Here is a 112848-nt window from a genome sequence, read left to right as displayed (position 1 = left end):
CCCAATCTTCGCCCAGTTGGATATGCTCGCCCGTCAGGCTGCCCGCCAGCCCGCCGAAATACTCCAAGGCGTCGGCCCCGCTGGTGGCATCGGCGACAGAGGTTTCCTGATAGGGTTTGCCGGTGTCATAGGTCTCCAGCACCGACAGGTCGTGGTTGCGCTCGCGGATCATGTCGGCGGCGCGGCGCAGGATGCGCCCCCGCTCGATGCCTGTCATCGCGGCCCATGCGGCCTGCGCCTTGCGGGCCGAGGTGATGGCTTGTTCGACGATCGCAGGCGTGGCGGCATAGAGCGTGGCGATCGTCTCGCCCGTGGCGGGATAGATCACCGGGATCGGCGTGCCGTTCGTGTCTTCGACATAGGCGCCGTCGATGAAATGGCTGGCTGTGGGCTGGGGATCATAGGACATCAAAGATACTTTCTTGCCTGAAGGGCGGAGTGTTCGAGGAGGCGGAGCGCGGCAATGCCGCCCTTCTCCGCCGTGTTCAGCGGCCCGCTTTCAGCAGCAGGTCGAGGGTATAGAGCGCGCGGGTCATGGCTTCGGCAGCGCTGACATCGTCCGACAGCGCGGCACGCAGATAGAGCCCATCAATCAGCGCCGCTAATGTGTCGGCGTCGCCTTCGGGTTGGGGGCTGATCGGGCGCAACGCATGGGTGAGGTTCGAGCGCAGACGGCTTTGATAAGCTGTCAGCAGCCGCCGCGTTTCGGGATTGGTGCGGGCATGGGCGTAAAGCGTCATCCACGCGCTGATCGTGCCGGGGTGAAAGCCGGTGTCGTCGAAACTCGCGACGATGATCGCCGCCGCCCGGTCGTGGGGCGTGCGGGCCGTGGCCAGCCGTTCGCGCACCCCTGCCGCATATTCCGACAGGATATGCCGCATCGCGGCGAGGAAGATCTGGTTCTTGCCGCCGAAATAGTGATGCGCCAGCGCGCTCGACATGCCTGCCCGCTTGGCGATCTGGCTCACCGTCACATCCAGTGACTGAGCTTCCCCGATCTCGGCGATGGTGGCTTTGACCAGCGCAGAGCGGCGAATAGGTTCCATTCCGACTTTGGGCATTGGATTCGGGTCCTTGGGGCAGTGTTGACCGCCTCAGGATAGGGGAATCTTTATTGACTCGTCAATCAAGTTACCAGAGACCACCGCCTCCGTCAGAATTTCGTGGCGTGAGCGGGCGGCGTGACCTGCCGTTTCAGCATCGCTTCGCGCCAAGTGATAAAGGTAACCGAGCCCAAAATCACGGCTCCGCCCAGCACCACCCAGATGTCCACCGGTTCGGCAAAGACCACCACGCCGAGGATCGTGGCCCAGACCAATTGCAGGAATGTCACCGGTTGCGTCACCGTCACCGGGGCGGCGGCGAATGCCAGCGTCATGGTGAAATGCCCCGCCGTGGCGAAAAAGGCGACCCCGGCGAGGATCAGCAGCTCCTGCGCGGTCGGGGTGATCCAAACGGTAAAGGCAAACGGCGCCAGCCCGATGGTGACGAAGATCGACAGCATCGTGACGATCATCACAGGGCGTGCTTCATCCGCTAGCACTTTGGCCAAGAGGTAGGAGCCCGCAAACACCACCGCCGCTAGCAGCATCGCCAGATGCCCGGTCGAGACTTCGCGAAAGCCGGGCCGCAGGATGATCGCCGCCCCCGCCAGCCCGAGACAGACCGCCACGATGCGCCGTGCCGCGAGCTTTTCGCCCAGAAAAATCGCAGCGCCGACAGTGACATAGATCGGCGCGAGGTAGTTCATCGCCGTGACCTCGGCAATCGGCAGGCGGGTCATGGCGTAGAACCACAAGATCACCCCGCCCGCATGAAAGAACCCGCGCAGACCGAAAAGCCCCCACTGGCGCTTGCTAACGGGGGTCGACAAAAGCGACCGCAGGATCGGCAGAACAAAGACCAGCCCCATGGCGTAGCGCAGGAATGCGGCCTCTGCCGACGGAAGGCGCGGGCCCATATATTTGACCAGCGCAGTCACGCCGATGAAACACGCCCCTGTGACCAGCATCCAAAAGACCCCGACAAGCGGGCGATTGGCGGGAACGGGGATGTCGGGGGTGGTTGCGGGGTTTTGTGTCATGCCGCGACCCTTTCCCAAAGTGCTGCCAAGGGCAAGATGGACGCGGCACTTTTATTCACATCGCAAGCAATTTGATCGCAATCCCCCACATGGTCATGGCGATGACGGCGTCCAAAACCTGCCAACTGCGCGGCTTGGCGAAAAGCGGCGCAAGCAGCCGCGCGCCATAGCCGAGGGCAAAGAAGAACACAAAACTTGCCATCGCTGCGCCGATGCCAAAGCTCATCCGGTCGGGATATTGCGCCGAAATCGAGCCAAGCAGCACCAATGTATCAAGATAAACATGCGGGTTCAGCCAGGTCAGGGCCAGCAGGGTTAGGACCGCCTTGCCCAAGCTGCGGGTGGCCTGCCCTTCGGCCTCCAACCCCTCACCGCCGCGCCATGCCGACACGGCGTTGCGCCAACCGTACCACAGCAAGAAGGCCGCGCCGCCGTAGCGCATCAGTGACCCGAACCACGGTGCCGCTTCGGCCAGCGCGCCGAAACCCGCCACGCCCGCCGTGATCAGAATCGCATCCGAAGTGGCGCAGACCAATACCACCACCAGCACATGCTCGCGCCGCAGCCCTTGGCGCAGGACAAAGGCGTTCTGCGCGCCGATGGCCATGATGAGAGTGAGGCTGAGAGCGAAGCCGGGGAGGAATGAGGTCAGCATTTGGGGCGTCCTGTCTTGGGTTGCTTTTGCCTACCGCGGCGGTACAGATTACTCAAATTCAATAGTCTTCGTTTGGATTAGAAAAACTTATGCAGTTAGACAGCGCCCAACTGACCGCTTTGGCGAGCATCCTGCGACTTGGCAGCTTTGATGCGGCGGCGGCGGCGCTCGGGGTCACCCCCTCCGCCATCTCGCAACGGGTGAAGGCGCTTGAGGATCGGGTCGGCACCACGCTGGTCTTGCGCGGCCAGCCCTGTACAGGCACGCCGACGGGCCAGCGGCTGGCGAAACACGCCGAAGACGTGGCCCTGCTTGAAGCGCGGGCATTGGGCGTCAGCGGCAACACGTCCCCGCCCCGGCTGCGGCTGGCGGTGCCTGCGGATGTTCTGGCGACATGGCTCATCCCGGCCTTGGCGCAGATACCGGATATGCTGTTTGATCTGGTGATTGACGATCAAGACACCTCCGCCGATTGGCTCCGCCGGGGAGAGGTCAGCGCGGCGGTGACAGGACAAGCCCGCGCCGCACCGGGCTGCGATGTGCTGGCTTTGGGTGCGCTGCGCTATCACGCGACGGCAAGCCCCGCCTATGTGGAAAGGTGGTTCGCAGATGGAGTAACTGCTGAGACACTGGCGCGTGCGCCGATGCTGACCTTTAACCGGAAGGATCAACTGCAGGGGCGTTGGCTGATGCAAAAGACCGGGCAGCGGCTAACCCCGCCGAGCCACCACCTGCCCTCAAGCCACGGGTTTGTGACGGCGGCGCGCGAAGGGCTCGGCTGGGGCATGAACCCTGCCCCGCTGGTGACTGAAGATATGGAGATGGGCCGCCTCGTCTCGCTCGACGACGCACTACCGCTGGGTGTGCCGCTCTATTGGCAGGTCGCGCGGATCATGGCGCCCGCGCTCGCCCCGCTCACCGCGGCCATAAGGGCCGCGGCGCGCGAGGCGCTGGTGCAAGGCCCGCGTTAAAGCTGCGCCATAACCTCGTCGGAGGCTTCGAAATTGGTTGTGACGCGCTGCACATCGTCGTCTTCCTCAAGCGCATCAACAAGCTTCATCAGCTTTTCCATGTTCTCAAGGTCCATCTCTGTCGTCGTGACCGGACGCCAGATCAGCTTGGTAGATTCCGACTCGCCCAGTTCCGCCTCAAGCGCGGTCGACACATCGTTGAGATCGGTGTCGGCGCAATAGATGACGTGGCCATCTTCGGAGCTTTCGACATCTTCGGCCCCGGCCTCAATCGCCGCCATCATCACGGTGTCCGCGTCGCCCACGGACGCGGGGTAGATCACCTCGCCCTTGCGCTCGAACATAAAGCCGACCGAGCCTGTCTCGCCCAGATTGCCGCCGTTCTTGGTAAAGGTCGAACGCACGGTCGATGCGGTGCGGTTGCGGTTGTCGGTCATCGCTTCGACGATCACCGCCACGCCGTTCGGGCCATAGCCCTCATAGCGGATTTCCTCGTAATCCTCGCCCTCGCCGCCGATCGCTTTCTTGATGGCGCGTTCGATGTTGTCTTTGGGCATGGACTGGCCCTTGGCCTCTTTCACGGCCATGCGCAGGCGCGGGTTCTTTTCCGGGTCGGGGTCGCCCATCTTGGCCGCGATGGTGATTTCCTTGGAAAGTTTGGAAAACACCTTGGCGCGCAACTTGTCCTGACGGCCCTTGCGATGCTGGATGTTTGCCCATTTGGAGTGACCGGCCATGAATACCTCGTTCTGGCAATGCGTTTGCGCCACTCTATATGCCAGCATCACCGCTGGAACAAGCCACCCGGCCTGTGCTTAGCTTTCCTCCTTTGGGGCAACCACGTTAGACCGGATATATGACCACAGATCAGATCATTCTCTTTACCCTCTTTGGCGCGGTCTTTGGCCTGCTGCTGTGGGGCCGCTTTCGCTATGACATCGTGGCCTTTGGCGCACTGATGGCCGGGGTGGTGCTAGGCGTGGTCCCGACCGAGAACGCCTTTGACGGCTTTGGCCATCCGGCGACGCTGATCGTGGCGCTGGTGCTGGTGGTTTCCGCCGGGCTGGTGCGTTCGGGCGCGGTGATGTTGATCACCCGCACGCTGGTGGACAGTTCGCGCAGCTTGGGCGCGCATATCTCGATCATGGGGGCCGTCGGCGGGGTGCTCTCGGCCTTTATGAACAACGTGGCGGCCTTGGCGCTTTTGATGCCGGTCGACATTCAGACCGCGCGCAAAGCGGGCCGCGCGCCTGGGCTGAGCCTGATGCCGCTGAGCTTTGCCACCATCCTTGGCGGCATGGCCACGCTGATTGGCACACCGCCCAACATCATCATCGCGTCGATCCGGCAGGAATCGCTGGGGGCGCCTTTCAAGATGTTCGACTTTGCCCCGGTGGGCGGTTTGGCCGCCATTGCCGGGCTGATCTTCGTGGCCTTGATCGGCTGGCGTTTGATCCCCGCCCGCGAAGACGCGATGATCGAAGCTGAGGATATCGCGGAATATATCGCCGAGTTGACCGTGCCCGAGGGCAACAAGCAGATCGGCAAGCGTCTGGCAGAGCTACAGGAAGAAGCACATAAGGCCGATGTGGCGATCCTTGGGCTGATGCGGGACGGTAAGAGGCGCTATGGCACCGCGCGCAACGTGGTGCTGCAGGCCGGGGACGCAATCGTGCTGGAAGCCACGCCCGACGGGCTGGACGAATTTCGCAGCACGCTGAACCTCGCGCTGGCGGACAGTGACCGTGAAGACCTGCTGCTGGCCGATGGCGACGGGGTTGAGATTGTCGAGGTCGTGGTGACCGAAGCCTCGCGCCTCAACGGTCGCACGGCGCAGGCGGTGGGCCTCTCGTGGCGCCAGCGCACGGTGCTTCTGGGCCTGTCTCGGCAAGGCCGCAAGATCACCTCGCAGCTGCGCACGACCGAATTGAAGCCCGGTGACATTCTGCTGCTGTTGGTCCCCCGCGACACGGTGGCCCATGTCACCGACTGGCTGGGCGTACTGCCCTTGGCCGACCGTGGCCTTGCCGTGACCCAAGACAGCAAGACGTGGCTTGCCATCGGCATGTTCGCAGGTGCGGTGGCAGCGGCCTCCTTCGGGCTGATCTATTTGCCCATCGCGCTTGGGCTGGTGGTCGTGGGCTATGTGCTGGCCAAGATCGTGCCGCTATCGGAGCTTTACACGCATATCGAATGGCCGGTGATCGTTCTGTTGGGCTCCATGATCCCGCTCGGCGCGGCGCTGGAAACCTCGGGCGGGACCGAGTTGATTGCGGGCGCGCTGGTGGGGCTGACCGAGGGGCTGCCCGCATGGGTCGTACTGACGGTGTTGATGGTCGTGACCATGTCGCTGTCGGATGTGCTGAACAATACGGCGACAACCATCGTCGCCGCCCCGGTGGGCATCCAGATGGCACAGACACTCGGGGTGTCGCCCGACCCGTTCCTGATGGCGGTGGCTGTGGCGGCCTCCTCGGCATTCCTCACGCCGATTGGACATAAGAACAACACCCTGATCCTTGGCCCCGGCGGCTATTCCTTTGGCGATTATTGGCGCATGGGGCTGCCGCTAGAGATCATCGTGGTCGCGGTGTCGATCCCCGCGATCCTCGTCTTTTGGCCACTCTGACGTTGCGCTTCCGGCGCGCGTCAGGCTTGCCAGATCGCATTTGTCGCCCCTAGGCTGATTTCAGCTTTTGGGGGGACAAATGGATATTCTAATCAACGTCGTACTGCCGCTGTCTTTGGCGATCATCATGCTGTCGCTGGGGGTCGGCCTTACGGTCCATGACTTCACCCGCGTCGCGAAATACCCGCGCGCCTTCGGGTTGGGCGCGCTGTGCCAAGTGGTGCTGGTGCCCGTCGCCGCTTGGGCCGTAGCCGTGACCTTCAACCTCAGCGGAGAGCTGGCGGTGGGGCTGATGATCCTGTCCTTCTGCCCCGGCGGGGTGACCTCGAACATGGTCAGCAAATTCGCGCGGGGCGATGTGGCGCTGTCGGTGACTTTGACGGCGGTCGTCTCGCTCCTGAGCATTCTGACCGTGCCGATCTTCACCGCCATCGCCGTGCGGCATTTCATGGGCGATGCGGCCCCGGATGTGTCGGTCGCAACACTTGCCATGGCGATGTTTCTGATCACCACCCTGCCCGTCGCGCTTGGGCTGCTGCTGCGCCACGGCGCTCCAACCCTCGCCGCGCGAATTGAGCCGGGCCTATCGGCCCTCGCCGCGCTGCTTTTTGCGGTGATTGTGCTGGCTGCCCTTGCCGGGAACTGGCGGCTCTTCACCGAGAACCTCGCCAGCCTAGGGCCTGCGCTTATCAGCCTGAACGCGGCATTGATGCTGCTGGGGCTTGGCATCGCCGGGGCCGCAGGACTGGCGTGGCAGACGCGCAAGACGATCTCGATTGAGGTGGGCATCCAGAACGCCACTCTGGGCATCACCCTCGCCGCTTTGATCTCGGGTCAAACATCAGGGTTCAGCGCCTATGCTCTGCCCTCGGCGGTCTATGGGATCACCATGTATCTGGTGGCCCTGCCCTTTGTGCTTTGGTTTCGCAAGCGCTGAGAGTGGACAAGCAAAAGGCGCGCCCCGAGGGACGCGCCTTTCATTTCTGGAATGACGGGCCCTTAAGCCATGTCGAAGGCGTCATCCTCATAGGTGTCGACCTCTTCGTCTTCCTCCGAAGGCATGGAGGCAAGGCTGAGCGCGTCCATAAGAGCGGTCGCGCCGTCGGATGTGTCGGCGGCGTCGGGGTCGGCCATGTCGGGATCGACCATACCCGTCACCTCAAGAACTTCCCCGCCAGTCTCGTCCGAGTCGACGACGAGGCGCATCCCGCTCAGATCGATATCCTCGAACGACAGTGAGCCGGGAAAGGTCCACAGGGTAAAGTTGGTACTGCTGACCTCCCCTTCCGAACTATCAGCGGTCGTGCCGAACTGCAGACCGACATCAAAATTGCCCCCCGCTTGGGGACCGTCGGTGAAACCGTCAACTCCGTCATCAACAGCCTTCACGTCCGTGAGGTGATACCCCTCGGCGTTCACATCAGGGAAGAAGTTCAGTTCTTCGATCGCACTCCCGTCAGTCACATTGAAGAAAAGTCCGTTGATATCTGCGTGGGACTCAGCTTCAGGGTCTGTGGGTGATAGGTTGAAGTGCAACTCGCCATTAGGCATCTCAGTGACGGCGACTGTGGTCTCTCCATTCTCCCCCATCAGGAATTTCAGAACGGTTTTATCGTCGCCACCGGTATCACTACCTTGCGTACCGCCAGAACCGGAGCCCTTCGTGCCGCCAGAACCGGAACCCTTAGTGCCGCCCGAACCAGAACCCTTAGTGCCGCCCGAGCCGGAACCCTTCGTGCCACCAGAACCGGAGCCCTTCGTGCCACCCGAGCCGGAACCCTTCGTACCACCCGAGCCGGAGCCCTTCGTGCCACCCGAGCCGGAACCCTTCGTGCCGCCAGAGCCGGAGCCCTTCGTGCCGCCAGAGCCGGAACCCTTCGTGCCGCCCGAACCAGAACCCTTCGTACCGCCCGAACCAGAACCCTTCGTGCCGCCAGAGCCAGAGCCCTTCGTACCGCCAGAACCGGAGCCCTTGGTGCCACCAGAACCGGAGCCCTTTGTACCGCCCGAACCGGAGCCCTTCGTACCGCCAGAGCCGGAACCCTTCGTACCACCAGAACCGGACCCCTTCGTGCCGCCAGAACCGGAACCCTTCGTACCGCCAGAACCGGAGCCCTTCGTGCCACCCGAGCCGGAACCCTTCGTACCACCAGAACCGGAGCCCTTCGTACCACCCGAGCCGGAACCCTTCGTACCGCCAGAACCGGTGCCCTTGGTGCCACCCGAACCAGAACCCTTCGTGCCGCCAGAGCCGGAACCCTTCGTACCGCCAGAGCCGGAGCCTTTGGTGCCGCCAGAACCGGAACCCTTGGTGCCGCCAGAACCAGAACCCTTGCCGTCATCGCTCCCGTCGAACTTCCCGGCTAGGTTTTCGTCATACCATTTCGCGAAGGAGGACCCCTCTACCCCGCCGTTGTGATAGGACTTTGTACCGCTGGCGTCGCAACCGCTGCCCGCCGCACCATCGGTGGACCAGCTATCGTCTTTACTGTTCCAACCTTTAGAGAATCTGTAACCCATGACACCAATCCCTCATATACTTTTGCAGTCGCGACCGCTTTGCAGCGCCACGTCCCCCACAGACTTGCGAAACTAACAGGCGCAATTCTCTTTCGGCAAATTCTTTCCATTTTTTCGATGAATGAGGCCAGATGTCGACATAATCGCGAAACAGTAACGCGCCCCGCAGACGCATTGTCCTTTGGTATAGATCAAACATGCCGAATGGCGGCGAATCACTCCGGGCGGATAGGCTGAAATTGCCTTTGTTTTGCCCAAAACCCGCCGTACCCTCGACCGTCAAAACGCCTAGACAGACCGAAACACCAGCGGAGGCCCCATGGCACGACCCAAGGAACAAAGCGCTCAGGCGCAGATCGTCGCAGCGGCGCGCAAACATTTCGGCCAAGATGTCGCACGGGTATCGGCACCCGGTGGTGAGAACCGGTCAAGTTTCCGGCTGCACCTGACCGATCGTACCGTCATCGCAACCCTGCGCCCGAACTTTCGCCGCACCCATTTGGAAGCCCATGTGCTGACCGAACTTGGCCGCCATTGCAGCGACCTGCCCGAATGTCTGGGCGTGGTCGGCGAAATCATGTTCCAATCCGATGTCGGCAAACGCCGCCTCAATGTTGAGGTCGCGCAGGTCGCGCCAGCGGTACAGCTTGATCTTGCGGGAGAGGCCGTATCGGCCATTTTTCGCATCCATGGCGCCGCGCGCCAGACCGAGTTGAACGCCATCATGCCGCATCTGGGCAATAACCGCGATTGGGTGCTGAACTTCGTTGATGCGGTGGACTTTCTAAAGGACCTCGGGGGCGGCATTTCAGACCAGTTCGACCGCACCGCCGCCTATGAACGTATCAACGCCCCGGCGCGGCAATTCGTGAAATGGGACTGCCGGTCGGGCAATGCCGCGATTGGCCGGGATGACAAATTGCGTTGGTTCGATTTTGAATATGCCGGGCTGCGCCATGGCGCCGAAGACATCGCTTGGCTGATCGGGGATGAGGCGTGGCCCGTCGCCCCGCAGGACATGGTCGACGTGGTAATCGACGCCTTCGATCCCACCTGCGGCATCCTCCTGCCCGACTACCTTGACTACCTTTCGGTTTACCTAACCTTCCATGCTGTGCAGCGGCTTAAGCTAATCAGCAAGGAAGCCAAGAAACGTGGCTGGCTGAGCAAAGACCGCATCCGGCGCTATGACGATGCAGGGGTGCACCCCGAATTCGCGGCGCATATCTGCCGGGTTGGGGCCTATTTCTCGGACCAATCCGAGCTTACCGCGCCGCTGACACGCAACTTCCTTGAGGCGCAGGCGGGGTTTGACGCGATCGTCGCCCAGACCGAAAAGCAGCGCAGCGCCTGAGTTACCAAAACAGCGGGATCACCGCGCTTACCAACAGCGACATGCTCAGGTTCAGCGGGATCCCGATGCGCATGAAATCGGTGAATTTATACCCACCCGGCCCGTAGACCAGCGTATTGGTCTGATAGCCGATAGGCGTGGCAAAGGCGCAGGAGGCCGCGATCATCACCGCCACAACCAGCGGGCGCGGGTCCATGCCAAGCGCAGTGCTGAGGCTGATGGCGATCGGCGTCATGATCACCGCCACGGCATTGTTGCTGACGATCTCGGTCAGGGTGGTGGTCAGCAGGAACACCGCCCAGATGATGAAAAACGGCGGCAACTGTGCCAATCCCGGCGCGATATTGTCGACGATCAGCGCAATCGCGCCTGAGTTTTGCAGCGCGGCCCCCACGGCCAACATGGCAAAGATCAGTGCCAACAAGCGCCCTTCGACGAAAGAGAATGCCTCCTCCGCGTCGATACAGCCGGTCACCAGCACCACAGCCACAGCGATCACGGCCAAAGCCAAGATCGGCGCGACGTTGAAGGCCGCCAGTGTGACGATGCCCACCAGCGCCGCGATGGCAATCGGCGCATGTCCCCGCCGAAACGCACGGGCCGAGGGTTGGGTCACGTCAACGAGGTTCATCTCGCTGGCCAACCGCTGAATGTCCTCTGCCGCGCCTTCCAGCAGCAGCGTGTCCCCCACTTTGACGATCAACTGGTCAAGCTGTTGGCCGATATTCTGGTTCCGCCGATGCACCGCCAGCGGATAGACGCCATAGCGCCGCCGCAGTCGCATGGAACCCAAGCTACGCCCCACCATCCGGCAACCGGGGGTGATCAGCACTTCGACGGTCGTGGTCTCCACCGCCGAAAGCTGGTCAACCCGGCGCAGTTCTTTGTTGTTTTGCAGGCTCAACAGCTCGGTCATCTGGGTCCGCAGCACCACGCGGTCCCCGACCTGAAGCTCAACGCCTTTGAGGTTGCGACGCAATGAATCGTCGCCGCGCACCACGTCGATCAACCGCACGCCTTCGCGTTTGAACAGCTGCACATCCAGCACTTCGCGGCCAATCAAGTTGCTTTCAGGGGGGATCACCGCCTCGGTAAAGAACTTCATCTTGGAGCGATCCGAGAGCATATTCGCCATGCTGTCGCGCGCGGGCAGCAGTTTGTCGGCGAAAAACAGCATGTAAATCAAACCCCATGTGCAGACGACAAGACCCACGGGAAGGATCTCGAAGATCCCAAACGGCGCCATCCCCTGCGACCGCGCCACACCATCCACCAACAGGTTGGTCGAAGTGCCGATCAGCGTGAGTGAACCGCCCATAATCGCGGCATAGCTGAGCGGGATCAGCAGCTTAGAGGCTTTGGTATTGAGCGTGCGCGTCAGCTGCACCACCACCGGGATCATCACCACGACGACGGGCGTGTTGTTCATAATCGCGCTGGCCGCCATGACCGACAGGATCACCCCCGCCACCGCCGTCTTGGGGTGGGTCTTGGCCGAGCGTTCGGCCAACCGGGTTAGCACATCCAACGCCCCGGTCCGCACCAAGGCCCCCATGATGATGAACATGGCTGCAATGGTCCAAGGCGCGGGGTTCGACAGCACCGCCAGCGCATCGTCATAGGGCAAGACGCCGATGGCCAGCAAAAGCGCGGCACCGGCGATGGCGACCACTTCGGTGGGGAAAGCTTCGCGCAGGAAAAGCACGAACATCATGCCGACGACCACGAGGGTGAGCACCGCCGTCTCCGTCGGAGAGAAGCTGAAAAATTCCATCAAGAACCTGTCATTCGGGCAAAAGGCCGTTGTCCAGTTACGCCGATTGCCGCGCCCTGCGCAAGCCTGACGCATGGGTCGGCAGTGTCAGACCTCAGGGCGTGTTGGTCTGGAGGGCACCGCCCTCGCGCACCGGCACGATCCGCGTGGCACGGCCCGTGCGGTCATCCGTTTCGATATAGACGCCAGACAGCGTCGCCTCGCCATTGGCGGGGGTGAAACGTTCGCGCGGCATGCCGGTGATGAAACGGCGCAGCGGCTCGGCCTTGTCCATGCCGATGACCGAATGGTAATCGCCACACATGCCCGCATCGCTGAGGTAGGCCGTCCCGCCCGGCAGGATCATCGCATCGGCGGTCGGCACATGGGTATGGGTGCCGACGACAAGGCTCGCCCGCCCGTCGCACCAGTGGCCCATGGCCATCTTCTCGCTCGTGGCTTCGCAGTGCATATCGACGATGATCGCCTGCGCCATGCCGCCCAAAGGATGGGTTTTCAGCACCGGCTCCAGCGCCGAAAAGGGATCATCAAAGGGCCGTTTCATAAAGACTTGGCCAAGCGCTTGGGTGACCAGAACCTTCTTGCCGTTCTGCGCTGTGAACAGCTTGGCCCCTTTGCCCGGCGCGGATTTGGAGAAGTTTAGCGGGCGGATCACGCGGGGCTCTTGCTCGATAAAGCTGAGCATGTCTTTCTGGTCAAAAGCATGATCGCCAAGGGTCAGGCAATCGGCCCCGGCCTCTAGCAACGTCTTGGCATGTGCGCCCGACAGGCCCATGCCCCCGGTGGCATTTTCGCCATTCACCACAATAAAATCGAGCTTCCAGTCGCGCCGCAGCCGCGCCAGATTTTCGGTGATCGCCCGCCGTCCGGCCCGGCCCATCACATCGCCAAGAAACAAAATCTTCATAACTTATGGACTAGGACGCAGGCGGCTTGGCGGCAACCCTTATTCCGCCTGGGCGGGTTAGCGTTGCGTCACTTCGATCACACCGGCCTCTGTCACGATCAGATCCAGCGGCTCATCGGTTTCCTCGAGCGGAATGTCATCGCACTCCTGCCCGGCAAAGGCGAAACCAATCGCCATGGTGGCCCGGCGCGCGCGCAGCATCGCCAGTGTCCGATCATAAAATCCGCCGCCGTAGCCCAGCCGAGCCCCCTCCCGGTTAAAGGCCAGCAGCGGAACGATCACGATCTCTGGTTCAAAAAAATCGTTATGTTCGGGGATCATCGCGCCGAAAGTGCCCGCGACCATCGGCGTCTCTGGTGTCCAACGCGAAAAGGACAGCGGGTGGTCGGGCCACATGATCACCGGCACGCCGACCGGGCCGTGGGCGCAGGCCTCGGCCATGGCCGGGCGGGGGTCGATTTCGGTACGAATGGGCATAAAGCCCGAAAGCGGCACGCCGCGATAGCCTGCCAAAACTTCGGAAAGATACCCCGCCTGCGCGGCATTCGCCGCCTCAAACAACGGCTTGCGGCGGGCAAATGCCGCCTTGCGCGCCGCGGCCTTCCGAGTGGCGCAATCGTTCACAGCAGCACCAGCGCCGCAAGCCCGAGGAAGGCGAAAAAGCCAACCACATCCGTCACCGTAGTCACAAAGGCCCCCGAGGCGAGCGCCGGGTCGACCCCGAACCGCTCCAGCAAAATCGGGATACCGGTGCCAGCCAGCCCTGCCACTACGAGGTTAATCACCATCGCGGTCGCGATCACATAGCCAAGCGCCGGAGAGCCGAACCAGATCACCCCGACGATCCCCATGATCACCGCAAAGATCAGCCCGTTCACCAGCCCCACCAGAACCTCCCGCCGGATCACCCGCCAGACGTTGGAGCCGGTAAGGTCTTTCGTCGCAATCGCACGCACCGCGACGGTCAGGCTCTGCGTGCCCGCGTTGCCGCCCATGGAGGCGACGATCGGCATCAGCACCGCCAGCGCCACGATCTGCGCAATCGCGGCCTCGAACTGAGAAATCACCATCGATGCGGCAATCGCCGTCACGAGGTTCACCGCAAGCCATGGCAGACGCTGTTTGGTCGTTTCCGCCACACGGTCGGAAAGTGAGCCCTCGCCCACACCCGCCAGTCGCAGGATGTCTTCTTCGTGTTCTTCGTCGAGCACCGCCATGGCGTCGTCGATGGTGATGACACCGATCAACCGCCCTTCTTCATCAACCACAGGGGCCGAGATCAGGTGGTACTGGTTAAACGCATAGGCCACATCGCCCTCATCCCGCATCGCGGGGATGATCTGGAACGTTTCCTCCAAGATATCCGCCAGCCGCGTCTCGCGGCGCGAGCGCATCAGTTTGCCCAGTGTCACATTGCCCACCGGGTGCAGGCGCGGGTCGACCATGACGATGTGATAGAACTGATCTGGTAGGTCTTCTTCCTTGGTGGCGCGCAGATGGTCGATGGTCTGGCCCACCGTCCAATGCTCGGGCGCCATCACAACCTCGCGCTGCATCAGACGACCGGCGGAGTATTCTGGCCAGTTCAGCGCCTGTTCAACGGCGACCCGGTCGGTTTCCTCCAGCGCGTCGAGGATGGTTTCCTGCTGCGCGTCTTCCAGATCTTCGATCAGGTCGACGACATCATCGCTGTCCAGTTCACGCACCGCTTGGGTCAGAACCTGCGGCGTCAGGATGGAGATGACTTCCTCGCGGATCGACTCGTCGAGTTCCGACAGAATCTCACCGTCGAATTCCTGCCCATAAAGCCGGATTAGTGCGGCGCGGTCATCCTCGTCGATCTGCTCCAAAAGGTCAGCGATATCCGCCGCGTGCAGCGGCTCCATCAACTGGGTCAGATGGGCTTGATCGTTGGCCTCTACGGTCTCAAGGATCGCGGCAACGGCCTTGCGGTCCAGCATATAGGCCTCGGCAGTCTCCTCAGAGGCTACCGCCGGATCCAGCTCTTCAATCTGCTCTGACATCCGCTGCTCTCCGTGCCTGTGCCCTTGTTGGAGGCGACAATAGGCGAGCGGCCTCGGGGGTACAACGGCACCCGCGACGCTTCGGTATTGTTCCCCGTCTCGCCCTCACCTAAACCACTGGCATGACAAATCAACGACTCCTTTTGGGCGCGACGCTCAGCTATTCCGGCAACCCGATGCAAAGCGCGTGGGAGGATGCCGTGAAGATCGACACCGAAGGCGGTGTCTTGATCGAAGACAGTCGCATTGTCGCCGTGGGCAATGGCGAACGCCTGCGTGCCGACCATCCGCAGGCCGAGGTGACGCGCTACGCCGATGCGCTGATCTGCCCGGGGTTTGTCGATGCCCACGTGCATTATCCGCAGACCGCGATCATCGCGTCATGGGGCAAGCGGCTGATCGACTGGCTGAACACCTACACCTTCCCTGAAGAGATGCGCCTTTCGGATCCGGCCTATGCGGGCGACATCGCCGCGCGCTATTTGGACCTGACGCTGGCCCATGGGACCACCACTGTTGCGTCTTACTGCACGATCCACCCCCACAGCGCCGACGCGCTGTTTCAGGCGGCAGAGGATCGCGGCCAACGGATCGTAGCGGGCAAGACCTGCATGGACCGCAACGCCCCCGAGGGGCTGCGCGACACGGTGCAATCGGCCTATGACGACAGCAAAGCGCTGATCGAGCGTTGGCACGGCAAGGGCCGCGCGAGCTATGCGATCACACCGCGTTTCTCTCCCACCTCGACGCCCGAGCAACTCTCGGCCCTCGGTGCGCTTTGGGCGGAGCATCCGACCTGTCTGATGCAGACCCACCTTAGCGAGCAGACGGATGAGATCGAATGGGTGCGCGGGCTGTTCCCAGAGGCGCGCGATTATCTTGATACCTATGAGGCCCACGGGCTGCTAGGCGAGCGCGGGCTTTACGGCCATGCGATCCACCTAGAGCCGCGTGAGATTGACCGGCTGGCAGAGACAGGCGGGGCGCTGGTGCATTGCCCCACCTCCAATACGTTTATCGGTTCGGGGCTGTTTGACATGACCGGGCTTGCCGCGCGGGGCATTCCGCTGGCGCTGGCGACGGATACCGGGGGCGGCTCGTCCTTTTCGATGCTCCGCACAATGGCGGCGGCCTATGAGGTCGGCCAGTTGCGCGGCACCCCGCTGCACGCGGCGCAGCTGATCTGGCTCGCCACCGCAGGCTCGGCCCGCAGCCTTCATCTGCAGGATCATGTGGGTTCTCTAGCGACTGGGATGGAGGCGGATATCACCGTGCTATCGCTCGACTCGACCCCCGCTATCGCACAGCGTCACGCGGCTGCCAAAGATATCTGGGAAAGCCTCTTCGCCACCATCATGATGGGCGATGACCGCGCGATTGCAGATGTTTGGGTTGCGGGTGCGCGTCGGGGTGGCACGGCGTAACGCACCACCCGCGATTGGGTCACGTCAGCAGGGCGCGCCCAACACCATGACCCAGACCTCGCTATCGGTCCGCACCAGCCCCATCTCTTCGGCGCGGCTGTCGACCATATTGCGGTAATGCCCCGGCGAGTCGGTCCAACCGGTCATGACCTCATCCAAGGACTGCTGCCCCTTGGCGATATTTTCGGCCACAAAACACCATTGATAGCCCGCCATCGCGGCACGACGGCCCACATCCGTGCCATCGCGGCCCTTGTGGCTGAAATAGTCGTGCTCTGCCATATCGCTGGCATGGGTTTGCGCCGCTTGCGCCAAACGGCCATCATAGACGAGAGGTTTGAGCCCCTGCACATCCCGCAACGCATTTACGCGCTCCAACCCCATGGGGTCGGCCAATGCCGGCATGCCCGCCAGCATCAGGATCGATAGAAAAAATGGCCTCATTCAGCCAAGCCTTTCGCCAATTCGTTTTGCCGCGCCACCTGTGCGGCCAAGTCAATCGTGGTGACGTGACCATCGCGCACCACCTGACGGCCTTCAACGAAAAGGTCGCGCACCGCCGTCGGACCGGCAAGAAGCAGCGCAGCCGGATCCCAACTGCCTGCGCTATGCACGCCGGAGACATCCCAGATTGCCACATCGGCCCGTTTGCCGGGCATCAGCCGCCCGCAATCAGGGCGCCCCAGCACATCCGCCCCGCCGCGTGTGGCCAGTTCCAAAGCGGCACGCGGGCTCATCGCATCAGCGCCGCGTGCCACGCGCTGCAACAACATCGCCTGCCGCGCCTCAGCGGCGAGATTGCCGCTGTCGTTGCTGGCCGATCCATCGACCCCCAGCCCCAGCGGCACGCCTGCATCCAGCATCGCCCGCACCGGCGCGATGCCTGACCCAAGGCGGCAATTGGAACAGGGGCAATGCGCGACCCCGGTGCCTGTGCGCGCGAAAAGGTCAATCTCCGCCCCGTCCAACTGCACGCAATGGGCATGCCAAACATCATCGCCCAGCCAACCAAGGCTTTCGGCATATTCTCCGGGGCGGCAGCCAAATTTCTCCAGCGAATATGCCACATCCTCGGCATTCTCGGCCAGATGGGTGTGCAGCATCACGCCTTTGTCCCGCGCCAGAAGCGCCGTGTCGCGCATCAACTCGCGACTGACTGAGAAAGGTGAACAGGGCGCCAATCCGACACGACACATCGACCCCTCCGCAGGATCATGGAAGGCGTCGACCACGCGGATGCAATCTTCCAAGATCGCCGCCTCCCGCTCCACCAGCGCATCGGGTGGCAGGCCACCATCACTTTCCCCGATGCTCATTGAGCCGCGCGTGGGGTGAAACCGCAGGCCCAGTTCGGCGGCGGCATGGATCGTATCCTCCAGCCGCACGCCGTTTGGGTAGAGGTAAAGGTGATCCGAGCTCAGGCTACAGCCTGACAGCGCCAGCTCCGCCAACCCAATCTGGGCCGAGACGAACATATGCTCCGGCCCCATACGCGCCCAGATGGGATAGAGCCGCTGCAACCAGCCAAAAAGCAACGCGTCCTGTGCGCCCGGCACGGCGCGGGTCATGCTTTGATACAGGTGATGATGCGTGTTCACGAGGCCCGGCGTGACGACGCAGCCCTTCGCCTCGACAATCTCGCCCTCCGTCCGAAGGCCCTGCCCGATCTCGGCAATCACCCCGTCGCGCAGCAGCAGGTCTGCACCTGCAAGCTCCCGCCGGGTATCGTCCATCGTGATAAGGTAATCCGCGCCGCGGATGAGGGTCTCTGCCATAGGTCACACTTTTCGCTATGCCCGTCTCATGCAAAGTGTGTGTGGCCGATGGAAAACGAGCGAGAGAACCGGCCTTTAGGGCATTTATCGCATCCCGCCGGGGCCGGTCAATCCGCGTGTTTCGACAATTGGATCAATATGTAGAAAGGATCGCAAGCGCCTGCGCGTGGATTTCGCGGTTGGCCGCCGCAAGCGCCCTGCCCCCTTCATGCACCGGATTGCCCTGCCAATCGGTGACGATACCCCCCGCCGCTTGGATCACCGCGATGGGCGCTTGAATGTCATAGGCGTTCAGCCCTGCCTCGATCACCAGATCGACCTGCCCAGCCGCGACCAGCGCATAGGCGTAGCAATCCATGCCGTAACGTGTGAGCAGCGCCCGCGACGCCACGGCCCCAAAGGCGCTGGCTTCATCGGTGCTGCCGACCTCGGGGAATGTGGTGAAAACGATAGCCTGCCGCAGGTCCCGCGCCGCGCGGGTCTGCAAGGGGCGGCTTCCATGCGGCCCAGTCATCAGCGCGCCATCCGGGGCGCCCTCGAAACGCTCGCCGATATAGGGCTGGTCAATGATGCCGTAGAATGGCCCCGACACATTGCTGACCGCGATCAGCACGCCCCAAGTCGGCGTACCGCTGAGAAACCCGCGCGTGCCGTCAATCGGGTCAAGCACCCACGTCAGCCCCGACGTGCCGGGCTGCGCGCCATATTCTTCGCCCAAGATGCCATCGGCGGGCCGTTCCGCCGCCAAGATATCGCGCATCGCCCGTTCGGCGGCGCGATCCGCCTCGGTCACGGGGTCAAAACCCGTACCGAGCTTATTGTCGGCCTGCAAATCAAGGCTGCGGAAATAGGGCAGGATCACCTGACGCGCCGCATCTGCCATCAGATGGGCGACGCGGCGAATATCGGGATCAAAATCAGTGGCGTTCATCATGACGAAGACCTGACAGTTTGCGCGGGTTTGCGCAAGCCTGCCAATGCTTTAGAAAGTTGGACCCTAGAAAGCTGGCCCTTCAAAAGCTAGGCCAAGAAAGACGACCCGGATGGGTTCAGGCCACATCGCTCAACACGCGGGCCAGTTCGAACAACCGGCGGCGCTGGTTCTCGGGGATGGCATAGTAAGAACGGACCAGCTCCATCGCCTCTTTATCGGCCATCAGATCGGCGGGCAGCCCATCCACCGATGGGCCATCTGCGCCCTCCTCGTCTTTCAGTCCCTCAAAGAAGAAAGACACAGGCACGCCAAGCGCATCCGCGATATCCCAAAGCCGCGAGGCGCTGACGCGGTTCGCGCCGGTTTCGTATTTTTGTATCTGTTGGAATTTGATCCCGACGAGTTCCGCCAGTTTCTGTTGGGTCATCCCCGTCAGCCAGCGCCGCTGCCTGATACGTTTACCCACATGTACATCTACCACATGCACCATATTCTTTAATCCTTATAGGGCACATGCGACCGTGCCAATCTCTGTTCCAAACAAGGACGAAGTGTGCCGTTGCTTCACGCAATACCGCAGGGGTTGCGTGAAAGTCCTACCTCCTATCATAGCGGTTGCGTTGAATTCGGCAAAGAAATTTCACGTGATGGTAAAAATCTGTTCCGTTTCTACTGCAACCTCAGGCGGTGCACTGCCCCTCTCTCTCTTTGACCAGCGGGCGTTGAATCTCCAAGTTTCCTTGGCTGTAGTGGTTTCCCGCTCGGCAACCACTGGATGAACGCGAAGGATATCAATCGGTTCCCCCCGGAATAGTTCAAATGCCGATTTTCTGGCTCTCGGGTGGTTCACGTCACCGTTACTCGCGCCCCGCCGCGCCGCCAAAGCATCGGTGCTTTTCCGCCGATCACCGCGCCTTGGGCGGCCCGCCCGCCCGAAATAGAGGTCTTACCGACCCTCAGCGCGCGCCCCTGACAAATCCAGGGCGAAACCCGCGATTATTGCCGTGATATCAGACCGCAAGACACTTGAAATTCGCCCTCTCAGGTCCGATATTCAAAGCCAAGAACGTGTCGGCCGGGTTTCGACACGCAACTTTGCCAATGGGAGTCACTAAATGGCTGACGTCAATTCAATTCGCTCTGCTGCCGGGTCGCGCGTCGCCGCGATCGACGAGGGTCTGCGCGCTCATATGAACAAGGTGTATGGCACCATGTCGATCGGCATGCTCATCACCTTCGCCGCGGCCTGGGCCATCTCTGGGCTATCGGTTACCTCCGACCCTTCCGCCGCCGTAGCGCAGCTTAGCCAAGATAAGTACCTGACGCAGTTGGGCTATGCGCTCTATGCCTCGCCGCTGAAATGGGTCGTAATGTTCGCGCCGCTCGCTTTTGTCTTTGGCTTTAGCGCGATGATCAACAAAATGTCGGCGGCCACGGCGCAGGTCGTGTTCTACGCCTTCGCCGCCGTCATGGGCATCTCGATCAGCTCGATCTTCCTTGTCTTTACCGGCTATTCCATCGCGCAGGTCTTTTTGATCACGTCGATCGCCTTCGCCGGTTTGTCGCTCTGGGGCTACACCACCAAGAAGGACATCTCCGGCTGGGGCAGCTTCTTGATCATGGGCGTGATCGGTCTGGTTGTCGCGTCGATCGTTAACATCTTCCTCGCCTCTTCGGCGCTGATGTTCGCGATTTCGGCCATCGGTGTTCTGATCTTCGCGGGTCTGACCGCCTATGACACCCAGAAGATCAAGACCGAGTATCTGGCCCACGCGCATCACGGCGACACTGAGTGGCTGGGCAAGGCCGCGATCATGGGCGCGCTGAGCCTCTATCTGGACTTCATCAACATGTTCATGATGTTGCTGTCGCTCTTCGGCAACCGCGAATAATCGCTGGACCATCTGATGTGAAAGGCCGGCCCTGAAAGGGGTCGGCCTTTTTCTTTGGCGGCATTTAAAGTCAAAGCGGTCAGCCAATCGCTCCGAAAAGATGGCCGACCCCCGCGGTCACGGCCATAGCCAAACCGCCCCAGAAAACGACACGCCTGATGGCGGGCCGCTTCGGCGCACCGCCCAGTTGTGCCCCGCCCGCGCCAAGCAGCACCAGCGCCAGCAACGCAACCAATGCGATCGTCAGGCCACGCGCCCCCGCAGGGGCCAGAACAGCCGCCAACAAGGGCAGCCCGCCGCCCAAGGCAAAGGCCAGCGCCGAGGCGCCCGCCGCCTGCAGCGGATCGGCCTGACCGGCAAGGCCGAACATGCCCAACTCTTCGCGCGCGTGGGCGCCCAAGGCGTCATGGTCGGTCATCTGTGCTGCGACTTCCAAGGCGAGGTCACTTTCCACGCCCCGGTTCTCCAGCCCTTCGGCAAGTTCGCTCAGCTCGTAATCCGGGTCTTCGATCAGGGCCACGCGCTCGCGCTCCAAATCGGCCTTCTCAACGTCCGCCTGTGCCGAGACCGAGACATACTCCCCTGCCGCCATTGAAAGCGCCCCGGCGGTGAGCCCCGCAAGTCCGGTCAGCAGGACATTGCCCTGCGCCATGCCAGCCGCGCTCACCCCCACCAGCAGGCTGGCAGAAGAGACGATACCGTCGTTGGCCCCCAAAACGGCAGCGCGCAGCCAATTGCTGCGGTTGATGAAGTGACCTTCTTTGGGCATCTCAGCCGCCTTACGTCTATTGCGGCTGGTACACCAAAAGATGCGCCGGGAAGATGACTGGCCGGTCACCACCCACGCCGGTAAAGCCGACACTGCCGGTAGGCTCGGCCCGGTCCAGCGGGGCGCAGGCCCCCAGCGTCAGCAACAAGATCACGGCAGTCGATTTGGCAAACATGGCATTTCCCCGGTGGTTCATTCAGGTATCCCCCGTTCCGCCTTGGCGCGCAAGGCGGTCGGGGGCAGTTGGTCAGACGGTGATCGGCTGCATGACCTGCGGCTCCACCACATCGACGCCGGGCAGGCCATCGGTCAACGCCTGCGCCGATTGCTCCAGCGCGTCGAATGTGCGGTAGTGGCAGGGAATAACCGTCTTGAAGTTAAAATAACGTTTCGCGACATAGGCGGCCTGCGCCATGTCCATCGTGAAATGCCCGCCCGCGGATAGAATGCCAATGTCGGGTTTGTGATAGTCGCCCATCCAATCCATATCCGCCATGATCGCCGTGTCGCCGGAATGATAGATCGTATGCCCCTCGCCCGAGATCATGAACCCCGTCTCCATCCCGGTGTAGATCGGCCCGTTGTCGCCATCCACGGATGAGGAATGCGAGGCCGGAACCATGGTGATCGCCACCTCGCCCGCGCGGATCGTCCCGCCTTTGTTAAAGCCGGTGGTTTGTGCGACGCCTTTGCTTTCCAGCCAGCCCATCAGTTCGACCATCCCCGCCACCGGCGCATTGGTCCGGCTGGCGATGTCGGCGATGTCAGCCGTGTGGTCGAAATGGCCGTGGGTGACGAGGATTTGAGTCGCGCCTTTGATCGCTTCGGCATAATGCTGTTCGTCCAGCATCGGGTTGTCCTTGAGCCAAGGGTCGATCAGCAGCACTTGATCTTCGATCTCGATGCGGAATGAGCCGTGGCCGAGCCAGATGATGTTCATGAGGGTCTCCTGAGTAATGTGGGTTTTACGTCAGATTTGACCCTCCGAAGCGCGGAATCAAGTAAACGCCTCCGCATGCCACCAGCCCGGAATCAAGGGCGCATGCCCGCCGGGCAGCGCCAGACCGGCCCAACGGGCTGGCGCCTCTGCAAGCCGGACGCCATCCCGCCATCGCGCAATACCCCAGCAAACATAAATTGCCCAACTGCTTCGAGGCAGGCGCCATCCCCCGGTCTGGCGCCTGCCCGGCTCCGCTTCGCCCCTCTCAAACCCTTGCGAGGCCCGCCCCCAAACGGTAGAGGACCCACAAAGAGATGGAGATGTTCATGTCGATCGACGAAAACACCGCCGCACGGGTGGCGAAACTGGCCCGGATCAAGGTTGAACCCGAGGCGCTTCCGGCGCTGGCGGAAGAGTTCAACAACATCCTCGGCTTCATCGAGCAGCTGTCCGAGGTGGATGTCGACGGCATCGAGCCGATGACCTCCGTGACCCCGCAGCGCCTGAAACGGCGCGAGGATGTGGTCACCGATGGCGACCAGCAGGACCGCGTGCTGGCCAATGCCCCCGATGCCCGTGAAGGGTTCTTTGCCGTGCCGAAGGTGGTGGAATAATGACCGATCTGAACAAACTGAGCCTTGCCGAAGCCCGCGACGCGCTGCGCAAGGGTGAAACGACATCCGCCGCGCTGACCGAAGCTTGCCTCAAAGCCATCGACGGCGCAGGCGCGCTGAACGCCTTCGTGCACCGCACCCCCGAGATCGCGATGGAACAGGCCGCCGAGGCCGACGCGCGCATCAAACAGGGCGATGCGCCTGCCATGTGCGGCCTGCCCATCGGCATCAAAGACCTCTTCTGCACCAAAGGCGTGCCAAGCCAAGCGGGCAGCCGCATCCTCGAAGGGTTCCTGCCCGAGTACGAAAGCACCGTCAGCCAAAAGCTGAAAGACAGCGGCGCGGTCATGCTAGGCAAGCTCAACATGGACGAATTCGCCATGGGCTCGTCGAACGAGACTTCCGTCTATGGCAACGCGGTGAATCCGTGGCGCCGCGCGGGTGACACGGCGGACCTGACACCGGGCGGCTCCTCGGGTGGCTCTGCCGCCGCCGTGGCTGCTGACCTCTGCCTCGCCGCGACCGGCACCGACACCGGCGGCTCGATCCGCCAGCCTGCGGCCTTTACCGGCACCGTGGGCATCAAGCCGACCTATGGCCGCTGCTCGCGTTGGGGCATCGTCGCATTCGCCTCAAGCCTCGACCAAGCCGGGCCGATGACCAAAACCGTGCGCGACGCCGCGATCATGCTGGAAGCCATGTGCGGCCATGACGCCAAGGACAGCACCAGCGCCGATCTGGCCGTGCCGGACTTTGAGGCGGCCCTGACTGGCGACATCCGTGGCAAGAAAATCGGCATCCCGCGCGAATACCGCATGGATGGCATGCCCGAAGAGATCGACAAGCTCTGGCAAGACGGCATCGCGATGATGAAGGACGCGGGCGCCGAGATCGTCGACATCTCGCTGCCGCACACGAAATACGCCCTACCCGCCTATTACGTCATCGCCCCCGCCGAGGCATCCTCGAACCTCGCGCGTTATGACGGTGTGCGCTTTGGCCACCGCGCCAAGCTCGACCACGGCGACGGCATCACCGAGATGTACGAGAAAACCCGCGCCGAGGGCTTCGGCCACGAGGTGCAGCGCCGCGTCATGGTTGGCACCTATGTGCTCTCCGCCGGTTTCTACGACGCCTATTATAACCGCGCCCGCAAGGTCCGCACCCTGATCAAGAAAGACTTCGAAGATGTCTTTGCCCAAGGCATCGACAGCATCCTGACCCCGGCGACCCCCTCGGCGGCCTTCGGTCTGGGTGAAATGAAGGACGCCGATCCGGTGGCGATGTATCTCAACGACGTGTTCACTGTGACGGTGAACCTTGCCGGTCTGCCCGGTGTCGCGCTGCCGACGGGCCAAAGCGCCACAGGCTTGCCACTGGGTCTGCAACTGATTGGGCGCCCGTGGGAAGAGGCCGAGTTGCTGTCCTCCGCCTATGCGCTGGAGAAGGCGGCCGGTTTTGTGGCCAAGCCCGAGAAATGGTGGTAAGCCGCGGGGCGGTGAATAAGAGGCGAGAGCGGGTCAGATGATCACACGGACACTTCTAGCGATGACAGCAGGCGGTCTTTTGGCAGCCTGCCAACCGGCGATCCCCGATTCCGGGAACATCAACAGCGGGCGCGGCGTCGGCTTTGGCGACAGCAATTTCGAAGCCGAGCAGCGTGCACGCGATGCGGCGCTGGCGGGCGACGGCAGCTTCACCTCTGACGTTACCGCCCAGCCGTTAGATGACGGCTCCCCCGAAGCGACGGCGGCGGAAACCGCCCGCGTTCTGGCGGCGACCCGTCCGGGCGGGGCAAGCAACGGTCTGGGCAATGACGCCACGACCAACTCGGGCGTTTCCCCGGTGAACGCCAGCCCGTCGAACCCGCCCCCCGCCGCGGTCAACGCCGTTGGCATCTCGAATGAGAACAACTTTGACGCGGTATCGGGCCAGCGCAGCATTCAAGACGACGCGGCCCGTGTGGCCGCCAACCGCGCCCAATATCAGGTGGTTCAGCCCGAAGCACTGCCCGAGCGTCGGAACGTCGGCCCGAACATCGTCGCCTATGCGCTGCAATCCAACCAATCGGTCGGTCAGCAGGTCTATAGCCGTATCGGCTTTAACAAGGCCCGCAAGTTTGAACGTGCTTGCGCGCAGTACAGCCACGCCGACCAAGCGCAGATTGCTTTCCTTGAGGCCGGTGGCCCCGAAAAGGACCGCGAGGGCATGGACCCCGATGGCGATGGCTTCGCCTGCAACTGGGATCCCACTCCCTTCCGCCGGGCTGCGCAGGGCTGATAAATGCCTGTCGCGCCTGACGTGACGGCGCATCCCTCGCCGAATTGCGGCCCGCGACGCGGCGGGCTGCGGCCCCGGCTTATCGTCCTCCACCACACGGCCATGACCAGCGCCCAAGCGGCGCTGGATCGCCTCTGCGACCCCTCTGCGGCTGTCTCTGCGCATTATCTGATCTGTGGCAACGGGCGCATCCTGCAATTGGTTAAAGAAGACCAGCGCGCTTGGCACGCGGGCGTCGGCGAATGGGCGGGTCAGGACGACATCAACTCCCGCTCCATCGGGATCGAGTTGGACAACCGCGGCGATCACCCCTTCTCAGAACCGCAGATGCGCGCGCTCGAAACCCTCCTGCCCGGCATCATGGAGCGTCACGGCATCCCGCCCGACGGGATAATCGGCCACTCCTGCATGGCACCGGGCCGAAAGGTCGACCCCGGCCCCCGATTCGATTGGGCACGGCTGGCGCGGCGGGGGCTGGCCTTGCCTGCGGGCGACGGCGCTGCGCCAAAGACCGCCACAGCCGACACCTTCCGCGACGCCGCGCAGGCCGCAGGCTTCACCGCGCCCTGCGATGATGCAACGCTGCTAGAGACCGTGCGGATGCGTTTCCGTCCCCACGGGCGCGGCCCTCTCACCCCCGCAGACCTTGCCGCCCTGCCCGCCCCCATTGACGCGCCACGCGGCGGCGTCTAGGGCGGGGATGCGCGGAAGGCTGGATGGCCGCTGCGTCGACTCGCGTCGCATGACCGACGACCACTCCCGTCACACGCATGTGTGACATCCGTGGCGTCGCTTTTGCGGGGCAAAGGCGACGTAGAGGAAAGTCCGGACTCCAAGAAGAAACGGTGCCGGGTAACGCCCGGGCGGGGCAACCCGACGGAAAGCGCCACAGAAATGAAACCGCCCCTTGGTCCGGCTTGCCGGAACCCCCAAGGGGTAAGGGTGAAACGGTGGGGTAAGAGCCCACCGCGGGGCTGGCAACAGCTCTGGCACGGCAAGCCCCACCGGGAGCAATGCCAAATAGGGACCGCGCGCCGCTGATCTTCGGGTCAAAGGCGGGGCTCTTCTGCCCCAGCAGGTCCGGGTTGGCAGCTATAGCTGCATCGGCAACGGTGCAGTCAGAGGAATGGTCATCGCCTGTTTTCGGACAGGTACAAAATCCGGCTTATAGGCCTTCCGCGCATATTCCTGCCCTTTCAGGTCCGAAAGGCAGGTTTTTCGACGAAACCGGCGTCTTTCGGCATCGGACGGGCAAATAGCGGTTGACTCGGGCGCGGGTCTGACTAGAACCCGAAATTCAGAATTCACGCACGCCTGCGCGGCCGTGCAGCAGGAGAAGACACATGGCGAAGCCAACCACGATCAAGATCCGCCTGAACTCGTCCGCGGGCACAGGCCATTTCTACGTGACCAAGAAGAACGCACGCACCATGACCGAGAAGATGGTCATCAAAAAGTACGACCCCGTTGCGCGCAAGCACGTCGAATACAAAGAAGGCAAGATCAAGTAAGATCGCCTGCTTTGAACGGTTTCAAAAGGCCACGCGGTTTGCGCGTGGCCTTTTGCGTTGTGGAGCCGGGTAAGGCGCGCTTAGCGCAGCTTTAACCGACCTAGGCCGCCGAGCAGCGGCAGCCCGTCAATCGCACCCCTCCCCCGCTCAGGGCGCCTGCACCACCCATTGTCGCGAAGATGGGACGCGCCGATAGCGCAGGCATCCCACCGCCCCGTCGAAATGCAGCCGCTCCCGCCCAGAGGCGACCGTTTTCTCTTGAGGCACCTCAAAAGTCGCGCAGACAGCGAGGCTCTCAGCCCCTCGCGTCACCTCATAGGCGGCGCCGGTCAGCGGATCGTGGAGGCTCTGCTCTGTGCTGCGACAGGCGCGAGAGAACGCCGCCTGCTCTGCAGTCTCGCAAATAAGCGCATCGGCGAGGTGCCGCAGGTCTGCCAGACGGGTCTGGTCACGGCTTTCGGCGCGCGCATGACCCGGCCCGCCGACCACGGCGAAACCGGCAAGGAGCGCGGCCAAGACCACAGCCACGGCACCGCCAAAGAACAGCCGGTTCACCCGGTCGCCCCCTGCCGCCCATCGCGGCGGTAATAGCCAAAGATGCCCCCGGCGATTCCCGCCACCACCAGCGCCTTCAACGCGAATTGCACTGTCAGGTCGCCACTGAGGAAGGCATAGATCACCGCTACCAGATCGCCCAACAGGACCGCAGCGGCGAAAAGCAGGGTCACGTAGGTCATCCAACTGCGAATGGCCGAGCGCGCCAGCGCCGGATCAGCGGCCAACCGCCTGTTTTCGCGGGTGGCCAGCCACAGGTACAGCGGCAACGTCACGATCAGCACCGCCATGGCCCAGCGGATGCGATAGGTCGCCCCGCTGTCCTCTGAGGAGATGAAGTGGTCGATCAAAGCATGCAGCAGCCCCACCAGATACCCCGCGCCAAAAAGCAGCGCCCCGAACATCAGCGCATAGACGAAAAAATCCCGCGCCGTGACCACGGGGCGCGGGCGTGGCACCGGCGGGGCAAAGGGCACATCCGCCCAGCCTTCCAATGCGTCGCTGACCTCTTGCGCCGACCAGCCCGCTTGGCCCAACACTGCGGCGATCTCAACGCGGCTTTTGCCTGCGCTGAGCGCATCCCGCACGAATTGCGCCAAATCCCTATTGCCTGCCATGGGTTACCCCCCTCTTTTGGCTTGGAAAAATGCAGTTAAAAGCTGCTCTGAGTCCCGCGCGGCGATGCCGTCAAAGACCTGCGGCGCGTGATGGCATTGGGGATGCGAGAACACCCGCGCGCCCTGCGCCACGCCGCCTGATTTGGGGTCTGCCGCACCGTAAAACAAGCGCTCTAGCCGCGCGGCGGCGATGGCCCCGGCGCACATCGCGCAGGGCTCCAACGTGACGTAGAGCGCGTGACCGATCAGCCGTTCTGAGCCAACAGCCGCACAGGCCGCACGCAGGGCCAGCATCTCGGCATGGGCGGTTGGATCGTTGCGCGCGCGGGTTTCGTTGCCTGCCGTCGCGACGATCCGCCCTTCGGGTGAGACGACAACCGCCCCCACCGGCACCTCGCCGCGCGCGGCAGCGGCGCGGGCCTCGGCCAGCGCCTGACCCATATATGAGCGAAACTCCATTCCGTCACATGGCCGCAAACGCCACCCTTTCGCAAGCCCGTGAAACAGGGTAAGCGCAGTGTATGAACGCAAAAATGCCCCCCTCCGGCTCAGGCCCGCAAAACACCGACACCGATGCTGACGCCAGCACATCCAAGGGCGACCGCATCGCCAAGGTGCTGTCGCGCGCCGGTATTGCCTCGCGCCGCGAGGCCGAGCGCATGATCGAAGCGGGCCGCGTGCGCGTGAACGGAGAGCAGATCACCTCGCCCGCGCTGAACGTCACGCCTGAGGATAAGATCACCGTCGACAACACCCCCGTCGGCGCGCCCGAACCGCCGCGCATCTGGCTTTATCACAAGCCCACCGGGCTGGTGACGACAAACTCTGACGAGAAGGGCCGCGAGACGATCTTTGATGCCCTGCCCGAGGACATGCCCCGCGTGATGACCGTAGGCCGGCTTGACCTCAATTCCGAAGGGCTTTTGCTGCTGACCAACGATGGCGGCGTGAAACGCAAACTGGAACTGCCCAGCACGGGCTGGCTGCGCCGCTACCGCGCGCGGGTGAATGGCCGCCCCACGGATGAAATGCTGGAGCCTCTGCGCCGCGGCATCACCGTGGAGGGCGAAAATTTCCAGCCGATGGACGTGACATTGGACCGCCAACAAGGTGCGAATGCTTGGTTGACCATCGGCCTGCGCGAAGGCCGCAACCGCGAGATTCGCCGCGCGATGGAGGCCGTGGGCCTGACCGTTAACCGGCTGATCCGGATCTCTTACGGCCCGTTCCAATTGGGCGAGTTGAAGATCGGCGAGGTGGAAGAACTGCGTCGCAAGGTCGTGCGCGATCAATTGGGCCTTGAGTTGGAAGACCCCAGCGGCACCGCTGTGAAAAAGCCCACGGGTCTGCGCCGCCCGCCACGCCGCAAACCCGGCGGTTTTGGGGGCGCGGGCCAGCCCGGTCTGCCCGTACAACCCGGCGAAGATGACGAACCGCCGCCCCGCCGTGGTGGCGGCAAGGCGAAGAATGCACCGCGTGGCAAGGCAGCCCAAGGCAGGCCCAGTGGTAAACCGGGGGCGCGTCCCGCAGGGCGCCCCAATGCGAAGCCGGACGGCAAACCGGGGCCAAAGCCCGGTGGCCGGGGGCCAAAACCCCGCCGCTGACCGGCACTGCCCCAAGTTGCCCTGCGCGTTTCCGGAACGCTGCTGACCTGCGTGCGTTGAATAGAGAACGGCAGGGCAAGATCAGCGCGAAACCGCTGGCAGAAAAGGGCAATATGTTGCGAATAGTGATGTTTTTGGTGGCCTTGGCCGCGCTCGTGGTTATCATCCTCGGCGCGGCCTCGCTCTTGGGGCGCGCGGCTGACAGTGCCGGCACGGCGCTGCGCCCGATCTGGGGCGGCGAGAGGGGAAACATGATGGCGCCAACGACCTTTCAGAAAATCGCCTTTGGGGCGTTGCTGGTTTTGCTGCTTGGGCTGACCAGCGGTTTTCTCGGGGGGCTTTGATCCATGGCGCAGCGCTTTGGCGGCAAATATAGCCCCGACACGGACGCCACCCCCGGCAGCACCCCGCGCAAGACCCGCCGCCTGCGGGTCGATCCTGTGGGCGGGCGGGTGAACCTGATGTTCCTGCCCCCGGTCCTGCTGGCTGGAACCTCGCTTATCGGTGGCGCGGGCACGCTGGTCCTTGGCCTTGGCGGGGCGTTTTTGTTGGCCTCGGGCGTCTGGCTACTGCGCGACGGCCTTCTGGCCGAGGCGGAGTACCACGAACGCAAAGTTGCCCGCCGCCCGGTCCTGCCGCGCAAAATTCTGGCCGCAGTATTGGCGGGCGCTGGCGCGGCCCTTGCTGCATTCAGCAATGACCCGAGCCTTATCGCAGCCCTGCTCTACGGCCTCGCGGCCACGGCCCTGCACCTTGCGGCATTTGGCATTGATCCCTTTCAGAACAAAGGCATGGAGGGGATCGACACCTTCCAGCAAGACCGCGTCGCCCGCGTGGTAGATGAGGCCGAAAAGCTGCTCTCGGGCATGAGCCAAGCGATCTTGCGTGCAGGCGACCGGCGCGCCGAAGCACGGCTGGCCGAGTTCCAAGAAACCGCCCGCCATTTGATCCGCACCGTCGAAGAAGACCCCCGCGACCTGACCGCCGCCCGCAAATACCTTGTCGTCTATCTGCGCGGCGCGCATGATGCGACGGTGAAATTCGCCGACCTCTATGCCCGCAACCAAGACGCGCAAGCCCGCGACGACTACCTCGCTTTGCTCGACGATCTGGATCAGAACTTTGCCGCCCGCACAGCGAAGTCCCTGCTGGACGACCGCAGCGATCTGAACGTGGAAATCGACGTGCTGCGTGAACGCCTCTCCCGCGAGGGAGTCCGACTGGAACAGCCCGCCCCTGCAAATACCAAGGAAGATCAGTGATGACCGATGCCCTCCGTGAAAAAGCTGCCCAATCGCAAGGGTTGGTGGAAGAAGTGAACGCAACCGTTTTGCCCGAACCGGCGGATGCCAAGGCCATCGTGCCATTGGCCAAAGCTGATGCCGCACAGAGCGCGGAAATCCAAAAGCGTATGGCCGAGATCGACGTGACCGATACGCAATCCATCGTCAGCTTCGGCTCTGCCGCGCAGGCCGAGTTGCAAGAGATCAGCCAATCCATGCTGGCCGATGTGCGCAACAAGGATGTCGGCCCCGCGGGCGATAGCCTGCGCACCATGGTCAGCGCGATCCGCGGCTTCTCGGTCTCTGAGCTGGACGTGCGGCGCAAACAAAGCTGGTGGGAAAAATTGCTGGGCCGTGCCACCCCATTCGCCAAATTCACCGCGCGTTTCGAAGAGGTACAAGGCCAGATCGACCGGATCACGGACAACCTGCTGGCGCATGAGCATACGCTGTTGAAAGACATCAAATCGCTCGACCTGCTTTATGAAAAGACGCTGCAATTCTACGACGAACTGGCGCTCTATATCTCGGCCGGTGAGGCCAAGATTGTTGAACTGGATCACAAGACCATCCCCGCCAAACAGACCGCGCTGGATAAGGCGAACGAAGACGATCAGGTGATGCGGGCGCAGGAACTCCGTGACCTGCGTGCCGCCCGCGATGATCTGGAGCGTCGGGTGCATGATCTGAAACTGACACGTCAGGTCACCATGCAATCCCTGCCTTCGATCCGTCTGGTGCAAGAGAACGACAAAAGCCTCGTGACCAAGATCAACTCGACCTTGGTGAACACCGTGCCGCTGTGGGAAACGCAACTGGCCCAAGCCGTGACCATCCAGCGCAGCGGTGACGCGGCTAATGCGGTGCGCGAGGCGAATGACCTGACCAACGAATTGCTCACCTCCAACGCCAAGAACCTGCGTGACAGCAACAAGGTGATCCGTCAGGAAATGGAGCGCGGCGTCTTCGACATCGAAGCGGTGAAACAGGCCAACGAAGACCTGATCGGCACCATCGAAGAATCCCTGCAGATCGCCGATGAAGGCAAGGCAAAACGCGCCAATGCCGAGAAGGAGTTGCAGGAAATGGAAGGCCGTCTGCGCGACACGCTGGCCGCCGCTAAGGCCCGCGAAACGGGCTTGGGCGACACCACAGGCAATGCGGTGCCAAGCTAAGACCGACGTGGGGGAACAGGTAATGCAAGAACGTCTGCGCAGAAAACTGCGCGCCGGGGGGGCGCTGGCGCTGAGCATGCTATTGCTGGCCTGCGCCGAACCCGCGCCCGTCTTGCAACAGGTCGCCAAGCCGCAGGCTCGCCCTGTGGCAAAGCCCCCCTCTCCGGCTGTGGTGGCCAAACCCACTTCGCAAAAAAGCGCCATGCTGCGCAGCTATTTGCATCAAGTTGAGAAGGCGCAGTTGAACCAGGATTTGCTGCGCCAAGACGGTGGCGGTGATGACACGCCCTTTACCAGCGAAATGCTGGTCCGCAACTTTGAGCAGATCGCCCTTTATAACGAATATGACGGCAATTTTTCCGGCCACGGTGGGGCCAGTCCCCTGCGCCGCTGGGAAGGGCCTGTGCACATGCAGATCATCTTCGGTGATAGCATCCCCCCGTCGCAACGCCGCTCTGACACCACCAACATCAAGGCTTTCGCGCGACGCCTTGCCCGGGTTACGGGGCATCCGATCTCAACGACAGGCACGCCTAATTTCATAGTGGTTGTAGCTTCTGAAGATGACCGGGTCGATGCTTTGACCCATGCTGCGGAAAAGGTCGCGGGCGTAAGCCCATCGTCGCTCCGTGCGATGCGCAACATGCGCCGCGACACCTATTGCGCCGTGGCCGCCTATGCCGCGGGCGACCACCCGAATGTCTATACCGCCGCCGTGGCGGTGATCCGCTCGGAAAACCCCGGGTTGCTGCGGCTGTCGTGCATCCACGAAGAACTGGCCCAAGGCTTGGGTCTGGCCAATGACAGCCCCGCCGCACGCCCGTCGATCTTTAACGATGACGACGAATTCGCCTTGCTGACCAAACACGACGAACTCCTGCTCAAGATGCTCTATGACAAGCGTCTGCGCCCCGGCATGACAGCAGAGCAGGTCAACCCGATCACCCGGATCATCGCACGCGAGTTGACGGACGGGCCGGTGTAACGCAGCTTTACGACGAAAGAATAAGGACCATTCCCATGGGCATTTTCGATTTCCTCTCCGGCCAGTTCATCGACGTCATTCACTGGACCGACGACACCCGCGACACCATGGTTTGGCGGTTTGAGCGTGAAGGCCATGAGATCAAATACGGCGCCAAGCTGACTGTGCGCGAGGGGCAAGCCGCGGTCTTTGTGCATGAGGGGCAGTTGGCGGATGTCTTCACTCCCGGTCTCTATATGCTTGAGACCAACAACATGCCGATCATGACCTCGCTTCAGCATTGGGATCATGGCTTCAAAAGCCCGTTCAAATCTGAAATCTACTTCGTCAACACGACCCGGTTTAACGATCTGAAATGGGGCACCAAGAACCCGATCATCGCCCGCGATCCTGAGTTTGGCCCGGTGCGCCTGCGCGCCTATGGCACCTACTCGGTCCGCGTGAGCGACCCGGCAAAGTTCCTGACCGAGATCGTCGGCACCGATGGTGAATTCACCATGGATGAAATCTCTTACCAAATCCGCAACATCATCGTGCAGGCCTTTTCGCGCACACTGGCAAGTTCGGGCATTCCGGTGCTCGACATGGCTGCGAACACCCGTGAATTGGGGCAATTGGTCGGCAAAGACATCGCCGCACAGATCGCCGAATACGGGCTGGCGATGCCCGAGCTCTACATCGAGAACATCTCCCTTCCGCCCGCGGTAGAGGCGGTGATGGACAAACGCACCTCCATGGGCGTGGTCAGAAACCTTAACGAATACATGCAGTTCCAAGCGGCTGAGGCGCTTGGCCGCGATGGCGCGGGCGGGGCGGCGATGCAAACCGGCCTCGGCGCGGGTCTGGGCATGAGCATGGCGCAGGCCGCCAGCGCGCAGGCCGGCCCTTGGGGCGCGCGCCCTGCCCCCACCGCTGCGGCCCCCGTGCCGCCGCCTCCGCCGCCGGTCGAGAAGGTCTGGCATATCGCCAAAGATGGCGCGACCTCCGGGCCCTTTTCCAAGGCCGCGATGGGCCGCAAAGTGACCGAAGGCAGCCTCGGGCGCGATGCTCTGGTCTGGACGCCGGGCCAAGATGGTTGGCAGCGGGCCGAGGATGTGGCCGAGCTGGCGCAGCTCTTTACCGTGATGCCACCGCCGCCACCCCCGGCCTGATACGCTGGCGCGAGGGATAACACCTTTGCGCGCAGACGGCCTGCCCCCCGTGGCCCCCTCTAGGGCTGCGCCCCCCCCATCCGCACCGCCGCGATTGACCTTGCAAAGCACCCCTTATGTCCGCCACCGATCTGCCCCCCGCCGCCCCGCTAGAAGAGCACCGTTTCCCCTGTGACACCTGCGGCTCTGACATGCGCTTTGATCCGGCGCAGTCGCTGCTGATCTGCGATCACTGCGGCAATGTGGAGCCTATCGACGGCACGGGCCGCCACGCCCATGCCATCGCCGAGCAAGATTTCCGCGCAGGCTTGCAATCCGCCCTGCCCGCTGCCGAAATGGAAGAGACCCGCGTCACCACCTGCCCCAATTGCGCGGCGCAGGTGGAATTCGAGCCCGGCAAACACGCCGCCGAATGCCCCTTCTGCGCCACGCCCGTGGTGATCGACACCGGCACCAACCGACATATCAAACCCCGCGCCGTGCTGCCCTTTGCCCTGCCCGAAGAAAGCGCCCGCAATGCCATGAAAGACTGGCTCGGCGGTCTTTGGTTCGCGCCCAATGGCCTGCAGCAATATGCCCGCAAGGGCCGCCGGATGCAGGGTATTTACGTGCCGTTCTGGACCTATGACGCACAGACCGCCTCCAGCTATCGCGGGGAGCGGGGCACGGTCTATTACGTCACACGCACCGTTATGCGCGATGGAAAACGGGTGCAGCAGCAGGTGCCGAAAATCCGTTGGCGGGCGGCATCGGGCCGGGTTGCGCGGTTCTTTGACGATGTGCTGGTGCTTGCCTCGCGCTCTTTGCCCAAGAAACACACCGATGCGCTGCACCCTTGGGACCTCTCGGCGCTGGAGCCCTATGCGCCGGAATACCTCGCCGGTTTCCGGGCCGAGGCTTACGGCATCACGCTGGAGGAAGGCTTTGTTCAGGCCCGCGCCCATATGGACCGGGTGATTGAACGGGACGTGAAATTCGACATCGGCGGGGACCGCCAGCGGGTGCATGACATCAACACGCAGATCAGCGATGTGACCTTTAAACATATCCTGCTGCCGGTCTGGCTGGCCGCGTATAAATACCGCGGCAAGACCTATCGCTTTGTGGTGAATGGCCACTCCGGCAAGGTGCAGGGCGAACGGCCCTATTCCGCGATCAAGATCACCTTCGCCGTGGTGCTGGGGCTGATCGCCGCCGCCATCGTCGGCTATTTCATGGCCCAGCAATGACCCAGACCTATGACCAATTCACCGACCTCTTGCAGGCCCGCTACTCCTGTCGCGCCTTTCTCTCTGACCCGCTGCCTGAGGAGACCATCACCCAGATCGTCAGCGCCGCGCGTCACGTGCCCTCATGGTGCAATGCGCAGCCATGGCAGGTGACCGTAACGCGCGGCGCGGGCACCGACGCCTTTCGCGCCGCACTGCTTGAGGCCGCAAGCGCAAATACCCCGGTGGAGCCGGACCTGCCGTGGCCCACAGGCTATTCAGGCGCCTATGCCGAGCGTCGCCGCACCTGTGGCTTCCAACTCTACGACGCGGTGGGCATCGCCAAATCCGACCGCGACGCGCGCAAGGCACAGATGCTGCGCAACTACGCGCTTTTCGACGCGCCGCATGTGGCCATCGTGACCGCCCCGAGCGAGCTTGGCCCCTATGGTGCGATGGACTGCGGCGGCTTCGTCACGGCCTTCACCCTCGCCGCGACGGCGCTTGGCGTGGCCAGCATCCCGCAGGCCGCCATCGCCGCCTATGCGCCTTTGGTGCGTGAGGTGCTTGATCTGCCCGAGGATCGGCTGGTGCTCTGCGCGATCTCATTCGGCTATGCCGATGCCAAGCATCCGGCCAATGGCTTTCGCACCGAACGGGCGGCCCCCTCAGAGATTATCGATTGGAAAGACTGACATGCGCGCATTGCTGCAACGGGTGACCGAGGCGTCGGTCACGGTCGAGGGTGAGGTTATCGGAGAGATCGGCCCCGGCCTGCTGATCCTTGTTTGTGCCATGCCCGAAGACACCGAAGAAACCGCCGAGAAACTCGCCCTGAAAATCTCTAAACTCCGGCTGTTCAAGGATGAAGGCGGCAAGATGAACCTGAGCCTTGCGCAAACCGGCGGCGCGGCCTTGGCGGTGAGCCAATTCACCCTCGCCGCCGATACCTCGCGCGGCAAACGCCCCGGCTTTTCCGGCGCGGCAAAGCCCGAGATGGCCGAGGCGCTCTACACCCATTTCGCCCGCAGTCTCGCCGGGCTCGACATCCCTGTGCAGACCGGGCGGTTCGGCGCGGATATGGCCGTGGCACTGGTCAACGATGGGCCGGTGACCCTCTGGCTCGACAGCGCAGCGCCTTGATATTGCGGCAGAAAGCATGGACCGGCAAGCTTGGGAGGAGGTAAGCTTGCCGGTCGGTATAACGGGTCCGGGAGGAGGAGGACCGTTAATATGCGGTGTCAGATCAACCCGGGAAGGAGGAGCGGGGTCCGGCACCTGACAATGCAGCGCGCAGGGCGCGACATTGATTGCTAAAGGTCATAAGCGCTGCGGCTTACAGACCGTCGTATTCTTCTGTCACCAGCGCTTGGGCGTGCTGCGGGATCTGGTTGCGGTCGATGCCCGCGCGCTCAAGCTGTGCGTCGCTCATGCTGTTGAGGACGGACTGCATACGCGAAACCTGCATTTGGGTGACGCCACGCGCCAGCAGGGTGCCGACTTTGCTAGCAGCGGTGCCAAGCGCACCGAATACCGGAGCGGTCGCGTCACGCAGGGAGAAACCGTGAGGGGCGGATAGGGTGTTGTCATACTTCATAGGTCTGTTCCTTCGAAAGTTCTTCCGACGCAACACGCCGGATGTCGTACCGCGCGATGCCGATGTCCGACAGTTCGCGATCACTCAGTACGTTAAGTTCTGTGAAAGTTCGGTTGTAAGCTGCGCGCCGGGCCTTGATCTGGGCCACACGACGGCGCATGCCGTCATAGGTGTGATGAAGCCCATCGAGCGCGGAGCTCAGGGTGGTGCCACGTGAGATTGCCATCGTCATAAGCGCAACTCCTTTCAGAATGCTGCAAGTGCATTATCAATGCTGCAATGCAGAAGTAGTACGCTCTGACCCCGTTTTGAACCCGCAGAATTTGCATAGGCGCTATGCCTGTCGCGAAAGGCCGGGGGCTAACTACAGGTAAACAGCTTAAAATTTTTGCGCCGATACACAGGAAATGTGCATCGGCGCAACGCAGCGGGGCTGCAATCGGGGAATTTGGGGAATGGGGGCGATCTAGGCCGCCCTACCCGTCTGAGTCGTTTAGCTCACAGGCTCCCAAGGGCGCGTATAGACGCTGAGCACTTTCGATACGTCGTCATGCGTGGCGTCGTGCATAGTGACCTGAGCCACCAACCCCCGCTTTTTGTCGTCTATCACGTCGGTCACCCGCGCGGCACAGCCCGCCTTCTCAAGGCTGCCATTATAGACCCGCGTGATCGCATCCTTGCGCAGGTCGGGCTTAAAGATCTTGCCAACGGCGGTCTTGGGCAACTCATCCATGATCTTGAGGTGCTTTGGCTGGGCGGCCCGTTCGGCGACATGCTCGCGCGCAAAGGCGAGCAGTTCCTCTTCGGTGACCTTGGCGCCCTCCACCAGTTCGACGAAGGCACAGGGCACCTCGCCCGCATGGGGGTCGGGCTGGCCGATGGCCCCGGCAAAAGCGACGGCCTCATGGCCCAGCAGCGCCTCTTCGATCTCGGCGGGGTCGATGTTGTGACCGCCGCGAATGATCAGGTCTTTGGCACGGCCCGTGATCCAGATGTAGCCATCTGCGTCAATACGGCCCAGATCGCCAGTGCGCAGGTATTTGCCGTGGTAGAAGAGGTCTTTGTTCTTGTCTTCTTCGACATAGGTATGGCCCGCAAAGACACCGGGGTTCGACACGCAGATTTCGCCGATCTCATCCGTTTCCGCGTCAATTGGCCCGTCTGCCGTGCCCTTGATGATCCGCACATCCGAATAGGGGAATGCGATGCCGATGGAGCCGACCTTTTTGGGGCCATCCGTCGGGTTACAGGACACAAGGCAGGTCGCCTCGGTTAGGCCGTAGCCTTCGACCAGCGTGACCCCTGTGGCCTTTTCAAAGCGGCGGAAGAGTTCCAGCGGCAGCGGGGCCGAGCCGGAGAAGGCGGTCTTTACGGTGCTGACATCCGCATCGATCGGGCGCTGCATCTTGGCCGAAATTGCCGTGGGCACGGTGATGATAAAGGTGATCTTCCACCGCTCGACCAGCTTCCAGAAGTTGTCAAAGACCCCGTCCCCACGATAGCCCTGCGGCGTCGGAAAGACCACATGCGCGCCCGAAGACACGGCGGCCATCAAGATGACGTGGCAGGCAAAGACGTGGAACAGCGGCAGCGGACACATGATATTGTCCTGCTCGCTGAACAGCAGGCGATGGCCCAGCCAACCGTTGTAGATCAGCCCGGAATACTTGTGCTGCGCGACTTTGGGCATCCCGGTGGTGCCGCCGGTGTGGAAATAGCAGGCAACGCGGTCTTCTTGCACATCCTCAAAGTTGAGCGAAGTGTTCTGCTTGGCGATCTCGGCGTTAAAGTTGAGGTATTTCGCCTGATTGTTCACCATCCCCTTGGGCCGCACCAGCGGGACGATCCAGCTTTTCGGTGGGGTCAAATAGCGGACCAGATCAACTTCGAGCACCGTATGCACCTTGGGCGCAAGGCGCACCGCCTCGGCGGTCTTTTGGGCCACATCCGTTTTGGGGAAAGGCCGCAGGGTAACGACGACCGATGCGCCGACCTCGCGCAGGATCGCGCCGATCTGTTCGGCATCCAGCAACGGGTTGATCGGGCTGACGATCCCGGCCACGGCGCCGCCCAGCAGGGTGATCGTCGTCTCGTTACAGTTCGGCAGCACATAGGCCACCACGTCTTTCTCGCCCACGCCCAGGCTGCGGAACAGGTTCGCGGCCTGCGTCACACGGCCATGCAACTCTTGCCAGCTCAGCGTTTCGGCCTTGTCTTTGGGGCCTGAGAATATCTGATAGCTGACGGCATTGTGGTTGGGGAATTTCGCGGTCGTATTGCTCAGCATTCCGTAGAGCGTCTTGGCCACGTCGCGGTCTTCCCACGGCATTTCCGCCGCGATGGCATTGCGGTCTTCGATCCCGGCGAATGTCATGGTGTCTCCTCCCCTATGCCGGTGTTCCGGCTTATTCTCCTCGCGCCAGATTGCGGTGAAACGCGCCGTTTCGCAAGCAATCGGCGGCAACAAACGCAACGTCACACTAGGGTGACGTAACGCCGGGGTTGCGTGGTTCAAGCTTGCCTTAGGCTGCGGCGACGGCCCCATCGGTGAATTGCAGCCGCGCCAGACGCGCATATAGCCCGTCGCTGGCCACCAGTTCCTCGTGGGTGCCGATGGCGGCGATGCGCCCCGCCTCCATCACCACGATGCGGTCGGCCTTTTTCACCGTGGCCAGACGGTGCGCCACGATCAACGTGGTGCGGTCGGCACTCAGACGGTCCACAGCAGCCTGCACCAGCTCTTCGCTTTCCGAATCCAGCGCAGAGGTCGCCTCATCCAGCAACAGAACCGGCGCGTCGCGCAGGATGGCACGGGCGATGGCGATGCGCTGTTTCTGCCCGCCAGACAGCATCACGCCACGTTCGCCTAGATAGCTGTCATAGCCGTCGGGCAATGCGGTGATGAAATCATGCGCGGCGGCGGCGCGGGCGGCCTCCTCAACCTCTGCGTCACTGGCATCGGGCTGTCCAAAGCGGATATTCTCGGCCGCCGTGGCGGCAAAGATCACCGGGTCTTGCGGCACCAGCGCAACAGCACGGCGGAAATGATCCCGCGCCACATCGCGCAGGTCCACACCATCCAGCGTGATCCGCCCCGACTGCGGGTCATAAAAGCGCAGGATCATCTGAATGATCGTCGTCTTCCCCGCGCCCGAGGGGCCGACAAAGGCCACCGTCTCACCCGGATTGATCTCGAGATCGATGCCATCCAACGCCGCCACATCGGGCCGGGCGGGATAGGTGAATTGCACGTTCTCAAAGGCGATCTTGCCCGCCACGGGCTGCGGCAGGGTGGTCTGCGCCTCGGGCGACGGGTCTTGCACCGTGTCCTCGGTCTGGAGCAGATCAACCAGCCGTTCCGTGGCACCCGCTGCGCGCTGCAACTCGCCCCAGATCTCGGACAGGGCGGCGACCGCGCCCGCAACCATGACCGCATAGATCACAAATTGCACCAGCGCGCCCGCGCTCATTACATCGGCGCGCACATCCCGCGCGCCGATCCACAGCACGCCCACCACGCCCGCGAAGACCAGAAAAATCACGATCATCGTCATCGCGGCGCGGGTCTTGATCCGGCGCTGCGCGGCGTCGAAAGAGGCTTCGGTCATCTGCGCGAATTGGCCCCGGCTTGCGGCCTCATGGGTGAAAGCCTGCACCGTTTGCACCGCGCCCAGCGTTTCAGAGGCGTTGCCCGAACTCGCCGCGATCCAGTCTTGGTTCTCTCGGCTCAGCACCCGCAGGCGGCGGCCCAGCGTCAGGATCGGGATCACCACCGCAGGCACGATCAGCAGCACAAGCCCGGTGAGCTTGGCCGAAGTCAGCAGCATCAGCCCCAAGCCCCCGACAAAGATCAACAGGTTCCGCAGTGCGATTGAGACAGAAGAGCCGATCACCGACAGGATCAGCGTCGTGTCGGTCGTGATCCGGCTCAGCACTTCCCCGGTCATGATGCGCTCATAGAACGAGGGGCTCATGCCCACCACGCGGTCAAAAACGGCGCGCCGGATATCGGTCACCACCCGTTCGCCCAAGCGCGTCACCAGCGCATAGCGCAGCCCGGTGCCCACGGCGAGCAGCGCCGCGATCAGCAGGGCGGCAACGAAATAAAGGTCGAGCAATTCGCTCTCCCCGGTGCCGAAATTGTCGATCACCCGGCGCACCGCCAAGGGCAGCGTCAGTGAGATCATCGCGGTCAGCACCAGCGCCGCACCTGCGGCCGCCATGAGCACGCGGTAAGGGGCCATGAAGGGCATCAACGCCGCCAGAGCGCCGATCCGCCGCGACTTTTCGCGTTCATCTTTGGCGGACTGTGCGGGGGCTGGGGTGCGGGCCATGGGCTTTCCTTTGTCTTTCCACATCGGTCATGGCGCGGGGGCTGGGCAGGGTCAAGCAGGACCGCCGTCATAAGGACAATCTGCCGCCCCTGTTGCGCGCAGCAGGCGCAACTATCCCGCGCAGTGGCGGCGGTCAAAACAGGTTTGGGGAAAGAGTGGAGCGGGCGGCGGGAATCGAACCCGCATCATCAGCTTGGAAGGCTGAGGTCTTACCATTACACAACGCCCGCGCTACGGCCTCCCTCCTATTTTATCGCTCTGCGAGCGTCAAGTGGAGCGATCACCCTTTGGCAAGATCAATCGCATGAGCCTGCTCTTGCCAGTGGCCCGTCATCAAGGTGGCAGCCCGGGCCATCGGGCACTAGCTTAGCCTCATGGGATGAAAACGAGGCATTGGCATGGACGCCAGATCGGCTCAGGACCAAAAGCGCGAAGTCGTGTTGACCCACGGTGTTCTCAGCGAGAACCCCGAGGACCTGTTTCACGGCACCGGGCTGCGGGTCGCGCGCGCAGTTTTGCACGAAGCGGTGCTGCGCCTGTGGAGCGATGATGCCTTTGGTATGGCCGGAAACGTTGCCTTTCGCGCGCTGCTGGCGATTTTCCCGTTCCTGATCTTCACCAGTTCGCTCACCGCCTTTGTCGGTGACCGGTCGATGGCCGATGATCTGATCCATTTCCTGATCGCCATCGTCCCCCCTGCCCTGATCGAACCCATCGTGTCAGAGGTGGAAAAGGTCATGACCGTGCCGCGCGGCGATTTGCTGAGCGTGGGTATCTTGCTGACCGTCTGGTTCGCCGTGGGCGGGGTCGATGGGGTCCGCATCGGCCTGAACCGCGCCTATGGGCTGCGCGAGACGCGCTCGGTCTTCACGATCTATGCGGTGCAGGTGGCCATGGTGCTGCTGGCGAGCCTGATCCTTGTGATCGTGGGATACCTTTTGGTGCTGGCCCCGCGTGCCGGGTCTTGGCTGCATATGCTGATGCCGGGCTTCGATCCGCGTTCGGTGACCGTCGGCCTTGTGCGCTTCCCGGTCTCGGCGACGATCCTGCTGGTCGCGCTATTTGCCGCCCATGTGATCCTGCCTGCCCGGCGCACCAAGTTTAACAACATCTGGCCCGGGGTGGTGGCAACCGCCGTTGCATGGACCCTGCTTGCCGTGCTCTTTTCGTCCTACCTGCGCAGCTTTGGCACCTATGCCAGCTACTACGCGGGCATGGCGGGGATCATCGCGGCGCTGTATTTCATGTATCTCGCCGCACTGGTGCTGATCTTTGGCGGGGAGTTGAACCGCGCCCTGCGCATTCGCAGACTGGCCCGCGCGATGAGCGATTGACCCTCAATCCCCTTCGCAGGGGGTGCCCGCAGCGCCCCAGACCGTCACATCATGCACCAGCGCATCAAGCGATCCTTCGGGCACCGACCGCCCCGCACCGGGGGCGAAACCCCAGTTCACAAAGGCCGAGTTTTGCAGGTGGTCGACCAGTGAGGCGATATCATGCCCGTCGTTGGTTTCAGGGTCGCGCAACTGGATGCAGACCTCTGCCGAGGTCTTGCCGAGCCACGCCAATTCCACCGGAGGCAGCCGCCATGCATCGTCGATATGCGGCGGGGCGTGGGGCACGGTATTGGCGGCGGCAGAGGTGACGTGACAGGCGTCGCAGGGAATGCTTTCGGCTCCGATCCGGCTCTCGCCCGCGCGCACGTTCATGCCGTGCACCGCGTCCGGCCCATAGCCCAATGCCTGCCACATCGGCTGATCCTCTTCGCCTACATGGCAGTTGGTGCAGCGCGGGTGCGAGGTGACGGTAAAGATCCGGTCCCAAGCCGCCAGCCCCTCGACGCGATTGGGATCGTCCTGCGCGGTTGCAGGGGCGGCCAGCATCAGCGCGGCACAGATGGAGAGGTATTTCATGCGAAATCCACGGATTTGGAGAGGGGGAGTTCACGGATACGCTGACCCGTGGCGGCAAAGATCGCATTGGCCAGCGCCGGGGCGGCGGGCGGCACGCCCGGCTCACCGATGCCGCGCAGTTTGCCGCCATTCTCTAGCCCGCGCACCTTGATCTTCGGCGTCTGATACAGCCGCAGCCCTTCGTAGAGGTGATAGTTGTCCTGCTGTGGCACCCCGTCGCGATAGGTAAGCTCGCAGTTCATCGCATGGCCCAAACCCCAGATCACCGCCCCGGAAAGCTGCGCCTCAAAGTTCACCGGGTCCAATACGTGGCCCACTTCGGCGGCAACGAAAACGCGGTCGATCTTGAGGCCCGCATCGGTCTGGCTGACCTCGACCACCTCGGCCACCGGCACGCCGAAGGACAGGCAAAATGCCAGCCCCCGGCCCCGCCCCGGCCCAAGGTCTGCGCCCCAGTCCGCCATCTCGCCCACGGCCTCCAACACCCCGCGCGATGGCGCATGGGTGCATAGCCGCAACCTTTCCTCCAAAGGATCGACACCCGCCGCATGGCACATCTCATCCATGAAGCTCTCGTGCAGGAAGCCGTTGCCCGACGCCCCGACCGAGCGCCACGAACTCACCGGCACCATCGCGGGCACCCGGTGGCCGGTGACACGGTAGTCGGGGATCGCAAACGGCTGATCCCACGCCCCCGCCACGATGGCGATGTCGGGGCCGAAAACCGGCTGGTTCAGCCGCGCCATCTGCGATTCCGCCGTCGAGGGTGCGGCGATGGCCAGATCATAGGCCGCGATCTGCCCGTCTGTGACTTTGCCACGCGCCCGCGCCATGGCCAGCGGGCGGGGGAAGTCATGGGTGAAATCCTCTTCGCGCGACCAGACCATCTTGATCGGTGTGCCCGGCATCTGCTGCGCCACTTCGACGGCACGCAGAGTATAGTCATCCTCCAGCCGCCGCCCGAAACTGCCGCCCGACATCAGCACATGGATATGCACGTTCTCGGCGTCGATCCCGGTCAGCGCGGCGACATTGGCCTGCATGAAACGCGGAATCTGCGTGCCGGTCCAAATGTCGACGCGGCCCTTCTCAAGCTTCACCACGACGCTCATCGGCTCCAGCGGGGCGTGGGCGAGGTAGGGAATGCGGTACTCGGCCTCCAGCACATCGCCGTCGGAAAGGGCGGCGGACATGTCGCCGTCATCGCGGAACCGGCTGTCTTGGCGGTCTTCGGTAAAGGAGGCCGCGACCGCTCTGAACTGCTCCGCCGTATCGCCGGTATAGGGCGACGGCCCCCAATCGCATTCCACCGCCTGCGCGGCTTGAAAGGCCCGCCATGTATTGTCTGCAACCACCGCGACGCCGCCGGTGATCGGCAACACCGCCTTCACACCGCGCATCTTTTCGGCGTGGCCCGCATCAAATCCCATGATCTTTCCGCCCTGCGCCGGGTTGGTGCGGGTCGTGGCGTGGAGCATCCCTTCCATCGCCATGTCGATGCCATAGGTCTGGGTGCCGGTGGATTTCGGCACGATATCGGTGCGCATTTGCGCCTTGCCCAAATGCCGCCAGTCGCTGGGATCGCGCAGCACGACCTCGGTCACCGGATCAATCTCTGCTGCTGCGGCGGCGAGGTCTTGATAGGCCAAGCGCATCCCATCGGGCAGCACCACGGCGCCCGCTTCGGTCTTAAGCTGGCTCCGCTCCAGACCTGTCTGCGCCACCGCGGCGGCCAGCAGCGTTTCACGTGCCACAGCCCCGGCCATGCGCAAGCGGTCATACATATCCGGCACGGTAGAACTGCCGCCGGTCAGTTGCAGGCCCAGCAGTTTCCCCGCCACATCCGACGCCCCGCGCCCGGTCCGTGCGAGCAGCGTCTCTGAGGTCGCGGCAATCGGCATCGCTTCAACCCCGACCACGCCATTGTAATAGACCGGCGAAGGAGGGCCGGGCGTGATCTGAACCGCATCAAGATCGACGTCCAATTCTTCAGCGATCATATGAGCTTGGATAGAATATGCCCCCTGCCCCACATCGGCGCGCGGGGTGATCAAGGTGACACCGCTTGCGTCGATTTTGACGTAGGGTGTGATCGCCGCCGCGCCGGGGGCCAGCCCGTCAAGCAGCGGGTTTTTCAGGTCACGTTTATAAAGATAGGTGCCAAAGGCGACGCCCCCGGCAATAGCCGCAGAGCCGACGATAAAACTACGGCGGGTGATGATGCGCAGGCGCGACATATTCAGGCCCCCCGCAAACGCGCGGCGGCGCTGTGGACCGCAGCGCGGATGCGCGGATAGGTGCCGCAGCGGCAGAGGTTGCCGCTCATCGCGGCGTCGATCTGATCGTCCGTCGGCTCGGGGTTCAACTCAAGCAACGAGGCTGCTTGCATGATTTGCCCCGATTGGCAGTAGCCGCATTGCGCCACTTGATGCTCGACCCATGCCGCCTGCACCACATGCAGCGCTTCCGGCGTGCCCAAGCCTTCGATGGTGGTGACATTGCCATTCACATCCGCCGCCCGCAATTGGCAAGACCGCACGGCCAGCCCGTCGACGTGCACGGTGCAAGCACCGCATTGCGCAATGCCGCAGCCGTATTTCGGCCCGGTGATTCCCAACTCGTCGCGCAAGACCCACAGGAGCGGCATGTCGTCTTCCACGTCCACTTCGTGGACCGTGCCGTTAACCGTCAATTCCATCGGTGATCCTTCCGCCCTGTTGGCCTTAATGTAAACGGCGGCGCATATCGCGCAAGGCCGCGCGCGGCGGGTCGCGCAGCGTCATCTTGTCAGGGGATGGCCAGCAGGTGCCGCCCCTTGGCCTATTCGAGGTCTTGTGCCGTGAGGGCGCGGTGGATCTCGCGGCGCACCAGTTTGCGCACATTGCGGGTGATCCGTTCGCCCAAAGCGCCTTGCAACTCGGCGCGGACGATCTCTGTCACCAGATCGCGCAGCGCCTCTTCGTCAAGGAACTGGTCATCGCCCGCCACGCCTTCGTCTTGCGCAGAGACGGTATAGCCGAATTCCGGTGCGGTCGCCGCCGGATCGGCGACACGCGGGCCGCTATCGGCAAAACGGCGCACCTGTTCTTCGACCTGCGGTGTCGAGGGCTGCGGGCGGTGCGGGGCCGGTTTTTCGGCCTCTACCGTTGCCGTGTCGGCGATCGGTGCCTCTGGCGCCTCTAGCTCCGCATCGTCTTTCCACTCCATCGCCGGGGGCTCTGTACCGGAATAGTCGTTGTCGCCGGGGGCGTCGGGGTCCCAATCGTCAGAGATCTTGCCGATGGCTGTCTCCAACGCGGCCAGCTTGTCACTGCGGTTTGCGCCCGTGGCCTTGGCCACCGCCTCGGAGACGGTCCGGGCCTTGGCCTCAACCTCCGCCGCGGCGTCTGAAACGGGCTCTGAAGCGGGGGTGCCGTAGTCTTCGGCATGCAGATCACTGGGATCGTCATGCAGCATGTCATAGTCCAAAGGCGAGACCTTGGCGGGGTCAACGGCGGCGGGCTGCGGGCGGTCTTTGCCGTCCGAGGTGGCCACCCTGAGCGCCGGGGTCAGCACCAAACGGTCGCTCGACGCGCTTAGCGTTTTGTCGGCTGGGGGGGTGGCAGGATGGCGGCCGGAAACGAAGGGACGCTCTGTCTCGTCGGCACTGTCATCCTCTTCGGTCTGCATGGCTTGGGTAAGGCTCAGCGGCTGCGGCGTGGTCTTGGGCAGCTCGCTGGTCTCATCATCGGAATCAGGGCGTGCTGGGCTGGCAGTGGTGGCACGCAGCGACAGATTCGGGGTGAAGTCCTCCGACGTGATCTTATCCGCCGCGGTCGAGCGCATGCTTTTGAACTCTGCCCCCTCGTCCTGCTGCTGGGGGGCAGCAGCCTGAGCCTCGGCGTCGGTTACAGGACCGGGCGCCTCAACGGGGCTGGGCACCGACGCAGGGCTGGACGTTTGCAGGGGACGCTTGTCTTCAGACACCAATCGGCGAATCGACGACAGCACGTCTTCCACCTCCGCATTTGTGACGGGTTCGGACATATTTCTCTACCACTCTTGCCTCGCGGATAGCTTAACCGCGCGGGAGGATTCTCACAATGGGGCGGTGCAAAATGCCAAACGACCGTGCGGAATGTCAGTCTTTTTGCAACGCGCGCAGCACGCGATCCAGCGCTTGGCCCTCTTTGGAGTATTTAGCAGGGGCGTCCTTAACAAGGTTGTAATAGCCCCCCGCGTCATAGATCTGCACCGGCAGCTTTAAGTCCTGCGCGGTCAGACGGCCCGTGGCCGCCAGCACGGAATAGGCCGCCACATAGAGGTTGGCGCGGGCCGACACGCGGGTCGATTCCGCATCCAGCAGCGATTGTTCGGCATCCAGCACATCCAATGTGGTGCGCGCGCCGAGGGTGGCTTCTTCGCGGATGCCGCGGAAAGCGATACGCGCCGCTCGGATCTGCCGGTCGGAGGCTTCCAACTGCGCCCGTGCCGAGGCCAGAGCCGCATAGGCATTGCCCACTTCCTGCTCGACGTCTTGGCGCACCACATGCAGGTTCGCACGCTGTGCGTCACGCTGCGCCATCGAACTGCGCACGGCCGAGGACAACGCCCCGCCCTGATAGATGGTCTGCCCAACCTGCACCCCGACGCTGCCGCTGCGGGTATAGGCCTCACTGTCGAAGGTCTCGTTCAGGCCATATTGGCCGTTCAGCGTAATCCGAGGGGCCATGGCCGCCTCGTTGGCTTCGACGCCAAGATCGGCAGCCGCCACCTGATGCTGTGCGGCGATGATCGACGGGTGGGTGCGCACGGCCAAGGCCTTGGCCGACGCGAGATCACCGCCGATATTCGGCAGGCTCGGCGGTTGGCTGAGGTTGCCCGGCGCACGGCCCACCGCGTTGCGATATTCCTCGACCGCACGCAGCAGCGTGCCTTCGGCCCCGGCCAGCCCGCTGCGGGCATCGGCAAGCTGCGCTTCGGCCAAGGCCACATCGGTGCGGGTAACCTCGCCCACGTCGAAACGATCCCGCGCGGCGCGCAGTTCTTGGGTCAGCAGCCGCAAGTTGTTGTTGCGCAACTCGACCGTTTCCGAGGCTTCGATCACGCCCATATAGGCCGCAACCGCGCGCAGAAGCACCTGCTGCTCTAGGTTCACCAAGGCCTGACGGGTGGCCAGCACGGTTTCTTTCGCGGCCTCCACCCGATAGGCGCTCGCGCCGAAATCATAGAGCAACAGCTCACCGATCAAGCTGATCGACGCCTTGAGACTTTCCGTCGACTGCGCCGGCAGCAGCGAAGAGCTGCGCGTGGTGCCGAAGCTTTGTGTAAGCCCCGCCGCCCACTGTAGCACAGGTTTCAGCGTCGACTTCGCCGTGGCCACATCCTCATCGGCGGCGCGCAGGAGCGCGCGGTTCTGGTTAAGCAGACCTGAATGCTCATAGGCCCCCACCAGCGCGTCGGCCAATGTTTCCGCCGAGGCCTGCCGCGGCAGGGCAGCGCCGCTCGCCAAAACAAGGCTCACCGGCACCGCGATGGCAAAACGTTTAAAGGTTTTCGTGAAACTATTTGCGCTCATGGCTCAATGCCCCTGAATGGCTTTTTTAGACCTTTTAGACCGGCCCATAGGCCGATCGGGACGGGTGCCCCTACCCTGAAAGCGTCGCGGCGCGCGATACGGATCGGCGCGCCATCTTTCGCTTACAGCTGGAATTCTGCATGACGTTCAAAGCCACGCAGTACCGGCGCACCGGCGTTAAATTCGGGCCGCCAGGACACCTGGCCACCGCGTTTATAGCCCACGCGCACTTCGCCCAGACCCCGATCCATAAAGAGACAAGCAATACGCCCACCCTCTTTCACCTGCTCCAACAGGGCTTCGGGCACGTCGCCCACCGCCCCTTGAATGATCACAACGTCATAGGGACCATGCTGCGGCGCGCCTTCGGTCAGCGGGGCGACATGCACGATCACATTGTCCGCTCCGGCCTGCGCAAGCGCCTCCTGCGCCTCGGCGGCCATCGCCTCATCTTCTTCGACGGCGACGACGGCCTCGGCCATATGGGCGATCACGGCGCTGGAGTAGCCCATGGCGCAGCCGATATCGAGCACCAGCTCGTCGTTCGTGATGTCAAGGTGATCGAGCATTTTGGCCAATGTCCGCGGATCAAGCAGCACGCGATCCTGCCCCAGATCAAGGTTCTCGCCCAGATAGGCGGCCTCGCGCTGCGCGGCGGGCACGAAGTCTTCGCGCTGCACGGTCAACATCGCGTCGATGATTGGAAACTTGGTCACATCCGAAGGGCGGACCTGCGTATCTACCATGGTTACGCGGCGGGCGGCGAAATCACTCATCAGCTAAACTCATTCGTTCAGGGTGTCTGAAGAGTGATGTGCCACATTGCCGGGCCAGCGGCAACGCCCTGACCGCATTTTCACACGCATATGGGTCTTGCGGCCTTCCTCGTGATCCGTTAGCAGTGCGCCAACCACCGGTCGGCGAGTTGGCGGAGTGGTTACGCAGCGGATTGCAAATCCGTGTACACCGGTTCGATTCCGGTACTCGCCTCCATTTAAAACCAATGACTTAGCCTCATTCTCTCGCGTCTGCTGCGAGCATTTTACAGGCCATTTTACATTTTCGTTCATGTTCTGCCCTCCTTGGCTGTGTTTAAAAGGGTCAGAACCGCGTCGGTTTCGTCCGGTGATACTTGTGCATATCGCTCGATCATGGCGGCTGCCGTGCGCAAGGACCAACCCATGCAACCGGCTATCTGTGCCAAGGACAGACCAGCGCGCAGCAATCGCGTTGCAGCGGTGCCTCTGGCGTCATAGAGCCGCAAGTCATAGCCGAGCCGGTTTGGCGTCAGACCAGCCTTGTTGCGCCACTGGCGCACACCCTCAGAGGCCCGGTGTTCAGTCAAAGGACCACCGCTGGCATTCGCTAGGATAAGCAACCTGTCATTCGGGGTGGCATCTATGATTTCGGCCATTGCTTGACTGACCGGAACGAATGCAGATTTACCGCGCTTATTTGTTTTAATGCGAATACGACGGCCCCCGGGCGTAGATTCAATGTGAGCCTTGGAGAGCCTGACCAAATCACCGGGGCGCATTCCGGTTTCGCAAGCGGTGACCAAAATACGGCCAACCCATTCGGGCGCGCGCTCCCGCACGGCTTCCACCTGAACCGGGGTCCAGACTACGTCTGAGCGATCAGAGCGATATACCTTTGCGAAGCTGCAATGATGCTCTGCTATCTTGCCTTGTTCCCGCGCCCAATTGAGAATGCGCGTCACCACTGTTCCAGCGTAGTCGTATTGCTTTGGCGAGTAGTTCCACTTCGATCGCCATTGGTTGACCTCGGCACGAGAGGCCGCGTCCTCAAACATCGCCACAGGGTCAGACTCAAATTCGACAGCGAACCTCATGGCCCATCGGCGGTAGTCCGACTGCGTGCGCGGCTTTAGGGAGAGAAATTCAGCCGATGAGATATAGGCGTCAACAACGGCTTCTGTCATTAGGGCACCTCGATTTTTGAACAATTTTTGGTAGTTTGGCGGCGCGGGCGGCCTGAAGCAGGATCGTGGCTTTCGTCTGGCAATTGGCAGAGCCTCGCAACCGCTGTATTGCGGCCTTCAAGCCTTGTTTGTCATGCTTTGACGCGTGATCGGTTCTTGGATCGCCCGGTATTCACGCCGGACACGGGTTGATGCGGCGCAGTTGAACGAGGCGTCGCATGTTATATGCGAGGTTCTTCATCCCGATCCTAGCCTTGGCTCGCACCAGACCAATGCTACGCACAAGGGTGCCACCCATGTCGTTGGTCTGTGCGCCGAATACATGTTCCACCCGGACCCGAACGGTGGATTTGGTCCGATTGCTGCCCTTGGCCTGATCTGTGAGAGGTTTGCCGCGTTTCCCCTTACGGTGGATGTGACTTTTCAGCTTCCGCGCGCGCAATTTCGCCTCCGTCTCCTCGGACCGATAGGCCGCATCCGCCCACACACCGGAGCCGGTATTGCCTCGCATCAGCAGGTGATCCACCGCTTGACTGTCATGCAGCGCGGCATCGCTGACGTGATAGCGCCGGACCAGCTTGTGCTTTCGGTCGACGTTCACATGGTTCTTGTAGCCGTAATGGCTCTTGCCGTGCTTTTTCGTCCAGCGCGCGTCCACGTCCTTCTGGCTGCGCTTGGCGGGCTTGTTTTCCCAATGCTCGGGGTTCTCGCCCTTCTTGATTGACGCGTTCTCGTCGCGCGTGTTGTGATTGCGCGGCACCGCCACAATAGAGGCATCAAGAATTTGCCCACCCCGAGCGATATACCCCTGCCGCGCCAAATACCCGTCAAATTGACGAAACAGCTCTTCCACCTTGCCCGCCTGCGCCAGCGCATCGCGATACAGCCACACCGTCTTTGCATCCGGCACCCGGTCCGCAAGGCTAAGTCCCAGAAACCTCATAAAGGACAGCCGGTCACGGACCTGATATTCGATCTGATCGTCCGACAGGTTGTAGAGTGCGCTCAGCACCAGCGTCTTGAACATCAGCACAGTGTCCATCGGCTTGCGGCCTGCGCGCGACTTGCGCTCCGCATCAGGCTTGCGCCAAACCTCATCCAAAATAGAACGAAACTCCTCCCACGGCACGACCGCATCGATCTCAACCAATGGGTCCTTCTTCGCGTCAAGGCTCGCATAGCGGTCGGAAAGATCAAAGAAACCCATCTGCGTCATTGCCGTCTCCCCTGTGCCGGTTCGTCCCATCAAAGATAACGCAGCACCGGGGTTGGGGCAATTTTTAGAGGTGCCCATTAACGTATTTGGCTTGGGCGATGCTCTCGCCATTGTGGCTGAATACGCTGTGAAAAAATTGGGGGACTTAGGAAATGGGCGTGCATCCTTCCAAAAGCCTGTGCCTTTGCGACCGCGAAGCGAAAAGTAATAGCACACAGTGCCATCGACCAGCTTTGCCTTGACCCGGTGAACTTCTGGGGGGAGGTTACCGCGCGGCATTACGCGCCCGCCTTGCCATGATAAAGCCATTCGCCGAACCATCAATAGACTCGGATAGCCCCTGTGCCTCATTCAGTCGGCGACGAACAAGCGCGGGGTCGAAAAACCCGCGCCGCCCGGGCACCGGCGCAATCCTCATGCTGGCGCACCAATCACGAAAGGCAGAAGTCGTACCGGAATAACCCATTCTCGCGGCGAGATCGTCAGATGAGATGAGCGATATTTGCATAGTGGTTTGATCGGCTTTCATGCGCTCACCCATCCGAAAGCTCTTTGAAAATCGATATCGAGGGATTTGGCGATCTGTGCGCAAAGCAAAGTGAGGTTCATCACCACGCGGGGGGAGCCATCTGCACCGTTGACGCAATCAATCAGCATAGCCGCTTGCCTGAACCCATCCACGCCAGCGACTGCCGGGTCTGCGTCGGATACGATAGCAAGCGCACCATCTTCGTCGTAACCCGCGCCCACGGCATAAACCAAAAGAGTTTGCCCCTGCCCGAACAACTTGCAAGCGAAGCGATCCTGTGCAGGTTCCAGCGGCGCACCTGCATCGATTAGCCGGGGGCCATTGATCCTGCTAGAATATGCGAAGTCGGCACCAATGCGATAGGCTACCTCTACCTTGGTTCCGGCATCCACAAGCGCCAAAGCTATCGCCCCTTGAACCACGGCCTCTAGCGAAATTTGACGCTTACGTCCCCGGCCCGGGCCACTTGCCTCGTGGGCCTGAAACCCGGATTCTATGTAAATTTTTCCTTGCTCAAGATGCGATTGCCACCGCTTGGACGTGTTGCCCATCGCGGCCAGCGCCACATCAGAGGGAAAGAAAACTGTGTCGGTCATACCCATGACTAGCTCCATCAGAATTAAAAAGGAATGCGCTTGGGTATTTTCTAAGGGACAAGGGTTAATGGGTTCGTAAACGCTGCGAGCGGCAGCAAGTTTTGGCGGCAACAAATCACAGATAGGTCATTGGAATATAGACATATCCTCAATATTTAACAAACAGTGAACCTATTGCAAACGAGCCAGTTTCTTCAACGGAAGGGGCGGATCCCGGACCTTTGCTGCAAGAGCTCATAGCAAGATTTGTAGACGCTATAGCGGCCATTCAATCTGGCCTAGATGACCGATGACTCATCAGTGACATAACGCCTTCCTCTAAACTCTTACGATGAAAGGCATAATCCTCAGATACCAGTTCACTTGACGCTGATAGTTACCAAACATGTGGAAGTTCTTTTCGATCCATTCAGAAATTTCGCAATTAGGCCTTCACACTACGATAAAGAGGATAGATGGTCATAATGATCAACTTAAACCTGAGTAAACAAATTTATGCTTTATCGCAAACTTACCAACTGGACAAACTTAGCTCAAACGAAGGGCCTACTTTTTTTCGTTCAACGTTTGGATGAACTCACGTTCCCATACAGTCTTGATAGCTACAAAGCATCTACAACTGGTATTATAACACTTGTTGATGAAGCTCTTGAGTTACTGAATGATCCGCACATCGTATCTGGTAATTTCGGTGCCGTGAAGCATGTTCTGGATGAGTTGGGACTTCGCCTTAAAGGCAACTTCGTAGCAAAAAAGGTTTTCAATTTTGACATCGATAGCGTGCTTTCTGGGAATTTGGAAGGTAATATCACGGCAACCATCAGAAAGCTAAAAGTATTTAGGTCAGAAATGGACCCAGAGACATATTTAGGGGAGATAACGCATCTAGTAATTAGTCATGATCAGGAAAAACCCAAAAAGTCTCAACTAGAGCTTTTGGCTAGGGAGTTTGCTTCTCTGTTGCAGTATCTGGGCGTATCTAGAGACCACATCAACGATGCCCTAATCAAAGCGTTCTATGGTGAAACTGAAATAAGGGACACGACTTCTTTTCGAGGTTTTTGCAAGGTGGTTTATCCCCACTCGCACAAGTTTCGCGTAGGAATCACTGCTTCAAAATCGATCAATGATGTTAGTTTTGACGTTCTAAGAAGTAATGGTATCTTGCCCTATCCTCACATAAAAGATGACTTTGATGAGGACGATAAGACCTTCGTGGAAGCCCTTGAATGTTATAAAAATATTAGCGACGGTGAATTGCTAATTTGCCATGTTTCCGCGCCGGATGCCAACGCAGCCGCAACAATGGCCACAAAGAGAATTACTGAAGCAATTAGTTTTCAGAAACTATTTCATCACAAGCTCGAAGTTAATATTGCTAGCACTGCAGTCACTGAACAAAGTTGCTGTGCCGAAGATATACGCACAGTGCCAGCGTTCAATAATCACATGCATTTTATAAGGGATATGAAAGCACTAAAGGCAATCAGCGCCGCGAAACGGTGTCATGAAGAGCTAAGCTTGGACATTGGACCGGATGCGCGAAAGTTCGCGAATATTGTGAATATGCATGGGGTTAGCTTGTCATCCACAAGCAATGATATTCAGATCGTGAATTTATGGACATGTATCGAAACACTGGTGCCTTCCGAGCAGACAGCTTCAAAAATTTCGAATGCTGTGAAGAGGGTTTCTCCCATTTTGGCTTTGGGATACTACAAGCGTAAGCGGTGGCCCGGGGTCACGTTGTAGGGTGTGATCCGCGCTGCGAGAACGAACGCATCTTATGACGGGGAGTGCGTTTCGCAATGTGCGCTACAAATTCGTTTCTCAGATCGCTTGGCGTTGAGATTTATGCGTCCGGCCACCGCCGCTGGTCGGATAGTGCAAAGGCACAGGCGGTGGCGGAGACGCTTGAGGTCGGTGCAACGGTGAACGCTGTCGCTGAGCGATATGGCATCCTTCCGAACCAGCTATCGGCGTGGCGTCGTCTGGCCAAACAAGGAAAGCTGTTGCTGCCGGCGCCGGAGGCCGCTGAGCCGCTCTTCGCTCCACTGGTGGTTTCTGCTGGGCCGGAAGAGCCCACAGAAGCTCTGACTGTTCCGAATGAGGCGATCAGATTGATCTTTGGAGAGATCGCCATCGAGCTGCCGCTGCAGACATCTGCCTCCCGGATTGCAGAGATCGCCCATGCGCTTGAAGCTTCTTCATGCTGATGCCATCGCAAGGCGTTCGGATATTGGTTGCGACGCGGCCGGTGGACTTCCGTAAAGGACACGATGGATTGGCTTCGATGGTGCAGTCGGCATTGGCCCAAGACCCCTTTACCGGAACAGTCTTTGTATTCCGCGCCAAACGGGCCGACAGGATGAAGATTCTGTTCTGGGACGGCAGCGGGCTCGTGATGACCTACAAGCGACTTGAGGAGAACAACTTCATTTGGCCCGCCATTCGAGATGGCGTGATCACCTTGAACCGCCCCCAATTCGAGGCGCTTTTTGCAGGGCTGGACTGGCGCCGGGTGCGCTCTTTAGAACCCCGCAGACCGGCTGCGGCAGAGTGACTCGGGGGCGCAAAAGGCCTGCCCATTTGGGCGTAAATCAAGCTATACTCCGGGCATGTCCGACCTGCCGCCCATCGATATATCTGCCATCCCCGTGAGCCAGCGTGAAGCTGTCTTGGCGGTGCTGCGCGAGAACAAATCGCTGAAGCAAGAGACGACCGGGCTACAAACCAAAACATCTGAGCTGGAAGTTTTGGTTAAGCGTCTGGAGCACCTCATTGCCGAGCTCAAGAACGCCACACATGGCAAGCGCTCGGAGAAGTTAAGCGAGGATGAACGGCAGCTGGCTTTTGAAGACCTTGAAGTTGCCGTCGCTGAAGTTGAGACTCAGCAAGCTGAGCGGGCGCCCTCAGAGGCAGGGCCTCGCAAAGCTGCCCGGCGCAATCGTGGCAATCTTCCCGCAGGCCTCCCGCGGGTTGAGCGGGTGGTCGAGCCTCAGAGTTTGAACTGCCCCTGCGGGTGTGGCGAGATGCACCGTATAGGCGAAGACCGCACCGAGCGGCTGGATATCATTCCAGCGCAGCTGCGTGTCATCGTCACCGTTCGCCCCAAATATGCTTGCCGTTCCTGCGCTGAAGGTATCACGCAGGCCCCGGCTCCTGCGCATCTGATCGAAGGCGGGTTGCCGACTGAGGGCGCCATCGCACATGTGCTTGTCAGCAAATTCTCAGACCACTTGCCGTTGTATCGTCAAAGCCAAATCCTTGCCCGCTCCGGCATCGATATCCACCGCAGCACTTTGGCCGATTGGGTGGGCACAGCGGCTTTCCATCTGAGCCCTGTCGTGGACCGCTTGGCTGAGCATCTAAAAAAGTCCGGCAAGCTATTTATGGATGAGACAACGGTCCCCGTTCTGGACCCGGGTCGAGGCCGCACGAAGACAGGATACCTTTGGGCACTGGCGCGCGATGACCGAGGATGGGGTGGAGATGATCCGCCAGGCGTTGTCTTCACCTATGCCCCGGGTCGTGCAGGGCAGAATGCAGAGCAGATATTGCAGGGCTTTGACGGCACTCTGCAACTGGACGGCTATGCTGGCTACAACCGACTGACGCGCCCGTCGCGCAAAGGCGGCGCGCCGATCAGCATCGCGTATTGTTGGGCACACGCGCGGCGCAAGTTGAAAGAGGTCTTTGATCGAGACGGCTCAGAGATCGCCGCAGAAGGGCTGCGTCGGATCGCAGAGTTCTACCGCATTGAAGGCGAGAACCGTGGGATGGGTCCCGGTCAGCGCCTCTCGGCACGTCAGACCCGCACGGCGCCATTGGTTGCAGAGTTCGGCGAGTGGCTTCAGAGCCAACGGCGCCGGATTTCCTCGAAGTCCCGTCTCGGCGAGAAGTTGACCTATATCCATCGGCAATGGAGCGGGCTGCAGACCTTCCTGCACGACGGCCGGGTCGAGATCGACTCCAATGCAGTCGAGAACCTGATCCGCCCAATTGCATTGACGCGAAAGAATGCGCTTTTTGCCGGTCACGACGAAGGTGGCCACGCCTGGGGCCGCACCGCATCTCTCATTGCCACGGCGAAGGTCAATGATGTCGAACCGTTCGCATATCTCAAAGCGACGCTTGAAGCGATTGCAGCAGGCCATCCGGCCAATCGCATCGACGACCTGCTTCCGTGGAATTTCCAGCCGTCAAGCTGATCTCAAGTGCCGCGTAGCCGCCGCTTACTGAAAGCTCGGATTGTTGCTGAGACATTGATTGAAGGCGAGACGGTCAAGGCGGTGGCGAAGCGATACGAACTGATCCCCAGCACCGTGTCGGATTGGCGGCGGTTGGCGCGCCAGGGCAAGCTGGTTCTGCCAAACCTGGATGGCATGGATTTTGTGCCGGTCGAGATTGAAGCGCCTGCGCCCGAGGCCCAGCCTCTGGCGGCGACATCCTCCGGCACGATTGATGTGATCAAAGGCGATGTCACCGTTCGTCGTGATGCGGCGGCGACTGCGACTGCGACACGGATCGCTGAGATCGCCCGGGCTTTGGTCACGTGATCACGCCGTCCCACAAGGTGCGGATTTTTGTCGCCAGTGATCCGGTGGACTTCCGCAAGGGCCACGATGGGTTGGCTGCTCTGGTTCAGAGCCAACTGCGTCAGAAGCCTTTTGATGGGTCGGTCTATGTGTTTCGGTCTAAGCGGGCGGATCGGCTGAAGTTGCTTTATTGGGACGGCAGCGGGCTTGTGATGGCGTACAAGCGGCTGGAGGATAACAGCTTTACATGGCCTGCGATCAAGAACGGGGTGATGCGGCTGGAACCGGCCCAGTTTGAGGCGCTGTTTGCGGGTTTGGACTGGCGGCGCGTGCGGCCTCTGGAGGTGGCAGCCCCAGCTGCGGCGGAGTGACTCACTGGCACGTTTGCACGGGTCATTCGGCCCTTGTTTTGCTATGGTATCGGTCATGACTGCACCTGACGAATTGCCTGATGACATTGCCGAATTGAAGGCGATCATCCGTGCGCAGCAGGATCAGAATGCGCGGCTGGAAGCCTTGGTCGCTTCCTTCAAAAAGGCGCTCTTCGGGGCCAAGTCCGAGAAGATCGATCCGGCCCAATATGAGCTGGAACTCGAAGATATCGAGACGGCCATCGCGCAGGTGGAAGCCGAGATCGACGCCGACGCGCGCACCGCGCCTGTGCGGCCCCCAAAGCCTCGCCAAACTAATCGCGGATCACTGCCCAAACATCTGGAACGGGTGGAGGTTGTCATTGAGCCAGAGTTGTCATGCGCGTGTGGAACTGAACGTCATGTCATTGGCGAAGATGTCAGCGAACGCTTGGACATCATTCCGGCGCAGTTCCGGGTGATTGTCACCCGGCGGCCCAAATACGCCTGCCGGTCCTGTGAGGGTGGGGTCACCCAAGTGCCCGCACCGGCCCACATTATCGCAGGTGGCATGCCGACCGAGGCCACGCTGGCGCATGTGCTCGTCTCCAAATACGCGGATCACCTGCCTCTTTACCGGCAAGCACAGATTTACAGCCGTCAGGGGATAGATCTGGATCGCTCGACCTTGGCGGCGTGGGTTGGCAAATCGGCGTTCGAATTGACCCCGGTTTATAATGCGCTCATGGACGACCTGAAACGCTCCACCAAGCTCTTTATGGATGAAACGCCCGCGCCGGTTCTGGCACCCGGGCGCAAACGCACAAAAACAGGATACTTTTGGGCGCTTGCCCGCAATGACAAGCCATGGAGTGGTGATGATCCTCCCGGTGTGGCCTTCACATATGCCCCGGGACGATCCGGCCAGCACGCAGATAATATTTTGAACGGCTTTAGCGGCACCCTGCAGGTGGACGGCTACGCAGGCTATAACCGCTTGCTGAAACGTCCGACGCAGGATGTGACGCTGGCCTATTGCTGGGCCCATGCCCGCCGCAAACTGCATGATGTTACCCAATCCGGAGCGGCACCAATCGCGCAGGAAGGTCTGAACCAAATCCAGGCACTCTACCGCATCGAAAAAGACCTGCGCGGCCTGTCTGCCGACCAACGCAGCGCTGCACGACAGAAACGCTCAAGACCCATCATCGATGCCTTCGAGCTTTGGCTCGCACAAAGCCGCGCCCGCGTCTCAAGCAAATCTCCGACTGGAGAAGCCCTGAAATACATCGCCAAATACTGGGACGGGCTGTGCCTGTTCCTCACCGATGGCCGCATCGAACTCGACAACAATCCAGTCGAGCGCACCATCCGTCCCATAGCCCTCAACCGCAAAAATGCGCTCTTCGCCGGACACGATGCCGGGGCGCAAAACTGGGCCGTCATCGCCTCCCTGATCGAGACCTGCAAACTCAATGGGATCGAGCCCCACGGCTATCTGTCAGGTGTCCTGACAGCTATCGCCCAAGGACACAAACAAACCGACATCAACGAACTGCTGCCTTGGAATTACGCCAAACCCGTGTGACCAGCGCACCGCTTACCTACAAGCGCCTTACAATAACGCTTCTAACAGATCTATTGCGTTGGGATAGGTATTGTTTTTCAGCCATCCTTAAGAAGTCAAAAATCGATAATTCCCTACCGTTGTATGAGAAGTTCATGCAGCTTTTGCGTGAAGAAGAGAATGACGCTGATTTAAGAGATCTTCTGACTAAGTGCCGTGATTTTGAGCTTCTGCGGTACCGCATCACATCTATCGTTGAATTGTTGCGCGACCCTGAAAAAGCACGAGCGCGCTTAGAGCAACATGAACGTCTTGTTACTTGGCAGTTTTATCGTATCTACAGATGCCGTAATGGCATTGTTCATGCAGGGGATAGCCCCAACCACACAAAATACCTAGTTGAAAGTGCTCACGATTACTTCGATCAGGCACTGAATTTCTGTGTAGAGGTTTCCTCATGGAAAGGCGGCTTCAATACCTTTGAATCTTGTTTTGATTTTGCGACATCAGAATATCAACGATACATGCGAAATTTGAAGTCTGATAGAGCAGCCATTGTTTGGCGAATTCCCAAGCAACGGGGGCGCGCTTTCATTTTTCAGGACTCACTGAAGTAAGCTAACTGACAAATGGAATACGGCCTTTGACCCGGCTGCAACGAACTGCTGCTTTGTCGGTAGATTGTTAGCCCACTCAACTTTGATAGTTTCATTCCTAGCAAATGGCCACTTCGACGGGCCGCATCGCAGCACTTTTATCTTGGGGCTATGTCCGCTACGGGCCGATATCGGCATTCCGTACATGCATTCGGACAGCCTACTTATTTGATCTTTCTGGGGTGTGCAAAGCGACTGGCGCGCAGCGGTTTTGCTGCGCGCCTTGCTGTCCTATTCCGTCACGATGTCGGTAACGGCAGCGAAGGCCTCGGGATGGCGCACCGCGATATCCCATTCGCTATGCGCTACGATCCGCACGTTTCCCTTGGGGGCCTCGGTCATTTCATCAACAATAATGTCGATACCGCCCCACTGGCCGATCAGTAGATCAGACCAGTTGCCAAAAATCATTGTAGACAGATCGGTGCCCGCGCCCTTCGTGCCATTAGCAGGAATCAAACCGGAGAACGCAGCCCGGTAACCGGCGATCATCGGGCCGTGCTGATCCATTGTTAGGATCATCTGCTGCGCCCCATCAGCCATGGCCAGCGAGAGCAGACGACCTTTCACCTTGTAGTTAGTTAGGTAGCCATAGGCGTTTCCTGCGATATTTGCCCCCTGCACCTCTGACATTAGCCGTGTGATGAACGGGAATTTAGGCGTACCACCGTCTGGGCCAATCTCGACGGACCCAATGCCAGGCATGTTGAGAATGCCGCGCGGCTCAATGGCTGTCCCAGCACCGTTGATCGCCGCAAGGTCAACCGCAACAGCGATTTGGCGGCGTAAGTCATTCTGCAAAATGGCGTCCAGCCCGGGGACCGATTGCTTGAGTTGCCGGCGGCTCATGCGAGTGTGCGCGCTTAACTGGCGCATCCCCAAGGTGATGGCATCAAAGTCAGGGGTGGATTCGAGCGCTTCTGAGTCCTCGGCGATCCACTGCGCGCTCGTACCGGCTGGCATACGCGGCACCGATACGTTCTGTCGCAAGCCGGGCAACACGGTGGCGCCGAGCTCCATCACCTGCGTTTCGGGGCGCAGAGCGTCAATAAAGGCATCACCGGCCTGCTGGGTGCCGATCAGTGATGCGGCGTTTGAAGTGGTCAACAGATCACGCTCAGCCAGCGCAACTTCGGGAACATAGAGGCCGTTGGGGGATTTGCCCATCTGACGGGTTACTTCCTGCCCCACCTCGCGCTCAAAACCCGCCTCAGACCAGTCACGGGTCAAATGGGCATTCAGGGCGCGTGTGAGCGAGTACGGGCGTTCTCCGCTGCGTTTGATCGCTGGGGTGGTCACAATGGACTCGGTCGCACCATCGCGGCTGCCGATCTGGTCCATCACAAGGCTGCGAAAGCGGTCAACCGAGGTGCCATTTTCGATAGCGTCAGAGACTTCCGCATCCTGCATCTCAAACTGGCGGCCTATCGCTTGGATTTCCGCGATGCGACTGCGTTCGTTGATCACCGCGGTGTTGTTGCCGCCCGAGTTGGCAAGATTCGTATTTGCATGGGTCATTTTATGTACCGTTTTTTTGGGATTGGCTCGCTTGTCGCTGCCCGCAGAACGCCCGATACCAACGGTTTCGTCAGCGGGTACGGCAACAAGTGAAATTTCAAAGGGTTCCCAGCGGGTCGCCCTCGTGATCGGTAGGCCATCACGCTCGCCAGAGCGTTGAAAATCATGCACCCGGTAGCCAACCGAAACGCATTTGACCTCACCGGCCTTTACTCGGGCCAGCATCTTTTCGCCCTCGGCAGACCGGTCAAAGCGTACCACCGCTTGCCCGCGCCCACCGATTACTTTGGCCGTTTCCACGCACCCGATCATGGAATCAAGATCACGCTTGTGGTCTTTCAGCAATGGCGCAGTTCCCGAAACCAATCGGGTCAACAACACCTCGCCTTGTCTATGGCCGAGGATTTCCCAGCCATCGTCCCGCAGATAGGGTTTCTCTGAAGAGAAAGAGAGGGTCACCGAGCGACTTTCCGGGTCGCCCGGTTTCACCACCAAATCAAATGCAGCACGGGTCAGCTCCATGCCTTCTTGGACATCCTTCATTCTAAGCATCCTTATCTTAATATTTTGTAGGGGTGGCGTGCGGTTCCGGGCAACTATCTGCACGCACTGCAGCGGCGAGCCGGGCAACCCGATGCGGGTTCAATCCAAACAGCGGCGCATTCTTCGCGCGGGCCTCGGCAGTGAAAGCCTCAAGCCGCACTTGCCGGTCGCTCACAATGCCGCGTGGCGCATCCGGATTGAGACGATAGACAATCAGCGCGCCCGCGCCCCGTGTCAGGGCCGCTTCGATCATATCGGGTGCATTGCGCAGGCAATTCATTGCAACCGGCTGGGACACGCCCGCTTCGTAGAGAGCACGGACAAGCATCGCCAGCGATGCGGCAACCACATCGGCGCGGGTTGCCGCGTCAGTTTCGACTTTGTCATTCTGGTCGCTCATGGCTGACCTCATCAAATTTCCGGTTTCTGATGAATCCGAAAATCGAGGTGGTGCCCGGGCCGATCTGATCTGCAGATCATCGCAGGCCAAACGGCCATTGGCAGGGCAAAGACAACAACCACAACCCAAACCGCAAGTGTGCCGAGCCGGGCGAAACGCAGACCATCCATGCGCGCGAATTACCCATGCAGGATGAAGCCCCAAAGAACCTATGGCGGGTGGGGGAGGTGAAGCTGGTGGTGGCCAACCATTGTAGCCATATTTGTGGCTATATATGAATTTTCTCATATGTGTATACAGCCTCACCTCCTTCACCTTCTTTACCCACTCCTTTATTTTCAAATAGTTAGATAGAGAAAATAGGGTGAGGCAGAGGTGAGGGAGGTGAGGTAGCTCTACAACCTGCATTCCCCAGGTGGCGTGTCGTTTGAGGTGAAGATCGCCTGTATCCGATCGCTAGACAAGGATTTTCTGCCGCAAGCGGCACCTGCGGTCGCGCAGACTGCTGGATCTGGACGGATCAGACCGCGAAGCCGCTGTTTCCTTGCCCAGGGGCGGCGTTTTTCAGCGCAGCGGACAGATCTGTCCAGCCGCTTTCGTTCAGTTTGAGCGTGGATCGCGATCATGCGCATAGCGGTGGCGCTCGCAATCGGCGGATAGCGGCGAGGATGGCGCGTACCATCGTGCCGGTGACAGCGACCTCGGCCAGCTGGAAGGTGATGGTGCGGGCGTGACGGACCACACGTGCCCCGATCTTGATCAGCTTCAGTTGCAGGCTGGTCAACGACCAGTCGGCCATGGCTTCGGGCAGCTCGATGCAGCGCAAGAAGGTGGCCAGGTTGTACGCCAGGGCGTGCAGTTGCAGCCGCACCTCATTGTCGCGGAACTTCCGGCACGACAGCCGCGTCCAGCGAAAGGCGTATTTGCCCTCTTTGATGTGCTGCTCGGCGGTGCCGCGCTGGTTGTAGAACCGCACCACCCAGTCCGGCTCCATCGGCAGGTTGGTGACGATGAAGCCGACACGCGGGAACAGTTCGCCCGGATGCCATTCGATCTTGGCGATCACCCGGCGTTCCTTGTCCCAGGACGCCGCCTGATACTCGAATTCCTCGAAGAACCGCTTGACCTTGGTCAGTGACGGCCGCCCGACAGGGCGCGTTAGCCGATGCGCGATCTTGTCCTTGAGGACCGCGTTTGCGGGCAGCCGGATGGCGTAGAAGAACCGCGCTTCTTCCAATCGCTCATAGATCGCCGGGATCGCGTAGGCAGCATCGGCCCGGAAGAACCTGCCACCAAGGTCGCGCTCCGCGTAGCGCGCAATGACGGGGTCGAGAACATCACGCCAGCCATCGGCGCTGTGGACGTTGCCATGGCGCAGGGCGCAGCGTTCCAGCATCCCGAACTGGTTGAACAGAAAGTTGGGGTGATAGCAGCTACAGTCGAAATGGCCATTCCAGGCGGACCCTTCCTGGTCGCCATGGGTCGGGCTGACCGAGCTGTCCATGTCCAGAACGATGTACTTCAGCCCGTTACGGTCATGGAACCGGTCGATCCATTGCCCGTTCAGGTCGGCCAGCGCGGCACGGTTCCCGGCCAGAGCCAGCGTCTCGGTCTCGAACCGTCCCATCTGCGATGCCGAGGCCGCTTGTGCATCGACCGCTCTGCCGCCGACAACTTGGCGCATGACCGGATCGCAGGCGAGACGGTTGGCGTCGTTGACATCCTCGTATCCGGCCAGCCGCCCAAAGACTGATTGCCGGAACAGGCCGTCGAGCCGATGGACCGTGTTCTTGCCAGAGCGAGTATCGCGCAGCGCCGCTGACGCCAAATCGGACAACCCGAGCGCGTCATCAAGCTCGCGCATCACCAGAAGGCCGCCGTCGGAACTGAGCTGCGTGCCGCGAAATTCCAGCCGCACGCGAGGGTCGAAATCCACCCGATCTGCCCGTTGCAAGCCCGCACCCTCTGGGTGATCCATGAAACGCGCCCCTCGCAGCCTTCAACACCATGTTTTATATAGGAAATATAATGGTCAGGACAGCGAAATCAGCGCCTTACTTGGGAAATGTGGGCTACAAGTATCGCCGCTCTTCCCAGAAATTTTCGCTGCCGGACTACGACAACGCCTGCATTAGTTCCCTTAGCAAGAGGTGATGCCAGTGCTCTACCGCACCCAACGACCACACCGGGGCGCGGGATTGCGGTAGCAGCGGGGCGAAAATGCATGCGGGGGCGCGCTGACGCGGTGCCGGGCACAGACGCGCTATCGGGGAAATACAGGATCAGCAAGGAAACCGGCATAGCAATAGGCGATATGCCCGCAAGTTTGATTTCCCCCGGCGTGCCAAAAGGCCCCGTCCCCCGGCAACCTGACCTCACACGTTCACCCGCCTCACCTTGCAAAGCAAACCGGCGGCGGTGAGTTATGGGAAGTGGGATTTCCGGCACTGGAAGTGTTATCGGGGAGCCAGATAGAACACTATTGTTCCCCACAACCATTTTACGTGTTGTTCGTAACCTATTGATGCCCCGTAGGCTCTTGGCGGTGCATTTTACAGGAATATCGTTTAAAAACAGTTTGGTGTTTTGGATTGCAAATCCGTGTACACCGGTTCGATTCCGGTACTCGCCTCCATTTTATCTTTATGCATATCCGGTCGTTTTGCCCCCGTTGGGGGACGCTGAGTTAGCCGAAAGCGGCCCTTAACGTCTGCAGGCGCCCCCCCCCAGAAAAAAATGGCGGCTTTCCCCTAATAGGTAATGCCAGCCGCGGCACAGTCCCTCGCAGATACGAGAGAGAGGTCCGGCAGTTCGCCCGTCCCGTTACCTGAAGCAAGGCGGTCTACTGTAATTCCGCGGGAGTTGGCGAAAGGCTTTGGCTGTCCTGCACCAGCTTCCTTAATGCCCTCGTCATCATCTCTTGAAAGCCCGGCGATTTCTGCTGCCTCAACCTCTGCCTGCAGGCCAGCACAATGCTCTACGATCGCAATCATGACAACGCGGTCATCGGTATTGTATTCCACTTCGCCAAAATAGAGCGGTTCCGACATCGCCGCGCCCGAGAAGCACAGCGCAAGGCTCAATGTCGCGACAAACGACGGCTCGGCATTTCTCATCGGATCACCCTCAATATTCCTCGGCTAGATATTTGCGCATCTCGGCCACGGCCTCCGCCGAGACCGCGCCGCTCTGGCGGTCCCCGGTATTGCGCAGGTAGGTCAGCAGGTCGGCGATCTGCGTGTCGGTGAGTTTCCACGCAAAGGGTGGCATGGCCAGCATGCTGGGGATCGTTTCGGTCGGCTGGGCGCGGGCGCCGCCGAGGATGACACGGATCGCGGTCGAAGGATCCTTGGCGTGTAGTTTGTTCGACGTGCTGAGCGGCGCAAAGAAATAGGGCACGCCCGAGGCATCGGCCACGTGACAGGCAGCGCAATTGTCAAAGTAAAGCCCTTCCCCGGCCTCCATCCGCGCCGTCTCGGGGGCCTCTCCCGGCTCGCGCGCCGTGTCGTCGAGGGTTTTGAGATAGGTGGCGACGGACCGCAGGTCTTTCTCTTCCAGAAACTGGGTCGAAATCGAAACAACCTCGCCCATGCGCTGCATCGGGGCGGTATGTTTGGCGCGTCCGTATTTCAGGAACTCGAAGATATCGTCCTCGCTCCAATGCGCAATGCCGCCGTTCTCACCGCCGCGGATGTTCGGGGCGAACCAATTCTCCAGCGTACCGCCGCGCAGGTATTCATCGTCCTTGCCGGCACCGAGGATGTTCTTGCCGGTGTGACAGCCGCCACAGTGCAGCGGCCCATCGACGAGGAAACGGCCACGGTTCCATGCCTCGGAACGGTCCGGGTCGACCTCGAATTCCTCATCCTCGAAGAACAACAGCTTCCAGCCGCTCACCGACATGCGGATGTTGAGCGGAAACGGCAGATCGTTTTCCTCTTCCTCCACATGCACCGGTTCGAGCGATTGCAGATAGGCAAAGATCGCATCGGTCTGCTGTCGGGTCATCAGGGTGAAATAGGGATAGGGCATCGCCGGGTAGAGGTGGCGGCCCTCGTCGTCGATCCCCTCGTTCAACGCATTGTAGAAATCCTCGCGCGACCAGCGGCCCAGCCCGGTCTCGTCCTCCGGGGTGAGGTTAGCGGAATAGATCGTGCCGAAAGGTGTTTTTAGCGCCCGGCCCCCGGCAAAGGGGATGCCGTCGTTGTCGATATCCGTGTGGCAGGCTTTGCAGTCGCCCGCCTGCGTCAAGTAGCGGCCCCGCTCCACTTCGGAGGAGGCAAGCTCCTGCGCCTCAGCAGGAACAAGGCTCGCGCCGCAGAGGGCGGTGATCAGGGCCAGCCGCTTCATGCCTGCACCAGCGGGCCGGGGTCAGCTATATATTGATCGATGATCGCCGCGACCGACCAATAGGCCAGCGCCGCCACGGTCCCGGTCGGGTTGTAGCCCGCGTTTTGGGGAAACAGCCCTGCCCCGGCAACGAAGAGGTTGTGCAGGTCCCAACTCTGACAATAGCGGTTGCATACGCTCGTCTGCGAGTCGGCCCCCATGATCGTGCCGCCGGTGTTATGCGTGGTTTGATAGGGCATCGAGTCGTAGGATCCGTTGCGCTCGGCCACGTTGACCTCGCGCCCGCCCATGCCTCGGGCAATCTCTTCGGCCACCGGGGTGAGATGGGCAGTCAGCCGGCGGTCGTTCAGCGTGAAATCATAGGTCATGCGCAAGAGCGGCCTGCCATGTCGGTCGGTATAGGTGGGATCAAGATCGAGGTAATTGCTGCGATGCGCCATCGAGGCGCCGTGCACGCCCACGGTGGTGGTCTTGAGGAAATTGGCCCGGACCGACTGTTTCCATTCGCTGCCCCAGCCCGGCACGCCCTCAGGCACCGGATGGCTTTCGATGGGCCGCGCGTTGGTGGTGTAGCAGGCGATATAGCCGCCCCCGATAAAGCCCAGCCCGGAATGGTCGAAATTGTCGCCATTGTATTCATCCACCGCCATGCCGAGCGCGCCCGCGCCGACAAAGCCGTTGGTATATTCCTCATCGTAAAAGACCGTCGCGCCGGACATCACCTGATAGCAGTAGTTCTTGCCCACCACGCCTTCACCGGTCTGCGGATCATAGGGCGTGCCGATATCGGACAAGAGCATCAGCCGGGCGTTCTCAAGCGGGTAAGCACAGAGCACCACGACCTCGGCGGGCTGGAAGAATTCCTCGCCGCTGGTGTCGACGTATGTGACCCCCGTGGTGCGGGTGTCATCGGGGGATTTCTCGACCGAGAGCACTTCGGAATCCGTGCGTAGGGTGAAATTATCCCGCTTCATCAAGACCGGGATAATCGTGGTCTGCGGCGAGGATTTGGAATAGTTGCCGCAGCCGTGTTTCTCGCAAAAGCCACAATAGGTGCAGGGGGCCAGCTGCATCCCCAGCGGATTGACATAGGCGCGCGACATATTGGCCGAGGGCACGGGGAAAGGGTTCAACCCCATATCCCGCGCCGAAGCCTCGAACCGGTCCTGCGAAAAGGTCATCTGCATCGGCGGATTGGGGTAGTCATCGCTGCGCGGCCCCTCGAAAGGGTTGCCGCCCTCACGGATGTCACCCCGCAGGTTGCCCGCCGTGCCGGAGATGCCGCAGATCTTCTCGAAATAGTCGAAATGCGGCTCCAACTCGTCATAGGTGACGCCGTAGTCCTGCACCGTCATCCCCTCGGGCAGCGGGCCATAGCGTTCCTCGTTATGGCTTTTCGCGACGAAATCCGATGGCAGGAAACGGTAAGTCTGGCCGTTCCAATGCACGCCCGAGCCGCCCACGCCATTGCCCGGCAGAAAGGACCCCCAGTGCCGCATCGGCAGCGCCGTCTGTGCGCCGTTGTTGCGGAAAGTGACGGTGGATTGCGAGGCTTCCTGAAACATGCCGTGGCGCCAGTAATAGCGCAGTTCGTCCTGCGCGAAGGTGGTGGCGAAATCCGTGGGCGTGTCGCGCCACGGCCCGCGTTCCAGTGCCAGCACCTCCATCCCGGCGGCGGTCAGCTTCTCGGCGTAGATCGCCCCGGTCCAGCCGAAACCGACCAGAACCACGTCGACCTTTGGAAGCTGCTTCGTCATCGTGTCACCTCGTGTCTTATTCAGAGCTGTTCCAACCGGGGCGGCCCAATAGGCTGACCGGCGGCAGATCAATGCGCGCGCCGTTGTGGCCCACGAAATCGCGGTAATCATAGCGGGTGCCGGGGAAGCCGACGTAGTGCCACGCCACCATGTCCCGGTTGCCGCCGTAGATCGGATCGGCGAAATAGCCTTCGATGGTGTTTTTCAGGATCAGGTCAAAGAACGCCTTGGCCGAGACCGGGTCGAAGGTGATTTCCTCGTCGTCCATACCTTTGAGGATCTCGTCCTGTTGCGCCGCGCTCAGCGCGGCAAAACCGGCGTCCTGCTGTGCGCGGCAATAGGCGTCAAGTTCGGCAAGCGCGTGGCGGTAGAGCTCTGCCGGGGGGTGCTCGCTTTGATAGCCTTGGGTCGCCGTGCCTTCGAGGAAGGGGCCCTTCATGTACCAATGCTGCCCACGGCCATAGAACCCCGCCATCTGCCGGTCGAGGAAGGTGATCACATCAGCCTCAACCGCCCCCGGCCCGTCCCCATCCGAGGGGATCAGCCGCGCGCAGATCGCGGCGACGGCCTCGCGTTCATCGGGGGTAAAGAACCGATCCTCTTGGGTGCCGTAATACGGCGGCTGGCCCTTCAGGGGCTCCCAAGGCATCCCCTCGCCCCGGCCATAGATCGCGCCGAAGACAGCCGAAGGGGCGGCGATGGCGGTGCCGCCGAACAGCAAGGATTTCAGAATTTTGCGGCGCGTCGGAAAAGACAAGTGACCCCTCCAAGTGATGCGTGTAGCCTCGGGGCGTAATGCGCCCTGTGGTAGAAGCTGGATCGCTTTTACCGGGGGTCAAGGAAAATTGATCGGGCCGTGGGGAAACCCAACCGCGCCTCAATTCGTTTGGAACGATGTGCCCGCGCGCAGCGTTCCTCTTAAGGAACGACCGAAGGGAAAATAGACCTTGCTCAGCGATGCTTGGATCCGAACCTATTGTGGACCGGCACCGGGGCCGGATGATTTTTGGTTTCGCTGGAACTTCGATCCGCTCCTTCTGGCCGCTCTGTCTTTGCTCTTCTTCGTTGTCTTGCGCGCGCGCAGCTGCCACGGATTGGCTGCCGTGGGCGTTCTGGTGCTGGCCTTCGTCTCGCCCCTCTGTGCGCTTTCCTCGGCACTGTTTTCGGCGCGGGTGGTGCATCACGTGCTGCTCTTCGCCGTCGCCGCGCCGCTGTTGGCCCGCGCATGGCCCTCGCGTCGGGCGGGTGGTGCGATGGCGGCCTTCGCCGTCTCGGCCGGGGTGCTTTGGGGCTGGCATCTGCCGGCGGCCTATGACCTCGCGCTCTCGCACGTGGGGGTGTACTGGCTAATGCAGATTAGCCTGCTCGGTTCCGCCCTGTGGTTCTGGCGCACAGTGTTTGCCCCCGGCCGCACACCTGTCGAGGCACTGACGCTGCTCATCGCTGGTTTTGCGCAGATGGGTCTTTTGGGGGCAATCCTGACCTTCGCACCCGAAGCGCTTTATGCCGCCCATGCCGTTGCCCCCATGGACTGGGGCTTCTCGCCGCTGGCCGACCAACAGCTTGGCGGTATCCTGATGTGGGTGCCTGCGGGACTGCCCTATGCGGTCGTCGCCGGGGCCGTGGCACGGCGCGGATGGGCGACCCTGCGGGCGGGCAGCGCGTGAGCGGCTGGTTCCCGGTTCTCATCACGCTCTTCAAGGGCGTGCATATCGCCGCGCTTATCCTGTGGTGCGCGGGGCTGCTCGCCCTGCCCTTGATGCTGTCGCGCCATGATCCCGCTGGCACGGCGGCAGAATACAGTCGCATCCGCCGCGCCACTCATACGACCTATGCCATCCTCGTCACCCCCGCTGCCGTCGTGGCGGTGGTGGCAGGCACATGGCTGATCTTCTTTCGCGAGGTTTTCGTCCCTTGGCTTTATGCCAAGCTGCTGTTTGTCGCGGCGCTTGCCGCCGCCCATGCTTGGATTGGGCATCTGGTGGTGCAGGTGGCCGAGAAGCCAGAGAAACACCGCCTGCCCCGATCCTATCTGCCGATCACTGCCGTCGGCATCCCCGTCATCGCGATCCTCATGCTGGTTTTAGGCAAGCCCGACCTCTGGGACTTCCCCCTGCCCGGCTGGCTGCTTGAACCGCGGGGCGGTCAATTGCCCTTCGACGTGCCCAAACGATAATCAAAGACCAATTTGCCCCCATGCCAACCCGTGAACCCCACCATCACCGCGCCCAGCCCCGACAGGAGGATGCCGTAAGGCAGCACCGCCGCCTCATAGCCATAGAGCCGGTGGCCCCAATTCGCGCCCAAGACCGCCAGCAAGGTCACGGCGATGATCGCATGGGTCCAAGCGGCAGCGCGGGAGCGGATGCCGCTCACCAGCAAAAGCTCGGCGGTGCCGGAAAACCCCGCCAGCACGCCAAAGAAGAACGCCGTCCCCGCCGCCCAGAGAGCCGCCCGCGCCCAAAAGGCATCGCCGGTCCACCAATAGAGCAGATCGGCCCCCAGCAGGCAGAAGGACAGCGCGATGGGAAAGGCCACGCTCATGGCATGGATCGGGTGGCCCTCAAGCGCGATGCGGGTCTCGGTCTCTTCATAGCCGGGCTGAGAGGCGATCGGGTCGATCAACCGGTCCTCGCCCGTCTCATTGCTTTGCTCGCTCATCGGGGCAGGCTCCTTCGGGGGGTGATTGCAGGGACAACGTGCGGTGTGCTGATTGGTTGCAGCGGCGATCTGTCGGTGGTCGATCCGGCGGGCCCGGCGGCGCGCGCCATCGCGACGCTCTGGTGGGTGATGTTCATCGGCGCGGGTCTGATCCTCGCGCTGGTGGCGGCGCTGGTGATCGGCGCCTTCAGGACACCCCGGCAGGCGGAGAATGCCACGCGGGATGAAAAGGTCTGGATCATCGGTCTGGGCCTGTGTTTTTCCATCGCGGTCCTTGCGGCCTTGCTGGCCTATGGTCTGGTCACCGGCGAGCGGCTGATGCCCCGCGCCGCGGCGGATGTGGTGCGGGTCGAGGCCGAGGCCCGGCAATGGGCTTGGCGCTTTTCCTATGACGACCGCCCCGGCCATGTCACCGAGAACCTGCTGCACATCCCCGCCGGGCGGCCCGTCGATGTGGCGATCACCAGCCGGGATGTGGTGCACAGCTTTTGGGTGCCGCGTCTGGCTGGAAAGCTGGACGCCATTCCCGGCCATGTCAACGTGCTGCGGATCGAGGCCGATGCCCCCGGCACCTACAAGGGCCTGACCGCCGAGTACAACGGCGAGGGCTACAGCCGCCATACCTTCTCGGTTGAGGCCCATGACCCGGCGGGCTGGGCCGCCTTTACCGCGAAGGAGACGCCATGAACGCGCTGCGCCGTCACCGCAAGCTGGATGCGATCTGGGCCTCCGAGCCGGGCTGGAAGGGCTGGACCAGCAGCGTAAACCATTCCGACCTCGGGCGGATGTTTCTTGTCACTGCCTTCTTCTTCTTCCTCGTCGGCGGCGTGCTGGCGATGCTGATCCGCGCGCAACTGGCGACACCTGATTCCGCTTTTGTGGATGCCGGTGCCTTTGCGCAGTTCTTCACCATGCATGGCACGATCATGATGTTCCTCTTCGCCATTCCCACCTTCGAGGGGCTGGCGATCTATCTGCTGCCCAAGATGCTCGGCACCCGCGACCTCGCCTTTCCGCGGCTCACCGCTTACGGCTACTGGTGCTATGCCTTCGGCGGCGCGATGTTGCTGGTGGCGCTGTTCTTCGGCATCGCGCCGGATGGTGGCTGGTTCATGTATCCGCCGCTGACCGGGCCGCTGCATTCGCCCGGCATCAACACCGATTTCTGGCTGATCGGCATCACCTTCGTCGAGATCTCTGCGATCTGCGCCGCCGTCGAATTCACAGTCTCGATCCTGAAATACCGCGCCCCCGGCATGTCGCTCGACAAGATGCCGATCTTTGCTTGGTACGCGCTGGTCACTTCGCTGATGATCCTTACCGGATTTCCGCCGCTGATCCTCGGCTCGGTGCTGCTTGAGGTTGAGCGCGCCTTCGGCCTGCCGTTCTTCCAAGCCGATCTGGGCGGCGACAGCCTGCTTTGGCAGCACCTGTTCTGGCTGTTCGGCCACCCGGAGGTCTATATCATTTTCTTGCCCGCCGCCGGGGTGATCTCGACCGTGATCCCGGTGATGGCGCGCACGACGCTGCTGGGCTACGGCTGGATCGTCGCGAGCGCTTTGGCGCTGGCGTTCCTCAGCTTCGGGCTTTGGGTGCACCATATGTTCACCACCGGCATTCCGCATATGGGACTGGCGTTCTTCTCGGCCGCCTCGACGCTGGTGGCGGTGCCGACGGGGGTGCAGGTCTTTGCCTGGATCGGCACCATGTGGAAGGGGCGGCCCGAGTTGCACATGCCGATGCTGCACATCCTCGGGTTCTTTGTCACCTTTATCATCGGCGGGCTGACCGGCGTGATGGTGGCCGTGGTGCCTTTCGACTGGCAGGCCCACGACACGGCCTTTATCACCGCGCATCTGCACTATGTGCTGTTCGGCGGTTTCGTCTTTCCGATGCTGGCGGGGATCTACTACTGGCTGCCGCTGGTGAGCGGGCGCAAGCGGCTGTTCCGGCTTGGCGAACTGGCGTTCGCGCTGATTTTCGTGGGTTTCCACGGCACCTTTCTGGCGATGCATTGGGTCGGCCTGCTGGGCCAGCGCCGCCGGATCGAGACCTATGACGCCGAGACCGGCTGGGGGGTCATCAACTTCATCTCTTCGGTCAGCAGTTTCGTCATGGCGATCGGCCTTGCGATGGTGCTGGTCGACATCATCATTCACAGTTTCGTGGCGGTGCGCGGCCCGCGCAACCCGTGGCGGGCCGGTACCTTGGAATGGGCCGGCATGTCGCCGCCCGCTTCCTATAACTTTGCCAGCCTGCCGATGGTGGGCGCGCGTGCCCCGCTTTACGACACGCCAGATCTGGCCAACCGGTTGGCCAAGGGCGAAGGCTACCTCGGCGCGCCCGAGGTGGCCCGGCGCGAGACCCTGATGGTTGATGCCGCCAACGGTCGCCCCGAAGCGCTGGTCATCTATCCCGGCAACACACGGCTGCCGATCCTGATGGCGGCGGTGACGGGCGGGTTCTTCCTGTCGATCCTGCTCAAGCTCTTTTGGTTCACCCCGCTGGCACTCGCCGGCGTGGCGGCCTTGGCGCTGGTCTGGGTCTGGCAATTGAGCGCGCGCGCCGATCAAGGCCCACAGGAGGTCGGGCACGGCACGACCTTGCCGCTGGCAAGCGAGGGCGACAGATCGCCGGGCTGGTGGGGTTCGACCTTCCTGCTGGTGGCCAATGCAACCTTCTTCGGCTCCCTCCTCTTTGGCTATGCCTTCCTCTGGACCGTCGCGCCCGGCTGGCCCCCAGCCCAATGGCTCGCCCCCTCTTGGGTCGAGCTTGCCTTCGGCATCGGTGCAGCGCTCGTCGCCGCCCTGGCCCAGCACCTGAGCGCCCGCCGCAACCGCGCGGGCACCGCCCCGATGGTCGCCCTTGCTCCGGCGTTGCTGGCGACGGTTGCCACGGCGGTGGCGTTCGGGGCCCTGCTGTTGCGCCTGCCGCCCCCGGACGGCCATGCCTATGCCGCAACGCTCCTGATCCTCGGCGCCTATGGGCTGGCCCATGCACTGCTCGTCGGGCTGATGCAGAGCTTTCTGATCTTGCAGATCAGGCGTGGTTTCACGTCGCCTCAGCGTCGGGCGGGTTTCGCCATTGTGGCGCTCTGGTCCGACTATCTGGCAGTGATCACGGTGCTGATCCTGCTTGCGGCGCATCTGCCGGGGATGATCGCGTGAGAGAGTTGTTGCGCATTCTTCTGCCGCTGCTGGTCTGGCTGGCCAGTTTCAGCGCGATCTACGGGCTGCACGGCCTCGGCTGCGCCCTTGGCTGGCCGGAGGTCGCCTGGCTCGGCTTGTCACTTTTTCGCTGGGCGCTGCTGATAGCCTGGCTCGCCGCGATTGTGCTGCAACTGCTTCTTCTGCTGACAGTGGGGAAATGGTCTTTTGGTCCGACCACGGATTTCTACCGGAAAGTAAATCTTGCAACCGCATTGTCCGGCTTGACCGCGACGGTCTGGACATCTCTCCCCATAGTCGTGACATCCACCAGCGGATAGAGAGGACCAGCCAGCGCGGGCCAACCCCGGCTTCGTTGGACAAACCAGATAGTGGCCGAAGTGCCCCTTTCCCCGGACGAAATTAATGGGGTTCAATGGGGCCATCCAGACGAAACACAATTTAGCTGCGCTGCCAACCATGCCGGACCGTTCGAACGCAGCGCTCGCTACAGGCGCTCCCCTAAGGCTTTCCGGGCCAAAAGCCCATTGAGAACAGGTGACTTTACCGCCAGCTTAACCTACCCTCGTTCTTCGCGACCGATACATAAGAATAGAGGTTCTTGGTGAACACGCGCTTTTTAGAAACCTTCGTCACGGTCGCCAACTTGGGAAGCTTCCGGGCGGCAGCCGAGCAGTTGAATGTCAGCCAAGCGACGGTGTCCAGTCGGATTTCCTCACTTGAGACGGACCTTCAGGTGGACCTGTTTGACCGTGAATTCCACGCCACCCGGATCACGGTGGCCGGGGCGATGATCCTCGATAAGGCGCAAGAGATGCTCGCGACGGAGCGCAATTTGCGCAACACGCTCTCCGATCCCACCACCGCCGCGGGGCGGGTGCGTTTGGGGTTGGTGTCTTCGGTCGTTCATACTTGGCTTTGTGACCTGATCGAAGAGGTGGCGCGCTGCTACCCCCGGCTGGAGCTTGAACTGACGGTCGAGCCCACGCCGAACATCGCCGCGGCCTTTGAACGCGGCGCGCTGGATATGTTGCTGACGACAGATGACCGCCACGACCAAACCTGCGTTTGCGCGGATTTGCCTTCGCTGGCCATGGGATGGTTCGGCCCCGAGGGGATGCGCGACGAGAAACTGTCCCTCGCCGATGTCGTTACCAGTCCGCTGATCACCTTTACCCGCAATTCACGCCCGCACGCCAACGTTCTTGCGCTTTTCAGCGATCGCGGCCTGCGGCCTTCGATCGTGCATTGCATCACCTCGATGGCTGCGATTGCGCGGTTGACGCAGCGCGGGCTGGGCATCGCGACCCTGCCGCTGGCCTGCGATTTGGCCGGGCCGGGAATCTATGAGCTTGATGTCGATGCGCAGCTGCCGCCGCTCCCCCTCTATTGCATCTGGCGGCGCAGTTCCGACGTAGCCACCTACAAGGCAATTGCCGATCTTGCGCGGGCCTGTGCGGAGCGTCATCAACGGCAGACCTGACATGGCCTGAATTGGCCTGATCGGAAAACCCTATCACCCCCCCCTGAATAATCCCGTTTGTCGTTGGACCCCATCTCGGCAAGTGTGCCCCAACAACAATCGACAGAGCTTGACCGCACCTCGACGGAGACGGGCCGTGCCCCGCCACGTGACGGGAAAGCTTTGTCCAAGGATCAGGATGCAGAATGAGCAATATCCGTACAACCGATCAGGCACAGCTTTTCGTCTGGAGCGATATCGACCCCGATCATGAGGCTGACTTTAACCAGTGGTATGACCGGGAACATATGGAAGAGCGCGTTCGCATTCCGGGCTTCACCGGCGCGCGGCGCTATCGTGCGGTATCGGGCTCGGCACGGCGCTACCTCGCGCTTTACCGCGCCAGCAACCTTGCCGATTTCACCTCGGAAGCCTACCGCAAAGCCTTTACCAAACAGACCCAATGGTCGATCACCAACTTCGGGCGCATGTCCAACACCCGCCGTCGGGTGATGCAGGTCGCGCAAGAGGGCGGCTTTGGCTGGGGCGGCGCGCTGGTGCTGATCGAGCTGGTGCCGGATGCCATGGATCGCGACGCCGTCGCCGACGTGCTCGGCAAATTGATCGCCGAAGAAGGCGTGCTGCGCGTGCATCACATGATCCCTGACGAAACTCTTTCGACCCCGCTGCCGTCTGAAAACACCGAAGGGCGCGTTCTGGCGCCTTGCATCGCGGTGGATGTGACGTCAGAGCCGATCGCCGAAGCGACCCTGCGCCAACTGACCGAAAAGCTGGGCGGCGCGGTGCGCGAGGCCGAAACCTTCCGCCTGATGTGGTCATTGGACGCGCAAGACCTGCCCGCATTGGAAGACTGAGTGAACCACCCTGCCCTGCCAAAACGGCAGGGCAAGAACAACAAACCACCCCAACAGGAGACATCACACATGAAACACCTTCTCATCGGAACCGCGATCGCGGCCCTGACAGCCGGTCTTGCCCATGCCGAAACGTGGAAAATGTCGGCCGATGCGCCCGACGGCAACTATCTGACCCAGAACATCCGCGCCTTCGCTGATGACGTGGCCCGCCTATCGGATGGCGCGCTGGAAATCGACGTTGTGTCGAACTCGGTCCTGCTCAAGCGCCCCGAACTGAAGCGCGGCGTCCAGCGCGGCATCGTTCCCATCGGCGAAGTCCTGATCTCGGCGCTTGGCAACGAAGACGCGGTTTACTCTGCCGATGCCGTGCCGCTTTTGGCGACCACATTTGACGAGGCCCGCGCGCTTTGGGAAGCCTCTCGCCCGATCTACGAAGAAAAGCTGGCCGAAGATGGTCTGGTGCTGTTGTTTGCCGCCCCCTGGCCGCCGCAGGGCGTCTACATGAACCAGGAAGTGACCGACGCCTCCTCCTTCGAGGGTGTCAAATTCCGCGCCTACAACCCCTCGACCGCGCGTCTGGCCGAGCTTTTGGGCGCCGTTCCCGCCACCATCGCCACCTCCGAGATCAGCCAAGCCTTCTCGACCGGTGTCATCAACGGCATGATCACCTCGCCCTCGACAGGTGTCGACAGCCAAGCATGGGATTTCGTGTCGCATTACTATGACGTTCAGGCCTTCCTGCCCAAGAACATGGTAATCGTGAACAAAGGCGCCTACGACGGCCTGTCTGACGAGGTGAAAACCGCGCTGCAAGAAGCGGCTGAACTGGCGGAAACCCGTGGCTTTGAAATGGCCGAGGAAGCCACTGGCGAAGCAACCAACACGATGGCCGACAATGGCATGAACGTCCTGCCGACCCCCGAAGGGCTGGCCAGCGACTTTGAAACCATCGCCGCGACGATGCGCGCAGAATGGCTGGAACAGGCTGGCGAAGAAGGTCAGAAAATCGTCGACGCGATGAACTGATCTCAGCAGGCCCGGGCAGTCGTTTGCCCGGGCCTTTTCTACTAGACCGGGGTATTCGCCCCCTCCCCGCCCCCTTATTCGGAGCCCGCCGCCATGATGCTGACCCGCCATCTCTTCAACTTTTGCGGAGCCTTGGCCGCGCTGTCCTTGCTGGGGATCGCGGTCTTGATCCTGTCGCAGATTGGCCTGCGCCTGATGGGAAGCCAAATCCCCTCAGCCGATGATTTCGCAGCATGGGGGCTGAGTGCGTCGATCTTCCTTGCGCTGCCGGCCACGCTGATACGGGGCGATCATATTCGCGTCACATCGTTGCGGCAGTTGATGCCGGAACGTCTGGGTCATATCGCTGATATTCTGGCGGCGGCCTTTGCCGCCGTGATGATGGGCTGGGTCGCTTGGGCGATCTTTGGCTATGTCCACGAAAGCTGGACCTACAATGAAGTCAGCCAAGGCGTGGTGGCCGTTCCGCTGTGGTGGCCGCAATCCGCGATGGTGCTAGGGTCGGTGCTGTTTGCACTGGCCTTTGCCGAGCGCACCCTGCGCCTGATCCTCGGGCTGCCAGTCGAGAGCGACGATACAAACGAACAAGGTCGGGGCGAATAATCATGGATATTTTTCTGCAATCGGCCGTTCTGGTCGTGACCTTGCTTGTGCTTTTGGGCTTGGGCATTTGGGTTGGCGTGGCGCTGATGGCTTCGGGCGTCGTGATCTTCTTGATGTTCACCTCTACGCCGGTCGATGCGATCCTCGGCACCACCATGTGGGCCCATTCGGCCAGCTGGACGTTGACGGCGCTGCCGTTGTTCATCTGGATGGGCGAAATTCTTTACCGCACACGTCTGGCCGAAGACCTGTTTTCTGGTCTGGCCCCCTGGGTCGGGCGGCTGCCCGGCGGCTTGGCGCATGTCAACGTCGTGGGCTGCGGTATCTTTGCGGCGGTCTCGGGGTCTTCGGCTGCCACCACCGCCACCGTTGGCCGCATTTCCCTGCCGGAGCTGAAATCGCGCGGCTATGCCGACCGACTTGCCATCGGTTCTTTGGCTGGATCGGGCACGCTTGGCCTGTTGATCCCGCCGTCGATCGTGATGATCGTCTATGGCGTCGCGGCCCAAGTGTCCGTGAACCGTCTGTTCATCGCGGGCGTGGTGCCGGGGCTGATGCTCATGGCGCTGTTTTCGGGCTATATCGCGATCTGGGCAAAAATGAACCCCGATGGCGTCCCAGACCCCGAACCCCGCATGCCCTTGGGTGAGCGCCTGCGCCGCCTGCGCATGTTGCTGCCGGTGGTGGGCTTGATCATCGGGGTCATCGGCTCGATCTATGCCGGTGTGGCCACCGCGACCGAGGCCGCCGCCATCGGGGTGGCCGGGGCGCTGATCATCGCGGCTTTTGGCCGGTCGCTGAACGCCGAGACCTTCATCGCCTCGCTTCTGGGGGCCACCCGCACCTCTGCGATGATCGGGCTGATCCTGCTCGGCGCGGCCTTTCTCACCTCCGCGATGAGCTTTTCGGGCTTGCCCGGGCAACTGGCCGAACTCATTTCCGCCAGCGGGCTGAGCGCTGCGGGTTTGATCGCCGTGCTGACCGTGTTCTTCGTGCTCCTTGGTTGTTTCCTCGACGGGATCTCCATCGTGGTGCTGACGACTTCGGTTGTGATGCCCGCCGTGGCTGCCGTGGGGATCGATCCGGTGTGGTTTGGGATTTATCTGATCATCGTCGTCGAAATGGCGCAGATCACGCCGCCGCTGGGGTTCAATCTGTTTGTGATCCAGAGCCTGACTGGTAAATCGATCTTTGAGATTACCCGCATGATCATCCCCTATTTCATGATCTTGGTGCTGGCCGTGATCCTGCTGACGGCATTCCCCGGCATCGCGACGTGGCTTGTGGAACAAACGATTTAAAGGCTGATTTGATGACACACACCCCTCAATCCCTCCTCGACGCGGCCCGCGCCCGCGCTGCCGCGCCCGATTTCACCCGGACCTTCGATGATCCGGTGGAAGGCGAAGGGCCGCTGTCGGGGCTGAACGTCGCGGTCAAAGACCTGTTCGACGTGCGGGGCCAAGTCACCCAGGCGGGGTCGCTGGTCCGCAAAGGCACGTCGCCCGCCACCAAGGATGCCGCGGCGGTCGCGCGGCTGCGCAGCGCAGGCGCAGGGCTGATCGGCCACGCCAATATGACCGAGTTTGCCTATTCCGGCCTCGGCCTGAACCCACATTACGGCACCCCCCTCACCCCCTTGAAAGAAGGCTGTATCGCGGGTGGCTCGACCTCGGGCGGTGCCTCTGCCGTGGCGCGGGGCGTGGCTGACATCGCGCTTGGGACAGACACTGGCGGCTCTGCGCGTATCCCGGCGGCCTTTTGCGGGCTCTTCGGGTTCAAGGCCACGGCACAGACGATCTCCCGCGCGGGGGCGGTGCCGCTTTCCCATTCGCTTGATAGTGTCGGCGTGCTGACCCGAGAAGTCGGCCTGCTGCGCCCGGTTTTGAACGTGCTACGCGACCAACCGCTCGCCGCGTCTGCCGCGCCGCGTGCCGTCATCGTGCCGGAAAATTTCGGCATGGACGAATTGGACCCCGAGGTTGCCCAAGCCTTCGAAGCCGCCCTCGAAGCGCTTAAGGCATCTGGCGTGAGCCTACGTCGACAAACGCTCGACTTCTTCGATGACTACCGCGCCCTGCCCGTCTGGCAGTTCTCGGCAGTGGAATCCCGCGCCCATCACGGGGCGCATTTCGACGACGCCCGCGCAGAGCTTGATCCGCGTGTGGCATCACGTATGGCGCGGGCGGATGGTGTCACCGGGATCGAATTTGCCCGCACGATAGCCGCGCGAGAAGCACTGATCGCACGGGCGGCGCATCTGTTTGGCGACACGCCGGTCGCCCTGCCGAGCGTGGCCATCATGCCGCCAAAGCTGGATGATCTCCGCGAGGATGCCACCTATGACCGGATCAATCTGCTGGCGCTGCGCAACACCAGCTTTGCGAATGTAATAGACGGCTGTTCGGTCAGCATGCCGATCACCAGCCACCCCGGCGCGGGGCTGATGCTGACCGCGACTGCGGGCCGGGATGCGATTTTGATGAATATGGCCGAAGCATTGCAGGGCGCGCTTTGAGCGAAACGGCCAAGCGCCCCTCTGCCTATGTGGCCTTGGGCGCCCAGCGCTACCGTGTGACCCATGTCAGCAATCCCATGCTATCGGGTATTTCCGATGTCGCGGTCATAGGCGACAGGATCGTGGTCCTCAGACGGCAAGCGCCTGAATTGGTCATGCTCGGGCTGGACGGCACAATGTTGGGCGAAACCGCTGTTCTGCCGCAGTTCGTTTGCGGCCATGGCCTGCGCGCGACCTCCGCCAGCCAAGTCGCCGCCACGGACATGGATGGCCACAAGGTCGTGCTGCTTGATGACACCTTACAAGAAACCGCCCGTATGGACTGCGCAGAGCATCCCGGCTTGGGGCGGCCCTTTAATCATCCCTGCGATTGCACCCAAGGTCCGGACGGACGTTATTATGTCGCTGACGGATATGGCAACAGCGCCGTTCATATCTTTGACCCGGCGCTGCGCCACCTCAAAACCTTTGGACATCCCGGGACCGAAGCGGGCGCGTTTTCGACCCCGCACTGCCTGTTGTTCGACAGCCAAGGCAGGCTCTGCGTGGCGGACCGCGAAAACAACCGCGTTCAGTTATTTGACCCCGAAGGCATCTGGCTGGGTCAGATCGAAGGCCTGCACAAACCAATGGCGCTGGCGTTGACATCCCAAGGCGTCTTGCTGGTCACTGACCAAACCCCGCGCCTGTCGGCATTTGCCCCGAATGGTGAGCTGATTGGCCGCTGCCGTACTTTTTCAACCTATGGTCACGGATTGGCTGTGCAGGACGATGGCACCATCGTGATCGCCGAAATGAACCCAGATCGACTGACCCTGCTGATCCCCGTGCCCGATGCGAAGGCAGGTTAAACCGCCTGCAGAGCGTTCTTCAGGATCATGTACCGTGTCCTGCACGCCGCCGCCCCGGGAAAGGTCTGACCCGCGTTCCAGCCTGACATTGGCCTTCTATCGCGGATCAAACCCAACCCGGAGGGCGCCCGACAGTTCAGTTTACGAGGGCCTTGACCAACAACGTCGCTGCGGCTGCAAGGTAAATATCATTGCCATCGACGACATAGACTTCATTCCGGCCCGGTCGCGAAAGGCCGCGGGCGCGCCAGTTCTGGACGACGACGACATCCTGCTTGCGGAGACGCTGGCCAACCGCATGCCGATGGCGCTGCTGTTTCACCACCTTCACCTTGGCGCTGCGATCAACACGGCTGTGTTGAGCCTCCGCTCTGTCGGCCATTGCCGTCATCGGCACGAAAGCCACTGTGGTGGCTGCCAATAGCACGACAGTCGCGCATTTTTTCATCCGGTTTTGCATTGGGTCTCTCCTCTTTGCTTACGTCATATTTAACGTCTGCCAGAGAGATTCCCGTCGCTGGCGCGGGGCAGTTTTTCGCCGTCAGCTATGCAAGAACCGTGGACCTTGTCGCCGCTCCCAGCCTTTGCGCAGGGGAAAGCATCCGATACGCAAAGGCCGTCGCGCTACACGCTTGCGGTCGCCTCCACCTCGGCTTTCAATCTATGCGCAGACCCTCCGGGGGTCGCACCCCAGACCGTGATCCAGCGGTAGAAGATCGGCGTGAGAAACAAGGTGAACACGGTGGCAAAGCCCAAACCGCCGACGATCACCCAGCCCACGGCGATCCGGGCCTCGGCCCCCGCGCCAGAGGTCACGATCAGCGGCAGCCCCCCGAAAACAGTCGACACCATCGTCATCATCACGGGCCGGATGCGCAGGCGCAGCGCGCTTCGGATGGCGCTGTCGATGTCTTCGCCTGCTTCGCGCAGCTGATTGGCAAATTCGACGATCAGAATACCGTTCTTGGCCATGACCCCGATCAACATCACAAGGCCGATCTGGCTGTAGTAGTTCAGCGATCCGCCCGTCATCGATATCGCCAGCAATGCGGCAGCCATCCCGAAGGGCACTGTCATCATTATCACCACCGCACTGGCAAAGCTCTCGAACTGGGCGGCCAGCACCAGAAGCACCACGATCAGCGCAACCCCGAAGACCATGTAGATGCCGCCTTGGGAATCGTCGAGGGTCGCCGCCTCTCCGGTGAAGGTGATGCCCATCTCATCAGGCAAAACCTCTTCGGAGAGTGTCAGCACCCGGTCCATCGCGGTGGACAGGTCGACACCTTCGCCAAGGTTCGCCTGCATTGCGACGGACAGCGCTCCGCCCAAACGCTCGATCTGCGCGTCGCTTACCACCGTCTCGAGCGAGGCAACCGCGGACAGCGGCACATAGGCGCCACTGTCGAGGCGGATGGACATGGAGGCGATGTCAGACGGATCGTCAATCGGCGGGCCACCGGGGACGACGTTCACATCCACTTCGACATCATCCGAAAAGACGCTGACTGCCACATCGCCCTGCACCATGGCGCGCACGAGGGAGGAGACATCGGAACTGTTAAGCCCCATATCGCCAGCGGCGCTGTCGTCTATCGTGACTTCCAATTGCGCGGTCACGCTGTTGTTGGACAGTTGCGGGTTCAGAAAGGTCGCATCCTGGGCCATCGCCGCCGTGAGCCTGTCGGCGGCTTCGGTCATTTCAGCCAGATTGGTGCCAGTCACCGCGAAACTCAGCCCGCCGCCCGCGCCACGAATGTTAAGGCTGTTGGTCGACCGTGCGCTCACCTGCACGCCGGGGACCGCAGACAACTGACCACTGATCTGGGCGATCAACTCTTGCTGGGTAAAGTCACGTTCGGCCCAGTCAGGCAGGCGGACGACGATGAACGCACTGGTGCCGCCGCCGACGCCGATAATGCTTTGCACGGTCTCGATCTGCCCGCTCTCTCGATACGGGGCGAGGATGTCTTCGACCAGCGCGACCTGCGTATCGAGGTAATCAATCGTCGTGTCCGATGCACCGCGCGCCTGTACGAGAAAGAAGCCACGGTCTTCCTCTGGCGTGACGGTGGAAGGCAGGGTCAACGCGGCCCCCATGGCGATCATGGCAAAGCCGATGGCGATCGACAGCACCAGCAGCGGCGTGCGGATGGCGAAATCCATCACCCAGTCAAAGCCGCGCGCCAATGCGCCCGGCGTGGCGGCTTCTGCGTCGCCCAAGGTCTTGCCCGGGTCCAAAAGAGCCGACAGGACAGGCGCAAGGGTGAGCGCCGTGATCGACGACAGGGTAACGGCAAAGGCCAGCACAAAGCCGAATTCAGAAAAGACGCCCCCCGCCTGCCCCGGCAGGAAGGAAATCGGAATGAAAACGGCGGCAAGCGTGGCGGTGGTGGAGATCACGGCAAAGAATACCTCGTTCGTGCCCGAAGCCGCGGCGGCGAAAGCCCCCATGCCGGACTTGCGCTTGCGCACGATATTCTCGACCACGACGATGGCATCATCGACAACCATCCCCGTTGCCAATACCAGCGCCAAAAGGCTGATCGTATTCATGGAAAACCCCGTAAGCCAGATCGCCGCAAGCGTCCCGATCAAAGCCACAGGGATCGTAACCGCAGGGATCAACGTGGCCCGTGGGGAGCGCAGGAACAGGAAAATCACGACCACCACAATGCCGGTCGCCAAAAGGATGGATTTGACGACCTCGTTGATCGACCCTTCTATGAAGATACCGTCGTTCGAAGTGACCAGCAGTTGCACACCCTCGGGCAGTTGCGCCTGCAATTCCTCGACTGCGGTGCCCACATCGCGCGAGATTTCCAGCGTGTTGCCCACCGATTGCCGGGTGATATCAAGACCAATCGCCGTCTCCCCATTCACACGGGTATAGACGCTGGCGTCTTCGGGGATCAGTTGCACAAACGCGATATCGGCGACTTGGGTCGTATCATTGATGGGCAGTTGGTTGATGGTCTCAACGGTGACATCCTTGCTGCCGACCCTGAGCGAAAGGGTCTGCGTTTCGCTGGAAAGCGATCCCAGAGCGGTGTCGTCGCGCAGCTGCGCAAGTGCTGTGGAGACGTCAAAGATGGTCAGCCCCCGGCTCAGCAATGACGGCATGTTCACCGCCACGCGGAACTCATTGGCACGGTCCCCGCGCAGGGTCACCTCGGCAATGCCATCGATCAGCGAAAGCCGTTCATAGACCGCCCCTTCGGCAAGTTGGGTCAGCGTGTCGAGGCTGGCATCGCCCAGCAGCGCAAGGCGAATGATCGCGTCGGCATTGCTGTCGCTTTTGCTGACGCTGGGGTCTTCGATGTCGTCGGGCAAGGACCGCAAGGCCCCCGATACGATCTCGCGCGCCTCATTGGCGGCGACGTTGACGTCGGTGCCATCCGAGAGGTCGATGGTGATCCGGCTCGACCCCATGCTTGACGTGGATTCGATATAGGACATGCCATCAAGCGCGCTGAGCGCGTCTTCGAGGACTTGTGTCACTTCGGTGTCTACCGTGCTGGGGACGGCGCCATCGTAGTCGGTTCTGACAGAAAGCACGGGCCGGTCCACGTCCGGCATCTCGCGAATATCGACACTGCTGAAGGCCGCCAGCCCTGCGATGATAATCAGCAGGTTCAGCACGATCCCGAAGATGGGCCGCGCCACGAAAATATCCGCAAGACCGGCCTTGTGCGCTCTTTTCTCGAAACTCATGCGTCTGGCCCCCCGCGCGCGCCAGCCGCGGTAACCTGCGCGCCTTCGCGCAGCTTCGCCGCGCCTTCGGCCACGATCTGCGCGCCCAGGGGGGCTTCGGTTTCGACCCAGACCTGATCACCCTCGCGGTAGCGGATGGTGACAGGGACGCGGGCGGTGCTGCCCTCATCGGCGACCCAGATCCCCGCGCCGCTGCGGTCCCACGTGATGGCGGTTGCAGGCACAACGGGCAGCGGGTCGGTCTCTTCGGTCATGCGGATGGCAAAGGTCATGCCGGCAAGCAGCAGCCCCTCGGGGTTCTCGATCTCGGCCTCCACCGTCGCACTGCGGGTCACGCTGTCGAGACGACTGTCAAAGGCGGTGATCGTCCCCTCGAAAATGCGCCCCGCATAGGTCGGCGTGGAGACGAGAACCGGTTTACCCTCGGCCAAAAGACCGATGGAGCGTTCTGGCACTTCGAATGTGGCAAGCAGGCGGGTGGTGTCGTCGATGGTCACGATGGCCTCCCCGCTCGACAAGCGATCGCCCAGACTAATATCGCTCAGCCCCAAACGGCCAGAGATCGGCGCTTTGATCGTGCGGTCATCCAGCGCCACTAGGGCCAACCCCACATTGGCTTCGGCCAAGCGCAAGGCGACCCGCGCCTCGGAAAGGCTTACGTCGGTAACCACGGAACTGCCATTGCTGCGCAGCCCCTCATAGCGGGTCACGGTGTCCTGCGCCTGATCGCGGTTGGCCTCGGCAATCTCTAGTGCCAACCGCTCGGTGCGGTCGTCCAGTTTCAGCAAGACATCGCCCTTTTCCACCATCGTATTGGCGGCAAGCGCGGTTTCGACCACTTCGCCCGCATCGGTTGCGGTCACTTCCGTTTGACGAAGCGAGACCGCGCTGCCAACCGTGCGCAGGACGAGCGTATATGCGCGCGTCTCCAGCGGTGTCAGCACAACGGTTGTCGCCCGTCCTTGCCCGCCGCGCCGCCCGGCCCGCGCGTTCTGAGGCGCATCATCCGTCTGGGTGACACTGCCGCCCCAAAGCTGCGCAACCTCATCGGGCACGCCGAATGCGATGCCATATGCGCCTGCAATGATGACGATGGAGACGACGGCGTAGATTAATCTTTTCAAAGTCTTCAGGCTCCTGAAAGGCGCTGTGGGAGAAAGTTTCATGGCCTTGCCAAACCGCCCCCCATGTCAGAACAACCCGGCCTCGAACGAAGGCGTGGCTGAGCGATTTAAACAGTGGCGAGCGGTGCGAAATTGGGTGTTGGAAAGGTCCCTGCGATACATGTGCTTCTTCTCAAACGGAGGACGAAGAATATTCCGTCGCAAAAATATTGCCGCTTCAATGAAAAATGTCGGCTCCCTTCAACCCGTGGGCCAAACTCCCCATGCGCGGCGTTCACGTCAACTGCTCCTTTCTTCGGCTCGGCCATGCCCGATCTTGCCTTTCGTAGTTAATTAGCCTACTAACTGTTAGCATGCGGTTCGACACAGTAAAATTACATTATCTGCTCCATGCAGCCACTTTGGTGGAGGAAAAGCTGCGCCACCGACTTTCTGAAATCGGCATATCGCCCCGTCAGGCCCGCGTGATCGACGCACTTGCCCGAATGGGCGCCGTTTCGCAAATCGCCCTCGCCCGCGAGTTCGCCGTTACACCCGCCAGCATGAGCACCATGACCGGGCGGCTGATCGCGGCAGACATCATCACCCGCAAAGTCGATCCGACCGAAGTGCGCAGCAATATCGTGGAACTGACACCGCGCGGGCGCGCGTTGCTGGCAGATGTCCATGCCGCTTGGCGCGATATCGACACGCTGATCGCTGAGACACTGGGCGCGGAGGATGCCGCCGCGCACGCCACGCTCAATCGCCGCCTCCGAGACCGCCTCGGCGGCAAGGTGCCCGGCTTGGCGTCCGACAACACTCACAAGTAACGAGTCAGGAGACCCAGCGATGAGATTTCTACGTTCCTGCGCAATCTGCGCAGTTTTCACACCGGCAGCCGCGTTTGCGCACCCCGACGCGCATTCGGTGGCGGATGCCGCGCTGGTCAGCCCCGCCGAGATCGTGGATTGCACGCTTGAGACCGGAGAGGCTGCACAATGCGCGCGCTATGTGGTGAAATATCTGCCCGACGACCTTGAGATCGGTCCGTTCTGTCCGGCGACCTTGGAGGACAAGGGCGGCATTTGGCACTGGGACGGCGAGGAGGCGGGGCTCTACCGGATTGACGGCGATTTCCTGCGGATGCTGGACGCGCAGGGCTACACCTTCTTCAACGCAGACGGAGAGGTCTATTCCTTTGACATTCGCATCGCAGGGCCGACCGAGGCGCATGAGTGCATCCAAGGTTCGGTCGATCCCGATGTCGAGATGACGGTCCTCATTCCGACGAACCCGGTGATGGCGGATGAGCCGACCAGCCTTGGCACCGTTGCAAAGGTCGGCATCGGGTTGGACGGCGTCCCGATCTTCGCCGACGCCCCTTCGGTGCTGGAATCCGGGCATATGCCCGCGCTTGATACCTGCGGCGGCCATGTCGACCCGGGCGGCTGGTACCACTGGCATGCGACCGCCACGGATATGAACGCGATCTATGACTCCGAAGGTGTCGATGCGGAATGTGTGAACGTCGCTCAGGATCAGACGGCACAGTTTGGCTTTGCGTTTGACGGGTTCGCGATGTTTGGCCCGCTGAACCACGACGGTTCTCTTCCCGATGATCTGGATGAATGCGGCGGCCATGTCGGCCTGACCGAAGCGGACGGAGAAGCCGAGTATCACTATCACGCGGGCAACACCTTTCCGAACCTGCCTGCCTGTCTGGCAGGCGTGGTCGCGCAGAACAACTTCGCGACCAATGCGGCAAACGGCATTGGGTCTGCGAATGCTAGCGGTGGTCCCGGCGGGCCGGGCAGAGGCCCTGACTTTGACGCGATTGCCGAGACCCTCAACGTGAATGCCGAAACCCTGAGACAGGCCATGGAAGACGCAGGCGGGCGTGGCGCCGATCTGGCCAAGGTCGCAGAGGCTTTGGGGGTCGATGAAGACGCCCTGCGCGCAGCCATGCCCGCGCCTCCGCAACAGTGATGGCAGGCAGGGTCTGAGCTATCAACCCAGACCTTGCGTGTCTGGCCCTGCCCCCGCTCGGGGGCGGTGGCGAACAGGTGAGGGCTGGTCAGTCGGCTTAGCAGATGTGGAACGCCCGCCCTGCGGGGTCACTGGTTGCGCATCCGCGCTTCGAATACTGGCGCGTCAAAGTATCACCATCGCCGCTCAACCCGCGCATTTCGAACGCCCCGCCCAGAGCCATCGGGTCGAAGACCAACTACAACAGATGCTTGAACACGCCGAAGAGTTCGCGCTGTGTTGAGATGACGAGCTTGCGGTAAAGGTTCCGACGATGGACCTTGCAGGTTTCCGTCGCGATATTGAGCAGTTTCGCGGCGGAGGCATTCGAATGGCCCTGCAGCACCAGTCCCGCGATCTGCGCCTCCCGCAGGGTTAGACCGATGCTCAGGCGATCCGCAGCATGGCTTCTGATCGCATCGGACAGCGGGGGGCGGGCCGTTCCGGGCTGGTCGACGGGGGCCGGGGCCACGGCATTGCAATGCTGCGCCAGAAGCTCCAGCAACAAAGGCGCATAGCTTTCCACGCTGCGAAGCTCACTGCGCCGAAATGGCCCCTGCCTATCCCGCCTGCTCAGCGACAGATGCGCAACGCCGCCATCCTGTAGCGGGATGAGCAGTCCAACCTCGTCACAAAGCCCGGTGCCCCGGTAATATTGCAGATAATATTCGCTGGAAAAGAACCGGTCCGGCGCGATGTCGGCCAAACGAAACAGCCCACCCTCCTTCGGCAGGCTGCGATACAGATAGAAGGGGTCAAAGGCATAGCTGCTCTCCATATAGCCTTCGAGAGGTCGCCCGATCAATTTGCCCGGCTCGATCCAGTGATCCAGCAGCAAGGGCGGTTGGTCCGCATCAAAGCGCAACATCAAGAAGGTGCCGAAGGCGATGCGGGTGCTGAAAAAGGTCTTATAGGCCTCGAAAAAAGATGGGCTGCCGACGGCCCGAAGCGCATCGCGCAATTGCTCAATCGCCAAATTTGTCAGCCTATCGCCCAAAAATACTCCAAAATCTGATCAAAATCTCAAGAACACTACCCCACAAGGGGTATATTCACCAATTACTATTGGCGCAATCATGCAAGGCAAGTTTTGCTCAAAACCAAGAACCGAATTGGGCGATCAGGGGGAATGATGACCAAGGCAATCACCGCACAGGCGCTGCGCAAAGTGTATCCCGGCAACCCGCCGGTCGAAGCGCTCGCGAGTATCGACCTCGAAATTCAGGACAACGAATTCTTTACGCTGCTGGGCCCTTCGGGCTGCGGCAAGACGACCTTGCTGCGACTGATCGCGGGGTTTGAGCATCCCACATCCGGCAGGCTGGACATGTTCGGGAAAAGCCTGCTCGCGTTGCCCCCCTACAAACGCCCCATCAATACCGTCTTTCAAAACTACGCCCTGTTTCCTCATATGACCGTGGCCGAGAACATCGGCTTTGGCTTGCAAATGCTCGGCACGCCCAAATCCGCGATCAACTCGACCGTGGACGAGATGATGGAACTTGTGCAGATGACCCAGATGGCGGATCGACAGACCAGCCAGATCTCCGGCGGGCAACAGCAGCGCGTCGCCCTCGCCCGCGCTCTGGCGCCACGGCCCAAGATCCTGCTGCTGGATGAACCGCTGAGCGCCTTGGACTTCAAACTGCGCAAGAAAATGCAACTGGAGCTAAAACGGCTTCAGACCGAAACCGGCATCACCTTTATCTTCGTGACCCACGACCAAGAAGAGGCGCTGACCATGTCGGATCGCATCGCGGTCATGTCCAACGGCGCGGTGCGTCAGGTCGGACGCCCACGCGAGATTTACGACCGTCCTGCAGACCGGTTCGTGGCGGATTTCATCGGCGATACCAACTTCTTACCGGCTGAAATCATTGGCCGCGAGGGTGAGAGCGCTCAGTTGCGTCTGCCTTCAGGCAAGCTTGTGCAGGCCCATGCGAATGAAGCCGCCACGGGCCGGGTCACGCTGGCCCTGCGACCGGAACATGCGGAATTGACCTCCGAAGCAGATGGGCTTTTGGCCGGGAGCCTGCGCGAGGTGGTCTATTTCGGGACCGATACGCATTTTCACGTCGGCCTCGACGATGGCAGCGAATTTGTCCTGCGCCAACAAAATGGCCCCACGGTCACACATTCCTATGTGACGGGCGATCGGGTTGGGGTGTCCTTCCCCGCCGGTGCCGCTCAGGTTCTGAGGGACTGACCCATGGCAGAGCTTTCAAACACCGTAGCAAAACGCGCCGCCCGAAACCGCTGGCTGCTGCTGACGCCCGCGCTGATCATCCTGATCTTTGCCGCCAGCGGGCCGCTGCTGATCACGCTGTTCTATTCCTTCCTCACCCCCGGCGACTATGGCGGGGTGGTCTGGGATTTCTCGACCGATGCGTGGTTTGGCGTGCTGATGCAGCGCGATATTTTCGACGACACATTGGGCTGGTCGGATGCCCATCTCAGCATCTTTTGGCGGTCGCTCAAATTGTCGATCCTGACAACGCTCGCCTGTTTGTTCTTTGGTTTCCCCACGGCTTACTTCATCGCCACACGGCCGAAAAAGCAGCGCGAATTCTGGATGTTGCTGATCATCATCCCCTTTTGGACGAACCTGCTGATCCGCACCTTCGCCATTCTGGAATTGATCCGCAACGAGGGCACCGTGAACTCAATCCTCATCGCGCTTGGTATCATTGATGAGCCGATCCAGATGCTTTTCACCGAGTTTTCGATCATTCTGGGCATGGTCTATGTCTATCTGCCGCTGATGGTTCTGCCGATCTATGCCTCGCTTGAGCGGTTGGATTTCCGGCTGGTTGAAGCAGGATATGACCTTTACGCCACCCGCTTTCACGTGCTGCGCCGGGTGATCTTGCCGCTGGTGAAACCGGGGGTGATCGCGGGGTCGATCCTTGTGCTGGTGCCCTCGCTGGGGGCCTATGTCACGCCGCGCGTCATGGGCGGTGGCAATCAATTGATGATCGGCAATCTGATCGAATTGCAATTCGGACAGGGGCGCAACTGGCCCTTGGGCGCGGCGCTGTCGATCACGCTGCTGGCTATCGTGATGGTGGCGCTGCTGGCCTATGTCCGCGCCGCAGGAAATGAGGAGGTGCAGCATGGCTAATCGCGGGTTCGACATTCGCAAGCTTACGGGCTTTTCCAGCATCGCGATGGCGTGTTTTTTCATGCTCTACATGCCGATCATCCTGCTGGTGGTCTATTCCTTCAACGCGGGCACCTCCATCGCGATCTGGGAGGGATTTTCGTGGCGGTGGTACGCCTCGGCTTGGGACAACGAAATGGTCCAAGAGGCCACGGTGCGCAGCCTTATCATCGCGGTCTCTGCCGCGGCCATCTCAACCAGTGTCGCTGTGCTTGCAGCCCTCGGCACCACCCGCACAGGCAAGTTTCGGGGGCAGACCACGGTCTTTGCGCTGATCCACCAACCGCTCATGGTGCCCGAGATTGTCACGGCAGTGGCGCTGCTGATCTTCTTTGCCTCGATCAAGGTCGTGACGGGCTATACTGGGCTGATGTATCTGATCATCGCGCATTCGGCCTTTTGCACCTGCATTCCCCAGGTGGCGTGTCGTTTGAGGTGAAGATCGCCTGTATCCGATCGCTAGACAAGGATTTTCTGCCGCAAGCGGCACCTGCGGTCGCGCAGACTGCTGGATCTGGACGGATCAGACCGCGAAGCCGCTGTTTCCTTGCCCAGGGGCGGCGTTTTTCAGCGCAGCGGACAGATCTGTCCAGCCGCTTTCGTTCAGTTTGAGCGTGGATCGCGATCATGCGCATAGCGGTGGCGCTCGCAATCGGCGGATAGCGGCGAGGATGGCGCGTACCATCGTGCCGGTGACAGCGACCTCGGCCAGCTGGAAGGTGATGGTGCGGGCGTGACGGACCACACGTGCCCCGATCTTGATCAGCTTCAGTTGCAGGCTGGTCAACGACCAGTCGGCCATGGCTTCGGGCAGCTCGATGCAGCGCAAGAAGGTGGCCAGGTTGTACGCCAGGGCGTGCAGTTGCAGCCGCACCTCATTGTCGCGGAACTTCCGGCACGACAGCCGCGTCCAGCGAAAGGCGTATTTGCCCTCTTTGATGTGCTGCTCGGCGGTGCCGCGCTGGTTGTAGAACCGCACCACCCAGTCCGGCTCCATCGGCAGGTTGGTGACGATGAAGCCGACACGCGGGAACAGTTCGCCCGGATGCCATTCGATCTTGGCGATCACCCGGCGTTCCTTGTCCCAGGACGCCGCCTGATACTCGAATTCCTCGAAGAACCGCTTGACCTTGGTCAGTGACGGCCGCCCGACAGGGCGCGTTAGCCGATGCGCGATCTTGTCCTTGAGGACCGCGTTTGCGGGCAGCCGGATGGCGTAGAAGAACCGCGCTTCTTCCAATCGCTCATAGATCGCCGGGATCGCGTAGGCAGCATCGGCCCGGAAGAACCTGCCACCAAGGTCGCGCTCCGCGTAGCGCGCAATGACGGGGTCGAGAACATCACGCCAGCCATCGGCGCTGTGGACGTTGCCATGGCGCAGGGCGCAGCGTTCCAGCATCCCGAACTGGTTGAACAGAAAGTTGGGGTGATAGCAGCTACAGTCGAAATGGCCATTCCAGGCGGACCCTTCCTGGTCGCCATGGGTCGGGCTGACCGAGCTGTCCATGTCCAGAACGATGTACTTCAGCCCGTTACGGTCATGGAACCGGTCGATCCATTGCCCGTTCAGGTCGGCCAGCGCGGCACGGTTCCCGGCCAGAGCCAGCGTCTCGGTCTCGAACCGTCCCATCTGCGATGCCGAGGCCGCTTGTGCATCGACCGCTCTGCCGCCGACAACTTGGCGCATGACCGGATCGCAGGCGAGACGGTTGGCGTCGTTGACATCCTCGTATCCGGCCAGCCGCCCAAAGACTGATTGCCGGAACAGGCCGTCGAGCCGATGGACCGTGTTCTTGCCAGAGCGAGTATCGCGCAGCGCCGCTGACGCCAAATCGGACAACCCGAGCGCGTCATCAAGCTCGCGCATCACCAGAAGGCCGCCGTCGGAACTGAGCTGCGTGCCGCGAAATTCCAGCCGCACGCGAGGGTCGAAATCCACCCGATCTGCCCGTTGCAAGCCCGCACCCTCTGGGTGATCCATGAAACGCGCCCCTCGCAGCCTTCAACACCATGTTTTATATAGGAAATATAATGGTCAGGACAGCGAAATCAGCGCCTTACTTGGGAAATGTGGGTTGCATTCCCTTTGCCTATCTTCCGATCCGCGCACGGCTTCAAGGCATGGACCTGACCCTCGAACAGGCGGGGGCGGACCTCTATGGCACGCCGTTTCAGGTTTTCCGCCATGTGACCCTGCCCCAGCTTTGGCCGGGCATCCTCGCCGGGGCGATGCTGGCCTTTGTCATCAGCCTTGATGACGTGGTCATTACCGAATTTGTGAAATCCGCCGGGCAGGACACCCTGCCGACCTATATGCTGGGCCAACTACGGCGGGTGGTGACACCTGAGATCAATGCGATTTCAACTGTTCTGTTGATGATCTCGGTGACGATGGTGATCGCCTATACCCTGCTCAGCAAAGTCAAAAAATAATTAACCAACGGGAGCTAGACATGAAAAAGACACTGACGGCACTCACGCTCATCCTCGCGGGGCCTGCCATGGCCGAAGGCGAGTTGAACATTTACAACTGGGGCAACTACACCAGCCCCGACATGATCGAGAAGTTCGAGAAAGAGACCGGCATCAAGGTCACCATCACGGACTATGACAGCAACGATACGGCACTGGCCAAGATCAAAGCGGGCGGTCACGGCTTTGACATCGTCGTGCCCTCGGGCACCTATGTCCCGATTTTCGTGGGCGAAGGGCTGCTGATGGAAAGCAAGCCCAACGAGATGGAGAACTTCAAGAACATGGACCCGCAGTGGGTCGATGTGGAATTCGATCCGGGCCGCAATTACACCGTGCCATGGCAGTGGGGGACCGTCGGGGTGACGGTGAACACCGCGGTCTATGATGGCGACATCAATACCGCCGCCGTGATCTTTGACCCGCCAGAAGAGCTGAAGGGCAAGATCAACGTAGTGCCCGAGATGAACGATGTCATGGGCATGGCGATCCACTTTGCGGGCGGTGAGCAATGCACAGCCGACAAGGAAATGCTGAAAAAAGTCCGCGACATCCTGCGTGAGGCCAAGCCAAATTGGTTGTCGATGGACTACGGCAATATCGAGAAATACGCCAAGGGTGACCTCGCCGCCGGGGTGAACTGGAACGGCGCATCCTTCCGAGCGCGCAACCAGAACCCCGACATCGCCTTCGGCTACCCGCAAGAGGGCTACCCGGTCTGGATGGACAATGCCGCGATTTTGGCGGACGCGCAGAACGTCGAAGAAGCCAAGACCTTCCTCAACTTCATCATGGACCCGGAGAACGCCGCGATGCTGTCGGAGTTCGCCCGCTATGCCAACGGCATCAAGGGCTCAGAGGCGTTCATGCCAGAAGACATGAAGTCCGCGCCCGAAGTGGTCGTGCCCGAAGACCTGAAAAGCGCCGCCTATGTCGCCAAGGTCTGCCCGCCCGAGGCGCAAAAGCTCTATACCGCGATCTGGACCGACCTTCAGAAATAACGCGCGCTTTGTTCGATAAACACATTGCGTCCCGGCCATCGGTCGGGGCGCGCATCGCAATAAGGACCCTAAGACCATGCCGGCAGATATTGTCATTCACAACGGCGCGCTGATCACCTTTGACCCGGATCAGCCCCAAGCCAGCGCTTTGGCCATCACCGGTAATAAGATCTCGGCGGTCGGATCGGATGCTCAGATCACGGTGCTGATCGGCCCAGACACCAAGGTGATCGATGCGCAGGGCGGCACGGTGCTGCCGGGCTTTATCGACAGCCACGTGCATCTCTTTGGCGGGTCCGTCGAACTGGAATATCTCAACCTCTATGGCCTCACCGGGCTGGAGGAAATGCGCCGCGCGATCCTGCCCTATGCCGAGGCAAACCCAGACGATAAAATGCTGTTCTGCGTCATGGCAGACTACGGCATTTTGGGCACCGGCAAAACCCTCACCCGGCATGACCTTGATGCCATCCTGCCCGACCGCCCGCTCGCCATGTTCGCCCCCGACCACCACACGGTCTGGGCCAACACCGCCGCGTTGAAGGCGGCAGGGCTCTTGCAAGGCGGCAAGGTCGATGCAGGTTCTGAAATCGTGATGGGGGAAGATGGGCTTGCCAATGGGGAGTTGCTTGAGCCCGGCGCCTATAGCCCGATCCTATCGCTCACCCGCTATGGCGGCCGCGATATGTTGGGCCTTACCGCCGGTCGCGACCCCGAGCCGCCCGCCACACCTGCGCAGCGCGCGATGGACAAGGACGTTATCGCACGCGGGCTGGCCCATTGCGCCGCGCAGGGCATTACCGGCCTGCATCTGATGGATGGCAACCGCTATCAGCTTGAACTTCTCTCTGAGTTGGAGGCCGAGGGCCGCCTGCTCTGCCGCTGTCATGTGCCCTTTCACCTCAAAGGCACCGACCCTGTCGCGCGTTTGACCCGCGAAGCCCCTGCTCTGCGCGATGACTTTCAAGGGGATAAGGTCCGCTGTAGTCACGTCAAAATGTTCATCGACGGGGTGATCGAAAGCGGGACCGCACTGATGCTGCAGCCCTATCCGGGGGAGATGGGCAAAGACGGCAATTGCGGCGATGAGGTTTTCACCCAAGAGCATTTCGTCGCCGCCTGTGTCGAAGCGGATCGTCTAGGGTTTCAGATCGCTGTTCATGCCATCGGGGATGCCGCCGTGCGGCGAACGATCGACGCCTATGAGGCCGCCCAAAACGCGAATGAAAAACGCGACAGCCGCCACCGGATCGAACATATCGAAGTGATCCACCCCGATGACATTCCCCGGCTCGCAGATCTGGGCATCGTCGCCTCCCTCCAGCCCGGCCACGCGCCCCGGGGCCATGTTTTTCCGCCCTCTGGCGTCGGGGACTATATCCGCCCCGAACAGATCGAAGGGGCCTATGCGTGGCAAACCATTCGTGACACCGGGGCCCGGGTGATTTTCTCAACCGATTGGCCGGTCATCCCGGTGGATGTGATGTCCACGCTCAAGGCGGCCATCACGCCGCTGGACCTCGGCGGCGATTGGCCGGATCAGACCCAGACCCTCAAAGACACCCTCGCAAGCTATACCCTCGACAACGCTTGGGCAGAGTTTGCCGAAGATACACGCGGACGGTTGAAAGAAGGCATGGACGCCGACATTGCCGTTCTAAGCCATGATCTGACCCGATGGCCCGCCGAAACGATTACCGACGTGAATGCAATCACCGCCATCATGGACGGTCAGATCACGTTTCAGCGCGCGCGCTGATTTAAATCCTCGCGCGTCCCCTTGCCCTCTGATCGCGCAGCCCGCGAACCGTTTTGCCTTGCCGGGGCTTGATTGACGCCCCGCCAGCAAGTGCTTTGCCGTTTTCTATGCCAAGTTTAACCAAATTTTCAGCATTCACAGCCCAACCTTGATCGGGACATGGGAAAGGCAACACAAGCCGCAGGCTCAATGGGCCCGGCATGCCGCATGAGCGAGGATGCCAGAATGGACAGCACGCAGAGGATACTGGTCACCGGCACGGGCGGTTTCATCGGCTTTCACCTTGCCCGCCTGCTGCTGGCCGAAGGCGCGCGGGTGCAGGGCTATGACGGGATGACCGATTACTACGACGTCGCCTTGAAACAACGCCGCCACGCGATGCTGCTTCAGCATGAGCATTTCACGACCAAAGAGGCGCTGCTGGAAGACCGCGAAACCTTCGATGCGCTGGCCGATGACTTTCAGCCAGACATGATCGTCCACCTCGCGGCGCAAGCGGGCGTGCGTCACAGCATCGACCACCCCCGCGCCTTTCTCGACGCCAATATCACCGGCACTTTCAACGTGATGGAAGCCGCGCGACGGCTTGAGGTCAAACATCTGCTCATGGCCTCATCCTCTTCGATCTACGGGGCCAATACCGATATGCCCTTTGGCGAAACCGGGGCCACCGACCGGCCCCTGTCGATCTACGCCGCCACGAAAAAGGCGAATGAGGGGATGGCCCATGCCTATGCCCATCTGTGGAACCTGCCGACGACGATGTTTCGCTTTTTCACCGTTTACGGGCCTTGGGGGCGCCCCGACCTTGCCTTGAGCAAATTCGTCGATGCGATCCTCGATCCTCGATGGGCGTCCGATCGATATCTACAATCACGGCGAGATGTACCGCGATTTCACCTGTGTCGATGATCTAGTGCGCGGCATCCGTCTGCTGATGGATTGCGTTCCGCCCCAACCGGGCAGCGCGCCGCCGCCGCCGGAATGGGATTCGCTCTCCCCCGCAGCACCCTACCGGGTGGTAAATATCGGCAATTCCGAAAAGGTCCGCCTGCTTGATTTCGTCGAAGCGATCGAAGCCGCGCTCGGCAAGCGCGCGATCCGCAATTACATGGGCATGCAGATGGGCGACGCCCCGGCCACATGGGCCGATGCGACGCTGCTGCACCGGCTTACCGGCTATCGCCCGCAAACCGACATTCACGAAGGCATCGCGCGTTTCGTCGCTTGGTTTCGCGACTATCACAGCAAATAGTTGCGGGCCTTAATGCTGGTGCTGCTGACGCACGTAGTCCATCACCGCGCCTCTTACCGACATCTCACCTCGCTCGCGCGCCGCGTGGATAACCTCGCGCACGTCATCAAGGTTGCAGCGCCGCAGCAGGCTTTTGACCGGGCCGATTGAGGCCGGGCGCATCGACAGGGTCTTGAGCCCAATGGCCGCGAAACACAGCGCCTCGACCGGGCGGCCCGCATCCTCACCGCAGAAAGACAGTGCCGTATCGGTTTCGGCGCAGCGTTCTACGATACCTTCAAGGAAGGTCAGGAAAGAAACGTTCAGCGTGTCATAGCGCCGCCGCACACGCTCGTTCTCACGGTCAGCGGCGAAAAAGAACTGTTTCAGATCGTTGCCCCCGATCGATAGGAACTCGACCTCTTCAAAGAATTTCTTTGGGGCAAAGGCGAGGCTAGGCGTCTCAAGCATGGCGCCGACTTCCAGCTTTTCGGGCAACACATGGCCCAAGATACGCTCGCGCTCCATTGCCTTGTCGACCTCGGCGCGGGCGGCGCGGAACTCCTCGAACTGGGCGATAAAGGGAAACATCACCGCCAGCGGGCGGCCCGCAGCGGCGCGGATCAGGGCTTGCAACTGCATGCGCATGACACCGGGTTTGTCCAGTCCCACCCGGATCGCGCGCCAGCCCAAAGCCGGGTTCGGCTCATCATGAGGCTTCATATAGGGCAGCACCTTGTCCGAGCCGATGTCGAGCGTGCGAAACACCACGCGGCGGCCATGCGCGGCATCAAGCACGCGCGCGTAAAGCGCCGCAAGCTCGGTCCGGCGGGGCATCTGATTGCGCACCAGAAACTGCAACTCTGTGCGGAACAGCCCCACGCCCTCGGCCCCCGACCCTTCGAGTGAGGGCAGATCGGCCATCAACCCCGCGTTCATCTGCAGGCTGATGATCCGCCCGCATTTCGTCTCAGCCGGTTTATCGCGGATCGAGGCATAGCGTTCCTGCGCCGCCGCCTGCATCGCGATCTTGTCACGAAAGGCCGTGGCCACGGTATCGTCGGGCCGCAGATGCACCACGCCCTGTTCCCCATCCACCATGATGTGATCGCCATTCAGCGCATCATTGGTGATGCGGCTCGCGTGAACGATCAGCGGAATCGCCAGCGCCCGCGCCACAATAGCCGCGTGTGACCCGACAGAGCCGCCCTCCAACACGATACCGCGCAGCGTCCGCCCATAGTCCAGCAATTCCGCCGGGCCAATATTGCGCGCCACAAGGATCGGATCGACCGGCATCTCGGCTCCGGTATCACTGCCCTGCCCCGTCAGATGACGCAGCAAACGGTTCGACAGATCATCCAGATCCGACAACCGCTCCCGCAGATAAGCGTCATTGACCTGCCCCAGACGGGCGCGGGCCATGGATTGTTCTTTCTCGACCGCAGCCTCGGCGCTCAGCCCGCTTTGAATATCCTCCACCATGCGCCGCATCCAGCCTTTGGAATTGGCGAACATGCGGTAGGCTTCAAGCACCTGTTGCTGCTCTTTGTCGGCGGTAAGGCTTAACAATTGGTCAACGCTGACGCGCAATTGCTCGACCGCTTCGGTCAGGCGCTCAGTCTCGCGTTCCGGGTCATCGGCGATGGGGTTGGATACCACCACCCGCGGCTCATGCAGCCAGACATGGCCCTCGGCCACGCCCTCCTGCCCCACGGTGCCGCGCAGCAGCACCGGCTGGCTGTGCCGCGCTGACATCGCCGCCCCCTCGCCGACAAAGGCTCCAAGCTCGGCCATTTCGGCCAGCACCATGGCCACGACCTCAAGCGCGTAAACCTCATCCGCCGAAAATTCCCGCGCCTGTTTGGACTGCACGACCAGCACGCCAAGCGTCTCACCCAACCGCTGGATCGGCACGCCGAGGAACGAAGAATAAATCTCCTCCCCCGTCTCTGGCATGAAACGGAAACCGGCAGCCTGCGGCGCATCGGGCGTGTTGATCACCGTGCGGCGCTTAGCCACGCACCCCACCAGACCTTCGCCCAGTTTCATACGGGTTTCATGCACCGCCGCCTCGTTCAGACCTTCGGTGGCACAAAGCTCAAGCGTGTCTTCATCACGGAACAGATAGATCGAGCAGACTTCGCAGCCCATGGAGTTGGCGATCAACTGGGTGATCTTATCCAGCCGCGCTTGGCCCGCCACATCACTGGCCATCGCATCGCGCAGCCGCCCCAGCAGCTTCCGGCTTTCTGTTTCAACCCGTTCGGCCATATGATCTGGTCCCTGTCCCTCTGGATCAGGGTTTAGCGCACTCGCGCAAGGATAGAAATGCTATTCGCGACATACCCTGCATCCTCTGCCAGCATATCGGCGGGATGCTGCAGTTTTACGCAAGGCGCAACCTCGCGTAAAACCCATTTGATCGCAGAGGCTTAAGCGGCTTTATCCAGCTCGAAAGCATCATGAAGCGCCTGCACGGCCAGCTCCATATACTTGCGGTCAATCAACACGCTGATCTTGATCTCGGAGGTGGTGATAACCTTGATGTTGATCCCCTCATCCGAGAGCACCTTGAACATCTTGGCGGCCACGCCGGTGTGGCTGCGCATGCCGATGCCGACCACGGACACTTTGGCCACACCCTTGTCGGCGATCAACTCTTGGTAGTTGATGATGCCCTCTTCATGGGCTTTCTCCATCGCCTTTTCCGCGCGGATCACCTGATCGACGGGGCAGGACCACGTCATATCGGTGCGGCCTTCTTCGGCGATGTTTTGGACGATCATGTCGACGTTCACGCCACCTTCGCTGAGCGCGGTAAAGATCGTCGCGGCGATGCCGGGGCGGTCTGCCACGGACACCAAGGTCATCTTTGCCTCATCACGGGAAAACGCGACCCCGGCCACCACATTGCTTTCCATGATTTCCTCCTCATCGCAGACGAGCGTCCCGGCATCGTCAGATTGTTCTTCGAAACTGCTCAGCACGCGCAGTTTAACCTTGTAGCGCATCGCCAGTTCGACCGACCGGGTCTGCAAAACCTTCGCCCCGAGAGAGGCCAGTTCCAGCATCTCTTCAAAGGAGATCTTGTCAAGTTTGCGGGCCTTAGATTCCACCCGCGGGTCGGTGGTGTAAACACCGTCCACATCGGTGTAGATATCGCAGCGCTCCGCATCAAAGGCGGCAGCAAAGGCCACGGCGGTCGTGTCAGACCCGCCCCGGCCGAGCGTCGTGATCCGACCCTGCGGGCTAATGCCTTGGAAACCTGCGACCACGGCGACCTTCATGCCTTCGCCGAACTTGGCGTTGATGTTGTCGGTGGGGATCTCTTCGATTCGCGCGGCGGAATGGGCATCGGTGGTGCGCACCGGCACCTGCCAGCCCTGCCACGAGCGTGCGGGCACGTCCATTTCCTGCAAGGTCAGCGCCATCAGGCCCGCGGTGACATTCTCCCCACTCGATACGATGGCGTCATATTCGCGCGCATCATAAAGCGGCGAGGTCTCATTGACGAAGCCCACCAGCTTATTCGTCTCGCCCGACATGGCCGAAACGATGACGATCACGTCATAGCCTTTGGCAACCTCGACGCCGACGCGCTTTGCCGCGCGGCGGATACGGTCCAAAGTGGCGACCGAAGTCCCACCGAATTTCATAACCAGAACAGGCATATTGTCCCCCGCGCAACAGTCCAGCGCGGTCTAAGCCCACGGCACGGCAAGGGCAAGCCTATTTAACATGACGTTATGTCGAGTGCCCTAGAACGGATGCGCCCGGCCATCCCATGTCTCAAACGCGCCGGTCTGAGCAAGATCCAGCGCGGCAATCCGTTTAGCAAGGCCTTGCGCAGACTCCGTGACGCTGATCTCGCCCTGATCGCCGCCCATATCCGTGCGCACCCAGCCGGGATGGTAAATCCCCACCGCGATGCCCTCGGGCTTTAGGTCCACCGCCAGATTGCGCCCCAGATTGATCACCGCCGCCTTGGAGGCACGGTAGATATAGCTGCCGCCCGGTGCCCGCGTCTGCGACCCCATCTGCGAGGCGATGATCGCAATTTTCGCGCCCTTTGCCGCGCGCAGGTTCGGCAGGAGCGATTGCACCGTCAGAAAAACCCCGGTCACATTGGTCGCGAAACTCTGCGCCCAAAGGTCGGGGCCAAAGCCGGTATCCAAGTCATCGCCCTTGTCCAGATAGACGCCCGCATTGCAGATCAGCAGGTCCAGTGGTCGGCCTTGCAAGTTTGCGGCAAAAGCGGCGTGGCTTGCCGGGTCGGTCACATCCAACACGGCCCCTGCCCCCGCGCTGCGGGCGGTGCCGATCACCTCTTCGCCTGCATCTTTATACTGTGCGGCCAGCGTCGCGCCGATGCCGCGGCTCGCGCCGGTGATCACAATGGTCATGGAGGGTCCTTTATCAGAATGGGCCTTTACCAGAATGCGCCTTTGCGAGAATGCGCCTTCAGGAAAGTTGGCGTTTGGGTTTGAACGGCAGGGGCATCAACGGTACGCCTTCTTCGACCAAGGCGCGGGCCTGATCCAGCCGCGCTTCGCCATAGATCGCACGTTCGGGCGTGCGCCCTGCGTGCATGTCGCGCGCTTCCCGAACGAAATTCTTGCCAACATAGTCCGAGGTCGCCTCAACCTTGTTGCGCAGCGCGGTCAGCGCTTTTTCCACATCGCTCGCCGGTTTGGACAAAGCCGGCGCGGGCTTCTCCGCAGGCTGCGGTTTCTCGACCGCTTCGGGGGCGCACTCGCCCGACGTCACCCGCGGGGCCATCAGCGATTTGCGCACCTCCGCCGACCCACAGACCGCACAGCTCAGATGGCCCCCGCGGGCGAGGCTGTCAAAGGCTGCCGCCGATTGGAACCAACTGTCGAAACCATGCCCGGCCTCGCATTTCAACGCATAACGGATCATTCGCCCGGTCCTTGAACTCTCAATTCTAAATGGGCTGCCGCAGGAACGAGGTCAAGACAGGCGGGATCGGCCCGCACGTGCCATTGTCGCGCAATCAGCCCGCCAGACCGCCGCTGCGCGGATCGAAATCGCGGATCAACCGCGCCAGATCGGGCGCATCCACCAGCCGCGCAGCTTTCCGGCGCGAGCACCACAGCCGCCTGCGCTGTCCCTTCTCGGGGAACTGTTTCGCCAATGTCTTGACCTTGACCGGGTACAGCATCGCCAAACAGGGCACTGTCCCGTCCCCCCCTGTTTTGGCATAGCTATAAACGCCCAGACATTGCCCGCGCACCTGCCCCACAACGCCGCCTTCCTCCCATGCCTCGACCAGAGCCGAGGCGGCGGGGGTTTTACCGTCCATCGGCCAGCCCTTGGGAATGATCCAACGCTTGCTGCCGCGCGAGGTAATCAGCAAGATCTGCAACTTGCCACGTTTACGACGCCAGCAAAGTGCTGCAAATTGAATGCGCAGATCGTCCTTTTGTCCGCCGTTCAGCGATATCGGTGCCTGTGTCGTCATCCGTCGCAGCCGCGCCCTCTGGCTGGTTGTTTTCGCCTTCACCCTAGCGCGGCAATCCTTGTCTGACCATATGCACTTGCCCCCCTTCAATGCATCAAAGATACTACCAAAATGATAAGATTTTGCGCCCTTCTGACCCTGTTCTGCGGCCTTGCCCTCCCCCTTCGGGCCGAGGCACCGCTGACCGTCTTCGCCGCCGCCAGCCTACGCGGCGCGCTGGAGGAGATTGCAGACGCGTTCCCCGCGCCATTGGCCTTGGCCTACGGCGGGTCGGGCACGATGGCGCGGCAGGTCGCTGCCGGAGCGCCTGCGGATGTCGTCCTTCTGGCGAACACAGATTGGATGGATTGGCTGTCGGATCAAGGGGTTAGCACCGCCGAGCAGGCCCAGATCGTCGCCCGCAACCACTTGGTGCTGATCGCCCCCCGTGGCACCGCCGCGCTGTCCCAGCCTGCCGACCTGCCCGTCCGGCTGGGCCGCATGGGGCGGCTCGCCATGGGCCAACGTGATGCGGTGCCCGCAGGCAGCTATGCCCGCGAATGGCTGACCCATGAGGGTCTATGGGAGGGCCTGCAAAGCCAATTGGCCGAGACCGACAGTGTCCGCGCCGCGCTGGCCTTGGTCGCGCGCGGCGATACGCCCTTTGGTGTGGTTTATGCCAGCGACGCCCATGCCGAGGATGACGTGCAGATCGTCTATAAGGTGCCCGCCGACACCCATGCCCCCATTACCTATCCCGCCGCCGCCCTGACGCCGGAAGGCACCGCGCTGGTCGATTTCCTGATCACGCAAAAGGCGCAGACGATCCTTGAGGATCATGGTTTCCTTCGGGCCGATCATGGATCTTGACGCTGCCGCTTGGGCCGCGCTCTTGTTGTCGCTGCGGGTGGCGACTGTGGCGATGCTCTGCTCTCTGCCGCTGGCGCTTTGGGTTGCGTGGATCCTCGCCCGGAAGCAGTTTCGTGGCAAAGGCGTGTTGAGCGCGTTGGTCCATCTGCCACTGGTTCTGCCGCCAGTGGTGACGGGCTATCTGCTGCTGCTCAGCTTTGGCCGCAACGCCCCCATGGGTCGTCTGTTAGAGAGTTTCGGCATCGGCCTTGCCTTCCATTGGACCGGCGCAGTGCTGGCCGCTCTGATCATGAGCTTTCCGCTGATGGTCCGCGCCATGCGGCTGGCGATCGAAGCCGTCGACCCACGGATCGAGGCCGCCGCCGCCACACTTGGCGCGCCGCGTATCAGCGTGTTCTGCCGCGTCACCCTTCCACTGATCTTTCCCGGCATCCTTGCCGGCGCGGTGATGGGCTTTGCCAAGGCGATGGGCGAATTCGGTGCCACGATCACATTCGTCGCCAATATCCCCGGCCAGACCCAAACCCTGCCGAGCGCGATTTGGACGGCATTGCAGGTGCCGGGCGGCGAGAGCCGCGCGCTGACCATGGCGGCGCTGGCCGGGCTGGTGGCGCTGGCCGCCGTGCTGCTTTCCGAAGCTTTGGCCCGGCGGGTCGCCAGACGCATCTCGGGGGCGCGCTGATGCTGGAGGTCACGCTGCGCCATCGGTTCGACGGCTTTGATCTGGACCTGTCATTCACCACCAAAGGGGGCATCACCGCGCTTTTTGGCCGCTCGGGTGCAGGCAAGACGACGGTGATCAACGCGCTTGCCGGATTGCTGCGCCCTGATGTCGGCCGCGTGGTGTTGGAGGGTGAGGTGCTCGTGGATACGCAGCGCGGCATCTGGGTGCCGCCACATCGCCGCAGGCTGGGCTATGTCTTTCAGGATGCGCGGCTTTTTCCGCATCTTGATGTGCGCAAGAACCTGACCTTCGGCACGCGCTATGCCCCGCGTGACAGCCAAGGGGCGGGCTTTGAGGATGTCGTGGCGCTTCTGGGGCTTGAACCTTTGCTCGACCGTGCCCCGGCGACCCTGTCGGGCGGAGAAAAGCAGCGTGTTGCCCTTGGTCGCGCCCTGCTTTGCCATCCGCGCCTGCTGCTGATGGACGAACCATTGGCGAGCCTCGATGGCCCGCGCAAGCAAGAGATTCTGCCCTATCTCGAACGCCTGCGCGACGGGGGATTGGGCCTGCCGATCCTCTACGTCAGCCACGCGGTGGATGAGATTGCCCGGCTCGCCGATCGGCTGGTCTTATTGCAAAACGGGCGGCTAAAGGCGCAGGGCGCGCTGTTCGACGTGATGGCCGACCCCGCCGCCGTGCCCCTGCTGGGCGTGCGCGAAGCGGGTGCGGTGCTGGAGGCCGATGTCATCGCCCATGCCGAAGATGGGCTTTCGACCCTCGCCGTTCGGGCGGGGCAACTGGAACTGCCGGGGGTGCAAGCGCCGATAGGCACGCGGGTGCGGCTGCGGGTCTTGGCGCAGGATGTGATCTTGTCGCGCCAGCGGCCCGAGGGGCTGTCTTCGGTTAACATTCTGCCCGTGCGGGTGGATGCGGTGCATCCCGGTGACGGGCCGGGCGCCGCCATTGCGCTGGACGCGGGCGGTGACCGCCTGCTTGCCCGCGTCACGGCGCGGGCAGTACGCGATCTTGATCTGCGCGAGGGGATGGGGTGCTACGCCATCATCAAGGCCACCACCGTAGCGCCGGGCAGTATCGGGCGCTGATCAGATCTTGGACGGCGTCCGACCCATCTTCTGTCTCAGTCGGGCAACCAGTTCCTCTTGCGGGATGTCCGCCTCTATCGCCAGGCTGCGCAGGCCGAAATGCACATGGGCCATGTCTTGGTAATAGCTGGTATAGGCATAGTTCGTCGCCGCCCCGGCCACTGCGCCCAGCACCGGCACCGCCTGCGCGGCGAGCTTTTGCCCCATCACCAATGCCAGCCGAGGGGCCACGCGGGCGATCACCGCGTTCATCGCGCGGCCCGTCAGCGCCATGCGGACCGTTAAAAACCCCAGATCGGCGCTATCGTCATCGGCCAACGGCCCTGCAGCGGTGAAGACATGGACGCAGTCGAACTGCACATTCTCAGCCGCCGGATCAAACCCATGTTCCGCCGCCACGCCTTGGATGACCCGCAACAGCAGCGTTGTGGTCACCGGCAGTTCGGCCAGCGCCGTGGGCAGCCCCCCGGCCCCGCCAGCGGCCCCCATGGCGGTTGAGACCGCTTGGTTCAGCCAACCCTGCTGATCCTTCACATAGCTGCGGCTGGAATGGGCGGCCTGCATGGCATGGCCGAGCGCCTTCATCGTCGCCCCTTCGAGATTGCGGCGCACTGCACCCGGCAATCGGTCGATCAACCCATCCGCGCTGCCGCCGATGAGGTTCAGCACATGAATGCCCACGCCGCCCGCCTGTTTATAGCGGCGGGCGATCTCATCCAGCCGGGCGTCGACATCAATAGTGCTGGGCAGGTTGCTTTCGATCTGCATGGGCGTCCCTCTTTGAGCTTAGGCTCAATGTGGGTCGGGTCTGGGGTAAAATCAATCGTGCCAGCGGCGAACCTTGCCGGTGACCCCGGCCCAAGCCCCCTCGGCTAAGGCGCGGCCCAAGATGCGCGCGGGGTTCGTGGGCGGGGGCATCTCGACATCTTGCAGAAGGGTAAAGCCAAAGCGGTTGTAGTAAGGCGCATCGCCCACCAGCATCACACGTTCCCACCCCAGCGGGGCCGCCTGCGCCAGTGAGGTTTCGATCAGTGCCGCGCCCAGCCCTTCGCCTTGCCTTGTGGGGTGCACCGCCACCGGGCCAAGTAACAGTGCGTTCGCCGCGCCGATGCGCACGGGCCAATAGCGGATCGCGCCTGCCAGAATCCCACCGCTATCGCGCGCCACATGGCTCAGCCCCGCCACAGGCGGCACGCCGTCGCGTAGCCGGTAAGACGACAGCGCCTCGCGCCCCGGCGCGAAACAGGTGTCGTAAAGCGCTTCGACCTCCCAATGGTCAGCGGGCCCCTCCGGGGTCATCTTGTAGGGCGTCTGATGCAAGGCCGGAGGCTTTCAGGAGCAATTGCGGGTGGCGCTGGACGTAGCATGAGGCTAGCCATGGGTGCAAACCATCAAGGAGTGTTCATGTTCTATCGTCCAGAAGACGGCCATGGTCTGCCGCATAATCCGTTCAACGCCATCGTCACCCCGCGCCCTATCGGCTGGATCTCCAGCCGTGACGGTCAGGGCCGCGACAACCTCGCACCCTATTCTTTCTTTAACGCTGTGGCCTATGTGCCGCCGCAGGTGATGTTCGCCTCGACCAGCGCCAAGGAAGACGTGGACGGCACCAAGGATTCCGTGGCCAACATCCGCGAGACCGGGGTGTTTTGCGTAAACGTGGTGGAATATGCGGCGCGCGACGTGATGAACGTGACCTCGGCCACCCTGCCCCATGGCGAGGATGAGTTCGCCCGCGCCGGGATCGACAAGGCCGAATGTGAGCAGATCGCCTGCGCGCGGGTGGCCAATGCGCCTGCCAGCCTCGAATGCAAGCTGACACAAATCATGCAATTGCCGGGCGAGGCGAATTTCGCGGTCTTCGGCGAGGTCGTGGGCGTGCATATGCGCGACGATTGCGTGGTCGATGGGCGGTTCGACGTGACCCGGTTCCAGCCGCTGTCGCGTCTGGGGTATCGTGATTACACGGTGGTGCGGGATGTGTTTGAGTTGAAGCGACCGGATGATTGAATGACGAGGGGTATCGCCTGCCCGCGGGTCGGCGATGAGACAATGCCAGCTGCCACTTTATGGTTCAGTCGTGATGTGCGTTCTCTATGTCGCGCCTAGCCTCGCCGGATCGCCTACCCGGTCGCACCGGAGGTGCGCTCAGAATGATACGGCACGCCTTTGGCGTGACGGGCGGGTAGGCGATGGCCCGGCGCCTTCGGCTTGATTCCGGGCCGGTGGTAACCTCGAACAAAAAACAAAACCCGGCACCTCTTGGCGCCGGGTTTTCTATTCAGTGCCCGCCCAGAACCCCGGTGCGCACATCGTAATCAACCGCCAGTTCATAATCAGGGTCGTCATCGCTATCGACCATCAGATGCCCCGCCTTGGTCAGCAACCGGTGACAATCGCGGCTCAGGTGGCGCAACTGCAGACGCTTGCCCGCCGCCTCGTATTTCGCGGCCATCGCCTCGATCGCCTGTAGCGCGGATTGATCCACCACCCGGCTGTCGGCGAAATCGACGATCACCACCTCGGGGTCGTTCTCTACGTCGAAAAGCTCGGCAAAGCCATCGGACGAGCCGAAGAACAGCGGGCCGTGGATCTCATAGACCTTGGCGCCCTCTTCGGTCACTGACCCCCGCGTGGTCGCATGGATACGGCGCGCGTTGTTCCATGCATAGGCCAGCGCCGAGACGATCACACCGACGACCACCGCCACGGCGAGGTCCTCCATCACGGTCACCACCGTCACCAGAATGATAACGAAGGCATCGATCAGCGGCACTTTCCGCAAGATGGTGAGCGAGTTCCAAGCGAAGGTGCCGATCACCACCATGAACATCACGCCAACGAGAGCGGCAAGCGGGATAAGTTCAATCACCGAGGACCCGACGAGGATGAAAAGCAGCAAGAACACTGCCGCCGCGATCCCGGCAACACGGGTGCGGCCACCGGATTTCACGTTGATCATCGACTGACCGATCATCGCGCAGCCGCCCATGCCACCGAAGAAACCGGTGACCGTGTTGGCCACACCTTGGGCGATGCACTCTTGGCTGGCGCCGCCGCGCTTTCCGGTAAGATCACCCACAAGGTTTAATGTCAGCAAGCTTTCGATCAGGCCAATGGCGGCGAGGATCACGGCGTAAGGCAGGATGATCTCAAACGTCTCCCACGTCAGCGGCACCATGGGGATGTGCAAGCTCGGCAATCCGCCTTGGATCGAAGCCAGATCACCCACCCGCGGCACGTCGAGGCCGAAACCGATCACCAGAGCGGCAATAACCCCGATGCCCGCAAGCGGCGCGGGGATCAGTTTGGTGATGCGCGGGGTGATCCAGATGATCGCCATGGTTGCCGCCACCAGCGCCAGCATCAGGTAGAGCGGCTGGCCCGAAAGCCATTCGCCACCGCCCATGCCGTGGCCGGTATCGACCATGGTGCCGGGCACTTTAAACTGGCTCATCTGGGCAAGGAAAATCACGATGGCAAGGCCGTTGACGAAGCCCAACATCACCGGATGCGGCACCAGCCGGATGAATTTGCCCCACTGCATGACGCCTGCGAAGATCTGCAAAAGCCCCATCAGCACCACGGTGGCAAAGAGGTATTCAACCCCATGCTGCGCTACCAAGGCCACCATGACCACTGCCAGCGCGCCTGTGGCGCCCGAGATCATACCCGGCCGACCACCGATCAGCGCGGTGATGAGACCGACGAGGAAGGCAGCATAGAGCCCGACCAGAGGGTGTACCCCGGCGACAAAAGCAAAAGCCACCGCCTCGGGCACCAAGGCCAGCGCCACCGTTAGCCCCGACAGCAATTCGATGCGCAGCCGCCCGATGGAGAAACCGTCGTCCGGCATCCAACGCAGATCGGTCACATCAAGGTTCTTGGCAAAATTGTGCAGCGTGGCGCGCATGGGGGCGTCCTTTGACTTTCGGAAAACGAATATAGCGCCCTGACCGCGGATGCGGGGCGCTTTTGGCTGCATCTAGAGGAATTTCGCCGCGAAGAAAAGCGTATTGCCTCCCTTCGGGCAGAGTTTGCTGCAATGCAGAAACGCTTTTGCGGGCCGAGTGAGCGGCGCAGGACCGGTACCTCCTGACGCAGACGTGTCGCGTCTCTTGGCAAAAACACTTGATCCCCGTGGCATTCTATGAGGTTCTTTGGGCCTTACCGGCAACCATCCAAGGCACAGGCTCCCTCCATGACAGATACGAAAATCGCCGTGATCGGCGGCTCCGGCATTTACGACATCGACGGGCTTCAGGATGCCGATTGGGTCACGGTTGAGACTCCTTGGGGCGCGCCGTCGGATCAGGTGCTGACCGGAACGCTGAACGGGGTCGCCATGGTCTTTCTGCCGCGCCATGGCCGGGGGCATGTGCATACGCCGACCTCTGTCCCCTACCGCGCGAATATCGACGCGCTTAAGCGATTGGGCTGTACGGATGTGATAAGCGTTTCCGCCTGCGGGTCGTTCCGCGAGGAAATGGCACCGGGGGATTTCGTGGTCGTCGATCAGTTCATCGACCGCACCATGGCCCGCGAGAAAAGCTTTTTCGGCCCCGGCTGCGTGGCGCATGTCTCTGTCGCCCATCCCACCTGCCCGCGGTTAAGCGACGCCTGCGAGACCGCCGCGCGGGAGGCGGGCATCAACGTGCACCGTGGCGGCACTTATCTGGCAATGGAGGGGCCGCAGTTCTCGACATTGGCGGAATCGAAAATGTACCGCGAAAGCTGGGGCGCGGATGTGATCGGCATGACCAATATGCCCGAGGCAAAGCTCGCCCGCGAGGCCGAGCTTTGCTATGCCTCTGTCGCAATGATTACTGACTATGACAGCTGGCATCCGGATCACGGTGAGGTGGATGTAACGCAGATCATCGCCACCTTGATGGGCAATGCCGACAAGGGCCGCGCCATGGTCTCGCGACTGCCCGCGCTTTTAGGTGCCGAGCGCGCGCCCTGCCCGCATGGCTGTGACCGGGCGCTGGAGTTTGCGATCCTAACCCAGCCGGATGCGCGCGATCCTGAGTTGCTGGCCAAGCTGGATGCGGTGGCGGGGCGGATGCTTTGACCGCGGGCGGCGGTTCTGCTTGGCTGAGTGCGGAAGGTGTTTAAGAAAGGATGAAGGGAGGGGGTTTGGTGCCCCTTTTCGGATGTTGGGCGGCGGGCGCAGATGGGGGGTTCGCCCGGGCGGCGCGTTGCGCTAAGACGGGTCCGGTCAAACACGCGGAAGGGCGGCATGAAACAGGTTCAGGATTATATTCGCACGATCGTAGATTTTCCCCATGAGGGGATCATGTTTCGTGACGTGACAACGCTTTTTGCCGATCCGCGCGGGTTTCGCATGGCGATCGACCAGATGCTGCACCCCTATGCGGGGATCAATATCGACAAGGTGGTGGGGCTCGAAGCGCGTGGCTTTATTCTGGGCGGGGCGATTGCGCATCAGTTGAGCGTGGGTTTCGTGCCGATCCGCAAGAAGGGCAAGCTGCCCGGCACGGTGATCAGTCAGGAATATAAGCTTGAATATGGCGAGGCCATTGTCGAGTTGCATGACGATGCGATCAAGCCGGGTGAGAAGGTTTTGGTGGTGGATGATCTCTTGGCCACCGGCGGCACAGCGGAGGCCGGGATCAAACTGATCGAGCGTTTGGGCGGCGAGATCGTTTCCTGCGCCTTTATCATCGACCTGCCGGAACTGGGCGGGCGCAAGCGTTTGGAAGCGCTTGGCAAAGAGGTGCATGCGCTCTGCGCTTTTGACGGGCTTTAAGCCCTTAAGACGGCGCCGGGGTTCATGATGCCTTGGGGATCGAGCGCCGTTTTGATGGCGCGCATGGCGGTGAGTTTGGCGGGGTCGCCGTAGCGTTCGAGGTCATCGACCTTGACGCGGCCCACGCCATGTTCCGCGCTGAACGAACCGCCGAGGTCGTGGACGAGGTCATGGACCAGACGTTTCACGTCGTCGCGCTGGCCTTCGTAATCGGCGCGGTTTCTGCCCTTCGCGGGGAAGACGTTGTAGTGCAGGTTGCCGTCCCCGACATGACCGAAACAGTTGATGCGGAAGTCGCCGAGTGCCGAGAGCGCATCGGTGGCGCGGGTGATGAATTCGG

General features: G+C 61.6%; 110 protein-coding genes, 3 tRNA genes, 1 other RNA gene and 2 pseudogenes (2 of these 116 only partly in view). 59 read left to right on the top strand and 57 right to left on the bottom strand.

Annotation, left to right across the window (positions count from 1 at the left end):
* From betB to T8A63_RS04710, 4 genes are all read right to left on the bottom strand, one after another.
* A protein-coding gene (gene betB / locus T8A63_RS04725) for a betaine-aldehyde dehydrogenase (RefSeq protein WP_322345121.1) crosses the window boundary here: on the bottom strand, positions 1-409 show its beginning. The gene continues 1049 nt to the left of window position 1, outside the view; only the first 409 of its 1458 coding nucleotides appear in the window; its start codon is at positions 407-409; its stop codon lies off the left edge, out of view.
* A 76-nt stretch (positions 410-485) separates the two neighbouring features.
* The gene (betI, locus tag T8A63_RS04720) at positions 486-1061 is read right to left on the bottom strand and encodes a choline-responsive transcriptional repressor BetI (protein WP_120351550.1); all 576 of its coding nucleotides are present in this window, start codon (positions 1059-1061) and stop codon (positions 486-488) included.
* Between the two features lie 92 nt (positions 1062-1153).
* On the bottom strand, positions 1154-2083 hold the full coding sequence (locus T8A63_RS04715; RefSeq protein ID WP_322345120.1) for a DMT family transporter: 930 nt from the start codon (positions 2081-2083) through the stop codon (positions 1154-1156).
* A gap of 55 nt (positions 2084-2138) precedes the next feature.
* Positions 2139-2738, bottom strand: coding sequence for a LysE/ArgO family amino acid transporter (locus T8A63_RS04710; protein WP_322345119.1), 600 nt, complete (start codon positions 2736-2738; stop codon positions 2139-2141).
* Between the two features lie 89 nt (positions 2739-2827).
* Between T8A63_RS04710 and T8A63_RS04705 the strand changes: the two genes are divergently transcribed.
* Positions 2828-3709, top strand: a complete 882-nt coding sequence (locus T8A63_RS04705; RefSeq protein WP_322345118.1) for a LysR family transcriptional regulator ArgP — start codon at positions 2828-2830, stop codon at positions 3707-3709.
* On the opposite strand, the gene T8A63_RS04700 is transcribed toward T8A63_RS04705, so the two are convergent.
* Positions 3706-4446 carry a YebC/PmpR family DNA-binding transcriptional regulator gene (locus tag T8A63_RS04700; RefSeq protein WP_243262536.1) on the bottom strand — a complete coding sequence of 247 codons (741 nt, stop codon included), beginning with the start codon at positions 4444-4446 and terminating at the stop codon, positions 3706-3708. The two genes, T8A63_RS04705 and T8A63_RS04700, sit on opposite strands and share 4 nt — an antisense overlap.
* A 119-nt stretch (positions 4447-4565) precedes the next feature.
* On the opposite strand from T8A63_RS04700, the gene T8A63_RS04695 reads away from it, so the two are divergent.
* Complete coding sequence (locus tag T8A63_RS04695; protein ID WP_322345117.1) at positions 4566-6338, top strand: SLC13 family permease; 1773 nt, start codon at positions 4566-4568, stop codon at positions 6336-6338.
* A 79-nt stretch (positions 6339-6417) separates the two neighbouring features.
* Positions 6418-7275, top strand: coding sequence for a bile acid:sodium symporter family protein (locus T8A63_RS04690; RefSeq protein ID WP_322345116.1), 858 nt, complete (start codon positions 6418-6420; stop codon positions 7273-7275).
* A 62-nt stretch (positions 7276-7337) separates the two neighbouring features.
* On the opposite strand, the gene T8A63_RS04685 is transcribed toward T8A63_RS04690, so the two are convergent.
* Positions 7338-8858 (bottom strand): hypothetical protein, encoded by a 1521-nt coding sequence (locus T8A63_RS04685; protein WP_322345115.1) that lies wholly within the window; start codon positions 8856-8858, stop codon positions 7338-7340.
* 319 nt (positions 8859-9177) lie between these two features.
* Here T8A63_RS04685 and T8A63_RS04680 point away from each other — a divergent pair, with 319 nt between their 5' ends.
* Positions 9178-10212 (top strand): hypothetical protein, encoded by a 1035-nt coding sequence (locus tag T8A63_RS04680; RefSeq protein WP_067627462.1) that lies wholly within the window; start codon positions 9178-9180, stop codon positions 10210-10212.
* A 1-nt stretch (position 10213) separates the two neighbouring features.
* On the opposite strand, the gene T8A63_RS04675 is transcribed toward T8A63_RS04680, so the two are convergent.
* From T8A63_RS04675 to mgtE, 4 genes are all read right to left on the bottom strand, one after another.
* A complete protein-coding gene (locus tag T8A63_RS04675) occupies positions 10214-11986 on the bottom strand; it encodes an SLC13 family permease (protein ID WP_300055827.1) in 1773 nt (590 codons plus the stop codon).
* Between the two features lie 94 nt (positions 11987-12080).
* Positions 12081-12893 (bottom strand): TIGR00282 family metallophosphoesterase, encoded by an 813-nt coding sequence (locus tag T8A63_RS04670; protein ID WP_322345114.1) that lies wholly within the window; start codon positions 12891-12893, stop codon positions 12081-12083.
* 57 nt (positions 12894-12950) lie between these two features.
* On the bottom strand, positions 12951-13517 hold the full coding sequence (locus T8A63_RS04665) for a 5-formyltetrahydrofolate cyclo-ligase (protein ID WP_322345113.1): 567 nt from the start codon (positions 13515-13517) through the stop codon (positions 12951-12953).
* Positions 13514-14917 (bottom strand): magnesium transporter, encoded by a 1404-nt coding sequence (gene mgtE, locus T8A63_RS04660; RefSeq protein ID WP_322345112.1) that lies wholly within the window; start codon positions 14915-14917, stop codon positions 13514-13516. The genes T8A63_RS04665 and mgtE overlap by 4 nt, the downstream gene beginning before the upstream one ends.
* Positions 14918-15039: 122 nt before the next feature.
* Between mgtE and guaD the strand changes: the two genes are divergently transcribed.
* Complete coding sequence (gene guaD / locus T8A63_RS04655) at positions 15040-16341, top strand: guanine deaminase (protein WP_322345111.1); 1302 nt, start codon at positions 15040-15042, stop codon at positions 16339-16341.
* Between the two features lie 24 nt (positions 16342-16365).
* Here guaD and T8A63_RS04650 read toward each other — a convergent pair whose 3' ends face one another.
* From T8A63_RS04650 to T8A63_RS04635, 4 genes are all read right to left on the bottom strand, one after another.
* Positions 16366-16785 (bottom strand): CAP domain-containing protein, encoded by a 420-nt coding sequence (locus T8A63_RS04650; protein WP_322345110.1) that lies wholly within the window; start codon positions 16783-16785, stop codon positions 16366-16368.
* Positions 16782-18116, bottom strand: a complete 1335-nt coding sequence (locus T8A63_RS04645; protein WP_322345109.1) for an 8-oxoguanine deaminase — start codon at positions 18114-18116, stop codon at positions 16782-16784. The genes T8A63_RS04650 and T8A63_RS04645 overlap by 4 nt, the downstream gene beginning before the upstream one ends.
* Positions 18117-18249: 133 nt before the next feature.
* On the bottom strand, positions 18250-19050 hold the full coding sequence (hisN, locus tag T8A63_RS04640) for a histidinol-phosphatase (RefSeq protein ID WP_322345108.1): 801 nt from the start codon (positions 19048-19050) through the stop codon (positions 18250-18252).
* A 115-nt stretch (positions 19051-19165) separates the two neighbouring features.
* Complete coding sequence (locus tag T8A63_RS04635) at positions 19166-19540, bottom strand: helix-turn-helix domain-containing protein (RefSeq protein ID WP_067627478.1); 375 nt, start codon at positions 19538-19540, stop codon at positions 19166-19168.
* 625 nt (positions 19541-20165) lie between these two features.
* Between T8A63_RS04635 and T8A63_RS04630 the strand changes: the two genes are divergently transcribed.
* On the top strand, positions 20166-20942 hold the full coding sequence (locus T8A63_RS04630; protein ID WP_067627480.1) for a Bax inhibitor-1 family protein: 777 nt from the start codon (positions 20166-20168) through the stop codon (positions 20940-20942).
* A gap of 79 nt (positions 20943-21021) precedes the next feature.
* On the opposite strand, the gene T8A63_RS04625 is transcribed toward T8A63_RS04630, so the two are convergent.
* The 3 genes from T8A63_RS04625 to T8A63_RS04615 all read right to left on the bottom strand — a co-directional run bounded on the left by T8A63_RS04625 (position 21022) and on the right by T8A63_RS04615 (position 22651).
* Entirely contained in the window at positions 21022-21711 is a 690-nt protein-coding gene (locus T8A63_RS04625) for a VIT1/CCC1 transporter family protein (protein WP_067942101.1), read from the bottom strand.
* Between the two features lie 16 nt (positions 21712-21727).
* Positions 21728-21886: a hypothetical protein gene (locus T8A63_RS04620; RefSeq protein ID WP_300055851.1), complete on the bottom strand. Its 159-nt coding sequence runs from the start codon at positions 21884-21886 to the stop codon at positions 21728-21730.
* A 72-nt stretch (positions 21887-21958) separates the two neighbouring features.
* Complete coding sequence (locus tag T8A63_RS04615; RefSeq protein ID WP_322345107.1) at positions 21959-22651, bottom strand: metal-dependent hydrolase; 693 nt, start codon at positions 22649-22651, stop codon at positions 21959-21961.
* Positions 22652-22977: 326 nt separating this feature from the next.
* On the opposite strand from T8A63_RS04615, the gene gatC reads away from it, so the two are divergent.
* From gatC to rpmG, 6 genes are all read left to right on the top strand, one after another.
* Complete coding sequence (gatC, locus tag T8A63_RS04610) at positions 22978-23265, top strand: Asp-tRNA(Asn)/Glu-tRNA(Gln) amidotransferase subunit GatC (RefSeq protein ID WP_067942117.1); 288 nt, start codon at positions 22978-22980, stop codon at positions 23263-23265.
* The gene (gene gatA / locus T8A63_RS04605; RefSeq protein WP_300055856.1) at positions 23265-24752 is read left to right on the top strand and encodes an Asp-tRNA(Asn)/Glu-tRNA(Gln) amidotransferase subunit GatA; all 1488 of its coding nucleotides are present in this window, start codon (positions 23265-23267) and stop codon (positions 24750-24752) included. The genes gatC and gatA overlap by 1 nt, the downstream gene beginning before the upstream one ends.
* Positions 24753-24789: 37 nt before the next feature.
* On the top strand, positions 24790-25545 hold the full coding sequence (locus T8A63_RS04600; RefSeq protein WP_260009896.1) for a hypothetical protein: 756 nt from the start codon (positions 24790-24792) through the stop codon (positions 25543-25545).
* A gap of 3 nt (positions 25546-25548) precedes the next feature.
* A complete protein-coding gene (locus T8A63_RS04595; RefSeq protein WP_322345106.1) occupies positions 25549-26238 on the top strand; it encodes an N-acetylmuramoyl-L-alanine amidase in 690 nt (229 codons plus the stop codon).
* Positions 26239-26249: 11 nt separating this feature from the next.
* An RNA gene (rnpB, locus tag T8A63_RS04590) (RNase P RNA component class A) lies at positions 26250-26729 on the top strand.
* A gap of 159 nt (positions 26730-26888) precedes the next feature.
* Entirely contained in the window at positions 26889-27056 is a 168-nt protein-coding gene (rpmG, locus tag T8A63_RS04585; protein ID WP_007119221.1) for a 50S ribosomal protein L33, read from the top strand.
* 147 nt (positions 27057-27203) lie between these two features.
* Here rpmG and T8A63_RS04580 read toward each other — a convergent pair whose 3' ends face one another.
* The 3 genes from T8A63_RS04580 to T8A63_RS04570 are packed head-to-tail and all read right to left on the bottom strand — an operon-like array spanning position 27204 to position 28687.
* On the bottom strand, positions 27204-27611 hold the full coding sequence (locus T8A63_RS04580) for a hypothetical protein (RefSeq protein ID WP_322345105.1): 408 nt from the start codon (positions 27609-27611) through the stop codon (positions 27204-27206).
* A complete protein-coding gene (locus tag T8A63_RS04575; RefSeq protein ID WP_322345104.1) occupies positions 27608-28228 on the bottom strand; it encodes a DUF5671 domain-containing protein in 621 nt (206 codons plus the stop codon). The genes T8A63_RS04580 and T8A63_RS04575 overlap by 4 nt, the downstream gene beginning before the upstream one ends.
* Before the next feature lie 3 nt (positions 28229-28231).
* On the bottom strand, positions 28232-28687 hold the full coding sequence (locus tag T8A63_RS04570) for a nucleoside deaminase (RefSeq protein ID WP_067627497.1): 456 nt from the start codon (positions 28685-28687) through the stop codon (positions 28232-28234).
* A gap of 62 nt (positions 28688-28749) precedes the next feature.
* Here T8A63_RS04570 and T8A63_RS04565 point away from each other — a divergent pair, with 62 nt between their 5' ends.
* The 9 genes from T8A63_RS04565 to dtd all read left to right on the top strand — a co-directional run bounded on the left by T8A63_RS04565 (position 28750) and on the right by dtd (position 36777).
* Positions 28750-29832 (top strand): pseudouridine synthase, encoded by a 1083-nt coding sequence (locus T8A63_RS04565; RefSeq protein WP_322345103.1) that lies wholly within the window; start codon positions 28750-28752, stop codon positions 29830-29832.
* Between the two features lie 113 nt (positions 29833-29945).
* The gene (locus tag T8A63_RS04560) at positions 29946-30176 is read left to right on the top strand and encodes a hypothetical protein (RefSeq protein ID WP_067627501.1); all 231 of its coding nucleotides are present in this window, start codon (positions 29946-29948) and stop codon (positions 30174-30176) included.
* 3 nt (positions 30177-30179) lie between these two features.
* Positions 30180-31094, top strand: coding sequence for a 5-bromo-4-chloroindolyl phosphate hydrolysis family protein (locus T8A63_RS04555; RefSeq protein ID WP_322345102.1), 915 nt, complete (start codon positions 30180-30182; stop codon positions 31092-31094).
* Positions 31094-32290, top strand: coding sequence for a toxic anion resistance protein (locus T8A63_RS04550; protein WP_322345101.1), 1197 nt, complete (start codon positions 31094-31096; stop codon positions 32288-32290). Before T8A63_RS04555 ends, T8A63_RS04550 begins: the two co-directional genes overlap by 1 nt.
* A 22-nt stretch (positions 32291-32312) precedes the next feature.
* On the top strand, positions 32313-33275 hold the full coding sequence (locus T8A63_RS04545; protein ID WP_067942115.1) for a DUF2927 domain-containing protein: 963 nt from the start codon (positions 32313-32315) through the stop codon (positions 33273-33275).
* 35 nt (positions 33276-33310) lie between these two features.
* Entirely contained in the window at positions 33311-34426 is a 1116-nt protein-coding gene (locus T8A63_RS04540; RefSeq protein WP_322345100.1) for an SPFH domain-containing protein, read from the top strand.
* A 116-nt stretch (positions 34427-34542) separates the two neighbouring features.
* On the top strand, positions 34543-35655 hold the full coding sequence (locus T8A63_RS04535; protein WP_322345099.1) for a TFIIB-type zinc finger domain-containing protein: 1113 nt from the start codon (positions 34543-34545) through the stop codon (positions 35653-35655).
* Positions 35652-36329, top strand: coding sequence for a nitroreductase (locus T8A63_RS04530; RefSeq protein ID WP_067935444.1), 678 nt, complete (start codon positions 35652-35654; stop codon positions 36327-36329). The genes T8A63_RS04535 and T8A63_RS04530 overlap by 4 nt, the downstream gene beginning before the upstream one ends.
* A gap of 1 nt (position 36330) precedes the next feature.
* A complete protein-coding gene (gene dtd / locus T8A63_RS04525; RefSeq protein ID WP_067935442.1) occupies positions 36331-36777 on the top strand; it encodes a D-aminoacyl-tRNA deacylase in 447 nt (148 codons plus the stop codon).
* 193 nt (positions 36778-36970) lie between these two features.
* Here dtd and T8A63_RS04520 read toward each other — a convergent pair whose 3' ends face one another.
* From T8A63_RS04520 to T8A63_RS04500, 5 genes are all read right to left on the bottom strand, one after another.
* Entirely contained in the window at positions 36971-37231 is a 261-nt protein-coding gene (locus T8A63_RS04520) for a hypothetical protein (protein ID WP_067935439.1), read from the bottom strand.
* Positions 37221-37463: a DUF1127 domain-containing protein gene (locus T8A63_RS04515; RefSeq protein ID WP_067626693.1), complete on the bottom strand. Its 243-nt coding sequence runs from the start codon at positions 37461-37463 to the stop codon at positions 37221-37223. Before T8A63_RS04515 ends, T8A63_RS04520 begins: the two co-directional genes overlap by 11 nt.
* 261 nt (positions 37464-37724) lie before the next feature.
* Complete coding sequence (locus T8A63_RS04510; protein WP_322345098.1) at positions 37725-39605, bottom strand: acyl-CoA synthetase; 1881 nt, start codon at positions 39603-39605, stop codon at positions 37725-37727.
* A gap of 148 nt (positions 39606-39753) precedes the next feature.
* The gene (locus T8A63_RS04505; protein ID WP_322345097.1) at positions 39754-41565 is read right to left on the bottom strand and encodes an ABC transporter transmembrane domain-containing protein; all 1812 of its coding nucleotides are present in this window, start codon (positions 41563-41565) and stop codon (positions 39754-39756) included.
* A 156-nt stretch (positions 41566-41721) separates the two neighbouring features.
* Positions 41722-41795: transfer RNA gene (locus T8A63_RS04500), tRNA-Gly, on the bottom strand.
* Between the two features lie 168 nt (positions 41796-41963).
* Here T8A63_RS04500 and T8A63_RS04495 point away from each other — a divergent pair.
* Positions 41964-42899, top strand: coding sequence for a YihY/virulence factor BrkB family protein (locus T8A63_RS04495; RefSeq protein WP_067916052.1), 936 nt, complete (start codon positions 41964-41966; stop codon positions 42897-42899).
* A 3-nt stretch (positions 42900-42902) separates the two neighbouring features.
* On the opposite strand, the gene T8A63_RS04490 is transcribed toward T8A63_RS04495, so the two are convergent.
* From T8A63_RS04490 to T8A63_RS04465, 6 genes are all read right to left on the bottom strand, one after another.
* A complete protein-coding gene (locus T8A63_RS04490; protein ID WP_322345096.1) occupies positions 42903-43478 on the bottom strand; it encodes a hypothetical protein in 576 nt (191 codons plus the stop codon).
* Entirely contained in the window at positions 43475-45715 is a 2241-nt protein-coding gene (locus tag T8A63_RS04485) for a xanthine dehydrogenase family protein molybdopterin-binding subunit (RefSeq protein ID WP_322345095.1), read from the bottom strand. The genes T8A63_RS04490 and T8A63_RS04485 overlap by 4 nt, the downstream gene beginning before the upstream one ends.
* Positions 45716-45717: 2 nt before the next feature.
* Positions 45718-46176 (bottom strand): (2Fe-2S)-binding protein, encoded by a 459-nt coding sequence (locus T8A63_RS04480; protein WP_322345094.1) that lies wholly within the window; start codon positions 46174-46176, stop codon positions 45718-45720.
* 122 nt (positions 46177-46298) lie between these two features.
* A complete protein-coding gene (locus T8A63_RS04475) occupies positions 46299-47504 on the bottom strand; it encodes a hypothetical protein (RefSeq protein ID WP_322345093.1) in 1206 nt (401 codons plus the stop codon).
* Positions 47505-47598: 94 nt separating this feature from the next.
* A complete protein-coding gene (locus T8A63_RS04470; protein ID WP_322345092.1) occupies positions 47599-49035 on the bottom strand; it encodes a TolC family outer membrane protein in 1437 nt (478 codons plus the stop codon).
* Between the two features lie 122 nt (positions 49036-49157).
* Positions 49158-49811: a protein-L-isoaspartate O-methyltransferase family protein gene (locus tag T8A63_RS04465; RefSeq protein WP_322345091.1), complete on the bottom strand. Its 654-nt coding sequence runs from the start codon at positions 49809-49811 to the stop codon at positions 49158-49160.
* 143 nt (positions 49812-49954) lie between these two features.
* Between T8A63_RS04465 and T8A63_RS04460 the strand changes: the two genes are divergently transcribed.
* Positions 49955-50028, top strand: a tRNA-Cys gene (locus T8A63_RS04460).
* 73 nt (positions 50029-50101) lie between these two features.
* On the opposite strand, the gene T8A63_RS04455 is transcribed toward T8A63_RS04460, so the two are convergent.
* From T8A63_RS04455 to T8A63_RS04440, 4 genes are all read right to left on the bottom strand, one after another.
* Entirely contained in the window at positions 50102-50977 is an 876-nt protein-coding gene (locus T8A63_RS04455; protein WP_322345090.1) for a tyrosine-type recombinase/integrase, read from the bottom strand.
* A 172-nt stretch (positions 50978-51149) separates the two neighbouring features.
* Positions 51150-52193 (bottom strand): IS5 family transposase, encoded by a 1044-nt coding sequence (locus tag T8A63_RS04450; protein WP_174857890.1) that lies wholly within the window; start codon positions 52191-52193, stop codon positions 51150-51152.
* 265 nt (positions 52194-52458) lie between these two features.
* Entirely contained in the window at positions 52459-52734 is a 276-nt protein-coding gene (locus tag T8A63_RS04445) for a hypothetical protein (protein ID WP_322345089.1), read from the bottom strand.
* On the bottom strand, positions 52719-53324 hold the full coding sequence (locus T8A63_RS04440) for a hypothetical protein (protein WP_322345088.1): 606 nt from the start codon (positions 53322-53324) through the stop codon (positions 52719-52721). The genes T8A63_RS04445 and T8A63_RS04440 overlap by 16 nt, the downstream gene beginning before the upstream one ends.
* Before the next feature lie 489 nt (positions 53325-53813).
* Here T8A63_RS04440 and T8A63_RS04435 point away from each other — a divergent pair, with 489 nt between their 5' ends.
* The 8 genes from T8A63_RS04435 (at position 53814) to T8A63_RS04400 (ending at position 60390) form a co-directional block, all read left to right on the top strand.
* Positions 53814-55070 (top strand): hypothetical protein, encoded by a 1257-nt coding sequence (locus T8A63_RS04435; protein WP_322345087.1) that lies wholly within the window; start codon positions 53814-53816, stop codon positions 55068-55070.
* 56 nt (positions 55071-55126) lie between these two features.
* Positions 55127-55534 (top strand): transposase, encoded by a 408-nt coding sequence (locus T8A63_RS04430; protein ID WP_322345086.1) that lies wholly within the window; start codon positions 55127-55129, stop codon positions 55532-55534.
* Positions 55528-55881: an IS66 family insertion sequence element accessory protein TnpB gene (gene tnpB, locus T8A63_RS04425; RefSeq protein ID WP_322345085.1), complete on the top strand. Its 354-nt coding sequence runs from the start codon at positions 55528-55530 to the stop codon at positions 55879-55881. The genes T8A63_RS04430 and tnpB (T8A63_RS04425) overlap by 7 nt, the downstream gene beginning before the upstream one ends.
* Positions 55882-55936: 55 nt before the next feature.
* Positions 55937-57529: an IS66 family transposase gene (gene tnpC, locus T8A63_RS04420; RefSeq protein ID WP_322345084.1), complete on the top strand. Its 1593-nt coding sequence runs from the start codon at positions 55937-55939 to the stop codon at positions 57527-57529.
* A gap of 6 nt (positions 57530-57535) precedes the next feature.
* Positions 57536-57877 (top strand): transposase, encoded by a 342-nt coding sequence (locus T8A63_RS04415; RefSeq protein WP_322345083.1) that lies wholly within the window; start codon positions 57536-57538, stop codon positions 57875-57877.
* On the top strand, positions 57874-58227 hold the full coding sequence (gene tnpB, locus T8A63_RS04410; protein ID WP_067625283.1) for an IS66 family insertion sequence element accessory protein TnpB: 354 nt from the start codon (positions 57874-57876) through the stop codon (positions 58225-58227). The genes T8A63_RS04415 and tnpB (T8A63_RS04410) overlap by 4 nt, the downstream gene beginning before the upstream one ends.
* 55 nt (positions 58228-58282) lie before the next feature.
* Complete coding sequence (gene tnpC, locus T8A63_RS04405; protein WP_069301426.1) at positions 58283-59794, top strand: IS66 family transposase; 1512 nt, start codon at positions 58283-58285, stop codon at positions 59792-59794.
* Positions 59795-59928: 134 nt separating this feature from the next.
* Positions 59929-60390, top strand: a complete 462-nt coding sequence (locus T8A63_RS04400; protein WP_322345082.1) for a hypothetical protein — start codon at positions 59929-59931, stop codon at positions 60388-60390.
* A gap of 270 nt (positions 60391-60660) precedes the next feature.
* Here T8A63_RS04400 and T8A63_RS04395 read toward each other — a convergent pair whose 3' ends face one another.
* From T8A63_RS04395 to T8A63_RS04385, 3 genes are all read right to left on the bottom strand, one after another.
* Positions 60661-62577 carry a phage major capsid protein gene (locus tag T8A63_RS04395; protein WP_322345081.1) on the bottom strand — a complete coding sequence of 639 codons (1917 nt, stop codon included), beginning with the start codon at positions 62575-62577 and terminating at the stop codon, positions 60661-60663.
* The gene (locus tag T8A63_RS04390; protein WP_322345080.1) at positions 62507-62890 is read right to left on the bottom strand and encodes a hypothetical protein; all 384 of its coding nucleotides are present in this window, start codon (positions 62888-62890) and stop codon (positions 62507-62509) included. Before T8A63_RS04390 ends, T8A63_RS04395 begins: the two co-directional genes overlap by 71 nt.
* Positions 62891-63512: 622 nt before the next feature.
* Positions 63513-64868 (bottom strand): IS1380-like element IS1247 family transposase, encoded by a 1356-nt coding sequence (locus tag T8A63_RS04385; protein ID WP_006473457.1) that lies wholly within the window; start codon positions 64866-64868, stop codon positions 63513-63515.
* Between the two features lie 592 nt (positions 64869-65460).
* Here T8A63_RS04385 and T8A63_RS04380 point away from each other — a divergent pair.
* A tRNA-Cys gene (locus tag T8A63_RS04380) sits at positions 65461-65525 on the top strand.
* Positions 65526-65640: 115 nt separating this feature from the next.
* On the opposite strand, the gene T8A63_RS04375 is transcribed toward T8A63_RS04380, so the two are convergent.
* From T8A63_RS04375 to T8A63_RS04360, 4 genes are read right to left on the bottom strand one after another with little or no spacing between them, the layout of a single operon-like run.
* On the bottom strand, positions 65641-66006 hold the full coding sequence (locus T8A63_RS04375) for a hypothetical protein (protein WP_322345079.1): 366 nt from the start codon (positions 66004-66006) through the stop codon (positions 65641-65643).
* Positions 66007-66016: 10 nt separating this feature from the next.
* Positions 66017-67240 (bottom strand): c-type cytochrome, encoded by a 1224-nt coding sequence (locus T8A63_RS04370; RefSeq protein ID WP_322345078.1) that lies wholly within the window; start codon positions 67238-67240, stop codon positions 66017-66019.
* Positions 67237-68997 carry a GMC family oxidoreductase gene (locus tag T8A63_RS04365; protein WP_322345077.1) on the bottom strand — a complete coding sequence of 587 codons (1761 nt, stop codon included), beginning with the start codon at positions 68995-68997 and terminating at the stop codon, positions 67237-67239. The genes T8A63_RS04370 and T8A63_RS04365 overlap by 4 nt, the downstream gene beginning before the upstream one ends.
* A gap of 16 nt (positions 68998-69013) precedes the next feature.
* The gene (locus T8A63_RS04360) at positions 69014-69754 is read right to left on the bottom strand and encodes a gluconate 2-dehydrogenase subunit 3 family protein (protein WP_300057423.1); all 741 of its coding nucleotides are present in this window, start codon (positions 69752-69754) and stop codon (positions 69014-69016) included.
* A gap of 190 nt (positions 69755-69944) precedes the next feature.
* Between T8A63_RS04360 and T8A63_RS04355 the strand changes: the two genes are divergently transcribed.
* Both T8A63_RS04355 and T8A63_RS04350 read left to right on the top strand, forming a co-directional pair.
* Positions 69945-70664: a cytochrome c oxidase assembly protein gene (locus T8A63_RS04355; RefSeq protein WP_322345076.1), complete on the top strand. Its 720-nt coding sequence runs from the start codon at positions 69945-69947 to the stop codon at positions 70662-70664.
* On the top strand, positions 70661-71173 hold the full coding sequence (locus T8A63_RS04350) for a CopD family protein (RefSeq protein WP_322345075.1): 513 nt from the start codon (positions 70661-70663) through the stop codon (positions 71171-71173). Before T8A63_RS04355 ends, T8A63_RS04350 begins: the two co-directional genes overlap by 4 nt.
* Here the strand turns inward: T8A63_RS04350 and T8A63_RS04345 are convergent.
* Positions 71143-71658 (bottom strand): DUF2231 domain-containing protein, encoded by a 516-nt coding sequence (locus T8A63_RS04345; RefSeq protein ID WP_300057432.1) that lies wholly within the window; start codon positions 71656-71658, stop codon positions 71143-71145. The genes T8A63_RS04350 and T8A63_RS04345 overlap by 31 nt on opposite strands.
* 45 nt (positions 71659-71703) lie before the next feature.
* Here T8A63_RS04345 and T8A63_RS04340 point away from each other — a divergent pair, with 45 nt between their 5' ends.
* The 10 genes from T8A63_RS04340 (at position 71704) to T8A63_RS04295 (ending at position 82163) form a co-directional block, all read left to right on the top strand.
* The gene (locus T8A63_RS04340) at positions 71704-72345 is read left to right on the top strand and encodes a cytochrome c oxidase subunit II (protein WP_254693927.1); all 642 of its coding nucleotides are present in this window, start codon (positions 71704-71706) and stop codon (positions 72343-72345) included.
* Positions 72342-74825 carry a cytochrome c oxidase subunit I gene (gene ctaD / locus T8A63_RS04335; RefSeq protein ID WP_322345074.1) on the top strand — a complete coding sequence of 828 codons (2484 nt, stop codon included), beginning with the start codon at positions 72342-72344 and terminating at the stop codon, positions 74823-74825. Before T8A63_RS04340 ends, ctaD begins: the two co-directional genes overlap by 4 nt.
* A complete protein-coding gene (locus T8A63_RS04330; RefSeq protein WP_322345073.1) occupies positions 74822-75145 on the top strand; it encodes a hypothetical protein in 324 nt (107 codons plus the stop codon). Before ctaD ends, T8A63_RS04330 begins: the two co-directional genes overlap by 4 nt.
* Before the next feature lie 284 nt (positions 75146-75429).
* A complete protein-coding gene (locus tag T8A63_RS04325; protein WP_322345072.1) occupies positions 75430-76308 on the top strand; it encodes a LysR family transcriptional regulator in 879 nt (292 codons plus the stop codon).
* Between the two features lie 185 nt (positions 76309-76493).
* Positions 76494-77162, top strand: coding sequence for a DUF4286 family protein (locus tag T8A63_RS04320; RefSeq protein WP_322345071.1), 669 nt, complete (start codon positions 76494-76496; stop codon positions 77160-77162).
* Between the two features lie 69 nt (positions 77163-77231).
* Positions 77232-78191, top strand: a complete 960-nt coding sequence (locus tag T8A63_RS04315; protein ID WP_067627082.1) for a TRAP transporter substrate-binding protein — start codon at positions 77232-77234, stop codon at positions 78189-78191.
* Positions 78192-78284: 93 nt separating this feature from the next.
* A complete protein-coding gene (locus T8A63_RS04310) occupies positions 78285-78794 on the top strand; it encodes a TRAP transporter small permease (RefSeq protein WP_067627084.1) in 510 nt (169 codons plus the stop codon).
* 2 nt (positions 78795-78796) lie between these two features.
* On the top strand, positions 78797-80095 hold the full coding sequence (locus tag T8A63_RS04305; RefSeq protein WP_067941153.1) for a TRAP transporter large permease: 1299 nt from the start codon (positions 78797-78799) through the stop codon (positions 80093-80095).
* An 11-nt stretch (positions 80096-80106) separates the two neighbouring features.
* Positions 80107-81312: an amidase family protein gene (locus T8A63_RS04300; protein WP_322345070.1), complete on the top strand. Its 1206-nt coding sequence runs from the start codon at positions 80107-80109 to the stop codon at positions 81310-81312.
* Complete coding sequence (locus T8A63_RS04295) at positions 81309-82163, top strand: hypothetical protein (RefSeq protein ID WP_322345069.1); 855 nt, start codon at positions 81309-81311, stop codon at positions 82161-82163. Before T8A63_RS04300 ends, T8A63_RS04295 begins: the two co-directional genes overlap by 4 nt.
* 136 nt (positions 82164-82299) lie before the next feature.
* Here T8A63_RS04295 and T8A63_RS04290 read toward each other — a convergent pair whose 3' ends face one another.
* From T8A63_RS04290 to T8A63_RS04280, 3 genes are all read right to left on the bottom strand, one after another.
* Positions 82300-82623: an RcnB family protein gene (locus tag T8A63_RS04290; protein ID WP_322345068.1), complete on the bottom strand. Its 324-nt coding sequence runs from the start codon at positions 82621-82623 to the stop codon at positions 82300-82302.
* A gap of 164 nt (positions 82624-82787) precedes the next feature.
* Positions 82788-85877 (bottom strand): efflux RND transporter permease subunit, encoded by a 3090-nt coding sequence (locus tag T8A63_RS04285; protein WP_322345067.1) that lies wholly within the window; start codon positions 85875-85877, stop codon positions 82788-82790.
* Positions 85874-87001 (bottom strand): efflux RND transporter periplasmic adaptor subunit, encoded by a 1128-nt coding sequence (locus T8A63_RS04280; protein WP_322345066.1) that lies wholly within the window; start codon positions 86999-87001, stop codon positions 85874-85876. Before T8A63_RS04280 ends, T8A63_RS04285 begins: the two co-directional genes overlap by 4 nt.
* Before the next feature lie 353 nt (positions 87002-87354).
* Here T8A63_RS04280 and T8A63_RS04275 point away from each other — a divergent pair, with 353 nt between their 5' ends.
* Together T8A63_RS04275 and T8A63_RS04270 are read left to right on the top strand one after the other, a co-directional pair.
* Complete coding sequence (locus T8A63_RS04275) at positions 87355-87813, top strand: MarR family winged helix-turn-helix transcriptional regulator (RefSeq protein ID WP_322345065.1); 459 nt, start codon at positions 87355-87357, stop codon at positions 87811-87813.
* A 19-nt stretch (positions 87814-87832) separates the two neighbouring features.
* A complete protein-coding gene (locus T8A63_RS04270) occupies positions 87833-88969 on the top strand; it encodes a YHYH protein (RefSeq protein WP_322345064.1) in 1137 nt (378 codons plus the stop codon).
* Positions 88970-89207: 238 nt separating this feature from the next.
* On the opposite strand, the gene T8A63_RS04265 is transcribed toward T8A63_RS04270, so the two are convergent.
* Positions 89208-89984 (bottom strand): helix-turn-helix transcriptional regulator, encoded by a 777-nt coding sequence (locus T8A63_RS04265; RefSeq protein WP_322345063.1) that lies wholly within the window; start codon positions 89982-89984, stop codon positions 89208-89210.
* A 156-nt stretch (positions 89985-90140) separates the two neighbouring features.
* On the opposite strand from T8A63_RS04265, the gene T8A63_RS04260 reads away from it, so the two are divergent.
* The 3 genes from T8A63_RS04260 to T8A63_RS04250 are packed head-to-tail and all read left to right on the top strand — an operon-like array spanning position 90141 to position 92607.
* Positions 90141-91214 carry an ABC transporter ATP-binding protein gene (locus tag T8A63_RS04260; protein WP_322345062.1) on the top strand — a complete coding sequence of 358 codons (1074 nt, stop codon included), beginning with the start codon at positions 90141-90143 and terminating at the stop codon, positions 91212-91214.
* A gap of 3 nt (positions 91215-91217) precedes the next feature.
* Positions 91218-92129: an ABC transporter permease gene (locus T8A63_RS04255; protein WP_067626922.1), complete on the top strand. Its 912-nt coding sequence runs from the start codon at positions 91218-91220 to the stop codon at positions 92127-92129.
* Positions 92122-92607 carry an ABC transporter permease gene (locus T8A63_RS04250; protein WP_416153232.1) on the top strand — a complete coding sequence of 162 codons (486 nt, stop codon included), beginning with the start codon at positions 92122-92124 and terminating at the stop codon, positions 92605-92607. Before T8A63_RS04255 ends, T8A63_RS04250 begins: the two co-directional genes overlap by 8 nt.
* A gap of 186 nt (positions 92608-92793) precedes the next feature.
* On the opposite strand, the gene T8A63_RS04245 is transcribed toward T8A63_RS04250, so the two are convergent.
* Positions 92794-94149 carry an IS1380-like element IS1247 family transposase gene (locus T8A63_RS04245; protein ID WP_006473457.1) on the bottom strand — a complete coding sequence of 452 codons (1356 nt, stop codon included), beginning with the start codon at positions 94147-94149 and terminating at the stop codon, positions 92794-92796.
* A gap of 95 nt (positions 94150-94244) precedes the next feature.
* Here T8A63_RS04245 and T8A63_RS04240 point away from each other — a divergent pair.
* From T8A63_RS04240 to T8A63_RS04225, 4 genes and pseudogenes are all read left to right on the top strand, one after another.
* A pseudogene (locus tag T8A63_RS04240) lies at positions 94245-94601 on the top strand (ABC transporter permease); the annotation flags it as partial.
* Between the two features lie 20 nt (positions 94602-94621).
* Complete coding sequence (locus tag T8A63_RS04235; RefSeq protein ID WP_067626925.1) at positions 94622-95641, top strand: extracellular solute-binding protein; 1020 nt, start codon at positions 94622-94624, stop codon at positions 95639-95641.
* Positions 95642-95717: 76 nt separating this feature from the next.
* Positions 95718-97400: an amidohydrolase gene (locus T8A63_RS04230; RefSeq protein WP_067626927.1), complete on the top strand. Its 1683-nt coding sequence runs from the start codon at positions 95718-95720 to the stop codon at positions 97398-97400.
* 225 nt (positions 97401-97625) lie between these two features.
* A pseudogene (locus T8A63_RS04225) lies at positions 97626-98655 on the top strand (NAD-dependent epimerase/dehydratase family protein).
* A 9-nt stretch (positions 98656-98664) separates the two neighbouring features.
* Here T8A63_RS04225 and ptsP read toward each other — a convergent pair.
* From ptsP to T8A63_RS04200, 5 genes are all read right to left on the bottom strand, one after another.
* On the bottom strand, positions 98665-100908 hold the full coding sequence (gene ptsP, locus T8A63_RS04220; protein ID WP_322345061.1) for a phosphoenolpyruvate--protein phosphotransferase: 2244 nt from the start codon (positions 100906-100908) through the stop codon (positions 98665-98667).
* 161 nt (positions 100909-101069) lie between these two features.
* On the bottom strand, positions 101070-102308 hold the full coding sequence (locus T8A63_RS04215) for an aspartate kinase (protein ID WP_093926868.1): 1239 nt from the start codon (positions 102306-102308) through the stop codon (positions 101070-101072).
* A gap of 87 nt (positions 102309-102395) precedes the next feature.
* Entirely contained in the window at positions 102396-103040 is a 645-nt protein-coding gene (locus T8A63_RS04210) for an SDR family NAD(P)-dependent oxidoreductase (RefSeq protein ID WP_322345060.1), read from the bottom strand.
* Positions 103041-103098: 58 nt separating this feature from the next.
* Positions 103099-103557, bottom strand: coding sequence for a DUF1178 family protein (locus T8A63_RS04205; RefSeq protein WP_300054488.1), 459 nt, complete (start codon positions 103555-103557; stop codon positions 103099-103101).
* 94 nt (positions 103558-103651) lie between these two features.
* On the bottom strand, positions 103652-104119 hold the full coding sequence (locus T8A63_RS04200) for an NUDIX hydrolase (RefSeq protein ID WP_322345059.1): 468 nt from the start codon (positions 104117-104119) through the stop codon (positions 103652-103654).
* A gap of 111 nt (positions 104120-104230) precedes the next feature.
* Here T8A63_RS04200 and modA point away from each other — a divergent pair, with 111 nt between their 5' ends.
* Genes modA through modC form a run of 3 tightly spaced genes read left to right on the top strand, consistent with a single transcriptional unit; the run spans position 104231 to position 106735 of the window.
* The gene (modA, locus tag T8A63_RS04195) at positions 104231-104968 is read left to right on the top strand and encodes a molybdate ABC transporter substrate-binding protein (RefSeq protein WP_322345058.1); all 738 of its coding nucleotides are present in this window, start codon (positions 104231-104233) and stop codon (positions 104966-104968) included.
* Positions 104958-105650, top strand: coding sequence for a molybdate ABC transporter permease subunit (gene modB / locus T8A63_RS04190; protein WP_067627439.1), 693 nt, complete (start codon positions 104958-104960; stop codon positions 105648-105650). The genes modA and modB overlap by 11 nt, the downstream gene beginning before the upstream one ends.
* Positions 105650-106735, top strand: coding sequence for a molybdenum ABC transporter ATP-binding protein (gene modC, locus T8A63_RS04185; RefSeq protein WP_416153231.1), 1086 nt, complete (start codon positions 105650-105652; stop codon positions 106733-106735). The genes modB and modC overlap by 1 nt, the downstream gene beginning before the upstream one ends.
* Here the strand turns inward: modC and T8A63_RS04180 are convergent, their stop codons facing one another.
* Positions 106736-107503: an EcsC family protein gene (locus tag T8A63_RS04180; RefSeq protein WP_067627437.1), complete on the bottom strand. Its 768-nt coding sequence runs from the start codon at positions 107501-107503 to the stop codon at positions 106736-106738.
* A gap of 51 nt (positions 107504-107554) precedes the next feature.
* Positions 107555-108034 carry a GNAT family N-acetyltransferase gene (locus T8A63_RS04175; RefSeq protein WP_067939910.1) on the bottom strand — a complete coding sequence of 160 codons (480 nt, stop codon included), beginning with the start codon at positions 108032-108034 and terminating at the stop codon, positions 107555-107557.
* A 105-nt stretch (positions 108035-108139) separates the two neighbouring features.
* Here T8A63_RS04175 and T8A63_RS04170 point away from each other — a divergent pair, with 105 nt between their 5' ends.
* Positions 108140-108745 (top strand): flavin reductase family protein, encoded by a 606-nt coding sequence (locus tag T8A63_RS04170; RefSeq protein WP_322345057.1) that lies wholly within the window; start codon positions 108140-108142, stop codon positions 108743-108745.
* A gap of 271 nt (positions 108746-109016) precedes the next feature.
* Here the strand turns inward: T8A63_RS04170 and T8A63_RS04165 are convergent, their stop codons facing one another.
* Positions 109017-110648: a SulP family inorganic anion transporter gene (locus T8A63_RS04165; RefSeq protein WP_317390686.1), complete on the bottom strand. Its 1632-nt coding sequence runs from the start codon at positions 110646-110648 to the stop codon at positions 109017-109019.
* A gap of 288 nt (positions 110649-110936) precedes the next feature.
* Here T8A63_RS04165 and T8A63_RS04160 point away from each other — a divergent pair, with 288 nt between their 5' ends.
* The gene (locus T8A63_RS04160) at positions 110937-111809 is read left to right on the top strand and encodes an S-methyl-5'-thioadenosine phosphorylase (protein ID WP_067627332.1); all 873 of its coding nucleotides are present in this window, start codon (positions 110937-110939) and stop codon (positions 111807-111809) included.
* Between the two features lie 168 nt (positions 111810-111977).
* Positions 111978-112508, top strand: coding sequence for an adenine phosphoribosyltransferase (locus tag T8A63_RS04155; protein ID WP_067939895.1), 531 nt, complete (start codon positions 111978-111980; stop codon positions 112506-112508).
* Here T8A63_RS04155 and T8A63_RS04150 read toward each other — a convergent pair.
* On the bottom strand, positions 112505-112848 hold the 3' portion of the coding sequence (locus T8A63_RS04150; protein WP_322345056.1) for an FAD-binding oxidoreductase. 1072 nt of this gene lie beyond the right edge of the window; only the last 344 of its 1416 coding nucleotides appear in the window; its start codon lies off the right edge, out of view — the gene reads right to left on this strand; the stop codon is at positions 112505-112507. The two genes, T8A63_RS04155 and T8A63_RS04150, sit on opposite strands and share 4 nt — an antisense overlap.

This window comes from Sulfitobacter sp. OXR-159 (genome assembly GCF_034377145.1).
Lineage (GTDB): Bacteria > Pseudomonadota > Alphaproteobacteria > Rhodobacterales > Rhodobacteraceae > Sulfitobacter.
The sequence above is the reverse complement of the archived record's forward strand: the minus strand, read 5'-3'. Positions and strand labels throughout refer to the sequence as shown.

Coding starts and splice junctions, on each gene's coding strand:
- T8A63_RS04390 (WP_322345080.1), bottom strand. CDS start 62,890: ATGAGCGACCAGAATGACAAAGTCGAAACTGACGCGGCAACCCGCGCC.
- tnpC (WP_069301426.1), top strand. CDS start 58,283: ATGACTGCACCTGACGAATTGCCTGATGACATTGCCGAATTGAAGGCG.
- T8A63_RS04250 (WP_416153232.1), top strand. CDS start 92,122: ATGGCTAATCGCGGGTTCGACATTCGCAAGCTTACGGGCTTTTCCAGC.
- T8A63_RS04650 (WP_322345110.1), bottom strand. CDS start 16,785: ATGAGGCCATTTTTTCTATCGATCCTGATGCTGGCGGGCATGCCGGCA.
- T8A63_RS04560 (WP_067627501.1), top strand. CDS start 29,946: ATGTTGCGAATAGTGATGTTTTTGGTGGCCTTGGCCGCGCTCGTGGTT.
- ptsP (WP_322345061.1), bottom strand. CDS start 100,908: ATGGCCGAACGGGTTGAAACAGAAAGCCGGAAGCTGCTGGGGCGGCTG.
- T8A63_RS04505 (WP_322345097.1), bottom strand. CDS start 41,565: ATGGCCCGCACCCCAGCCCCCGCACAGTCCGCCAAAGATGAACGCGAA.
- T8A63_RS04375 (WP_322345079.1), bottom strand. CDS start 66,006: ATGAGAAATGCCGAGCCGTCGTTTGTCGCGACATTGAGCCTTGCGCTG.
- T8A63_RS04315 (WP_067627082.1), top strand. CDS start 77,232: ATGAAACACCTTCTCATCGGAACCGCGATCGCGGCCCTGACAGCCGGT.
- T8A63_RS04680 (WP_067627462.1), top strand. CDS start 9,178: ATGGCACGACCCAAGGAACAAAGCGCTCAGGCGCAGATCGTCGCAGCG.
- T8A63_RS04230 (WP_067626927.1), top strand. CDS start 95,718: ATGCCGGCAGATATTGTCATTCACAACGGCGCGCTGATCACCTTTGAC.
- T8A63_RS04430 (WP_322345086.1), top strand. CDS start 55,127: ATGTGCGCTACAAATTCGTTTCTCAGATCGCTTGGCGTTGAGATTTAT.
- T8A63_RS04175 (WP_067939910.1), bottom strand. CDS start 108,034: ATGACCCCGGAGGGGCCCGCTGACCATTGGGAGGTCGAAGCGCTTTAC.
- T8A63_RS04160 (WP_067627332.1), top strand. CDS start 110,937: ATGACAGATACGAAAATCGCCGTGATCGGCGGCTCCGGCATTTACGAC.
- T8A63_RS04600 (WP_260009896.1), top strand. CDS start 24,790: ATGATCACACGGACACTTCTAGCGATGACAGCAGGCGGTCTTTTGGCA.
- T8A63_RS04555 (WP_322345102.1), top strand. CDS start 30,180: ATGGCGCAGCGCTTTGGCGGCAAATATAGCCCCGACACGGACGCCACC.
- T8A63_RS04345 (WP_300057432.1), bottom strand. CDS start 71,658: ATGAGCGAGCAAAGCAATGAGACGGGCGAGGACCGGTTGATCGACCCG.
- T8A63_RS04625 (WP_067942101.1), bottom strand. CDS start 21,711: ATGCCCAAAGAAGGTCACTTCATCAACCGCAGCAATTGGCTGCGCGCT.
- rpmG (WP_007119221.1), top strand. CDS start 26,889: ATGGCGAAGCCAACCACGATCAAGATCCGCCTGAACTCGTCCGCGGGC.
- T8A63_RS04400 (WP_322345082.1), top strand. CDS start 59,929: ATGCAGCTTTTGCGTGAAGAAGAGAATGACGCTGATTTAAGAGATCTT.
- T8A63_RS04535 (WP_322345099.1), top strand. CDS start 34,543: ATGTCCGCCACCGATCTGCCCCCCGCCGCCCCGCTAGAAGAGCACCGT.
- T8A63_RS04260 (WP_322345062.1), top strand. CDS start 90,141: ATGACCAAGGCAATCACCGCACAGGCGCTGCGCAAAGTGTATCCCGGC.
- dtd (WP_067935442.1), top strand. CDS start 36,331: ATGCGCGCATTGCTGCAACGGGTGACCGAGGCGTCGGTCACGGTCGAG.
- T8A63_RS04445 (WP_322345089.1), bottom strand. CDS start 52,734: ATGGGTGAGCGCATGAAAGCCGATCAAACCACTATGCAAATATCGCTC.
- T8A63_RS04575 (WP_322345104.1), bottom strand. CDS start 28,228: ATGGCAGGCAATAGGGATTTGGCGCAATTCGTGCGGGATGCGCTCAGC.
- T8A63_RS04215 (WP_093926868.1), bottom strand. CDS start 102,308: ATGCCTGTTCTGGTTATGAAATTCGGTGGGACTTCGGTCGCCACTTTG.
- T8A63_RS04550 (WP_322345101.1), top strand. CDS start 31,094: ATGACCGATGCCCTCCGTGAAAAAGCTGCCCAATCGCAAGGGTTGGTG.
- T8A63_RS04450 (WP_174857890.1), bottom strand. CDS start 52,193: ATGACGCAGATGGGTTTCTTTGATCTTTCCGACCGCTATGCGAGCCTT.
- T8A63_RS04440 (WP_322345088.1), bottom strand. CDS start 53,324: ATGGGTATGACCGACACAGTTTTCTTTCCCTCTGATGTGGCGCTGGCC.
- T8A63_RS04480 (WP_322345094.1), bottom strand. CDS start 46,176: ATGGAATTGACGGTTAACGGCACGGTCCACGAAGTGGACGTGGAAGAC.
- T8A63_RS04645 (WP_322345109.1), bottom strand. CDS start 18,116: ATGGCAGAGACCCTCATCCGCGGCGCGGATTACCTTATCACGATGGAC.
- modC (WP_416153231.1), top strand. CDS start 105,650: ATGCTGGAGGTCACGCTGCGCCATCGGTTCGACGGCTTTGATCTGGAC.
- T8A63_RS04695 (WP_322345117.1), top strand. CDS start 4,566: ATGACCACAGATCAGATCATTCTCTTTACCCTCTTTGGCGCGGTCTTT.
- T8A63_RS04700 (WP_243262536.1), bottom strand. CDS start 4,446: ATGGCCGGTCACTCCAAATGGGCAAACATCCAGCATCGCAAGGGCCGT.
- T8A63_RS04630 (WP_067627480.1), top strand. CDS start 20,166: ATGGCTGACGTCAATTCAATTCGCTCTGCTGCCGGGTCGCGCGTCGCC.
- T8A63_RS04470 (WP_322345092.1), bottom strand. CDS start 49,035: ATGAGCGCAAATAGTTTCACGAAAACCTTTAAACGTTTTGCCATCGCG.
- ctaD (WP_322345074.1), top strand. CDS start 72,342: ATGAACGCGCTGCGCCGTCACCGCAAGCTGGATGCGATCTGGGCCTCC.
- T8A63_RS04570 (WP_067627497.1), bottom strand. CDS start 28,687: ATGGAGTTTCGCTCATATATGGGTCAGGCGCTGGCCGAGGCCCGCGCC.
- T8A63_RS04365 (WP_322345077.1), bottom strand. CDS start 68,997: ATGACGAAGCAGCTTCCAAAGGTCGACGTGGTTCTGGTCGGTTTCGGC.
- T8A63_RS04155 (WP_067939895.1), top strand. CDS start 111,978: ATGAAACAGGTTCAGGATTATATTCGCACGATCGTAGATTTTCCCCAT.
- T8A63_RS04530 (WP_067935444.1), top strand. CDS start 35,652: ATGACCCAGACCTATGACCAATTCACCGACCTCTTGCAGGCCCGCTAC.
- T8A63_RS04715 (WP_322345120.1), bottom strand. CDS start 2,083: ATGACACAAAACCCCGCAACCACCCCCGACATCCCCGTTCCCGCCAAT.
- T8A63_RS04675 (WP_300055827.1), bottom strand. CDS start 11,986: ATGGAATTTTTCAGCTTCTCTCCGACGGAGACGGCGGTGCTCACCCTC.
- T8A63_RS04235 (WP_067626925.1), top strand. CDS start 94,622: ATGAAAAAGACACTGACGGCACTCACGCTCATCCTCGCGGGGCCTGCC.
- mgtE (WP_322345112.1), bottom strand. CDS start 14,917: ATGTCAGAGCAGATTGAAGAGCTGGATCCGGCGGTAGCCTCTGAGGAG.
- T8A63_RS04170 (WP_322345057.1), top strand. CDS start 108,140: ATGTTCTATCGTCCAGAAGACGGCCATGGTCTGCCGCATAATCCGTTC.
- betI (WP_120351550.1), bottom strand. CDS start 1,061: ATGCCCAAAGTCGGAATGGAACCTATTCGCCGCTCTGCGCTGGTCAAA.
- T8A63_RS04200 (WP_322345059.1), bottom strand. CDS start 104,119: ATGACGACACAGGCACCGATATCGCTGAACGGCGGACAAAAGGACGAT.
- T8A63_RS04180 (WP_067627437.1), bottom strand. CDS start 107,503: ATGCAGATCGAAAGCAACCTGCCCAGCACTATTGATGTCGACGCCCGG.
- T8A63_RS04565 (WP_322345103.1), top strand. CDS start 28,750: ATGAACGCAAAAATGCCCCCCTCCGGCTCAGGCCCGCAAAACACCGAC.
- modB (WP_067627439.1), top strand. CDS start 104,958: ATGGATCTTGACGCTGCCGCTTGGGCCGCGCTCTTGTTGTCGCTGCGG.
- T8A63_RS04300 (WP_322345070.1), top strand. CDS start 80,107: ATGACACACACCCCTCAATCCCTCCTCGACGCGGCCCGCGCCCGCGCT.
- guaD (WP_322345111.1), top strand. CDS start 15,040: ATGACAAATCAACGACTCCTTTTGGGCGCGACGCTCAGCTATTCCGGC.
- T8A63_RS04635 (WP_067627478.1), bottom strand. CDS start 19,540: ATGGTGCATGTGGTAGATGTACATGTGGGTAAACGTATCAGGCAGCGG.
- tnpC (WP_322345084.1), top strand. CDS start 55,937: ATGTCCGACCTGCCGCCCATCGATATATCTGCCATCCCCGTGAGCCAG.
- T8A63_RS04710 (WP_322345119.1), bottom strand. CDS start 2,738: ATGCTGACCTCATTCCTCCCCGGCTTCGCTCTCAGCCTCACTCTCATC.
- tnpB (WP_322345085.1), top strand. CDS start 55,528: ATGCTGATGCCATCGCAAGGCGTTCGGATATTGGTTGCGACGCGGCCG.
- T8A63_RS04475 (WP_322345093.1), bottom strand. CDS start 47,504: ATGTCCGAACCCGTCACAAATGCGGAGGTGGAAGACGTGCTGTCGTCG.
- T8A63_RS04595 (WP_322345106.1), top strand. CDS start 25,549: ATGCCTGTCGCGCCTGACGTGACGGCGCATCCCTCGCCGAATTGCGGC.
- modA (WP_322345058.1), top strand. CDS start 104,231: ATGATAAGATTTTGCGCCCTTCTGACCCTGTTCTGCGGCCTTGCCCTC.
- T8A63_RS04510 (WP_322345098.1), bottom strand. CDS start 39,605: ATGACATTCGCCGGGATCGAAGACCGCAATGCCATCGCGGCGGAAATG.
- T8A63_RS04245 (WP_006473457.1), bottom strand. CDS start 94,149: ATGGATCACCCAGAGGGTGCGGGCTTGCAACGGGCAGATCGGGTGGAT.
- T8A63_RS04670 (WP_322345114.1), bottom strand. CDS start 12,893: ATGAAGATTTTGTTTCTTGGCGATGTGATGGGCCGGGCCGGACGGCGG.
- T8A63_RS04705 (WP_322345118.1), top strand. CDS start 2,828: ATGCAGTTAGACAGCGCCCAACTGACCGCTTTGGCGAGCATCCTGCGA.
- T8A63_RS04545 (WP_067942115.1), top strand. CDS start 32,313: ATGCAAGAACGTCTGCGCAGAAAACTGCGCGCCGGGGGGGCGCTGGCG.
- T8A63_RS04310 (WP_067627084.1), top strand. CDS start 78,285: ATGATGCTGACCCGCCATCTCTTCAACTTTTGCGGAGCCTTGGCCGCG.
- T8A63_RS04255 (WP_067626922.1), top strand. CDS start 91,218: ATGGCAGAGCTTTCAAACACCGTAGCAAAACGCGCCGCCCGAAACCGC.
- gatC (WP_067942117.1), top strand. CDS start 22,978: ATGTCGATCGACGAAAACACCGCCGCACGGGTGGCGAAACTGGCCCGG.
- hisN (WP_322345108.1), bottom strand. CDS start 19,050: ATGATGAACGCCACTGATTTTGATCCCGATATTCGCCGCGTCGCCCAT.
- gatA (WP_300055856.1), top strand. CDS start 23,265: ATGACCGATCTGAACAAACTGAGCCTTGCCGAAGCCCGCGACGCGCTG.
- T8A63_RS04515 (WP_067626693.1), bottom strand. CDS start 37,463: ATGACGATGGCAATCTCACGTGGCACCACCCTGAGCTCCGCGCTCGAT.
- T8A63_RS04685 (WP_322345115.1), bottom strand. CDS start 8,858: ATGGGTTACAGATTCTCTAAAGGTTGGAACAGTAAAGACGATAGCTGG.
- T8A63_RS04540 (WP_322345100.1), top strand. CDS start 33,311: ATGGGCATTTTCGATTTCCTCTCCGGCCAGTTCATCGACGTCATTCAC.
- T8A63_RS04485 (WP_322345095.1), bottom strand. CDS start 45,715: ATGTCGCGCCTGCGCATCATCACCCGCCGTAGTTTTATCGTCGGCTCT.
- T8A63_RS04205 (WP_300054488.1), bottom strand. CDS start 103,557: ATGATCCGTTATGCGTTGAAATGCGAGGCCGGGCATGGTTTCGACAGT.
- T8A63_RS04210 (WP_322345060.1), bottom strand. CDS start 103,040: ATGACCATTGTGATCACCGGCGCGAGCCGCGGCATCGGCGCGACGCTG.
- T8A63_RS04455 (WP_322345090.1), bottom strand. CDS start 50,977: ATGACAGAAGCCGTTGTTGACGCCTATATCTCATCGGCTGAATTTCTC.
- T8A63_RS04490 (WP_322345096.1), bottom strand. CDS start 43,478: ATGAAATACCTCTCCATCTGTGCCGCGCTGATGCTGGCCGCCCCTGCA.
- T8A63_RS04320 (WP_322345071.1), top strand. CDS start 76,494: ATGAGCAATATCCGTACAACCGATCAGGCACAGCTTTTCGTCTGGAGC.
- T8A63_RS04520 (WP_067935439.1), bottom strand. CDS start 37,231: ATGAAGTATGACAACACCCTATCCGCCCCTCACGGTTTCTCCCTGCGT.
- T8A63_RS04270 (WP_322345064.1), top strand. CDS start 87,833: ATGAGATTTCTACGTTCCTGCGCAATCTGCGCAGTTTTCACACCGGCA.
- T8A63_RS04690 (WP_322345116.1), top strand. CDS start 6,418: ATGGATATTCTAATCAACGTCGTACTGCCGCTGTCTTTGGCGATCATC.
- T8A63_RS04285 (WP_322345067.1), bottom strand. CDS start 85,877: ATGAGTTTCGAGAAAAGAGCGCACAAGGCCGGTCTTGCGGATATTTTC.
- T8A63_RS04615 (WP_322345107.1), bottom strand. CDS start 22,651: ATGAACATCATCTGGCTCGGCCACGGCTCATTCCGCATCGAGATCGAA.
- T8A63_RS04620 (WP_300055851.1), bottom strand. CDS start 21,886: ATGTTTGCCAAATCGACTGCCGTGATCTTGTTGCTGACGCTGGGGGCC.
- T8A63_RS04275 (WP_322345065.1), top strand. CDS start 87,355: ATGCGGTTCGACACAGTAAAATTACATTATCTGCTCCATGCAGCCACT.
- T8A63_RS04465 (WP_322345091.1), bottom strand. CDS start 49,811: ATGAGTGATTTCGCCGCCCGCCGCGTAACCATGGTAGATACGCAGGTC.
- T8A63_RS04290 (WP_322345068.1), bottom strand. CDS start 82,623: ATGCAAAACCGGATGAAAAAATGCGCGACTGTCGTGCTATTGGCAGCC.
- T8A63_RS04385 (WP_006473457.1), bottom strand. CDS start 64,868: ATGGATCACCCAGAGGGTGCGGGCTTGCAACGGGCAGATCGGGTGGAT.
- T8A63_RS04495 (WP_067916052.1), top strand. CDS start 41,964: ATGGACGCCAGATCGGCTCAGGACCAAAAGCGCGAAGTCGTGTTGACC.
- T8A63_RS04435 (WP_322345087.1), top strand. CDS start 53,814: ATGCTTTATCGCAAACTTACCAACTGGACAAACTTAGCTCAAACGAAG.
- T8A63_RS04165 (WP_317390686.1), bottom strand. CDS start 110,648: ATGCGCGCCACGCTGCACAATTTTGCCAAGAACCTTGATGTGACCGAT.
- T8A63_RS04370 (WP_322345078.1), bottom strand. CDS start 67,240: ATGAAGCGGCTGGCCCTGATCACCGCCCTCTGCGGCGCGAGCCTTGTT.
- T8A63_RS04305 (WP_067941153.1), top strand. CDS start 78,797: ATGGATATTTTTCTGCAATCGGCCGTTCTGGTCGTGACCTTGCTTGTG.